This is a genomic window from Nitrosospira sp. Nsp11, assembly GCF_900142705.1.
In the GTDB taxonomy this organism is placed as follows: domain Bacteria; phylum Pseudomonadota; class Gammaproteobacteria; order Burkholderiales; family Nitrosomonadaceae; genus Nitrosospira.
Genome location: NZ_FRBV01000004.1, coordinates 115,344 through 227,662, shown reverse-complemented (window position 1 = coordinate 227,662; position 112,319 = coordinate 115,344). Strand labels below are relative to the sequence as shown.

Here is a 112,319-nt window from a genome sequence, read left to right as displayed (position 1 = left end):
TTTGCTTCTCTTCACGTCATGCTCCTTTCCATTTAAGGTCAAAATCATGCCAGAAATTCTACTTTTAAATGGTACGGTTTTGTGGGGTAGGGTCAAAGACGTATTGGCGTGTCTTCGTCGAACGAGGTCACGAGCGCCACCGACTCAAGCCCGGACAGTACGCGTATGCGTTCGTGCAGGTTATTGATGGGTCGGTTTTCCCCTTTAAGGCGTTTGATGCTGGCATCGGCATTAAGCGCCAGAACCAGGACATCACCCAGGTCGGCCGCCTGCTCAAGATAGGCAACATGCCCACTATGGAGCAGGTCGAAGCAACCGTTCGTAAACACAATACGCTTGCCTTCCCTTCTGAACGTGTCAATCTGGCTTTTTAATTCCTGCCAGTCCTGCACATACTTGCTGCCGCTCCCAAAATACTGGTTCAGCTCGTTTTGCGTACAGGTAGCAGTGCCTGATTTTTGAAGTATCACCGCCGCAGCACACTTGGCTATCTCGCCGGCGGTTTCAATGGACGCACCGCTGGCTAACGCAAGCGTGAGCGCACTGGTATAGGTATCGCCGGCTCCGGCAGCCTTGCTGTTCTCGACTGGCTTCGAGAAAGTACGGTAGGGTTCCCTGCCGTGCTGGAACAACAGCGCCCCTTCAATATCCATGGTGGCCGCAACATATCTTGTTCCGGTTTTTTCCAGCAGCCTCTGCCCATAGGATTTGATCTGCTCGGATCGGTGGCCACCTGTGGCGGGCTCCGTGATGGCAAGCAACGTCACAAGTTCCTGGTAGTTCGGCTTTGCCGCGGTGGCGCCGACGCGTCTATATTTATCGAGTGACTTCGCGTCGATTACCACGACATTCTCTTTTTCATGCTGCAAAACACCGAGAATGCCAATGACGTTATCCGTCATAATGCCATAGCCATAGTCCGAGATCACGACAGCATCCACCTCATGAAATTTTTCTTTCAGGATGCCGATTATTCGTGCTTCATGACTCTCGCAGATGGCTTCGGTCGTGCCGGTGTCGAAACGCACCAGTAGTTGGCTGCCGGCGGTTACCCGTTGTTTTGTTATTGTCCGACGCGCGTGATCGCACAGGATGGACGAGATGTCGAGGCCATGGCTGATAAGAGCGTCTTTCAACATCCCGGCTTCATGATCGCAACCCACGACGGATATATAGTCGACCTGGGCGCCTAATTGAGCCAGATTCACCGCCGTGTTGGCTGCTCCTCCCGGCACTGCCTTGATATCCTTGATATCGACAATCGGTACCGGAGCCTCCCTGCAAATGCGATTTGCCGACCCGTCCAGGTAGACATCAAGCATTGCGTCGCCAATCACCAGTATGTTGAGACTCGTGAAACGATCGATGATGGCAAGATAATCGCTGTTCATACCCCTCCTTCCCGCGTGTCGCATGCCGGGTCACAAAAACAAACTGGGATCGACGTCACGCAACAGCATCGATTCAGCAGGGGGCAACCGCTGGCAACAGTGCGCTGGCCTTGGCATAGCGGCAAATAATATCCGCCGCCGCGGCCAGATCCTTGACTGCGTACAGAGGCTGCCGATAGTCGCCCCTTACCCATTCCGTCTCGCCACCGTTATCAAGGTGGATCGTATAACAACCCGCACGATTGCCGGCTTCCACATCATGCAGGATATCGCCTATCATCCACGAGCGTTTCAGGTCGATCACATGATCCGCTGCTGCCCTTAAAATCATTCCCGGCTTCGGTTTACGGCATGCGCAACTATCGCCCGGCCCATGCGGACAGTAATAAAACGCATCGACTTCCACGCCGTACGGTTCAAGCAATGTTCGTATCCGTTCATTAACAGGCAAAAGTTCTCTTTCTTCAAATAAACCTTTGGCGACCCCGGATTGATTGGAAATGACGATCAACTGATAACCCGCGTTTTTCATATGGCGTAGCGCCTTACCCGCGCCTGCCGTCAGGCGCACATTTGCGGGGTCGACGTTGTATGGCACATCCTGAACAAGGGTCCCGTCCTTGTCGATAAAGACAGCTGTTTCCTGCGTCATCCGCGCTACGGCCACGATGTCTCCCTCATGGGCAGCACCATTACCTCCGGAATCACCGTCTCGTCTGGCTGCGTGAGGACAAATCGTACTGTTTCGGCTACATTCCTGGGATCCTGGAGAACATTTGGATCGGTATCGGGGAATCGATCCATAATAAAGGGCGTGCGCATCCCGCCGACAACCACGGCAGTAACTTTTATGTTGTCCCGCCTGCCTTCGGCGTGCAAGGCGTGGCTGAAGCCGAGTAGTCCCCATTTACTGGCATGGTAGGCGGTCGCCTCGGTCCAGACCCGCTTGGCAGCCGTCGAGGTAATGTTAACGATGTGGCCCTTGCCCTGCCGCTTCAGGAGCGGATAGACGGCTTTTGACAACAGGAAGGGGCCACGTAAATTTACGTCCAGCACCCTGTCCCAATCGGCGATGCTCAAATCTTCGATCGAGAGCGTCGTATCGGTACCGGCATTGTTGATCAAAACATCGATACGCCCATGCTCAGTGATAACCCTATCGACAGTCTTCCTGATTTCATCCTCATTACGAACATCCAGCAGATATGAGTAAGCCGCGCCGCCTGCGTCGCTGATTGCCGTTGCTACGTTCCTTACCCGGTCTTCCTGGATATCGCAACCGCAAACAACCGCCCCTGCTGTAGCGAGCGTGCGTGCAATAGCCTCACCCAATCCTTGACCCGCGCCCGTAACAATAATTACTTTACCAGCCATATTCTGTTGATCCATGCCAAGCCTTCCTCTTGTTAATGGTGTTTTTTTAATCGGCCGACCACGTGGAGCTGACCCATTGGCCATTCTTCCGGCATCTGAACGGTTTTGTTGTCGTCAGCCCCGATCTGCTGCTCGATCAGGTGGCCCAGCATATGGAGAACATGAAGCTGCACCTCCTGAATACGGGATGTCTCGTTTGATGGAATAACGATGTTGACATCGGTTAGTTCCCCGGCGGGGCCGCCTCCCTTGCCGAGCAGCCCGATAGAGAACATCTGTTGTTTACGCGCTGCGCGGATCGCATTGATCAGATTGGGCGACCGGCCGCTCGAGCTGATGACGAGCAAAACGTCGCCAGGCCGTCCGTGTGCCTCAACCTGCCTGGCGAACACTTCATCAAAACTGAAGTCATTTGCCCAGGCAGTTACAAATGTCGTATCCGCTGTCAACGCTATTACCGGCAAGCCGCGGCGTCCGGTGGCCTCGAATTGGCCAACTAGCTCTGCCGCGAAATGCTGCGCTTCCGCAGCACTGCCGCCATTGCCGCAAACCAGCACCTTGCCCCCCCGGGCCAGCGAGCGATAGACAGCCTGGGCTGAGTCAAGGGTAGCGAGACTTATTTTCCGCTTCGACTTCTTAAGGGTTTCGATCAATGAATCGAAGGAATCATCGATGTACGAAAGCGGATCATCCTCGTCATCTTCCCGCAAGGGACTCTGCGTCGCGATCCGTTCGTACATATTGGCGGTGAGATGTGTTGCCTTCATCCATGTGTAGTTTTCGTTGACATGACGAATCGCATTTTCCTTGAAGTACATCATGAGCTTATTACTGCGCAGCAACTCCAGGATGCGCTGGCCAAGCAGGACAGGATCGTTGGGGCGCACGAGAAAACCCGTCTTGCCATCCATCACGGTAGATTTGATCCCGCCGACATTCGAGCCGATGACAGGCGTTCCGCAGGCCATGGATTCAAGCGGAGTGATCCCGAACGGCTCATACCAGGGCGTGGTTGTAAATACGTCGGCTGCACTGTAGTAGTAGTGCAACATGGCACGGGGACGGCGTCCGGCAAAGGTTACCAGGTCGCTCCCGCCCTCGGCTTCCGCGATCTTTTGCAGGCGGCCGATTTCTGGTGTCATTTTTGGGTCTGGCTCATCCGATTCGCCACCCACGATCAACAGGCGCGCCTTGAAATTGTGCTCCCGGCGCATATAACCAAGCGCTTTTATGACGTTATCAACTCCTTTTCGCGGAACCATACGGCCTACTTGCAGGATAATCTTTTCCTTGGGATCGAGTTTCAATGCCATCCGGGCAAACAACTTATCCAGCGGATAGATCTCATCCGGGCGGAATCCGTTTGGAATAACCGTAATTTTCTCTGGATCAGCCTGATAGAGATCGACCAGGTCGTCGTGCTCCTGTGGGCATAACGCCACGATCTGGTCGGCCTCTGCTATTATCCGTTCTTCGATGGCAAAGCCTTCCTCGGGGAACCAGTCGTTTTTACCCTGGTGGATTCTGCGCACTTTCGCCAGGGCGTGAAAGGTAACGATGAAAGGAATCCGGAGTTTTCGCTTGATGTCCGCCGCAACCAGCGCAGACATGAAGAAGTGAGCGTGGATAAGCTTGTAGGGGTTATTTTCTGCTTCAACAAAGCGAAGCATATCCTCTGTAAAAGCCGGCATATGCGGGAGCAGTTTCTCTTTGGGAATAAATGCTACCGGACCGGCTTGCACATGGATGACGCGTATGCCGCTCCGCCAGTTGATGATCTTTGGTACGCGCCGGTCGTCCCAGCGGGTAAAGACGTCAATTTCGTAACCTAAAGCTGCTAAATGCTGGGCTAACTCAGCCACTGCAATATTCTGACCGCCCGTGTCCGCACCGCCCACAGCCACCAGGGGCGAAGCGTGTTCGCTTATCAGGGCTATTCGCTTTTTCATACCCCTTCCTTTTCTCTGAAGCCAGCTAAAAAATTGGATGAGCCTGGTCTTGATTCAAAGCGAAAGTTTTGCCGAAAACCTTGACCGTTATGTCATTGCTGTTTTATGGCCTGTTTCACAAAAGCGATAAAAGTGAAACGCGTTTCTTAAGGCCAGCCCCAACAGAGCGCTGCCACAAGGGCTGGCGCTGCCTGCATATCTGGTTACTTCGAGGATCCAACGCAAATAAGCAGAAGGATCAGTCCGCTGAATTTATCATAGACCACCCTGAGCTGATGTCAATTCGCTGTTTGCCCGAATTTGCTCTAAAAAGAATAAAAGAAACAAATCAGGGAATCGTCTGCTCCATCACGGCAGCAGTGAAATATGAAGGACCGGAAATATCATTTTTAGTGCGGCTGTACCACCTGTGGTGCTGCAGGCGACTATAGCTTCGGTCTTGACATCAGTTACCAGCAGGCCTTTATCGTCCATCAAAAACTGCTATGAATTTCTGCGAATATCAGAAACTGGCCTAACATGAATCATAGTCATTGAAATAAAACTTGCCTTTCTTTCGTATTCCGAACACTTGGTTTGAGAGGAATTTATAGAGAGCCTGCAACCATGAACAAATACGTGAACAGTTCGGGCTCATCGCAGCAGCACGAACAGCACCACGATCACACCCACCGCCTTGCAGGCTCCGACCCCTCTTCGGCTTCTGCCCTGGCAGCAGGGGCTGCCCTCCAGTGGACGTGCCCGATGCACCCGGAAATCCTGCGGGATGCACCCGGCGATTGCCCTATTTGCGGCATGTCGCTCGTATCCATTGCCGGCACTGGCTTGAGCGGAGGCGAAGAAGCCCATGACTCGGAGTTGCGCGATCTCGCGTGGCGGTTGAAAGTGGGGCTTGCGCTGTCGATTCCTCTGGTTTTGGTCGCAATGGCGCCCATGATGGGCATTCATGAACCATTTGGCCTGGGGCCGCGTTCCCGCGGATGGGCCGAATTCCTGTTAGGGACGCCCGTTGTCTGGTGGGTGGGCTGGCCGATTTTGCGCAGATTCTGGTTCTCTCTCGTGCATCGCGCGCTAAACATGTATACGCTGATCGGGATGGGAGTCGTATTTGCTTACCTGTTCAGTCTGGCAGCAGTATTCATGCCGGGCTTGTTCCCTCAAGAGTTTCGGGCACATGATGGCTCAGTAGGAACCTATTTCGAGGCCGCCGCGGTCATCATGACGCTGGTGATACTCGGCGAATACCTCCAGACGCGAGCAATGGGCCAGACCAGCCGGGCGATTCAGCAGCTCTTGAAGCTCGCGCCCAACCAGGCGTGGCGCTTGCGCGATGATGGAACGGAAGAGCAGGTGTCGCTTGAGACAGTCGTGGCCGGCGACCGGCTGCGCGTGAAACCGGGAGAAAAAATTCCGGTTGATGGCGCTGTGCTTGAAGGGAAAAGCCGAGTCGATGAATCGATGATTACCGGCGAGCCCATGCCGGCCCCAAAAGCGCCAGGCGACAAGGTCACTGGCGCTACCATCAATAGCAACGGCTCGCTTATCATGCGCGCTGAACGGGTGGGCGCAGATACTCTGCTGGCCCGTATCGTCCACATGGTCGCGGATGCCCAGCGTACACGCGCGCCAATTCAGCTGCTCGCGGACGTTATTGCGGCCTACTTCGTCCAGATCGTCATCGCCATCGCTGCCCTCACCGCGCTTGCCTGGTGGTTTCTCGGCCCTGAACCCCGATTTACCTACGCTTTCCTAAACGCTATTGCCGTCCTCATCATCGCATGCCCTTGCGCTGTGGGTCTTGCTACGCCTATCTCGATGACGGTAGCGATGGGGCAGGGAGCAGGCGCCGGCATCCTCTTTCGAAACGCCGAAGCGATAGAGCGTATGCGTGAAATCGACACCGTAGTGGTGGACAAGACGGGCACCTTGACCCTTGGCCGCCCGACGCTGACTGATTTTTTTACGAAAGGCATTGCCGATGACGAGGCGCTCGCACTTGTCGCAGGTGTAGAGCAACCTTCGGAGCATCCTATTGGTCACGCTATTGTCGAGAGCGCCAAAGCGCGAGACCTGACGCTGCCCGCCATTGAGGATTTCGAGGCGTTTAATGGGCTGGGCGTGCAAGCTAATATTGGAGGCAAGCGCGTTCTTGTGGGAAGCCGTAATTTTCTCGCCCAGCATGATATCGATACGCGGCACTGGGAACAAACGGGGGAACGATGGCGCACGGAAGCAAAAACTGTCGTGTTTTTCGCAGTGGATGGAGCATTGGCCGGCATTGCGGCAGTTGCCGACCCGATTAAGGAAGGGACGCCTGAAGCGCTTGCCACTTTGCGCAGAGAGGGAATCCGTATTGTCATGCTTACCGGCGATTCACAACAGACCGCGGACGCAGTTGCACGACAGCTTGGTATTGATGAAGCCTTGGCGGAAGTGCTTCCCGAGCACAAGGCTGATCACGTAAAGCGGTTGCAGGCCGAGGGGCGTAAGGTCGCAATGGCTGGCGATGGCATCAATGACGCGCCCGCGCTGGCACAAGCCGATGTGGGCATCGCCATGGGTACGGGTACGGACGTGGCGATGGAAAGTGCCGGCGTGACCCTCGTCAAGGGTGATTTGCGCGGCATCGCGCGCGCCATCGTGCTTTCGCATGCCACTATGCGCAATATCCGGCAGAACCTCGTCTTCGCATTCGGCTACAACGCGCTGGGTATACCGCTTGCTGCCGGGGTGCTTTATCCGGCTTTCGGGCTGCTGCTCTCGCCGATGTTCGCTGGAGCTGCGATGGCAATGAGCTCGGTATCCGTCGTTACCAATGCGTTGCGGCTTAATCGCGTCAAACTATAAATCCGCGCAGAAACCGCTGCTGGGATAGGCGGGCACTTCACGGGACCAAAGAAACAGAACACACAGCAGTGGCCCGCGCTGACAGGAACCGCGAAAGACATCAAGACGAGGACATATTGCTTTGCTCGCTGGTAGCGGAAACTCCCATTCTTCACGACGAGCACCTGAGACTGCCGGAGGTTGGAGGCCCGAACGATAGTAAGGATGAGGAATCCAATTATTACCGCTTCTGCCCGATGTAACGCATTTTTATGGAGGACCATTTCTGATGCACAATCAGCTTCTCGTCTTCATTGCGTGGAGTATTCTTGCGCTATTCGTTGCCTGGTCGGTTGCCAGAGCGCTTATCATTCACTTCTTTCTCTGACACTTATCCCTGGGTTTTACCAGGAGGCAAACGAAAAAAAGGCGCCACTGTCGGGCTAGCCCGCGAGCGGCCTTTATTGTCCTGATCCGGCAGTCGGACACGCCCGTTTGTCGGCGCGGTGTCGACCGCCGGGGTCAAAATTATTACCTCGATTGCTCAGGACTACACGGGGAAACGCCTTCTCCCGCCCCGATCACGACTTCGCAAACACTATCATTCCATTTCTGCAATCCACCGCGATGGTGTCCTTGGCGCAAAAGCGGCCTTCGAGTATTTCCTTTGCCAGCGGGTTCTCGATTTGCGCCTGAATGGCACGCTTCAAGGGACGCGCGCCAAAAATGGGATCGAAACCCGCCTGGGCAAGCTCCGCCAGCGCCGCATCGGTCACCTCGAGTTTCATCTGGAGCTTGGCGAGCCTCTCTTCAAGGTATTGCAACTGTATCCGCGCTATGGCCTGGATATGCTTTTCGTCCAGCGCATGGAATACCACCACCTCATCGATGCGATTGATGAACTCGGGGCGGAAATAGGTCTTCACTTCGCCCATCACCGCCAGCTTGATCACCTGATAATCATCGCCAGCCATTTGCTGGATCATTTGCGAACCCAGATTGGAGGTCATGACAATGACGGTGTTCTTGAAATCCACCGTGCGCCCCTGGCCGTCGGTCATGCGACCATCATCGAGCACCTGTAGCAGGACGTTGAACACATCAGGATGCGCTTTTTCAACTTCATCCAGCAGGATTACCGAGTAGGGCTTTCTGCGCACCGCTTCGGTGAGATAGCCGCCTTCCTCGTAACCCACATAGCCCGGCGGCGCCCCGATCAATCGTGCGACCGAGTGTTTTTCCATAAACTCGGACATGTCGATGCGGATCAGATGATCTTCGGAATCAAACAGAAAACCTGCCAGGGCCTTGCATAATTCCGTCTTGCCCACGCCGGTCGGTCCCAGAAATAGAAACGAGCCATACGGACGGTTGGGATCGGACAGCCCCGCGCGCGAGCGGCGAATAGCATCGGACACCAGGCGAACCGCCTCATCCTGGCCCACAACACGGTCATGCAGTTTTTGTTCCATATGCAGGAGTTTTTCGCGCTCGCCCTGCATCATCTTCGATACGGGAATACCCGTGGCGCGGGATACCACCTCGGCGATTTCTTCCGCGCCTACCTGCGTGCGGAGCAGCTTCGGTTTGCTCTCCGCAGCGCCTTGCCCTGCCATTTCGCTCTGCTGCTGATTGTTGAGCTGCGACTGCAGTTGCGCTTCCAGTTGGGGAATCCGGCCATATTGCAGTTCCGAGACTTTCTGCCAGTCTCCCTTGCGCGTAGCCGCTTCTATCTCCAGCTTGACCTTCTCCATCTCCTCCTTGATGTGTTGAGACCCCTGCACCTGCGATTTTTCAGCTTTCCAGACCTCTTCCAGATCCGCATACTCGCGTTCCAGTTTCGCTATTTCGTCCTCCAGCAAACCCAGGCGCTTCTGTGAAGCCTCGTCTTTTTCCTTTTTTACCGCCTCACGCTCGATTTTGAGCTGAATGAGACGGCGGTCCAGCCTGTCCATCACCTCGGGCTTGGAGTCAATTTCCATGCGAATCCGTGCCGCTGCCTCATCAATCAGATCGATAGCCTTATCCGGCAGGAAGCGGTCGGTTATATACCGATGAGACAGTTCAGCCGCCGCGACAATGGCCGGGTCAGTGATATCGACACCGTGATGAACTTCGTATCTTTCCTGCAATCCACGCAAAATGGCGATAGTGGCTTCGACGGTGGGCTCTTCCACCAGGACTTTCTGGAAACGCCGCTCAAGCGCTGCATCCTTCTCGATGTATTTACGGTATTCGTCCAGCGTGGTCGCGCCGACGCAATGCAATTCGCCGCGCGCAAGCGCGGGTTTAAGCATGTTTCCCGCATCCATCGCACCTTCCGCCTTGCCGGCGCCAACCATGGTATGAAGCTCATCAATGAATACGATGATGCTGCCTTCCGCCTGAGCAATCTCCTTCAAGACAGATTTCAGGCGCTCCTCGAATTCACCGCGGTATTTGGCCCCAGCGAGCAGCGCCGCCATATCAAGGGACAGCACACGCTTGTCCTTCAGGGTTTCAGGTACCTCGCCGTTGATGATTCGCTGGGCCAGGCCCTCGGCGATGGCGGTCTTGCCCACGCCCGGCTCTCCAATCAGAACCGGGTTATTCTTGGTACGCCGCTGCAATACCTGGATAGTGCGGCGAATTTCGTCGTCACGTCCGATCACCGGATCGAGCTTGCCCATGCGCGCGCGCTCGGTAAGGTCAAGAGTATATTTTTTCAAGGCTTCACGGCTGCCCTCGGCTTCGGCGCTTCCGACGTTTTCTCCACCCCGAACCTCGCTGATAGCCTGCTCCAGCGCTGGCCGGTTGGCGCCGTGCTGCCTCAGCAGGTTGCCGGTTTCGCCTTTGTCCTGAAGTACGGCGAGCAGGAACATCTCCGACGCAATGAATTGATCACCGCGTTTTTGCGCTTCCTTGTCCGCAAGGTTGAGCAAGTTGCCCAGTTCGCGCGAGGCGTTGATTTCTCCGCCGGTACCCTCCACCTTGGGTAAACGCTCTATGGCTTTTTTTAGTGCATCGCGCAGGGGAGGGACATTTGCACCCGACCGTTGCAGCAGCGAAATCGTACCGCCATCCTCCTGTTGCAAGAGTGCAAGCAGCAGATGCTGTGGCTCAACATAGGAATTATCCTGCCCTACCGCGATGCTCTGCGCATCCGCCAGCGCCTGCTGGAATTTGGTGGTTAGCTTGTCAAAACGCATGTAAGAATCCTCGGGTAAGTGATGGATGATTTATTTTTCCATATGTGGGAACGCGTCGCGAATTTCAAGATAGCACCTCAGGGCCGATGTTGCCTTGCAGATTCACATCAGTTCACCTCAGGATAGGGATACAAAATATTGAGCGCCACGCTTTTGCCTGCTGTCTCTACGATACGCACATGCTCGCGCCTCAATTGACGGGCATGGGGCAACCCGCATGAATACGAGATCATGTCGATTTCACTATTCATGTTTCTTGCATAATTGGCGACTCGCAGGTATTTCTCCTCTACCACCAGCCCACGCTGCAAACGCCGGTTGTGAGTGGTAATGCCGGTAGGGCAGGTATTGGTATGGCAGCGCATGGCCTGGATGCAGCCCAGTGAAAACATGAAACCTCGCGCGGTATTGACGAAATCCGCTCCAGCGCACAGCGCCCAGGCTGCCCGCGCCCCCGTTACAAGCTTGCCTGCCGCGACGACGCGTATGCGACTTTTCAAGCCGGATTGCAGCAACGAATCCACCACCCGCGGCAATGCTTCCGCTATGGGCAGGCTCATGTGGTCGATGAGAGTCTGAGGCGCCGCACCGCTGCCGCCTTCGCCACCATCGATCGAGAGAAAATCGGGCGCGTATTCGACACCGCGACGGTTCACCGCATCGCACAGATCATTTATAAAGCGCCAACCGCCGATCGCGGCCTTTATGCCGACAGGCCGTCCGGTGAGTTCACGGATGTAGGCTATCTTGTCCAGCAACTCGTCCACATTGCTGATATCGACGTGACGATTGGGGCTGATCGAATCATGATGTGCAGGAATGCCACGGATAGTGGCGATTTCGTCGCTCACCTTCACGCCGAGAAGCAATCCGCCCTTGCCAGGTTTTGCACCTTGGGAAAGCTTGATCTCAAACGCCTTGACCACCTTGGCCAGTTCCTTTGCCCGCTCGGGCGAGAAGCTGCCGTCCTGCTTGCGGATACCGTACCGGGCGGTGCCTATTTGCATGACGACGTCACAGCCGCCCTCCAGGTGGTAAGGCGAGAGCCCACCCTCCCCTGTATTCAGCCAGCATCCGGCCTCCGCCGCACCGAGCGACAGCGCACGCACCGCAGGCGCCGATATCGCGCCGTAGCTCATGCCGCTGATGTTGGTTATGGACCTGGCATGAAAGGGATGCTCGCAAAAGCCCTCGCCGATGAGAAGCGATGGGGTCGGCAGGCGCTCGCTTTCCAGCAGCGGAAAAGCGACATTGACAAAAAGAATCGAGCCGGGCTCGCGCAAATCGTTGGTGGACCCGAAACCGACAATGCCGCCCTCGTTCTTCGCATTCTTGTATACCCAGCTTCGCGTAGCGCGATTAAACGGCATCTCGTCCCTGTCGCCCGAAAAGAAATACTGGCGAAAATATTCCCCCTGTTTTTCCAGAAAAAATCGCAGGTGTCCAATGACGGGGTAGTTACGCAGGATGGAATGCTTTTTCTGCGTCACATCCTGAATGAACAGGAACACGATGATCGCGATCACGATCAAGCCAAGTATCGAGCCAAAACCGTAGGAGATTACCTTCAGTGCATCAGACATGCTGCCTCCACCCTCTCATTCAGCTAAAATACTCCGATTCCATAACATAAGAAAGCCACGATGAGTTCATGGATCTAGCGATTACAATTGAAGGAAACGTCCGCGAGGCGCTGGCCGAGGATATCGGCGCGGGCGACCTTACTGCAAGCCTCATTCCTGCCGAGAAGACCGCGATCGCCACCGTCATCAGCCGCGAGAATGCGGTTTTATGTGGCGCACAGTGGTTTGACGCATGTTTCCGGCAACTGTCGCCCGAAGCCGAAGTGCAATGGTTTGCACAAGATGGCGCAGCGATCGGTGCCGAGCAACAGCTCTGCGAGATAAAAGGCAATGCGCGGGCTCTCCTCACCGCGGAACGTACCGCGCTCAATTTTTTGCAACTGCTGTCGGCCGTGGCAACGCAAACCAGGCGTTATGCAGACGCAGTGGCCGGAACCGGGGCAATAATCGTCGATACGCGCAAGACACTGCCAGGGCTGCGCCTGGCGCAAAAATACGCAGTCAAATGCGGCGGCGGCGCAAACCATCGCCTGGGTTTATACGATGGCATACTCATCAAGGAAAACCATATCGCCGCTGCGGGGGGAATCGAACCTGCCCTGCGCGCCGCGAAAAGAATTGCCCCGGCAGGGGTGTTCGTTCAAATTGAAGTGGAAACGCTGGACGACCTGCGCATCGCGTTGAATGCGGGGGCTAAGCTGATCCTGCTGGATAACCTTGACCTCGACACTTTATGCGAGGCAGTCATCCTGAACGCGCGGTTGACCAACCGGGCTGCGACACTGGAGGCATCGGGCGGGATTACGCTCGACAACGTCCGGGCGGTAGCCGAAAGCGGCGTAGACCGGATTTCCGTTGGCAGCCTCACCAAGGATATAATGGCGGTGGATTTATCGATGCGCTTTTCAGCCGACCCGCACAGCTTACTGTAACAACGTGCTATGACGAATGCGCTAACCCGCTCCCCGCTTCATCGGCTATCTCATTCCCCTTAAAGCAAGATAACATTATCCAGCAAGGGCAACGTAACCGATCCTTGTCCTTCCTCCTCGTCGGTACTCAATGTACCCAGGGGCCACGCGGGGAGATGCACCAGGGGCACGGCAAATTCAGGCGGCTGGCCCGTTTCATCCTCGCTGAGACCGAAAAGAAATAAACGATTGGGCAACCACGCGTCATTGCCCTTTATACTTAAGCGGATCGAATCGGCATTCAGCTCGGTCCTGCTGAATGGGATCATGACCGGCACGTAGTAAAGATTCGCTTGCGCTCTTTCCAGATCAGCCTGCGACGTGTCCGGAAAGACGTGGTCCACGACGAGGCGCCCGTCGATGGTCGTGATCTGAAGCGCGATATCATCATCCGTGCCGGCATCATCCACATCCGCGGTCGTCATAAGCATGAGCAACCGCCGGATCACCGTCGTTGCGGTCCCGAGTTGCACACGCGAGGGCGCGAAGGAAAGCTTTCCTTCGCTCGCGTCCGTGCTGAGGTCAATATTAGCCAGTTGACCCGCAATGACGATACCGCTCCGCAACTCGGTATCCAGAGCAAGCGGAACGACGAGTCCATCTTTTTGTTCCCCCCAGATGAAGACACTCTTGGGACGCCATAAGTCATTGCCCCGGATGCCGATACGAATGGAGGACGCGTTCAGGTCCTGAGGATCGACCGTGGACCCGACAAAAGCTTGCGGCTCAAAATCATCCTCTGTTATCTCATAAAGATTCGCTTGCCCCCGCTCCTGATCGCTCTGGCGCGTGTCAGGGAAAGTCCGGTGTAAAACATCCAACATGCCGCCTCTTACATTGATAATCAAGACGATGGGGCTATCAGTACCAGAGTCGTCGGAATTATCGGTTAGCATGCTGAACCATACGGTTTTGAGATCAGACATGATTTATTCCTCGAATGATGTGGGACTTATCAGAGTATCCACTCTTAATATAGCTTCAAGTTCATCTTTCGCCACGAGATATCCTGAAAAAGAGAGAGTAAGACGTTCTCATCATTACTTTGCACGCAACATCGGGATGCTCTGACGGCATTGTATTTTTCCTGTTCCCTGGCATCCGCCTTTTCACCGCTGGAGCATGGAATCCTGACGGAAACAGATGTGGGCTTAGCTCCATGACGAAGAATAAAAAATAATCCACCGTTAGCTGATTTCAGAGTTCCGAGGGTCGCATCCTTGACAATGGGGGCCTGGCCATTATTGGTGTATAGGCGGTTTACTATAACTGCCGAGCCAGCAAACTCGCGCCAAATTCTTTTATGCGCGTAAGAATTGGCCGCTGCCGCCATTTTTCCAATGTAACAAGTCGGGAAGATTTAATATCTTCGTCGAACAGTGCTTTCATTTGCGTACCAAACTCTTGACCAAGGATAACCGCATTAATTTCCTGGTTGTGCTCCAGGCTAAGCCAGTCAAGATTAGTCGAGCCTATGGTAGACCAGACGCCATCGATCAGCGCGGTCTTGGCGTGCAATAAAGCGCCCTCCAACTCGTAAATCTTTACGCCGGCACTCAGCAGTTCGTCGTAGGAGGCATGCGAGGCGTACAAAACCAGATTCGAATCGGTTTTGTCCGGTAACAGCAACCGCACGTCGACGCCACGCTGCGCTGCGCCCTTCAATGCAGCGAGTAACCCCGGATCAGGCACAAAATAAGCGGTGGTGACATGTGCATAGGTTTCGGCGCTGTTTATGGCGGATAAGAGCGTAACGTAGATGAGGCTGTAAGACTCATCGGGAGAGCTGCCGATGGCACGCACTACTTCGTTACCCCTCCTGCCTATCCGTGGAAAAAAGGATTTCGACGCCAGGGGCTTACCCTTCTGTTTTTCCCAGGTCGCCAGAAACAATTTCTGGAAATCAGTGACGACGGGCCCTTCGATACGAAGATGAGTATCGCGCCAAGGTGGAGTATCCCTGGTACGCGGTTTTGACCTGAATGATCCGCTGGAATATACGCTGCTGATATTGACGCCACCTACAAAGGCGACTTGGCCGTCAACCACGAGCAACTTGCGATGATCACGGCCCACTTCAAATTTCTTTCGAAGTGCCAATGGGTTGATGGGGTTGAATTTCAGCACGTTAACGCCGCTGTCCAGCAATGGCTTGAAGAATTCTTCGGGTGTATTGCCCGACCCGATACTGTCGTAGATGAAGTTTACTTGTACGCCCTGCTTTTGCTTTTCGATCAATGCAGCAGCGAAGCGACGGCCAACCTCGTCGTCTTCGATGCTGTAGGTTTCCATGTTGATATGATGCTTCGCGCCCTTTATTGCCGCATACATCGATTTGTAGGTGGTGGGCCCGTCAACCAACAGCTTCACATTATTGCCCGTCACCAGCGCGCTTCCCGAGAACTGCTCTGCCTGGGCAAGGTGCCTGGTAAAGATATTGGTTTGAGGGCTGCCGTTTTTGAGATTGGCCAGGACTGCCTTACTTTCGTGGATAGAGAGCGCACCGCGTGCGCCATCGACTTGCACCGGACGGTTTGCATGTGCCGTTTTATCTGGACCTGAAAGGGAGCCGCAACCAGCCAGCAACACGATCATGCAAAGGCTCACTGCACATTTTGGAGCTGTCATGATTAAGCTTTCTCAGGTTTGCGATACAAACGGCCGGTTTTTGTGGGGTTGGCGATTTTCACCAAATCAACAATTTTGGGAGTGATGCTTCTCTTGCTCATGGAAAATTCAACCTGAACAATTCAGCTGGTGAAGGGCAAGCAGCAAGAATCGTTCCAAGCCTATCAATCAGCGGGTTACCGGTATGAACCAGAGTGACGTGTGAAGTTCCTCGACATAACCTGACTGAAGGAATACCGGTATTGCATGGCGTTCCATTCGCCTCGGCCGTCCCAATATGCGGGTATGAAATTTAAAGCTGAATGAAATTTGGCGGTCCTATCCGCCTGCAATTGCCTGAGCAAACGCGCCGAAGGGTGACGCACCTGCGTCTTTTTCTACGTGGCCGTGTGTGGAATTCACGAAGGATGTGGAAGAAAGCTGGTCTTTTCCATCAGTCCCATACGTAGTCCTGCGCTGATTTTTCAGCAGGGTTTAATCCTGATCCAGCGCAAAGAAATCGCCCTTCGCGAAATCCGGCATGTACTGATTTTTCGTGCAGCCGATTACGGCAGGCGTTCCCTCTTCGCATTCATGGTTTATAATTCACCCACATCTCTTCCAGATAGTTTATTCAGTCCCTCGCTAACCAGCCTCGCTCGTTTTCTGTAATCCCGGGGTTCAGCTTGAGGATACCGTAAAGTTTCCCAAGTACAGACCGAACATCCGCATTGTCCTTAAGGAGACCGGATGCATCCGACAATAACGTTTGCGATTAGCGGAACAGCGCCATTCCGGCTGTTCCTCCGCATTGTTTCATGAACTGGCCCGCATACCTGCCTTTCTGGCCGCTTGAAGTCGGCCCCGCTCTCTGGCTTGCGCTGACGCTGGTTGCCGCCGTACTTGTGGGTGAAACGCTGGTGCGCCACCTGCGGTTGCCGCGTATCGTAGGCTATATCGGCATCGGCGCACTGCTGGGTCCAGGCGGCCTGGGCTTTATCCCGCCATTGCCCGCCACCGAATGGCGGCTGGTAGTCAATTTGGCGTTAGGCATTCTCTTGTTCGAGCTGGGCAGCAAAGTAAATCTGCGCTGGCTGAAAGCCAATCCCTGGATTGCCGCCACAAGCCTGCTTGAATCCACCGCCACATTCGCCGTTGTTTTCTCCATGCTGGCCTGGTTTGGTGTTGCCAATATCGCCGCAGTGGTTGTCGCTTCCATTGCAATTGCCACCTCACCCGCCATCGTGATACGCATAGTCACCGAATCGCGCGCTCAGGGTCAGGTGACCGACCGGCTTCTGCTGATGACGGCGCTCAACTGTATTTATGCTGTTATCTTCCACAAACTGGCCGTCGCCGGCATGCATGGCCAGGCCGGCACCAGCGCCATCCATACGGTATTGGCGCCGCTCTATCTCCTGGGTGGGTCTGCGCTACTGGCCTGGTTATTCGGCATTACCTTCGAACGAATCCATCATTATCTCGGGCAGCATGAGGAAACCTTTTCTTTCGTCCTGTTCGGCATGATTGCGTTTGCGACAATCATGGCTTCGACACTCAAGCTCAGCCCGATCCTCGTCCTGCTTGCTGCCGGCCTTATAACGCGGTACCGGCGGCAGCGTCCACGGACGTTCCCGCCTCACTTCGGTTCCGCAGGCGCCGTTCTGGTCGTGTTGATGTTTATCGCTAACGGCCTCGCGGCCGACCTCAGCGGGTTGCGCGACAGCTTTCTGCTGGTCATGCTGCTTATCACGGCACGCGCAGCAGCCAAGCTGCTGGCTGTACTGACATTGGCGCATTACAGCGGCATCAGCCTGCGCCAGGCCATGGCCCTGGGGATTGCCCTGATACCCATGTCCAGTGTTGCGCTGCTTCTTACATTGGATACGGCGGTGGATTTTCCCCTGTTCGGTTCAGGGTTGGGGTTGGTACTGATGAGCTGTATCGTGATACTTGAGCTTGGCGGCCCCATTCTGGTCCAGATGGCCCTGCGAATAGCCGGGGAAACACCGGAGAAAAAAAGATGAGCCTCATGCCCTTCGCGCCCTCCAGACCCTTGAGTATCGGGGTGGAACTGGAGCTGCAACTGCTCAGCTGCAATGACTATAACCTGGCTTCTTCGGCTCCCGATGTATTACGCCGGGTTGAAAAACGCGCGCATCCCGGCGAAATAAAGCCGGAAATGACCCGCAGCATGATCGAGATCAACACCTCGGTGCAACAGGAATATACCGGACTGGTCGAGGAGTTGCGTGCCTTGCGGGACGTTGTATCCGAGGCGGGGCGCTTTCTCAACGTCGCGGTTGCGGGCGGCGGCACGCACCCGTTCCAGCACTGGAGCGAGCAGAAGATTTTCGATGCGCCGCGTTTCCATCATCTGTCCGAGCTGTACGGCTATCTGGCCAAACAATTCACCATATTCGGGCAGCATGTCCACATCGGTTGCCCGGGGCCGGACGAAGCGCTTCATCTGATGCATATGCTGTCGCGCTACATCCCGCATTTTATCGCGCTATCGGCCAGTTCTCCGTTCGTGCAGGGGCATGATACCGGGTTCGCTTCGGCACGCCTGAATTCAGTATTTTCCTTCCCGTTGAGCGGTCGTGCCCCATTCGTACTGCGCTGGGATGAATTCGAACGGTTTTTCGGTAAGATGACCGGCACCGGCGTGGTCGAATCAATGAAGGATTTTTACTGGGATATCCGCCCCAAGCCAGAGTTCGGCACTATCGAGGTGAGGGTATGCGATACGCCTCTTACCGTTGAAATTGCCGCCGCCATTGCCTGCTATATTCAGGCGATGTCCCGTTACATCATGGTGGAGCAGCGCACGCCTCCGGAAGAGGATGATTATCTGGTTTATACCTTCAACCGCTTCCAGGCTTGCCGTTTTGGACTCGAAGGTGTTTTTATCGACCCCCGCACCCACGAGCAACGCAGCATTCGTGAAGACATAACCGATATGCTGGCGCGCATTGCGGACCATGCCCGGGAATTGCACGCGGTGGAAGCAATGGAACATGTTCGGGATATATTACGAGCAGGCAATGGCACAAGCTGGTTGCGCCAATCCTATGCGCGGGAACACAATCTTGCTGATGTCATGCAACTGCAGGCGGAGTTGTGGATGGGAAAGCAAGTTATGAATTGGAAATTTTTTTAAACTTGATTCGCCGGATACGGCTATTGTTAAAGTATAAAGAATACTGCTGAACGCTAAAATAGCTGAATTGATCACAAGAAGGGTGCAAAGGAGGCAAATGAGGAGGCAAATATTTATTTATATGTGACGAAGAACACAGCAGGAATGCAGCAATCTAATTATTCTTGATATTCCTTTATGCACCCTACCCAGACTCTAAATGACGCGCCCGTTACGTATCGGATTATCACCGCGTATCCTGCATCAACCGCCTGCGGAATTAGGTTTTCGCAATAAAACCCTTCAATACCTCGAACAAAGCGTCGCCCATTGGATTATGCGCCGCCGTGCCCTTGCGTTCATGCTACCCGTCATAGAGACAGGCGGCGTCGAACGCTCCAGCGTGCGCATCAGCGACTATGTGAAGGAAATAGATGGACTGGTGCTGCAGGGGGGAGCGGACGTCAGTCCCATTTCATACGGCGAAACGCCTGTACGGCCAGAATGGTCGGGAGATCGGGTGCGCGATCTTTATGAAATGGAGCTCTTTTGGGAATGTGTCGTGCAGGGGAAACCCGTACTGGGCATTTGTCGGGGGCTACAGCTTATCAACGTGGCATTGGGCGGAAGCCTTTATCAGGATATCGCCACCGAACACCCAAACGCTATCTCGCATGTCGACCACGCTCTGTATGATCAGCATCGCCATTCAGTTCTAATCGAGGAGAACTCCCGATTGGCAAAGCTGTACGGTGAGGGTTATCAACATTTTGTCAACAGCATCCATCACCAGGCGATCAAGCGACTGGGGCGAGACTCCGAGGTCGAGGCAGTGTCCAGTGACGGCATTATCGAGGCAATACGCATGCGGGGCGCATGCTACGTGACCGGATTTCAATGGCATCCAGAGTTTCATGGCGGCGCCAGTGAGTTGCTCGACTCGGGGCCCATACTGGACGATTTTCTAGCCGCCGCTGAAAAGCAGCGCAGGTAAAAGGTGATCCTTGCCCTCGCGGGCACACGAGGTAGGTCGGGCTCTGCCCGACGATCAAAGAAACGATGTCGGGCGGAGCCCGACCTACTTCTCGGCGGGAAAATTCGTGCCGGAGGAAGGTCGGGCTACGCCCGACATCATGCATTGAATCGTCGAGAGTACGACCTGCTTTCTACTTGCCGCTGCTTGACTTGCCACTGCTCAAAAAAGCAACGCAAGTAAATCGTTGCCTAGAGCTGTCCGGTCTGCTCGGCAATAAACGCTTTGATGGCATCGGCGTCAGCATTCATCACAACATATCGCTGCGGCATGCTTTCAATATTTTCATAACCCGCCGGACGTGCCGGCTCCTGTCCGATGGCCTCGACGATGCTCTCGGAAAATTTTACGGGCAGCGCGGTTTCCAGGCAGATCAGGGGCACGCCGGTTTCGCGGTGTTCCAGTCCCACCTTTAAACCGTCCGCGGTATGCGGGTCCACCAGCATGCCATATTGCTCATATGTTTTGCGGATGGTCGCGATGCGGGCCGCATGGTTACTGGTTCCCGATACAAGACCGAAGTTCTTCACTTTCTCCCATAACGGCGTAGCGGCGAGATCGAAAGCGCCGCCCTTGTCCACTAATCCCCATAATTCCTTCACCCTGGACGCATCCCGCTCTGTCAGGTCAAAAATGAAACGCTCGAAGTTGGACGCCTTGGAAATATCCATCGAGGGACTGCTGGTCTGCTGTGTCTCTCCCGTGGTGCGGGGCCGATAGCACCCCGTCCTGAAGAATTCATCCAGCACGTCGTTTTCATTGGTGGCAAGTATCAATTTTCTGATGGGCAGGCCCATCATCCGCGCAACATGGCCTGCACAGATATTACCGAAGTTCCCCGATGGCACGGCAAACGATACCTGCTCGCTATTCGAGCGGGTAGCCTCGAAATACCCTTTGAAATAATAGATGATCTGGGCGGCGATACGCGCCCAGTTTATCGAATTGACGGTGCCGATGCGGTATCTTTGCTTGAACACAGAGTCGTTGCTGACCGACTTGACGATGTCCTGGCAATCGTCGAATACGCCGCGAACGGCGATATTGAAAATATTCGGATCTTGCAGCGAAAACATTTGCGCGGTCTGGAACCGGCTCATCTTCCCTTGTGGGGAAAGCATGAACACGCGAATGCTGCGCTTGCCGCGCATGGCGTATTCCGCGCTGGGACCCGTATCGCCGGAAGTTGCGCCGAGAATATTCAGACGCTCTCCGGTTTTTGCAAGAGCATACTCGAACAAATTGCCCAGCAATTGCAGGGCAATATCCTTGAATGCCAGGGTCGGCCCGTTCGACAATCGCAGGATGTGCAGCCCCGGCTCCAGTGTCGCCAAGGGAGTGATCTCCTCACTCTGAAACATTTCAGCGGTATAAGTCCGCGTAATGATGCCGTGCAGATCGGCGGCGGGAATATCATCTGCAAAACGTGAAATAATCTCGAACGCGAGCTCCTGGTAATTCAGGGCGCGCAATCTTTCCAGCTCGGCGGCATCGAACTTCGGGTAGGTTTCAGGCATCACCAACCCACCGTCAGGCGCCAGCCCACCCAGGAGAATCATGGAAAATTTTTTCGGCGGCATGCCGCCGCGAGTAGAAATATAGCGCATTATTTTCACCACAACAGAACTGGAACAACTCTCACATATAACATTTGACTTGCAACTTATGCTACCCCAGCCTCGGCGCGAAGCCATCCTGCTCGCACACCCCGCCTAGCAACTTACCGGTGACAGTTCAGCTGGGCGGCGACGGTTGATTGTCCGATCGCGCAACGTTTGGAGGCCCCAAGAATGGTCCCCCACTACTTGCTGCTTAAATTTTCCAGCCGGATGCGCGTCACCTTACCGGTTGTCAAAGGCAGTTTTTTTATTTTCGCGATCGCGGCATTAATGTTTTTTTCAATCGCCAAGTGGGTGAGCATGATGATATCCACCTGATCTTCACCCTCGCTGGGTTCTTTCTGCACCATAGCGTCGATGGAAATGCCCAGATCGGCGAGTACGCGGGTGATGTCAGCCAGTGCCCCGGGTTTATCCATCACTCGCAAGCGAAGGTAGTATGAAGTCTCCACCTCGTCCATGGTCAGGATGGGTGTATCCGAAAGCAGGTCGGGCTGGAAAGCGAGATGAGGAACACGATGTTTAGGATCGGCGGTATGCATGCGGGTCACATCCACCAGATCCGCCACCACCGAACTGGCGGTAGGCTCAGCGCCCGCACCCGCGCCATAATACAAGGTGGCGCCTACCGCGTCGCCTTTCACCACGATCGCGTTCATGACACCCTCCACATTGGCTATCAACCGCCTCGCAGGGATCAGCGTTGGATGAACGCGCAGCTCGATCCCTTTGGGTGTGCGCCGTGTAATGCCCAGCAGCTTGATGCGATAGCCCAGCTCCTCGGCATAGCGAATATCTTCGCGGGTCAATCTGGTGATGCCTTCGGTGTAAACCTTGTCGAACTGCATGGGAATCCCGAACGCGATAGCCGCCATGATGGTGAGCTTGTGCGCGGCGTCGATACCTTCGATGTCAAACGTGGGATCAGCCTCGGCATAGCCCAGTTTTTGCGCCTGCTTCAGCACGGTATCGAATGTCAGCCCCTTATCGCGCATTTCGGACAGGATGAAATTACTCGTGCCGTTGATGATGCCGGCAATCCATTCGATACGATTCGCAGTCAGTCCCTCACGCAACGCCTTGATAATGGGTATGCCCCCGGCTACGGCCGCTTCGAACGCAACCATCACGCCTTTTCTCTGGGCTGCCGCGAAAATTTCGGTGCCATGCGAAGCCAGCAGCGCCTTGTTGGCAGTAATGACATGCTTGCCGTTCTCGATAGCCTTCAGTGTCAATTCCTTCGCCACGGTGTAGCCACCGATCAGTTCGACGACGATATCGATATCCGGATTCGTTACGACCTCATTCGCATCGGCGGTAACCACGACGTCATTACCCGCGATATTGCGCGCTTTCTCCAGGTCGCGATCGGCGATCATGCGGATGACGATGCCGCGCCCGGCACGACGCGTGATTTCCTCCTGATTGCGTTTGAGCACCGCAAAAGTGCCGCCGCCGACAGTACCGACGCCTAGCAAGCCTACATTGATGGGTTTCATGTTGAGTTCAATAAAAATAAAGTTGGCGGATGGGCTCAGTATTTCGGCGTGACGTTGGCGGTCGGGGTTTATCCCTCCCGCTGCGTTTTTACTGTTTTGTCAGGTTAAGCTCAGGTTCGGCAGCGCTTGCGATACCGCTCAAGGAAATTCCCGATGCGGCCGATTGCTTCCGTCAGGTCATCGCTGTTGGGCAAAAAAACCACGCGAAAGTGATCGGTGGACGGCCAGTTGAAGCCGCTGCCCTGCACCAGCAGCACCTTCTCTTCCAGCAGCAGATCCAGCGCAAACTGCTCGTCGTCCTCGATCGGATACATTTCGGGCTCCAGCCGCGGGAATAAATACATTGCGGCCTGCGGCTTGTAGCACGTAACGCCGGGAATATCGGTCAGCAATTTCCAGGCGAGATCACGCTGCCGCATAAGCCGCCCTGTGGGCATTACCAGATCCTTGATGCTTTGATAGCCGCCAAGCGCGGTCTGAATGCCGAATTGCGAGGGAACATTTGCGCACAGGCGCATGGAAGCAAGCATGGTCAGCCCCGATATATAATCGCGGGCAAATTGTTTTGTTCCCGAAACCACCGCCCAGCCGGAGCGAAACCCCGCGGCCCGATAATTCTTGGACAAGCCATTCAGGGTTACAAATAGAATGTCGTCCGCCAGCGAGGCTATCGAAGTGTGCGTGGCGCCATCGTACAGCACTTTATCATAAATTTCATCCGCATAAATGATGAGCTGATGCTGGCGCGCGATCTCGATGATTTCACGCAATACGTCATCCGGATAAAGCGCGCCAGTAGGATTATTGGGATTAATGACAACGATGGCGCGGGTGTTCGGCGTAATTTTCGAACGCATATCATCCAGGTCCGGCAGCCATCCGGATTGCTCATCGCAAACATAATGCCGCGCCGTGCCACCGGCCAACACCACCGCCGCGGTCCACAATGGATAGTCGGGAGAGGGGATCAGCACCTCGTCACCGGTATTCAACAGCGCCTGCATCGCCATCACGATCAACTCGGAAACGCCGTTGCCGATGTAAATATCCTCCATCCGCACGTCCTGAATGCGTTTTTCCTGCGTGTAATGCATGATCGCCTTGCGTGCGGCGAACAAGCCTTTGGAGTCGCAGTAGCCGGACGCGGCGGAGAGGTTATGAATGACATCCTGCAGAATCTCCTCGGGCGCATCAAAACCGAATGAGGCCGGATTGCCGATATTGAGCTTGATGATGTAATGCCCTTCCTCTTCCATTTGTCTCGAACGGTCGAGCACCGGCCCGCGGATGTCATAACATACATTCGCCAGCTTGCTGGATTTCAGGATGGGTCGCATGAATGGAAAAGACCTGATTGGCAATAGCGCTGGTAAGCGCCGGTAGAAGATAACCTAATGGTGGAGTATTTGAAATTCAAAGCTTTGCGGTTTCCATCGCAGGCACCGAAAAAATCCTCGGCCTGCGTTGTTCCCCTTAATTGACACAAAAACTTTATCAAGGCGCAAAAAAGATGTAATGTTACCCGACACGCCAATCTGCCGCAAATGGAGCCTTACGTGAAGTTGCATCTTTCCGTGTTTTCCGAACAAAACATGTTCACCGGCTACGGGGCCGGATACGTCATGGTCAATAAGACGCGTCATGAGCAAAGCCTGATCGTATTGCCCGATCGCCTGATTGAAAATTGGGACGCCAAAACCTTTGAACAGCTCAGGGCCGAGCACTTCGAATTCGTGCTCTCCCTGCAACCTGAAATGGTGTTGTTCGGGACCGGAGCCACCCTGCGTTTTCCTCACCCGACACTAACGAGGACGCTGATAGAGTCACGCATCGGCGTCGAGGTGATGGATACCGCCGCCGCATGCCGCACCTATAACATACTGACAGCCGAAGGACGACGCGTGGCGGCGGCACTGCTTATATAGAACTTCTGCTCAGCTTCTTCGGGAAGTGCTCGGATAGAAATCATCCGCAGACGTCTTACAGGATGATGAAGGCCGGAAGCCGCAACCGAGTCATTCATCCTTGATGGGTTGCGCTACTTGCTCCGGATGATTCTACATCAGCAGAACAACCTGGAATTCATGCGCAGCTTGGATCAAAGAAGCGATGTCGGGCAGAGCCCGATCTACCTCCATCATAAATTTTCTGAGCCGGATTAGCGCAGCGTGAGTCGACAAAGGCGCGCAAACAGCAGAGCGCGCTCGCCATCCATGAAGACGACGGTGGATTGAAAAGGCATCACCATCGCATTGAACGTCATATGAATGGAGTAGGTCGGGCTCTGCCCGACATCATTTCTTCGATCGTCGGGCATAGCCCGACCTACCGCACTCATTCCTGATTTCTTGTGGTATCACAGACCGATTACATGAGGGGCCAATTTTCCGACCCGCAGGGGTATCGCGAATAATTATTTGATAACTCCCTGAGCCTCCGCAGGGATGGAAAGCTCGTTTTGCACCCGTTCGCGCCATTTTTCAATCCATGCAGGCAGATCGGCGGCCAGCATAGGCCGCGACATGAACGTCCCTTGGGCCAGATCGCATCCCGTGAGGCGCAGAAGATCCCAATCGTTCCGGTCTTCTACTCCTTCCGCCACCACCTCCATGTCCAGTTGTCGTGCCAGAGACAGGCTCGCGTCATACATGGCACGTAATGTTTCGTCTTTCCATGCGCCATGTACGAAACCCTGATCGATCTTGAGTTCATCAAAGGGAATGTCGCGCAACTGTGCCAGGGAAGAGTGCCCGGTGCCGAAATCATCAATAGAAAGGCGGAAGCGCTTCAAGCGCAGCCGGGTCAGAATCTCAAGCGGCGCGCGCGTATCCTGCATCAATCGGGTTTCCGTTACCTCCAGGACCACGTTATGCGGCGCTACATTCAGCTTTGTGGTGATCTCGGCAACAAAATTCAGAAAATCCAGGGATGCCAGATTATCCATGGATACATTGACAGCGATCCGCAATGGCAAGTGCGCTTCTTCCCAGGCTTTCGCCTGCGTCATCGCGCCCGTGAATACCACTTGAGTCAGCTTATCGATCAGGCCGGACGCCTCGGCCACATTGATGAATTGGTCTGGAAAAATGAGACCATCCACGGGATGCTGCCATCGCGCCAGCGTCTCCACACCAATCAGCTCGCCGGTAGCAACCGCCACTTTCGGTTGGTAATAATTGATCAGTTCGCCATTGTCGATGGCAGCCCTCAACTCATCCGAGCCGTACATTTTCTTCGCCACGCCGGTGGCTTCGGTAAGGGGTGGCGTCCACTTCTCAAGCATCGCGGATAACGCATCCGGTTTGACAGGCTTGTGCAGGTACCCAAGTATGGGGATCTTATGCGCCCGTACCAGTTTCTCCGCGGTTTGCAGCATGCGCTCGTCCTCGCCGCTGATCAGTATGAGGCTACCGGAATAATGCCGGTCGACAAGGTGCCGCACAAACTCGATCCCATCCATTTCGGGCATATTGAGGTCCAGCAGGATCAGGTTCGGCCGTACATTCGCATCAGTTATCTGTTCCAGGGCCGATCGCCCGCTATCGCAAAAAATTACCGAGGTAAATCCCAGGTTCAACAGGATGCGCCCCAGCAGCTTGAGCATGAAAGACTCATCGTCAAGCACCAGAATATTGACTGCGGATCTATCTGTCATGGCGTTCGCTCTTCCCTTCAGGTCGATAGCTGGAAACTATGCTGATCTGTCAGCCCATCATTTTTCGCCGCGCCCTTTCCTGACGAAGCGGGATAAATTCGGAAATTCCCAGGCTCCAGTGCTGAATCGCGGCAGGGAATCTTTATCGTGATAACGGGAGCATAAACCATTCGATCAGATATTATAATGCTCGTTTGAGACGGGTCATCAAGTGGGTCATTATTTTGCCTTCTCGAAAAGGCACTGTCACTCCGGCGCCGCCATCGATCCCGGCCAGCGTCACGGATCCTGCTCGCATCAGCCTTGCAATGAATCGATATATTTATTCACGGCTGCCAACTCCGACTCGAAACGCGGCAATAGCGCATTTAAAGCCTGAGCGTCGCCTGCCTTTCCTGCTTGTTCCATCTCCGCACATAATTCGCCTAACGCCAACGCACCCACCGCCCGGGCCGACGACTTGAGTTTGTGAGCGGTGGCGCCGGCGATTTTTGCCTGCCCTCCCTGGCAGGCGCTGCGCAAATCCGCCGCTATTTTTTCCGAACTGGTGCGAAAATCTCTCAAAAACTCACTGGTCACCGTCGGATCATCTCCAACAAGCTCTTTAAGGACATTCACGTCCACCGGTTTTTGCACCATTGGGGTGGGGGTCGCGGTGGGAGTGCTGGGGGTAGTAGCGGGCACGGCGGCCGGGGCGGCAGAGATAGCGGGGGTTGCGAGCGACAGCAGTTGCGTGGTAGTGGCGGGAGGCAGCCATTTATGTAATATCGCTTTCAAGTGGGAGAGTTGCACAGGCTTGCTCAGATAATCGTCCATGCCCACTTCACGGCAATGCTCGGCCTCGCCCTTGAGTGCATTGGCAGTAAACGCAATAATGGGTTTTCTGGTTTTGCCCTGCTCGGCGAGGCGAATGGCTGAGGTTAACTGGTAGCCATCCATCTCCGGCATATGCAGGTCGGTGAGCAGCAGCGCGTAGTTGCCGCTCTCCCAGCGTTTCAGCGCTTCGCGGCCATCGCCGGCGATATCTGTGGCATAGCCCAGCAACGTGAGCTGTTGGCGGATCACTTTCTGGTTGATTTCGTTGTCTTCCGCTACGAGAATCAGCCGCCCTTCCTTAAGCTCCGTCTCGCGAGACGGAGCAACCATCGGCTCGACCTTGGCAGCCTCCTGCGTTTCGACTTCTTCATGCGCGCGCCCCGCCGCGATAGCCACCGCCCGCAGGAAAGCTTCGCGATGCATGACATCGCCATCCAGTGTGACCGTATCGACCATTTCGGAACGCTCATGACGACGGCGGCCGCGCCTGATAACAACGAATCGCGGCTCAATGTCGGGCTGATGATGCCCATGCTCGAGAACCACGAAGTGGGGGTCCATATCGGGTCGTGACTGGAAGGCTTCACGCAGTTGCTCGATGGGTGGAACATTGTGACCCGCGTCAATGATAAGCAGCCATAAGCCGGGCGGGAGTACTTTTATCCGTTCGCGAGCCGCCGCCAGATCCCTGACTCGCTCGGCAGTTGCCCCGCTGTACCTCAAGTACACGGCCAGATCGTCCGCCATTCCCTTCTCGTCACCCAGTACCAGGCAGGAAACCCCCGTCAGGTCTACCACCTTGTCTCCCGATGGGGCGGCCGGCAATTGCGCGAACGATATGCGTACGGTAAAAATGGAACCCTTGCCCGGCGCGCTTTGTACCGTTATTGTCCCTCCCATCAATTGAATCAGATGGTAAGAGATGGCCAACCCCAGCCCGGTGCCGCCATACCGGCGGGTAGTCGAGGTATCGCCTTGGGTAAAGGAGGTAAAAAGATGCGCCTTGGTCTCCTCGTTCATGCCTATGCCGTTATCCGTTACCTGAAATTCCACAGTTACCCGATCCGCGCTATGGTCCGCCATCAATGCCCGCACCGATACCCTGCCGGGCTCTTCCAGCCCGCTCGAAAATTTAATAGCGTTATTGGCGAGATTGACCAACACCTGGCGCAAACGGAGCGCATCGCCATAAACTTCCTCCGGAATCGCCGGGTCGAGAAACAAAGTAAGCTCCACCCCTTTCCGTGAAGCCAGGCTTTCCAGCATGTTGCAGGCCTTCTCCACCACGGTAACGATCGACGTGGGCGCCTGTTCGATTTCCAGCCGTCCCGCTTCGATCTTGGAGAAATCGAGAATATCCTCGATGATCTCCAGCAGGGCAAAGGCGGATTCCCGTATCAGGTCGACCATTTCCATCTGATAGCCATTCAAGCTGGTTTGCTGTAGTACGTCCGCCATGCCGATCACGCCGTTCATGGGCGTGCGTATCTCGTGGCTCATGGCTGCCAGAAAAATGGATTTGGCCTGGTTGGCCTGCTCCGCATCGAGCCGGGCTTGCTGCAAATCCTTCAGCATACGCACTCTCTCGCTGATGTTGATACCGGAAGGTATCAGCTTGGCCACCTGGCCTTTGGCATCGCGAACCGGCACAAGCATGAAATCCATCGTCATCACGCCGCCGCCGGCGATGCGTGCCTCGATATCATGACGCACTATTTCGCCGCCTACGGCGCGCTTGATGTCTTGGCGAATTTGTGCCTGCACTTCCGGCTTGAAAGCGAACCACGCGGTTTCATCGAGTCTTTTGCCGATGACATCCGGGGGCCGCAAACCGCCGCTCTCCAGCGCGGTGCGATTGATCTCGACCAGCACCCCGTCGGGTGTCATTTCCCCGACAAACGCCGCCAGATTATCCACTATGGCGCGCAGGCGCTGCTCGCTTCCCCGCAACGCCTGCTCGGCCTGTTTACGGTCATGGATATCGCGCAGAATAGCCGTGAAGTAGCGCTTTCCCCCGACGAAATATTCGCTGACCGCAACATACAAATCAATAGCATGGCCATTCTTGTGACGTCCTTCAACCTCCCGGCCCATGCCGATGTTATGCACTCCCTCGACTTCCAGCGTGAGAATATGATCGAATTCACAGCGGCCCCTTCCTGTGCGGTAATACCTGCTGATGTAACCATCATGGCCGCTGCGATGGGGTTCCGGCATGAGTATGGAAACGTTCTGGCCGATCGCCTCCTCGCGTGTGTATCCGAAGAGTTTTTCAATCACGGGGTTGACTGAGCGGATGATGCTTTTGTCATCGATGGTAACGATGCAGTCCATCATATGCTCGACAACGGAACGTGTTTCCTCCTCTTTACTTGCCAGGATCGCATTGGCTCGCTCCAGCTCGGCGGTGCGGGTCGCAACCCTGGTTTCCAGGTCCTGGTTCAGCTGGCGCAAATCGTCTTCAGCGAGGTCCCGTTCACGATTGCTGACGTTCAGGCGTTCGATCATCGTATTGAACGTACCGGCGAGTTTTCCTATCTCGTTCCATCCCTTGACGGGCACACGCTGCTGCAGATTGCCCGCGGCGATGTGCTGTGCGCTATGGCTAAGTTTTTTCAGCGTGGTTACTACGCGCCGGCTGAACAAAACAGCGCCCAGCGAGGCAACCAGCAGCGTCAGGCCAAGAATCAGCAAACTGAAAGCTCGAACGCGCGTCACTGAAGCAAATACCTCGTCCGCATCCATCTTGACCTCGATGCTCCAGTTCATGCGCGGCAGGTACCTCCACGCAGCGACGACCTCCTTGCCGCGATAGTCCATTTTCAGACCGCCTCCGCGTTCGCCGTACAAGCCGTTATGGACCGATGTCGAAAATGGCGGATTATGAATGGGTATCTTCAACTCCAATGCTGCATTGGGCTCATGCCTCAGCGGCGCCATCACCAATGCGGTGTGATCGTCCAGAAGCCGTGTAACCACCGTTTCGCCACTCGCTCCCAGGCCCACATTGTCGGTTACCACGTCAAACACGCGCTCGCTGTAAAATTGCAGCGCCAGTACCCCTTCGAGTTTCCCCTCAACCACGATGGGAATCGCCATGAACGCAGCGATCGCTCCCCGGGATGGCGGATAATATTCGAAATCCGATACTCCACTCTGCAAGGTATTCAGCGCTGCACGTGTGATTCTACCCAAGCCGCTGTTTCGATAAGGACCCGTGATGAGATTAGTGGCAAAATCTGCTTCATGAGCCTGGGTATAGACGATGTCGCCTTGAGTGGAAATCAGGAACAGATCGTAATAACCGGCATCCTCGACAAAACGTTTGAAATGCCCGCGGTAAAACGCATCCAATCGGCGATACGCATGTGACTCAACTCCATCCTTGGCGTAGGCGCTGGCAAATTCGCGCATCGCCGTGCGTGTGGTACTGGCAACCTGTATAATCCTGGCATCGCGGATACGTTCGCGCAGGTAACTATCGATTTGCTCCGCTTTCATGTCGGCGATGGCCGAGACTTGCTGGACGGCCGTTTTCTGCGTCTCGGTTTCGAAAGTACGCAATAGGCTGTAACCGATGACCAGGATAGGAAGCAAAGAGACGGCCATGAACCAGACCGCGAAGCGCTGGGTGAGCGAGGTGAACCCTATCATGGTTGGGGGCTCGCGATGGGTCCGAGCAGATGCTTCCACTCTTCGCGCGACCGGTATGTGGGAAATGGCGCCGGCTCGAGCGGCTTCCCGGAATCCCAGACAACATCGATTTGGCCGTCTTCGCGGGATCTGCCAACGCGGGCCACTTTCCAGACGTGACGCGTGACCGGGTCGAGCGAAACGATTCCCTCAGGTGCGAGCAGGCTCTGACGCAGAATTGTGCGCTGCACTTTATGCAAATCGCCCGAACTTGCCTCGAGCGCTGCCTGAATCCACATCCGCATATTGAGGTAAGAAGCTTCAGCGGGACTGTCGAGCAAAGCATGCTCGCCAAAACGGTCACGGAATCGCTTAACGAAAGCCTGGTTCTCATGAGTAGGAATGGTCCGGAAATAATTCCGTGCGGCATAGTGACCCGCCATCGGGGCAGTCTCTGCGCCTTTCAACTCCACTTCGGTAACGCCGAACGACAAGACCGGCATCATGGCGGCGACGATTCCATTCTTTTTAAGCGTCTTGAAGAAAACGTTATTATCGGGACCGCTGATCGTATTGAATACAATATCAGGCTGCTTACCCGCGATATCGGCTACCAGATCGTCCATGTTGGCGGACCCCAGAGGCTGGTACCGCTCGCCCACCACTATCGCGCCGTGCGCACCCGCCAGATCCTTGATAAGGATGCTCAGCACCTGTGAAAAGATATAATCCGACCCCGCCAGATAAACCCGCTTGCCATGCTTTTCCGGATTACCTTCCTTGCCGAGGTTCTCCAGCGCCCAATTCACCGCGGGCATGACTAACTGGTTAGGTATGGCACCGCCGTATATGATATTGGGCGACTGTTCCATACCTTCATACCGTAGCGCGTAAAAGAGCAGGTGGCGATGCTCTTCGACTACTTTTTTTACTTTTTTCCTGCAGTCCGTTGTCCAGCATCCGAACAAGGCTTGTACGTGTTCTTCAGTGATCATACGTTCCGCCTGTTGGGCGCAATACGTAGCGTCAGACCGGCAATCGGCCATCACAGCCTCGATCTTCCGTCCCCCGATACCGCCTGCCGCGTTAGCCTCTTCGATGGCAAGCTGGATCGCATCGACCAACGGTTTTTCGCTCGCCGCCATGGGCCCCGACAGGGAGTGGAGCACACCAATCCTGATGCTGAGCTTTCCGCTCGAGTAATGATGCCAAAGCAGGGCACCGCCAATCAACACAGCGATCAGCAAAATAAGAGGGGTACGCGATTTATGGCTGGTCTTCATTGTCCTTTTCGAGGATACAGGAAATCGACTGAGGTCAATCGCCTGTCTATGTTTCTATCATAGACACAATGGCTGCGTTATGAAACAAGTCCGGAGAGAAAAATTGCTCCTAATAAGTTTGACGATGGTGATCCAGTTTGCCGCGGCGTATCGTCCGGCACGCGATAAATTGTAGCCAAAACAGGCGAAGCATGCTGCGTTGGACGAAATTCCGATAACCGGTCAAGGATCGGCAAGGGCTTTCAAATGGGCAGCCACGCTTCGCCCAAGTGCGGGCAAGTCATACCCCCCTTCCAAAGCGGATACGATGCGGTTGCCGGCGTGCTTTTGCGCCACCTCCCTGATCTTTTGTGTTACCCATGTGTAATCCGCTTCCACCAGATTCAATGAAGCAAGATCGTCATCTTTGTGCGCATCGAAGCCGGCCGAGATGAACAGCATCTGCGGTTGGAACCTTTCCAGCGCGGGTAGCCAGAATTGGTTCACCGCTTCGCGGAACAGTTGGCCATCACTACCGGCGACCAGCGGAATATTGACCATGCGTTCCGAGCGCCCCTTCACCCCGCTATATGGATACAAAGGGTGTTGGAAAGTGGAAACCATCATGACTCGCGGGTCATCCCGGAAAATATTCTCTGTGCCATTGCCGTGATGCACATCGAAATCTACCACGGCAACACGCTCCAGTGCATGCGCCTCAATGGCGTGCGCAACCCCTGCCGCGACATTGTTAAACAGGCAGAAGCCCATCGCGCGGTTGCGTTCCGCATGATGACCGGGGGGACGAATACTGCAGAAGGCATTTTCCACTTGCTCTCCAGCCACCAGATCCGTTGCCAGAATTACCGCACCCACGGCACGATAAGCGGATTGCAGGCTGTACCGGTTCATCGCCGTGTCCGGATCGAGATTCACGAGGCCCGATGACAGCGCCTGACGCCCAGCGGCATCCAGCAACGCGATATACTCTGGTGCATGCACCCGTTTCAGTTGCCCGAGGGTGGCTAGTGGTGCAAGATGGCGCTCCAGTTTATCCATCAGGCCGGAGGAGGCCAGCTCATCCTCAATCGCCTTGAGCCGCGCTGGGGACTCAGGATGGTGTAAACCCATATCGTGTAGCAGGCAATCGGGGTGCGAAATGAAGGCGGTATGCATATCAAACTCCTTTTTATTCCCTGCCACGCGTACGTTCTCTACTTTGACGCATTCTTCATGCAGTTGGCTTCTTACAAATTGGAAAGCAACATTCAGTCCGTGATAATCTCATAAAATAAGAAACCCAAGAATAAGTCCGCCCATCCGCTTGTTCGCAACTGACCGGCAACCCGGCGGGGCTTATCCAGAGGTCCCCAAAAATAAGGCGTTCGATGTCTCTTCTTCGACAACTCCGGTTGACGGTCATCCTGGTTACCCTGGCAAGTTTCACAGGCAGCTTTGCCATAAGCCTGCTCAGTGCGCGAAGCTATCTGGAACAACAACTCCATCAAAAAAATATCGATAGCGCCAATTCTCTCGCCCACTCGATCTCGCAACTGAGCAAGGATACGGTGACGATCGGTTTGCAAATCGGGACACTTTTCGATAGCGGCCAATATGAGGCGATCTCTATCACTTCGCCCGATGGCAGGGTTATTGCCGAAAGGGTGCGGGATCGGAAAGACAGTGCTGTTCCCGAGTGGTTTATCGACCTGTTCCCCATCAGCGCCGAAGCGGGCATCGCTCAGATCTCGGACGGCTGGATGCATTTCGGCGTCATCAAGGTTGCGGCTAACGCCCAGTTCGCCTATCAGGCTCTCTGGGATCAAACGGGGACGTTATTGATCTGGTTTCTGGCCGCGGGCATATTCTGCGGGCTCATCGGCATACTGATACTGCAGCGTGTCAAAAAGCCATTGGCAGCAATGGTCAAGCAAGCTGAAGCTATTACGGAACGGCGTTTTCTCACCATTTCCGACTCTCGCATACCCGAATTGCGCACCATCGCGCATGCGACGAATGACATGATAAGACGCTTGCATAACAGGGCCATAGAAGAAGCGTCCAGGATGGAGAGCCTGCGCAAACTGATAAATTACGACCCCGTCACGGGCCTGGCAAATCGCGCCCATTTCATGACCCGGTTTCTCGAAATTCTGGATGGCAAAGAGGGCGAAGGCGCTACTCAGGATGGAAATGGTAAAGATACCGCTCGCGGCAAAGACCAGATAGATATGGCTTCGAGCGAGGGCGCCGAAGACGCGGCTTTGATCCAGGATGGCGAACATACCAGCCCCGGCGGCGATACCGGAGATACCGCCCCGAGCGAGGATGATAAAAATGTCGTAGCCGTAGCGAAGACGAAGCGCGCACAAGGCGTTCTTTTCCTGGTGCGGATCAATAACCTGGAAGAGATCAACCAGAAACTCGGCCGTGATGAAACAAACAGCCTGCTCCGTGAGGTCGGCAAGCTCATAGGCAACCTTGCCGGCAGGGCCTGCGATAGCGAAATATGGAATCCGCTGGCTGCGCGCCTGAACGGGTCGGATTTCGTCCTGGCCATTCCTGATATTGATGATGCAAGCCAGATCGCGGATCAACTGGCGATGGAATTGGCGGTATTGTCATCAAAAATCGACCGGGAGATAACCGACCTGTACCACATCGGTGCGGTTCGATACCAGGCCGGGGATAAGCTTGGCGAACTGTTAGGCAACGCCGACATAGCGCTGACCACCGCCGAGCGCGCAGGCATCAATGCCTGTCATATCGTTGACGCGCAGCCTGATCAGCTTCCTGCCCCGGTCGTCAATATCGGTGACTGGCGGAATATCTTCAGCGATGCGCTAGCCGAAGACCGCTTCAAGCTGGTTCTGTGTCCCGTAGTCGGTCCGACTGGCGCTCCGTTGCATCAGGAGGCCTTTGTCCGCATGCAAGCCCAGCATAACGGAGGCTGGCTGGATGCGAGCGATTTCATCAACATCGCTGCACGCCTCAATCTTACCGGGCCTCTTGATCTGGCTGTCATTCGCCACGGACTCGAAACGTTGCAGTCGTTGACTGGAGAACTTGCGATCAACGTGTCCATTGAAACAATAGCAGATTGGGATTTTCGGAATAAGCTTGCAGAATTGTTGGACCAATATCCAAACCTGTGCCAGCGGCTCTGGATAGAAGTACCGGAGTATGGAGCGTATCGAAAATTCGAAGCTTTTCGTGACTTCTGCTATACCTTCAAGGTACTCGGCTGCCGTATCGGCATTGAACACTTTGGCCATCACTTCGCCGAACTGAGGGAACTGACCGGCCTCGACCTCGATTACATCAAGGTAGACGCCAGTTTCGTGCACGGCATCCACCAGAACAGGAATAACCAGAAATTCCTGAAGGGGTTGTGCCGGCGCGCCCACAGCATTTGTATCATAGCAATTGCCGACGGTGTGCAAACGGAAGCGGAGCGGAAGGCATTGATAAAACTCGATTTCGACGGTGTTACCGGACCCGGGGTAAAGTAGCGGGACCTTGCCCGCCTCGTGGAATTCCCGAGAGCGGATCCATAGTCCTGTCGTGGCAAGGTTCTTCTTGCATTGCTCGAGTAGTGCATCTATAACACGTTAAATAGCCCTGCAAATTCCAATAATACAAAGGATAAATCATGAGTCCCTCATATACATGGAAATTTTTCCGCGCGGGTGGATTCGATCAGGTACAAATCGATAATGGTGCGGATTTGCTGGCACTAAAAGGATTGGATCAGAAGTTGTGGGTAGCGTTGAGCTGCCCCACACGTGGGATAGAATTCGACACTAAAACGCTGGATTTGATCGATCATGATGCAGATGCGCACGTGCATGCGAATGAAGTGCTGGCAGCTATCGCGTGGGCGGGCGGTTTACTGAGGAATTCAGACCTGTTGGTAGAAGGGTCGGATCGGGTGGCTCTCGCTGATATAGATGATAGTAGCGAAGAAGGACAACGGGTGCTTGCGTCAGCACAATACATTCTGAAAACGCTAGGCAAGCCAGATGCGGCAGAGATTTCACTGGCGGATATGGCTGACATCGAGAAATTTGTTGCCGGTCTGGAATTCAATGGCGATGGCGTGGTTCCCGCCAGCCAGATTAAGGATGCAGGGTTGCGCAAAACGATCGAAGACATCATGAAGTGTCGCGGCTCAGTAATGGATGTGAGCGGGAATGCGGGCCTCAATCAGGAAATCAATGATGCGTTTTTTGCAGAAGTCGCCATTTTTTCGGACTGGGGCGTTAAGGGTGACGCCGATGCCGATATTCAATTTCTGGGTGACAAGACACAAGCCGCGGCTGATGCCTTCCATGCCGTCAAAGAAAAGGTCGATGACTACTTCACGCGTTGCCAGATGGCCGCTTATGATGTGCGCGCAGCCGTCCCGCTAAGCCGCTCCACCGAGGATTATGAGGGCATTGCCGCACAAACGTTATCGGCAAAAAACACCGACATCGCAAGTTTTCCGCTTGCGACAGTGGAACCGGACAAACCCCTCCCGCTGATTTCCGGCCTCAATCCCGCCTGGCAAAAACAGATAGACGCGTTGCGCGAGCGTACCATTGTGCCGGTATTCGGCGATAAGGAAAAATTGCTCGCGTCGGAGTGGGCCACCCTTTGCACCAAATTCGACGCATTTGAAAAATGGCAGTCCGCCAAGCCAGCCTGTTGTGCCGAGCAGCTCGGCAAGGAACGCCTAGGCGAGATCTCCCGCAGCAAGCACAAGGAAGCAATCGATGATTTGATTAAACGGGATAAAGCGGTGGAAAGCGAAGTAAATGCGATCCGCTCGGTGGAAAAACTGCTGCGCTATAAACGTGATTTATTTAATCTCGTGAATAACTTCGTATCGTTTCGCAGCTTTTATACGGGGAGAGATAAGGCGCTATTCCAGGTAGGCACACTGTACCTGGACGGACGCAGCTGCGAGCTGTGCGTAAGGGTTGACGATATAGGCAAACATGCTGAGTTTGCAAATACGAGTGGCCTGTATCTCGCGTATTGCGATTGTGTACGCAAAGGCGGCACGGAGAAGATGAGCATTGCCGCTGCCTTTACCGCCGGCGACTCCGATTTCCTGATGGTGGGACGAAACGGTATTTTCTATGATCGAAAGGGCCAGGACTGGGATGCCACTATTGTGCGAATCCTGGACCATTCGATCAGTATCCGTCAGGCGTTCTGGTCACCATATAAAAAACTGAGCAAATTTATCAGTGATCAATTGCAGAAGATGGCCGCATCGAAAGCGGCTGCATCGGATGAGAAGCTGCTCGTTGCCGCGGCGGTGCCTACTCCCCCCGTCACTCCGGGTGCGCCTCCTCCGCCGCCAACATCCAAGCCGCCTTTCGATGTAGGCAAATTTGCCGGGATTTTTGCGGCGATAGGGCTGGCGCTCGGCGCTATCGGCGGCATACTGGCTTCACTGGTCAGTGGAATATTGGGACTGCAATTCTGGCAAATACCTTTGGCGATAATCGGTTTGATGTTATTGATTTCCGGCCCGGCTATGATTGTAGCGTGGTTCAAGTTGAAGAAACGCAACCTTGGTCCCGTGCTGGATGCAAACGGCTGGGCGATCAACGCGCGCGCACGCATCAATATTCCATTTGGCACCTCGTTGACCAAGCTTGCTCGTTTGCCGGAAGGTTCGCGTCGCTCGCTGGCCGATCCATATGCGGAAAAAAAACCGGTGTGGCCGTTTTATATGTTGATTGCGGGAATCATCGTCGCCCTGATCGTCGTGTGGCAAATGGGCTTTTTCGGGGCGCCTCCAGTCAAATAATCAGGCTGGAGCGACATTACCCGTGAATGTTTCTGGCTTCGATGTGAATCTTCAGCTTTACAGGAGAATAAGCGCTTATGAATACTGACGAACTCAAGTCGGTGGCCGACGCTATCGTTGCGAAACAGAAGGGTATTCTGGCGGCGGATGAAAGCAACCCGACTATCAAGAAACGCTTTGATTCGATCGCGCTTGAATCCACTGAAGAAAACCGCCGGCGATACCGGGAAATACTTTTCACTGCGGATGGTATCGAGCGCTACATTAGCGGCGTCATTCTTTTTGATGAAACATTGCGCCAGAGCACGCGCGATGGTACGCCTTTTGCTGAATTGCTATCGAGCCGGGGGATCATACCGGGCATCAAGGTGGATAAAGGCGCAAAAGCGCTGGCATTGTGTCCCGGTGACAAGGTCACCGAAGGACTAGATGGGTTGCGCGACCGGCTTGCAGAGTACAAACAGCTCGGGGCAAGGTTTGCCAAATGGCGGGCTGTGATGGAAATCAATGAGCAGGACCTGCCTTCGACATACGCGATTCATGCGAATGCCCATGCACTGGCGCGTTATGCCGCCCTTTGCCAGGAAGCTGGCATTGTTCCGATTGTCGAGCCCGAAATACTCATGGACGGCGCCCACACTATCGACCGGTGCGAGGCAGCCACCTCACAAATGCTTGAAATTTTATTTGGGGAGCTTGACGCGCACGGCGTGCGGTTCGAGGGGATGCTGCTCAAGCCGAATATGGTGATTTCAGGGATGAAATGCCTGCAACAGGCCAGTCCGCAACAGGTTGCAGCGGCAACTATCCGTTGCATGCGCAGCTACGTGCCCGCCGCGGTTCCTGGAATCGTATTCTTGTCGGGTGGTCAAAGCGCGGAAGAAGCAACCGATCATCTCAACGCGATGAATACAAAGGACGCCCATCACCCTTGGCAACTCAGCTTCTCCTACGGGCGCGCGTTGCAAGCGCCGGTTTTAACCGCCTGGAAGGGGCAGGAAGGCAACGTTGCCGCAGCACAACGAACTTTCTTCAAGCGCTGCCAACTGAATGGTCTGGCTCGCGAAGGATTATATAGCCGGGTAATGGAAAGCAGTTAACCTGCATAACAATAAAATGGGTATCTACGCGATAACGGCGGTGGGCGCAGGTGCGGCGCTGGGCGCATGGCTACGCTGGTGGTTTGGCATGGCATTAAATCCGGTATTTCCCACCCTTCCCCTCGGCACTTTAATGGCGAACCTCACCGGCGGCTATCTTGTCGGCGTTGTGGTCGAGTATTTTCATCACAATACGATGCTGCCGCCCGAAGCACGGCTGTTTGCCCTTACCGGTTTTCTCGGCGGATTGACCACCTTCTCCACTTTTTCTGCTGAAACAGTCAACCTGCTGTTGCGCGAGCAATATGCCTGGGCTTGTCTCATTATTTTTTCACATCTGGCCGGCTCGCTGGCGATGACAGTGCTTGGAATCATGACGGTCAAATGGCTGGCGCAACATTAACCCGCTTGACCCGCTTGGCCCGATTAGCCTGCTTAAGCTGCGCAGTGTCGGTTCGGGCTCTGGCTGAATTCAACCGCGAAAGCGAAATGACGGGAGAAAGAAAATGAGGGGGGACGACACAAAAGGCACCTTTCTCAAATTCTTTGTCAGCGAATATCGGGAACATAATGGTATTCTGCTATACGAATGGTTGCTGGAGCGCGCCAAAAAAAGCGGCTTGCATGGCGGCACCGCGATGCGCGCGTTAGCGGGCTTTGGGCGGCACGGGGTATTGCACGAAGAAACTTTTCTCGAGCTCGCGGCAGACCTGCCGGTGGAAGTTAGCTTTGTCGCGAGCGAAGAGGAAGCAAGGCGCTTCCTGGATTTGCTGCAGGCGGAAAACCTGGACCTTTTTTACGTCAAATTCCCGGTCGAGTACGGGTTTTTGCCGAAGTAAGAAGACCGGTTGAACCGATGGCGGTCTTTCATATCCACAATTTCCGTTGCATTACAGCAGGTTAACCAAAACTGGTTCTCTGGTGGATGCGCGTACAACCGGTAGGTCGGGCTTCGCCCGACATGTTTTTTCGATCGTCGGGCGGAGCCCGACCTACCCGGCGCCTGGTCAATTTACAACTGATGCATTTTTGCGATCCTGAGCAATCAATTGCGCGAGGCGCGAATCAGTAAGGAACATCCGTTTCATATCGATGCCAGGGTATCATTGCCCGATCACCTGCATTGCCTTTGGCGCTTCACTGCCTGTGAAACACACGGCTTAGCCAGATGGGCAGCGGAATGGCCTTATTCGACATTTCACCGTTTCGTTGCCGCCGGTGTCTATCCTCCCGATTGGGGCATTGCCGAAAGCGAAAATGACGGCGGACCTTTTGGCGAATAAGACGGGAACGATGCTGAGTTGACGACCGACCCCCATATAACGAGTAGACCGGGCTATGCCCGGGAACCAAATAACGATGTCGGGCGGAGCCCGACCTACCATGCAACTTGTGGCACAATCCGCCGTCTTGCGCTTGCCGACGTTATCCACAATCGCGCGAAGCAGTTCTTCCTTCTTCATTTCGCATAATGCTGCTTTGCGCGTCTTCGGGATGCTGGCAGACTCTACAATCGCTTTGCAATGCTACTCAAATCGCCGGGGCTTCCGTACGCTCACGCACATAGTTATGAAGTTCGCCTTTTCAAGAACGGGATGGGTAAGGACAGCGGAAGGACGCGTTGCGTCATTGGCGCTGCTGTTGACTAGTGACGAGTTGTTGGCGCAATTTCCAGGGACCTGGAAGTGTCCAGAAGTCCGTCGGGGGTAGCGGCGCGGACGTAAACCTGCTTGTCACTCCCCTCCGGCAAGGATAAGGCCTCCGGAGGCATAACTCTGCTGCCCTCTTCACTGGTAATACGCTCTCCTCTCCATACCAGGCCGATGATGAGCGCCACGATGATGATTTTTACGCGCACAGTTACTTTTTCCCGCATATATTAGGAACTGCATTGATGAGTCGAGAAAAAAGACCCGGAGCAGGATCACTGCTGCCGGGCCCGTGGCGTTTGCTGCAAGGGAAAAGCCGGCATTGAATTCCGCTAGCTGTTCCCCAGCTGAATATTACTCGTTCTGGACGCGCCGCCAATTGGACTGAAGTACAACCCAGGCGCACACAGAAAGATAAAAAGGTATTGGAGAGGGCTGCAAAGCTTGCAGTAGTCATGGACATAACCGGACATCATTAAATGGAGCGCCTCGCCTATTTAAAACGTCGCCTTGCTGCAGGTCTGCGTCGATTTTCAGGTTGATGAGGGATAAACTTTCCGCTTTATGGTCCTTAGTGGGTTTTGCTTTATGGTTCTTATGGGGTTTTTTTAGGCGTTTATGCTATAAATAAGTGAACTCTTCCATTCAGATCACCGCCTCGAATGCTTAGGTTTAACCGGGCAGCGCCAACGAAAGGCTTACGATATGGCGGAACAACAAGACGAAAAAGCCAAGCTGCCGCTAGCGGGAATATTTGCGTTGATCTCGATGATAAGCAGCTTCTTCATCTATCAGCAAATGTCACTCCAGACTTCCCGGCCGATCCACAAGGACACCGCAAGTCATATATTCGCGGAAAAGGGAACTGTACAGTCGCGCCTTTGGCAGGACCCATTCGAAGCAGTCGAAGCGCATCGGCTTAGCGAGAAACAAAATCCGGAAATGTCGAGCCATAAAGCGAAGCTTCCCTACCCGCTTTCCGGCCTCATCAAGGTCATTGCAGAATCGGGAATTTCATCCGGGCTTCGCGTCGTGCCGGTATTTGTCGATGGAAGCCCCTATTCCAGTAGCGCCGAGTCGCGGCTGAACGATCGTTATGCCGTCGTATCGGCTTTGGGAGCTGCGGGATACGTACCTGAATCAGGTGAATATATCCGGTTTTTCGAATGGACTCGTCAGGACATGACGGCAAGCACAACCGCCTTGACAGTTCCGGTTGAATTGTTCATTCCCAAGTCGAAAATGCAGAATGAGCAAAATCGGCCTTACGTTCTAGTTTTATGGTTAAAAGATCAGGACTTCAGCCAGAAACCACTCAGGTCTCTGAATGAGCTCCTAACCGAATTCAATGAGGCGCTTAAAACCGGCGCACCTCATGTAACCTCGACGTATAGCGTGCTGGGACCCCGGTTTTCCACCGGCCTGAGCGCCATGCTGAAGGAAATGGATAGGGAGTCTAGAGACGAGTCGTCACCGTCCGGCCACCGGTGTTCAGCCTCGAACCCACACTTCAGCGAATTGAAAGACACGCGTTTCTATTCTCCTTGGGCAACAGCGAAGGATATTTTCTTGTTGGACCATTCCGCTGATCCTGAGAATAAAGAAGAGTCGCGAAGAACCACCGAGGAAATATTCGACTGCGCAGGAATCAAAAACTTTACCAGGACCATCGACACGGATGCCGTGCTTGCGGAGCAGCTTCTGCAAGAGCTAAAGCGCCGCCGAGTGGATTTGAAACCTTGCCCAGGTAAAGATTGCAATCCTAAAGTCGCGCTGATTTCCGAATGGGATACCCTTTATGGACGTGCGCTGCCGCGCACGTTTGCCGCGGTTGCGATGAACAACGGTTCTGGCGAGGCCAACCCGGCATTGGAAGCTGAAATTGACAAACTGCTCGGAGATGACTGGCCCGAGTGGATCTCACGACACTCATACCTGGCAGGACTTGACGGTGAACTGCCGGCGAAGGGCTACGATAAGGGGGACGATAAAGCCAATGCACAGGCTCAGGTAAAAGGTCAGGCGTGGTTCGGAAACCAGCCTCAGGGTGTCGAGAAAAATGTCGGCCAAAGGCCTGAAGGCCGCAGCCAGCTGGATTATGTCGTCAGGCTGGCTACGGCCTTGAAGCAAGAGGAAGCAAAGAATGGGAAATTCAGCGCAATCGGCGTGCTGGGTGGTGATGTGTATGATAAGCTTTTGATTTTGCAAGCTTTACGTGACAGGTTTCCAACCGCTATTTTTTTTACGACCGATCTTAACGCCAGGCTGGCCTTTCCTGCCCAGTGGAAGTCGACCCGCAATCTCATCATCGCTTCGCACTTCGGGCTGGAACTTCAACCTGAGCTGCAAACACCCATTCCGCCTTTCCGCGACAGTTACCAGACATCGTTGTTTTATTCCGCTCTGATGGCGTTGGAGTACGTCGTTGCTGTTGCTGATAAGGCGAACTGCCCGGATTGCGTCCAGCTGAGCGCGGATATGAATAAAAAACCGGAGCCAAAGAATTCCCTGAGGAACACAGGGCCGAGATTGTATGAAATCGGGCGGCACGGCGCTTTTGACATCAGTACCACCCACCCCCACCTGCCCAATTACGCAAGCATCCATCCAGTGCGGCCAGATATGAATACCTATTTCAATACACGGCAGAATCTGAAATGGCTGGCGGTAGCAGTCGCCATGGCTGTTATATTTATTATGGGCATCATGCTGATCAGCAGCGCGGCGGCAGATATTTTCCTCCGACTTGGTTCAAACATATTGTTTTGGCTGGGCCTCGCCGTCGTGGTCGTGGTAATTTTCGACCTGGTGGAAGGAATGCCGCCTGCTGCTGAGAACGAGCCGCTTGCGTTGACCGAGGGAATCAGCGCATGGCCAACGGCGGCAATTCGCCTGCTTGCTTTGGTTACGAGCTTGCTCTTTCTCTGGTATTCGCGGCAAAAGATGAAAGGTAACGAAAACATTCTGACACGCGAATTCGCCTTCGAAGAAAAAAACGGCAAGGACAAAGATAAGTCCGGAGATGAACTTGGCCGCGCACATTCTTTAGCAGGGTTGCTCACTCGGGCCATTCGCCGCTCTTTAGGATTATATATGTGGCGCCCGCATACCGCAGGCCAGATCGATGCCACTCGTCTCTGGCGCGAATACACGATAATGGGTGAATTGAAAAATTTCAGCATGAGGGGCTTGCCGCAGGTAGCTGTCGCTTTGTGCGTTGCCTGGCTGATGATGGTGCTATTCGGTTTTCCCAATACGCCATGTCGGGGTTCGAGCTGTTTCGCGATAAATGACGCGCTCATCGTCATGAGCGTAACAGCGATGATGCTCCTGATATTCTATGTAATAGATGCCACGCGGCTCTGCCGTAGATGGGTCAACTGCATTGCCATGCGTAAAGTACGATGGCCTGATGGCACCTTGGCAAAAATAGCTGGCGAGCGCGGCATCGGCAAAGAGAATCTGGACGAATGGCTAGGCATTGAATTGATCGCGGAGCGCACAACCGTCATCGGCAATTTCATCTATTTCCCTTTCATCGTCATGTTTCTTTTAGGTATTGCACGTTACAACTACCTTGACAATTGGGACTTCCCCCTTGCACTCGTCATTATTTTTACGCTCAACGCGACACTTATTTTTGTCAACAGCATGGCATTGCGAAAATCCGCCGAGATAGCCAAACGAGAGGCCATCAAGCGCCTTGAAAGCAAACTTATCCAGCTACCCGGTCAAACACCGGACGAAATAAAGCAGAGGCAACAGATTGAGTGGGCGATTCGCGCAATCAAAAACAACCAGAGGGGAGCCTTCCTACCCTTTACGCAGCATCCGTTCTTCGGGGCAGCGATAGCCCTGCCTTCAGGTGGATTTGGACTCGCGCTATTGCTGGAGTATCTTGCAACCGGTTTCTGAAGCGAATGAAATAATGTTTTGCGGTTGCAGTTGCAGTCGCACAAGCAACAGTCGCCCAATACAGGACTTTATTGATATGCCTGGCAAAAAACTTTCCTATACCCTTGCTTTTCTGCTGCTCGTGCCGCACGCTTTTGCGCAGGAGCCGCCGCAGGTCCCGCCCCAACCAGCCGTTGTCAACGAGAATGCCAAGCAACAGCAACAGGATGAAAAAACACCCTCCCCGCCTGGTGCTAATCCACTAAATTTCGAGGGCATTGTTATTCAGGTAATGCCGCTGGAGGTAAAATCGATGAGCGGCGAGATACGCCAGTTTTTTACCGAGGAAAAGGAGGCTTCAATTGCTGAGCTCAAAACCGGCGACCTGATCAAACTGACCTATGAACATACTTCCAAGGGCAACATCCTCAAAGGTGAAATCAAAGCAGTCGGTAGAACCATTGGTGGCACGATAAAGGAAATCGCCATCGATATGTCGTGGCTCGTCGTGCGGACTCGGCAGCCGGATAAGCCGGAGAATGAGATCAATATACCGCTCCAGGTAGACAAGCAATTCCAGCCCCTTGTTTCTGCGATGCGCCCCGGAGACGGGATCAATGCAACATTCGTGCGCGATGGAAGCGTCGACGCCATGGAGGGAATCAATCACGTTAAATCTCTTGAATGGCAGAGCAAGCCGGTCGGCCGTGGCACGCGATGGTTCTCGCTCATCGGTGCGCTGATATCACTTTGGGTTATCGCTTTCATTTTTACGAAGGGCCATCCAACAGCATTATTTCTCGGAACGGACAATCGTTACAGCAGTTCGAAATTCCAGACCGTTCTCTGGTTTACGCTCGTAATCAGCGCGTATATAGCTATCGTGTCGCACCGCATCGCGGCAGCCGGCTGGACTTATGTGGGCGGAGTAGATATTCCGCCCAACCTGCTCATCCTTTCCGGCATCAGCGTACTCACCTTTGCTGCTGCCAAGGCGATTACAACAGGAAAGGTCGAAGGCAAGCCCGACATGAAAACTACTGCCATTGCACCGAGAGCAACCGACCTCATCACTGATGACAACAATAAAACCGACCTGGGCGATTTCCAGATGGTGGCAATTACAATCCTGGCAGTCATTATCTACGCTATATCTGCGGTCGAATTCATGGAGCACATCGAGTTCCGCCGTTTCGTCACGATGCCTGATGTCGACGCAACCATGCTTTCCATATTCGGCTTGGGTCAGGCTGCCTATCTCGGCAAGAAAGCCGCTGGAGAGGGGTAGCTCGAATACTGATCAGGCCTGGCATTTCCAGCTTCCGAGTGGAAGCCGGCGCCACGAAGCAAGTCGCAACCGTTCAGTTTGGGCGATAATGCGCAGGAGGGCGCTCGAAGCGGTCGTTTTCTGGAATGTATGTTCCCGTTTTTGGGATGCGCTCATCCAGGTCGTAGCGCCCGTCAAGGTAGGCCAACTGCTCGGTTAGCCTGCGACGCGTGGCGGACCCGTCCAAGTTAAATTCCACGCAGCCTTCTCGCTTGTGAACGCACCCAGCCATGAGGTTTTATACGATGCAATCGTATCGTTACTGCTATACCGTTTTCGAATTTCCGTTCTTTCGTTTAACGTGGCACCTCTTTACTTGAATATCGGTAACTTGCCCCCCCAACTCCCGTTGTTTCGGCACATATTGCGTAGCCCACTCGTTTATTCTCGTCATGACGGGCTCAATCACGCCGTTGGCAACCCCCCCCGTAAGGTCAAGCTGATCAGCTAAAAAACTCTTACCCACACTTGGTTTGAAACGGCGTCCGACATAAACCGCCACTGCAGTGCTAAAGGCAACGTTCAGCGTGAGGGCACCTTTATCGGTGGACCTAATTCCTATGAAAGAAAGTTCCGAGGCTTTCCGAAGGGGAAATAAATAGAACGAGGGCAGGCATAAATGAGGGTGCCACCTGGACAAAAGCTCATCTTCGATTAGCGTGTCAATCCAAGACAGGATTTCATCTAAATCGAAACGGGTGAGGAAGTTGTCATATGTGATGGTAATTGTAAACTCAGGTTCGTATTCTTCCATTTCAGTCTCCTCAATCTTTAGTTGGACACTTGCAGGGAAACGTTACTAGAAGCGATTTAAAGAGTGAGAAATTTTTCTCGCACAACGAGACATCAACTCGGACAATTCCTCCTTAATGCGAGTAACTAAAATGAGTGGCGTTAAACCTGATCCAGGCCCCGCTTCATTTCGTTTTTAACCGGTTTCTTAGCACCGCTGACACCGAAGTATAGTTCATACGAACGAGGTTGCTAGTGCCATTGCCGCCACTAGTAGCGCGTTAGGACTAACGATTCCGCTTTACGTGGGACAGTTAACAGACTCCCCCGGAATGGCTGGGTAAAACATACCCGTTCTCCACCTTATCCGTGAAACGCAACGCACTCTCATGCAGGTCGGTTATTGACGGCCATTACGTCCCACGGTGTTCCGCCTATTTGTATTGGCGGTACTATGGAAGCGGCGATATCTTTTTTGGTGAATGCATGCGTTGGCATAATTCCCAATCCTCCATGAGTTCATCTTGATGTTCCTGTGCCCATTCTTGCGCGCGCACGCGTGCGGGAACTACAACTCCGAAAGCTTGCGCGAGCGAAAAGGGAAGCCTTACGCGAGCCAGGAAACCCCCAAGGCCGGACATTCGACCCTACAGCAAAACGCGCACGTTGTAAGTAAATTAGGGGCTGACCGGCCTCAGCGAGATTTTCGAAGCGCGCACTTGCCCATGTCAAACGTCAACCCCTCGTTACGATACCCCCAGACAGCGGTAAAGTTGCGGGTATCGTCGTTATTTCCGGAATCGATTGTCAATGAAACGATTATCGGCTCATTTCCGGGATGCGCAGTTGGTATGAGCTTACCGATCGCCGTAAGGTTACCCGAGGCCGGATCCCTGAATACAGTCGCCTTGGCTGCGTAGCAGTTCGTCCATAGGCAAGCTGATAACTCGCCGGTTGCCGTGCTGTAGGCGAACCACTCGGCATGCTGGAAATCGCTGACTATCTTTTCGCACTGGTCTATGGTGCACTCATATTTGATATCCGGCCTGCAATCATATTCCCGGTTTTCCTGCCCAGCCGCGATCACCGGGCTTGATGACAGCATAGACAACAATGACAACAATGCGGAGCCGCAGAAGGCGTCATCCCGGCGCCCATGATGCGCCCGCCGACACTCGTCACTGGGGTCCATTACGGTTCCGCAATGGTAAATCCCCATTCCCTCAGCCGGGAGATAAAAGCCGGCAGGTCCCTGGCAGTCCCCGCTTGCACATGCATGAGAATACTGAAGGATTCCCTACGCGGCTGTTGCTCGAACTGACTCTCGATATTGTTTATTTTTTCCGGTCCCAGACCTTGAGGGGTTTTCCAATCCTCGGTATCGATGTCCCAGGTTACGATGGCCAGGGATAGATCCCGTGCCACCTCGACCAACTCCGGATCGAGGTGACCACGGAATCCCCCCGCCCCGTATGGCGGACGGATTTTAGTCGGCGTTATGCCGGTCGTTTTCTCGATTATGTTTTGGGTGCGTTCCAGTTCACTGCGCACGCTTTGTTCCGACGCCCGTTCAAGATCTGAATGGCTCCAGGAATGGTTCTGAATGTCATGCCCCTGATCGACAATCATTCTTGCCGCTTCGGGATATTGCCTTACCTCGTCGCCCAGAACATAAAACTCCGCCTTGATTTCCTCCTGTCGTAGCGTCTGCAGGATGCTTTCAAGTGCTGCCAGGGGCGCTGGCCCGTCGTCGAACGACAGTACTACCGATTTTTCATCACCCAGCATTCTAATTCTCCCGATAAGATGAATGATTAACGCAACCCTGGCCATGCCACTGGCTCATCTGTTCCTGAATCCAGGTATTGCTCCTGCGCCGGTGCCGCCCGCTGGAGTGCGGCCGAATGAAGCCGTGATTTTTTTGCTGCTATGTTATGGATACAAAGAACGTTATCATTGGATAGCCTTTTTAACTATTAGATCAACGCTGGCAGCTAGTCAAGTTTGGTATATTCGAGGTGTCTCCCAGGTATGGTTGCTGAACGCGAAACACGTATATTCATTTTCTGCAATTTTTTATAAGGAAATCTCACATGAGCCAATATCGCATTGCCATAGTGATCGGCAGCCTTCGCCATGATTCGTTCAACCGCAAACTGGCTGCTGCAGTGATGCGACTGGCTCCGCCGGAGCTTACTTTCAAACAATCCCAAATCGGCGATCTGCCGCTCTACAATCAGGACGACGATGGAAACCAGGCGGACTCAGTCAAGCGATTGAAGAGCGAAATTACGAATGCCCACGGGCTTCTGTTCGTCACGCCCGAATACAATCGTTCGATGCCGGGTGTGCTCAAGAACGCGATTGATCACGCCTCGCGTCCCTACGGGGAGAATGCCTGGGCCGGAAAACCCGCGGGCGTGATGGGTGCCTCCATTGGCGCGGCGGGCACAGCCATGGCCCAACAGCACCTGCGCAATACCCTCGCTTACCTGGATGTACCGACGCTCGGCCAGCCTGAAGCGTTTATCCATGTGAAAGAAGGATTGTTCGACGAGAACGGAGGCATCGGGATTGAAGATACGAGAAAATTCCTGCAAAACTGGATGGACCACTATGTTGCCTGGGTGAAAAAGCTGGCCGACTGATAAACCAGTTTTTATGGTTGAAGCGCTTTTGCTTGGACTACTCCTCGCGCCCGGGACTTGCCGCTGGCCTGATGATCATCCTCAACGATTGATCCTTGGTAAAGTAAGCGACTCCCCAGTTGAACAAGGTCATTATCCTGTTTCGATAGGTAATCAAGGAAAAAAGATGAATGAACAGCCATGTCATCCAGGCAGCCCAGCCGTTGAAGTGGATTTCGGGCTTGGGAAGGTCTGCCACGGCTTTATTTCGCCCGATTATGGCCATCGAACCCTTGTCATGATAGAAAAACGACTTTAATGGTCTGCCATAAAGTACGGCGAGCAGGTTGCCGGCCAGGTTTTTACCCTGCTGAAGCGCTACCTGCGCCAATTGCGGGTGCCCCTGCGGAAAATTCCCGTCGGTAACCATCAGGCAAGTATCGCCGATAGCATAGATATTCGAGATGCCCTTCACCCTGTTATGCTCGTCCACTAGAAGCCGGTTGCCGCGACCATAGCAATCCGGCGGAACGCCTTCGAACACTTTTGCGGTTACCCCCGCGGTCCAGAGCAGGATTCGGGTCTTGATCGTTTCGCCATCGGCAAAGAGGACGGCATTGTTTACATAATCCTTCACCAGTTTGTTCAGCTGTACTTTCACGCCCATTTCAACCAGCCGGTCATAAGCATATTGCTGCGATTTTTCGCTCATCGAGGTCAGCAACCCGGGTGATGCATCGACAAGGTAGATATCTACTTCGTGGCCGGCCAATTCCGGATAATCCTTTTGCAGGATATTCTCGCGCATCTCCGCGAACATTCCCGCAATTTCAACCCCGGTGGGTCCGCCACCCGCGATGACGACCGAGAGCGGCACCTTTTGCGCTCCGGCGGCGGCAACCGTTGCCTCCTCCATTTTCTGGATCATGTCGTTGCGGATTTCTATTGCATCATCCACTGTTTTCATCGGTAGGGCTGCCTTGCGGATATTTTCCATTCCAAAATAGTTAGTCTCCGTGCCCGTGGCGAGAACAAGATAATCATAAGACAGCTCTCCGGTAGACAAAAGAACCTTGTTGTCTTCCGCAATAACCTTTTGCAGGTCGCCCAGACGGAAACTTACGTTCCTTCTGCCATGAAAGAATTTGCGAAATGGATAACAGATATTGGATACCTCAAGAAAACCCGTCGCAACCTGATACAAAAGCGGCGGAAAGAAGTTGTAATTATTCATATCGACTAGCATGACATGAAAACCGGGTTCTTCAGCCAGGTGCTTCACCAGGTTAAGCCCTGCAAAGCCGCCGCCGATGATGACAACTTCTTTTTGCATTTTTTATATGCCGAGAATGACAGGAAGCTCAAATATCAAGACATATCTTACCGAAGTGCCGGTTGGATTCCTGATAGCGGAAAGCCTCCACAAGTTGTTCCAACGGAAAATGCCGATCGATCATCGGGCGCATTCCATTAGCATCAATGGCGCGGATCATTTCCATCTGTTGGCGGCGGCTGCCGACGACCAGTCCCTTGAGGCACAACTGGCGCGTGAGAACCGGGAGCAACGGCAGCGTTCCCGTCACGCCGGAGAGGATGCCGATGATCGCGATGTGCCCACCGATGCGTGCCGCTACCATGGATTGCGCCAATGTCGAAGGTCCGCCTACCTCTATGACATGATCAACCCCGCGACCCGCCGTCAAGCGGCGCACCGAGTCGCCCCAATTCTGGTCTTTCCGATAGTTGATCAGGTAGTCTGCGCCTAGCGCTTCCAGCCGGCCAAGCTTCTCATCGCTGGATGAGGTGGCGATTACCGTCGCGCCCGCCATCCTGGCGAATTGCAAAGCAAATACCGAAACGCCGCCGGTGCCCTGGATCAACACGGTCTCGCCGGGCTTCAACGCGCCATCCACCATCAATGCGCGCCAGGCTGTCAATCCCGCGCAGGTAAGCGTGGCCGCCTCGGCGTGGCTATATCCCTTGGGCGCACGGGTGAACGCAGTGGCAGGCATGGTTACCTGCTGGCGCGCAAAACCATCGATGCCATCGCCTGGAACGGTGCTCATATCATCAATCTCAGGCTCACCGTCCAGCCACACCGGACAGAAAGTACTGACGACATGATCACCCGACGCGAATTCAGTCACGCCCTCACCCGTCGCGACAACCTCTCCCGCTCCATCCGACATGGGGATACGCGCAACGGAGGGGGCCCACATCCCGCTGACCACTGCGTAATCATGATAATTAAGCGAACTCGCCTGGATGCGGACCGTGATCTCGCCCGGTTTCGGCGGTAAAGGATCGCTTGTGCCCAGCGTTACACGATCAAACCCCCCGCCTGGCTGCACGTAAATGGCCTTGTTGGTCATGTTGTTTCTCCTGTCGAAGCTTGGAACAGGTTGAGATGGAAAGAACGTTTTTGTGGTTGTAGCGTATATACTTTATCAGGTTGCAAACAACTAAACGACACTCGCGAGGTCAGGCATCCTCACGGATTCGAAGAGATCACTTGCCCATGCGGGCCCCCGATCAAAAAACGCTCGACACCGTCTTTGTCTTTTGATGAACAAGGAAAAACAAATCCATGGAATCCAGGGCCATCATCAACACCGAAAACATAATTACTACCAAGGAATTGTTCACGCGTATCAAACGGCTGGAACAGGAACTGAATTACCACTGTTCCGATGAATATTCAAAAGAGCTGAAGGCGCTGAAAATACTGGAGAGAAACGTTGAAGCCGCCGCCACGGTTTCGACCTATGAACCGGGCTCGGACCTGGTTCGCGACAGTTATCTGGAGGAATATAAAAAAGCCGTACAAACGCTACGGGGTACGGCGAATACGGGTGAAGTACCCTTCCGTCCCGTTGATTTCGGCGGCATAACCTATTGGCTGCGTCAATGAAGCTTAAGCCTGGTTGCGCTTGAGCTTCAATCCGACTCGCGGCATTATTGCATCCGCTGGATTTGCTTGAGCGCCTCACTCGGCTGGCCCATCGCATTTTTGCGCGCATCTCTGCGGTCCCGGTATATTCCCGCCCGTATGAGCAGCATCGAGGTCACCGGAGATGTCGTTACGACAAATAGCGAAATCAGCAGTTCCTGAAAGACGAACCGTTGCGCATGCAAGGAAGCGATCAATATCGATGCCAGCAATACGCAACCGAGGCCGAGCGTATTGCCCATGGTAGGCGCATGTATCCGCGAAAACAGATCAGGCAGCCTGAGCAGGCCGAAGGAGCCCGTCAGCGCGAGCACCGCGCCCGAGATCAGCAGCAAGGAAGCCAGCACATCCGCCCATACGGGAATATCCGTTGTCATCATGACTCGATTACCTCTCCGCGCAGCAGAAATTTTGCCATGGCTGCCGAACCGACAAAGCCGAACAGCGCAATCAGCAGGGCAATATCGAAATATATTCTGGACCCGAACTGGATGCCGAGCGTCAGCACAGTCAGCATGGAATTAACATAGAGCGTATCCAGCGCCAGCACGCGATCTTCCGCAGCCGGCCCACGCAGTAGCCGGATAGCCGCGCAAATCATGGCCAGTGCAAAAGCAATCAGCGCGAAGGACAGGGCCCAGGGTAGCAGGGTATTCATTCGAAAATCTCCATCAGGGGGCGTTCATAACGGTCTTTGATCGTACGGACCCAGGCCTCCTCATCTTGCAGGTCGAGGACATGGATCGTCAAGGCAGCACCATCCGGCGCCAGTCCCGCCCAGATGGTGCCAGGTGTCGCAGTCACTATACAGGCAAGCGTGGCGAGCCCATACGGATCGCGCATATCAATAGGGATTTGCATGAAGCCGGAATTCGAGCGTGCTTTCGCCGACCCGAAAATAATACGTGCAACCGCGATATTGGAGAGGGTGATATCAAGCAACACAACGAACATCAGCTTGACCGCAACCAGGAGGTGACCGGGACGCGCGCGCGATCGCAGCATTGCAGCAGTCGCAAGGGAGACAGTTATCGTCATGGCGAGGCCCAGCACGATCTGGCCCGGCGCCAGCGAATCATTGAGCAGGAGCCAGATCGCGAACAGAACTATCGTAAACAGCGACAGAGATGGCCATCTTTTCATCGCTCAGGTTCCCCAGTCCCAAATGACGGGGATGATAAAAGGCCGTTCCCCAGCACGGCATCAATATATACTTGCGGTGACGACAACGAAATCTCGGTAAGTGCGAGATAATTGGCAGCCGGCCCGGCTCCCGCCGTGAGCCCCATGCTCAGCAGCAGCAACATGGCCACCGGGGCGGCTTCGGTCAGATGCAGCCGCGGCGTAACGATCTCATCCGAACTCCAGAACAGGCGCATGCCCATTCTGCACAATGCAATGATGCCGGCCAGCCCGGACCCTAATATCGCTGCCCATAACGCCCAGGTCGAGGCCGACACAGTCTCGAGCGGCGCGGTTCCCAGCGCGGCCGAAAGAATCATGAATTTGCCGACGAAGCCGGATAGCGGCGGCAATCCCGTTACCAGCAGCGCACACGATACGAAGCTCAGGCCCAGAAACGCCATGGCTGCGGGTAGCACAATACCCACCACTTCATCCGGACGGGCAGGGTCGAGCGGATCGTCGAGGCCGAATGATTCCAGCGACACGTCTATCGCGTTGTCGCCAAATCGCTGGGTACGCTCGATCATTTCGCTCAGCATGAAAAAAGCGCCGGTCGCCAACACAGAACTGACCAAATAAAACATCGCCGCGCCTTTCATCCCCTCTCCCCCCAACCCAAGCGCCGCCAATAGCGTGCCGGCTGACACGATGACACAATACGCAGCCAACCGCTGTGGTTGCTGTACGCTGAGCATGCCTGCGGTACCGAGTGCAAGCGTGACCATGCCGATGCCGAACAGCCACCCATCGTTAAACGGCGCAGGTGCGCCCGAGACAGACAGCAGCGACCCCAATCGCAGCAGCGCATAAATCCCTACTTTGGTCAGGATTGAAAAGGCCGCCGCCACCGGCGCCGCCGCAGCGCCATAAGCCGCGGGCAGCCAGAAGTTCAATGGCCATGCGCCAGCCTTGACCAGAAATGCCACACCGAGGATCGCAGCACCCGCTTCGAATAAAATACGGTCGCCGTCGTCCAGTCCCGGCACGCGCACGGCCAGATCCGCCATGTTCAGTGTTCCGCTTGCACCATAAATCAGCGATACACCGATCAGAAAAACAAGCGAAGCCGCCAGATTAATGGCGATGTAATGCAAGCCTGCCTTGACGCGAGCAGCGCCCAGACCATGCAGGAGCAAACCGTACGACGCAGCCAGCAACACTTCGACAAACACGAACAGGTTGAACAGGTCGCCGGTGAGAAAAGCGCCATTCACGCCCATGATCAAAAACTGGAACAGTGACTGGAAATGAGGCCCCATCCGTTTCCAGCGCGCCAGCGCATATACCAGCGATGCCAGTGCCAATACCGCGGTCAGCATCAGCATCACAGCCGACAGGCGATCCGCCACCAGCACGATACCAAACGGCGCTTCCCAGCCGCCTAGCAGATATACCGCGATTCCTCCCGGCCAAATCTCCGGCATGCCGCGATTGGCCATATATACGAGCAAGGCAGCCACCGTGAGGTTTGCCAGCGTGGCGCTGAGTGCGATGAACGTGCGGGTGGTGCGCCGGGATTCGGCAAACAGCAACATTACCGCTCCGGCGACGAGCGGTATGACTACCGGTAATACCGGCAAATGCTGTAGCCAGCTCACGGTTCAGGCTCCTCCTCGCCATCGACGTGATCCGTGCCGGTCAAGCCCCTGGATGCGAGCAAAACAACCAGAAACAGTGCCGTCGTGGCAAAACTGATCACGATTGCTGTCAGCACCAGCGCCTGGGGCACAGGATCGTCAAAGAGCGATGGGTCGGGGTCGAGCGTGGCAATGATAGGCGGGAGATGGACAGCCAGTCGCCCCATGCCAAAAATGAACAGATTGACCGCGTAAGACAGCAGTGAGAACCCGATAATGACCTGAAAGGTACGCGGCCGCAGCAGCAGCCATACGCCAGATCCGGTCAGCACGCCAATCGCAAGAGCGTAGACAATTTCCATCAAGCCTCCGGTCCCGCCTGTGCAGGAAGCGCTGCCACGCTGACCGTGGCCGCCTCGGGCCGTGCCTGGGCCGCGCTTTTCCGATGGGCCCGTAACGATTGGTGCGCGAGCGCCACCAGGATCAGCACCGTTGATCCGATCACCAGAAAATAGACGCCCAGGTCGAACAACAGTACCGTGGAAAGATGCAGTTCGCCGATTACCGGCAACGTTCCGTGCCACGCCAGGGCGGAGAGAAAGGGACGTGTTGCCACCCATGCCGATAAACCCGCGCCCGCCGCGCACAAAAGTCCTGCCCCGATCCAGTAATGCGGGCGAATACGCGTGCGCGACTCCGCCCAGGCCGTGCCGCCGACGAGGTATTGCAGAATAATTGCCGTCGCCATGATGAGCCCGCCCACGAACCCGCCGCCGGGCTCATTATGCCCGCGCAGCAGAAAAAATACCGATACCATGCCCGCAACGGGCAGCAGTAGCTGAACGAGCGTACCCGGCACCATCATCGGGCCCGGCGGCAGCGGCGCATGCGGGTCGGGCGCGGCAATGCCCGTCTGCGCATCCTGCTCGCGCTGCTGCTGCGGCGGTTCCATGCTCTCTGGCGCGGGGCGGAACCGGCGCAGCAGAGCGAACACAGTCAGCGCAACGATTCCAACCACCGTAATTTCACCCAGCGTATCGAAACCTCGGAAGTCGACGAGTATCACATTGATCACGTTGGAGCCGCCGCCCAGCGGCAACGAATTTTCGATGAAGAAATGGGAGATTCCTTTTCCAGCCTGCCGCGTCAGTACCGCATAGCTCAACATGGCCAGGCTGGCGCCGGCAATGCTTGCAAGCGCCAGGTCCCGCAGGCGCCGGCTACGCGCTCGCACCCGTGCCCCAAATGAATCCAGTGCATCATCGATCCAGGCGTACCGGGGCGGAAGCCAGCGCAGGCCAAGCAGGATCAGGACAACCGTCACAACCTCTACAACCAGTTGCGTCAGGGCCAGGTCGGGCGCCGAAAACCAGACGAATGTCATGGCTGTGGCGAGCCCCGCGCCACCTGCAAGGCTAAGCGCAGCAAGACGATGGTATTTGGCCTGAGTCGCTGCACCGATTGCGCACGCCGCGCCCACCAACCACAGCAGCGCGAATGCCGGCTGGAACGCCGACCCGGCCATATTGCCCGCCGGCAGCCCCTTGTGCAAGGGGATCAATGCAATGGCGAACACCGCGCAAATCAGGAGCAGCAACTGGACTTGCAAACGTTCTGTTGAAAGCCACCGCATCAGCCAGGCCGCCACTCCATCGAGCTTCTGGATCGTAAATTCAAAAAGGCGCCTGCCGTCGAAGCGGTTGATCAGCGGTACTACCGCCGCGCCCTGCTGGTATTTGCCGAGCGCCAGATAGAGCCCGGTTCCGACAACCATTGCCACCAGGCTCATCACCAGCGGGAGATTCAGCCCATGCCAGACGGCCAGGCTATAGGACGGCATGTATGCGCCCAACACCGAACGGGCCGCCGTATCCAGGAAAGGCCCCATGGTCGCGGCTGGAAACATGCCGACCACCAGGCAAGCCAGTACAAGCAGTGCGCTGGGCAGCAGCATCCAGCGTGGCGGCTCGTGCGGCTTTCTTGGTAAATCCTGTGCAGGCGGCCCGAAAAATACCTGCAGGATAAAACGCAACGAATAAGCAACGCTGAATATTCCCCAGATCACAGCCAGCACGGGCAAGCCAATACGTGTGACCGCGTGGCCGCTGACAAACATCGTTTCCGCGAAGAACATTTCTTTTGAAAGGAAACCATTGAGCAGCGGGACACCCGCCATCGATGCCGCTGCAACCATGGCCAGCGTCGCAGTGATGGGCATGGCGCGATACAACCCGCTCAGTCGCGTAAGGTCTCGCGTGCCGGTCTCGTGGTCGACCATACCGGCCGCCATGAATAGCGACGCTTTGAACGTCGCATGATTCATGATGTGAAAAATAGCCGCGATCAATGCCAGCGAGCTGTTCAGACCCAGCAGCAGCGTGATCAGCCCCAGATGGCTGATAGTCGAATACGCCAGCACACCCTTCATGTCCCGCTGGAAAATCGCCGCATAGGCGCCCAACACAAGCGTAATGAGACCCGAGGTACCAATGATCCAGAACCAGGCTTGCGTACCGGCGAGCACAGGCCAGAGCCGCACCAGTAGAAATACTCCTGCCTTGACCATGGTCGCCGAATGAAGGTAAACGGATACCGGCGTCGGCGCCGCCATCGCGTGCGGTAGCCAGAAGTGAAACGGAAACTGGGCGCTTTTGGTGAGTGCACCCAGCGCGACCAGGACCAGCGCCGGCAGATACCATACATCCGCGCGGATGAGGTCGCCAGAAGCCAGCACTACATCCAGGTCATAACTGCCGACGATATGCCCCAGTATCAGCATGCCCGCAAGCAGGCATAAACCACCGGCCGCTGTCACGGTGAGTGCCATGCGGGCGCCACGGCGCGCATCCACCCGGTGGTACCAGTAAGCGATGAGCATGAACGACGTCAGGCTGGTCAGTTCCCAGAAAACCACTAGCTGAATGAGATTACCCGAGAGCACAACCCCTAGCATGGCGCCCATGAAAGCCAGAAAGAACGCGAAAAAGCGCGGCACGGGATCTTGCGCCGCCATGTAGTAGCGCGCGTACAGTATGACCAGCGCCCCCATCACGGACACCAGCATGGCAAACAGCCAGGCGAAACCATCTACGCGAAACGTAAAATCCAGGCCCAGTTCCGGCACCCAGGGCAAGACTGCGCGCACCACGCCCTCGCTGGCCACCTGCGGGTAGAGCTGAAACGTCAGCGTGACGCAGGCAACCGCAACCGCGCCCGCGAGCCATACCGCCGCATTGCGTGCGTGAGACGGCAGGAATGCCGCGCAGAGGCTGCCGGCAAAAGGCAGGATGACAATCCAGATTGGTGACATGAGTATTGTTATTGCTCCCAGGAATAACGGTGCAAACCCGAGGGCAACTGACGGTCAACTGTGTTGTGCGTTGTCTGCACCACCTGAACCGTCCGCTTCGAAAAAGAACCCAAGTTTTCCCGTGCCTGTGATTTTAAATGTGATGGCTCTCTAGATTGACAGCTAAATAGAGATTATCGCTGTTGTTGAGTCAGCGGCGCAGCATTTCAGACAACGGATATCGTGTTTTCCACGGATTTTACCGCAGACTAACCGTTAACCCTACCATTGATCGCATGGGTCAAGACGGTGGCTATGAAATATGCGTGCAGAATTCCTGAGCTTCTTGCAAAAGCAAAATAGCGAGAAATCTTCTATTGTTCTATAAGGTTAGAAGAGCTCAAAGCCCAACCATCTCACTAAAGTAAACGCGGGCGTGCCTATGATTTGGAAATGCGACGAATAGATGGGTTGTCAGGAGTAAATTCAAATGGTGGCCGGGTTTCTTATCCAGAGGAGGAAACATGAAGTCCAAATGCATCAGGTGGTTGAATGCGACTCTGTTCGGTCTCGGCATCTTTCTCTTACTACCGATCGTCGGGAAGGCGGAACCCTGGATGGGGGGGCTGGCTATCCGGGATGATGTGGTATGGCGCGACGCGAGACCTGGCAATTATGGGACAGTCCATTACTTTCTTGATGAGGATCGAAACGAGCAGGTTCCCTTCGATGTGTTGATTCAAGTTAATGCCGATGGACACCCGCCATCCGAGCTGGAGGTAGAAGTCTTTACAAACCTGAACAGGCGTAACTATGCCAAAGTCTGGGAGAATATAAATGATGCAGGCCGCCCTAGCAGCTACTATATGACCTATCCGATGACCCATGTCGGCCGCGTGGGCAACAATGAGCTATATAAAACAACGCTGGCTGCAACCCGAGCGGGCGCCTACAGGCTGACTGGACGGTTCCGCATTGGTAATGGCCCGTGGCGCTGGCATAACGATTTCAAAACTGATGGTCAAATGCAAAGGGATTGTGCCGTTGTCGTTTCCCCGCGAAAAGTCTTGGACCTGACGCTTTACGAAGCCAATCCCTATGTGGTGGAAGCCACGCCGGGCGGGACGGGTCAGCAGCACAGTACGCTCGAGGATTTCACCGATCACGATCGGGATGGTTACGATCCTTTCAACCTTCACTATGTTCGTAACACACTGGGGTTTAATACACTCTGGCTGATGCCGATATTCCCCAATACAAAAGAACGCCTCGACCCGGGCCAGGGGCGACGCGTGGAGAATTACTCCCCAGGCAGTCCATATGCGGCGCGGGATTATTGGTCGGTCAGTGAGCGACTTTCGGAAGGAGGCACCTCTGAGTCTGCTCTGCGTGAGTTTGGGTATCTGGTTGGCAAAGCTGAAGACCTCGATTTGAACGTTTTTATCGACGTTGCACTCAACCATGCGGGGCGTGATGTCATCTTTGGGCAAGGAGCGGCCGATCTAGGGCTTGTTTCCCAAAATGAGGCGCGGCAGCCGGTTGCCCGTGCTCGTCCGTCATGGAGTACGAGCAAATCCAACTACCGTTCCCACGCAAGCGATGAAAGGGATATTGCCGAGTACGCACCGGCTGATCGTTTGGGCGAGCACCAATGGTATGACGCTGGGATTGACTGGTACTTTGGCGACTATTCTTCTCTAGGCCCAAAGCGCGGCCAAGGACATGATACGAGCCGTGGCAGTGCCGAGGATGAGCGCGATCTCTTGTATACCGATCTCGATCCGACTGGCGGCCATGATTTCGAGGTTGAGAATATCTGGAACTACTTTGCTTATCTCTTCCCTTACTGGCTCGACAAGACTGATAACAAGCTGGACGGTATCAGGGCCGACTTCGCTCAGGGACTACCTCCGCAGGCCTGGGAGTACATCATTAACAAAACTCGCCAGAAGAAGTGGGATTTCATCTTTCTTGCCGAGGCTCTGGATCCCGATCCCATTCGTTATCGCGTCGCCCGTCACTTTGATCTCTTGACCACTGTCGACCACTGGTTATATAGAAACAGTGCCGTTACGATGAGTCAACTCGTCCGCAGCCTCGAACAGGAAGCAAATATTTATGGATACAACGCGCCAGTTCTTCGCAATGGAACGAGCCATGATGAAGAAGGAAATCCGAATGCATGGCTGATGATGTCACGCTATGCCGTTGCTGCGGCTCTGCCTGGCGCCCCAATGGTTTATATGAGCCAGCCCTTGGGGGTTGGCAATAAGGTGGATTTTCAATATTCATGGCAGAACCTTGCGGACTATTGGAGCCGGAGCAATGCAAAGGTCTTCGAGATGTACCACAGGATTAATACCGTGCGCGACCAGAATGCGGCATTGCGTTCAACCAACCGTTTCTTCCTGACTAAACAGCGGGGAGGCGGATTTAATGAGGCAATATTTTCAGTCGCGAGGTGGCAGGATGATAACGTTCTGCTCGTATTCGTGAATCTGCGAGATCAACAAGTGGGCCCGGAAACCTTTGCGGTTCCCGGTAATGTTCCGCTGGATGCCAACCCTGCAGTGCGTTATCAAGTGCGCAACCTTGTCGCTGATGATCCGGCTGCTGTCTTATGGCCTGAACCACGAACGGCCAATGACATCTTCAGAAGCGGTGTCCATGTACATTTCAGCTCGCCAAATGAAGTCCAATATTTGCGATTGGAGCGTGTGAGGTAGCGCTAGTAGCCTGTCGGACTTGAAGGAAATCGGCTGCAAAAGCGCAAAGCATCTGAGCGGTTCATATTCCGCCGCTTTTTCGGTATGAATTTGATGTCCGGTCTTATCATCGGTATTGCCAGGTCTGGGACTGGAACTTCAAAAACACGTCAACCCATTGACTGGCCTGGGGAAAATTAAACGGCAGAACGCCATCCTGGTATACCCCGTCCTCGCCCTTGAAACGCCGAGCGCACGAACCACGACAGTCACAACGCCGCATTGAGCCCCGCTGGGCCGCCATAAAAGCAATAGGGGCACAAACCCTTGCGGTGGCTCTCCAGAAGCCGCAGGGGAAAGGGCAGTCGGTCGGCGGTCTGTTCAGAAAACCGGTAGCCGTTGGGTGCGTTGACCGCGCGGCAGGGCAAGTCGGTGCGGTGCCATTCCGACCACCGCTGCACTCGCACCTCACCGAGGTAGGTCCATGTGTCGGTAGCCTCGTCGACAGTGATCTGCGGGTTTTTCACCTCGGAGCGCCAGCGAACGTACGCACGAGGCGGGAGCGGCCCGCGCATTTGCACATGGAGGGAGGTGGTCCCCAACTCGATCACGTCGGTTATGTTAGGGCCCAGCCGGCGGTACAGCCGCGCGATGATGCCGAACTCGCTCGCGTTGGCGCGCCCGGCTGGCAAAAAGTCGAATCGTAGCCGGCTCGCAGCCGATCCATCCTCGTCGACCAAGAGGACGTCGTTGGTCCTATCCTCGAGTATCCAGCGGATGTGCAGTGCGGGGTCAGCCTCTGATACTCCCGACGGAAGCCGCATCAGGTAGCGCAGGACGTCGCCTGCGTAGTTGCTGGGCACCGCCGTCGGTCCGAGCAGAGCAACCGGGGTGGAGGTCGCCCGAGTGGAGATTCCGAAGTAGGTGCCTGCGGTGGTGATCTCGAACTGTTCGACGCCGATGCGCACGCCCACACCGCTCGGTGGAGGAATCGTCCGCCGAACGCGGGCTGCCGGCGCACCCGGCTTGGCCGCTTTGACCTTTCCACTGAAGTTCTCGGCGGCTGCACTCACCAGATCTTCGATGTAGAGCGTCGCGAACCCGACGGTCAGGACGCCGAGAAACACTTCGAGGACGATTACCCACCACGACCGGTCCACGTCGGTGTGGACACCCTCAAGGTGGAACTCGAGCGCGGGCCAGATGCGGCTGTTCACCCACCTGTTCTTAGGCAGGAAGGTGAAAAACTTGCCGGGTCGGGTGTGGAACATGCTCGGAACAACCAGGAACGAGAAGTTCACGGTGCCGGATGACTTCCTTGCCGCACCGCTCACCTGAAAGTACCCCGCCGCGGACGTTACCGAGAACCGGTCCAGGCTCGCGCCCGCGTTTTCAATGGAGGTGACTATGCGTGTATGCAAGTCGTTGAGCAGGAGCGCCGTAGCGGCCGCGTTGACTACACCAGCGACGTCGTTACTGCGCGCGAAGTCAACTAGTGCGTCCACGTTGCCCACGATCGATTCGCTCTCATTTTCGACATTCAGGCCCAGCAGTAACACACCGTCTCGCACCCGGGCGGCGACCGATGTCGAAAGGCGCGCGAGTGGGCCGAAGAAGCTCGCGTCAATGGCGGGCAACTTGATCAGCCGGAATGCGATGGCGACCCGGATTGCCTGCTGTAACCGGGCCTTGAACTGATCGCCGACTACGTAGGAGACGACATTGGCCGGCGTGCCCTCTGACGTGACCGAGGCCGTCCAGCGGCGGACGACGATGTCGTCGGCCGCTGGATCCAGCTGCAAGTTCGACCCGGGTGCAAACACCGGCCTGATGGTCGCCTCTATTTCGCTAGCGATCTGGGCAACGTGCTCCGTACCATCGAGGGTGATACGCAACGGACCCCACGTCGCCAAAGTCAACACAAGCAGATTCGTGGCACCTTCGCATTTGATCTCAGGTTGGCCCAGGAACAGATTGGGGGCGACCTCGGGCGGTCCGCCCGGCAGATTCGCCGCCAGCACCTTAGGGAAGGATCCATTCGCGTATGCCGCCAACAGCGCGACGTTGAGGACATGCTCGCGTACGGTCACCGCGGCGGCAAAGTCGGCATGATCAGACATGGCCATTTCCAGGTAGTTTGGAAGCGGCGCCGGGATTCCTGGTGCACCAGTGAACGTCCGAAAGATACTAGCAACTCGACCAGATCTTCATGGTTCTTATGCGCGTTCATACGAGACGCGACATCCACGACACCGCTAAATTCCAGCGTAATCCGCATAGCGGTAAAAAGCAATAGCTTTCCGACAGATCAGGAAATACCGGAAGAGCTCAGCTCGGTATGTGGTTTTGGGCGCAGGTACACCGTCGGGCTATTGGTCTCAAGGCTGCATTCAAAACAGATGATCAGGGTCGCCCTATCTGAGCAAACCAGCTTTTTTCATCTTTGGGGAATATTTGTTGGATTAATGCCGATTTTGTAAAGGGACCCTCTGCTCAGCTTGAATATTTCGTATTCCATGCTATTCGTTATATGTAACGACCGGTCCGAGGAAGAAGATCATGGCTACCAACGAGAATGAAAGCGCCGCGACGCCGGGCATGGAACGAGCGAGGCCCGGGCCCGGCTATCGCCGCCGCGTAATCGTCAAATTCAAGGATCACGTCCAGCTTCCCCGTCAAGATACCGCACGAATGGTGGAATCGCTCGGTGTCGGCCCGTGGAACGCGGTGGCGGCACAGTTTGAAGGCATCACACTTGAACCTCTCCTGTCGTTTGAATCCGATCAGTTCAACGCGCTGGCGGAACGCGCCAGGGCGTTGAATTCCGCATTTCGGCCGGCCAATCTGGGCGCCTATTTCGCGATCAACCTGCCGCCCGGCATGAATGCCGAAGAACTGGTGAAGCAACTCTCCCAGTGGGAGTCGGTGGCCATGGCTTACGTCGAGCCGCCGCCTGTCGAGCCGCCATTTGTCAACGCTGCGGATGACCCACGCAGCGCTAACCAAGGCTATCTCGACCCCGCGCCCGACGGCATCGATGCGGAGTATGCCTGGAATTTTCCTGGCGGCGATGGCGCTGGACAGGCACTGGTGGATATGGAGTGGGGTTGGACTTTTGATCATGAAGATCTCGCCGCGCACGGTATCACGCTGATCTCGGGCCTGAATCATTCCTATTATTTTCATGGCAGCGGCGTGCTCGGGGAAATCGCTGCGGTAGATAATGCCGTGGGTTGCGTTGGCATCACGCCCGCGCTGGCATCTGTCCGCTGCGTGGGCCAGCATCTGCCGGGAGGCGGTTATAGCACGGCCCAACCAATACTCGACGCGATTGGCGTCATGAGCTTTGGTGACGTGTTGCTGCTTGAAGCACAGACGAATCTGTTTGGTTACAGCCTGGTCCCGGTCGAGATCGACCCAGCCGTTTTCGACGTGATCCTCCTCGCGACATCGCTTGGCATCGCGGTGGTCGAGGCGGCCGGCAATGGCGGCGTCGACCTTGATACAGTGGTGAATCCCGGCGGCCAGCAGATATTCAACCGCGCCAGCCCGGATTTTCTCGATTCAGGCGCCATCATGGTGGGGGCGGCAAGTTCCACCGCGCCGCACGTGCGCCTCGGCTTTTCATGTCATGGCAGCCGTATCGACTGCTATGGATGGGGCGAGAACGTGGACACCCTTTCTTCCGATGCCGCCAATACGGCTACAAACCTCTATACGACCGGCTTCAACGGCACATCCAGTGCTACCCCCATCGTCACGGGCGCAGCGCTCGCGGTGCAGGGTCTGGTGGAAGCGGCTTCAGGCGACCGCCTTGCCCCGTGGCAACTGCGCATGATTCTGTCGGATGCCGCATATGGAACCTTGTCTGCAGATCCGGCTGTAGACCGCATCGGAGTGATGCCCAATCTACGCGCGATCATTGATGGAACAGTACTCAACCTCGCTCCCGACATCTATCTGAGGGATTTCATCGGCGACAACGGCGATCCTCACCTGGGCGCGATCTCATCCAGTCCGGATATCATTCTGCGGCGGCTGGCTGTCGTCGATCCCCAAGCTGCTTTTGGCGCGGGCAGCGGGACCGAGAACGACATGACACTGGGTTACGAAGCGGAAGCGGGGCAGGATAATTTCGTTTACGTGCGTGTGCGCAACCGGGGTGGCTCGGCTGCAACCGATGTGGCAGCTACTGTCTATTGGGCGCCGCCTTCCACGCTTCTCGCGCCCGACCTGTGGACACTGCTGGGATCGACCACCTTGGCAAACGTGCCGACTGGCGACCTGCTGACCGTTTCAAATGGCATTACCTGGCCATCTGCAGACATACCCGCAACGGGGCATTATTGCTTCGTCGGCATTCTAGACGCGCCTCGCGACCCTGGTCCCATACCCGCCGATTTTCTGGATTGGGACAATTTCACCAACTTCATCCGCAACAATAATAACGTGACCTGGCGCAACTTCAACGTGGTCAATAATGTGCCGCCCCCTGGGTCGGAACCAAGGGACTATGTCGCCTTGCCCTTTATCGCGGCAGGCGCGCCGGATAAAGCACGGCGCATGCATCTTGAAATCGTGCCGCGGTTGCCCGCCGGGGCCGAGATCATACTCGAACTATCTCCGGAATTTGCCGAAAGGCTGCGCGTGCGCCCGCATTCCATGCCATTCGCGCTACTTGGCTCAAAAGATCGCCCGCGCGTTGTTCACGTCCCTCTCAACCATTGCAGCCGCCTTAGACTTCCTGAAATTGCCTTCTGCGCAAAGGCGAGAATTCCTCTGCGGCTCTTGGTAAAAATACCGGAAGCAATGCGAAAGCACGAGTTCGAGCTTTTTGCGCAGCAGATTTACGAAGGAGAAGAAGTGGGACGAGTAACTTGGCGGCTGGTACCGCAAAGGCAGCCGCAATAGGACCAACCGGATTGCCGGATGTTCGACCTCCGGTTTAAGGAGGTTGTTCGCCGTGTCCGGGCTATTATGCCTCCGCATTTGACCCATCTCATAGAATTAGTTGGTAGCTTAATTGAATCTTCGGTAGACCAAGAGAGCCGTATTGAAAGGGGGAAATAATCATGCGATTTAGCAGGACTAAAGTCCTTCAACTTCCTCTAATTTACCCTTAATAACATATTTTATGATGTGTTGGATTAGGACAAACTCGGCCAGCGTGGTCGGATGGATTACAACGCGGATTCCGCAGCTAAACACATGACTACCTGGTCAGTTCCAAAGTCGATTCCGAGATCGGGGAAATGAATCTTTAGTTTCGCATGCGAAACTTTTAACGCTTGAGAGTTCGCTGCACGAACACGGGCTTTACCGGGTTGCGCTTCGCTTTATTCCTTCGGAACGGCTTTGCCGCCCTTTCAATCCTCTCTACTTAACGGCTCAGCTTCGCTCATCCGTTGCGCACTCCGTTTGCATTCTTGGGATCATGGCTGGTGCCATCATCCCGCTATCCACGGCCAGCATTGCCCGACTGTCACAGACCACGCCAGCCGCTACGCGGTACGCTTTGCCTGTCATGGTCTGTGATCCCGCCCCTGTACCAGGTGCAGGCCGCAGGCAACTCAAACCCATCCAAGACGGTGCAGCCAGCTCTACCCGTTGCGTTATCCCCCCCCAAGTCCCCCGAACCTCTGCGAGGGGGACTTGGGGGGGATAACCAGAATGCAACGGGCAGGAATTAGCGGCTCGTTGCTTCACCGTCAACCTACCCCACCCATTCCCAACCCTTGCCCGTGAAGGCAAGGGCTGTCCCCACCACCGCCGCCCCAGGGCGGCCCGAGGAAGTCCGAGCGAAAGGATGTGTTTATCAACCCGAAATCGCGAGGATTCCAGAAGCATGAAAACTACCAGCACCCCTAAGAAAGATATGTACGCACAGATCACGGAAGAGATTATCGCCATGTTGGAAAGCGGTAAAAAAAGTAATATTACTTGGGCACGAACCGGCAACGGCTTGCCCCGCAACCACAAGACCGGCGCAGCCTATCAGGGCGTAAACGTGCTTTTGTTGTGGACAGCGGCCATGACTCACGGCTACTCAAGCGACCGGTGGTTGACCTACAAGCAAGCCGCAGACATGGGCGGCCAAGTTCGCAAAGGTGAAAAAAGCGTTTCGTGTGTTTTTTTCAAGACGATTGAACGCGATTCAGGCAAAGGCGACACCGAGAAAACCGAATCAGCACGGATAATCAGCCCGTTCTGGTTGTTCAATCTTGACCAGATAGACGGTATTGAAAAGCCACAGGTCATTGCGCCACTTAACGAGTTTCAGCAGATCGATGCAGCCGAGAGCGTTTTAAGGCATTCAGGCGCAGTTATCCGCGAACAAGGCGAGAAAGCGTTTTACCGTCCTTCGACCGATGAGATTTACCTACCGGAACGAAACCGCTTTGCTTCCGAGATCGAGTTCTACAGCGTAGCCCTGCACGAGCTGACGCATTGGACCGGAGCCAAGCACCGTTTAGCGCGTGACTTCGCCAGCCGCTTTGGTACAGAATCCTACGCTTTCGAGGAATTGATTGCTGAGCTTGGAAGTGCTTTCCTGAATGCGGAACTTGGCTTTGCCGCATCAATGATCCCGAATCATGCCGGGTATATCGAATCATGGCTGAAGGTGCTGAAAAGCGACAAACGAGCAATATTCACCGCAGCCAACCAAGCCAGCAAGGCACACCGCTATATCATAGATTTAGTGGAAGGCAACCAAAGCGAACAGAAAGCCGCTTAACCAAGGAGAGAGAACCCATGCCAATCATAAGCACGTTTTATGGCATTATAATTCAGATGTATTGGCGAGATCATTCACCGCCGCATTTTCACGCAGTCTATGCGGAAGATGAAGTAGTAATCGACATACGCACTTTAGGCGTATTAAGAGGAAACATGTCACGGCGGGCGCTGGCGCTGGTGCTGGAATGGGCGCAGGAACACCGCGAAGAACTCATGGAGGATTGGGAATTATGTCAACTCAGGCAATCACCAAAGAAAATATCGCCTCTTCTGTAGTTCCGCCTATACAAGTAAAGGCACCTTGGCGGGTGAAGGCAGTAGAAGCACTTGACGGCTATCGGCTACACGTTCGCTTCATCGATGGGCTGGAAGGCGAAGTCGATATGTCCGAGTTTGTACGCGCACCCGATGCCGGTGTTTTTGCCATGCTGGCCGACCCGGATTTATTCGCCCAGGTGTACGTCGAACTTGGCGCGGTAACCTGGCCGGGTGAACTTGACTTGGCACCGGACGCCATGCACGACGAGATCAAGAAAAACGGAGTATGGAGGTTGAAATAAAAAACGCAACGCGGCCTTGACCGCGCCTAACCGCCTGCTTTTCGGCAGGCGGCTTAAATGCAAAAACAGAAGAAGTGGGAAAATCAATCAAAACGTTCAAAGCAGTCCGGCCATGCCAGACACCGTTTCTTGCCCTTCACAGACCATACGGCTGCGTGACTATTTTGTTGGGATAGTGTGTACATAGCTGCAAAAACCGCCTAGTACCGAAAACCAATCTACTTGTAGCAACCTGCATTTAATCCCGTACATCCTAAAACGGTTGTGTATACCCTTTTAGTAAAAAAACGAATTTTAATGATGTAAGCCACTATATTCAATTAAATTTCTATTTTTAATTAAGAGAAACACCGGCAACAATGTTAACAATGTATGTCTAATAACGGCTTTTTACATTATTTGTTTACGTTTTTAGGATTTTTTGGTGGTGTTATTTTTACCTCAGGCGAAGCGAGAAATCGGCTTTTTATTACTCCGTAAAATCAAATTTCTGAGCGCCAGACGAATTGCATCCAGCACTTGGTCCGGCGCACCTTTGTGAAGTTTCACTCCGGCTGCATTCGTCAATATCATCCTTGACTGTTTGGCGCCAGGAAGAGTGAGTTGAAGCTTTTCTATCGTATGCTTGCGGCCGCCGATCAAAATAGTTGTCGCTTCCAAAACGTCCGACGATCCTTTGACTACAGCATTGACAGTAATTCCTAGGTTTAGGCTAAGGTCGGAAATCTGAAGCGAGTCAACCATTCCCGGTGTGCTGAGATGTTTTTGTACTGCGACAGCCCATGCTAAAACGTCGACTGAAACTGGATTTATAGCGAGCGAGAAGTCAGAAATCTCCAGCAATCTACTCACCATCGTTTGAATACTTCGCGGTGCATCGAGAAGTTCTAGTCCCGGGCCATCTTTTGTGGCTCGAAATTCGCACTGACGATACTCCACGCGATGAAACACGACTTCGGCACCGAAGGGGTCCGTAACCGTATCGTCATATTCTATCCGTTCGACAAAGCGGGCCTCGACAAACTCGTCCCGCACTCGGTCGAGCACAAAACCATCGGTTAACTCGCTTTGAAATGCTTTTGTTTTGAGCCTCTTTGCGAGAATGTCCATGGAGAAAGGCCAATCAACCGCGAACCAACGGTGCCGCCTCATACCGCAACCGCTTCAGGGGGCGTGTCGGCTAATTTGGGAATGTTGCCACTCACAAGCAAACTTACCAAAACACTCCGCGCCGTATCCTCGAGAATCGAAAGTAAAGCTGCCTTTTCTTTGTCTTCCGCGGCGCGGAAATGTTTTGGATATTTGCCATTGTTGAAACGAAGCACACCACGAACGGAATAACGAAACTTCCTGGCATCCTGCCCGTCCTCGAAACCCGCATCAAACTCCACAATGGAATATGGGGCAATATTTTGTTTTACGCGCCAAGTAATTGATGTGATAAAGAAACCTCCAGCCTTCAGTTCTTTATACATTGATGAGGCAACTAGATTATCCCCCGCCAACGCTACTTTACGAACAACACTTAGCATCTTCTCTTCCGCCTCTTCTTCTCCTTCGGTTTCCAAATCTAAAGATGGGTTGCTAGCAGCATCTGCATGAGCTACTCTAAGCCGCGATACGTTTTCTAGTGGAAAGTTTGGCAGCGAAGAAATGAGCTTTGTAAAAAACGTTGTTCTATCCTCGGATGCAGTTAGGTTTGTCAACTCAATTTCCTCAATCTTCACTTGGATCTTCTTCTTCTCCTCTATTTTCCCAATAATCTTGTCGACAATGGCACGGCCTTTCTCCGTCGCTGGGAAACGAATCTCGGTCCAGCCATCTTTTTGAATAAACTCGAACGAAGCATCACGAAGCCGTCTCTGCACCAATTTCGTCTTAGAATAATCGTATTCTGAATACTCCACATTCATGAAATACTCGTCTTCACTTTTCTTGAACGAATGAACCTTCTCGGTTGTCGCCTCGGTTTGATAGGTTGTTATTACCGCTTTTAGTTCTTCGCCGTTGAGTGCCAAATTGAGTCGCACGGCGGTTGTCTTTTCTCCCCTGTGACCCTGCTCCGTCGCCTCAATAAGACCGCAGATGTCCTTATAATCATGCGGAAGAATTGATAAGCGGTCTACGAGAACTTCGCGCTCCTCGTTGGGAGGGTAAAAAATCCCTCGGTCTCTTAACAATTCATGGAGAACACTCTCAGTGATGCGTAGTTTTGCTGAAAGCAGAAGATCGTGGATTTCTTTGTTAGAGGCAAAGTATAGTTGACCAGTACTACTCATAATCCATACCCAAATCAATTTCAGAAAAATCGCTCACCGTCTGCGTCATCTTTGAATATTTTATTGCACGCAATTTAGTTGCCAACTCGGAATTATCCCCGCCCCCAAGCCCCTCTATGTACCGTTGCGTCGCTTTTTGAAATGTAGTTGTAGCATGCGCCGCTGCTTGAAAAGACTTAATTGCGATCGTTGTTCCATGCTCCAACACTTGGTAATGTCTGAGATAGTCCAGCAAGTACATAAATTCTTCTTCCGTTTCTCCCAAGCGGCGATAAAACACGACGAATCCGCGCTTCGCACTTGCCCCCACCTCATACTCGAGAACAATCCAAGGCGAAGTTAACATTTCTAGGGTGGCAGCCCGTGCCTTCTCCGGGTGCAGGTTCGCACGCCCGTCTAACTGTGGGTAAAAATATTTGCAGTTTGCAGCACCGGGAAGGGCCGTTGGGCCGGCGGTCCCTCGCATTTGACGTATTTCATACCGAACATTGTCGAGCCATGCGATGTCTTTAGGTCCCAAAACGAATGCACGAGAACCTTTAGGAAGTGGAAGCTTGTCATTTTTAATATTGACAAAATGGGCTGCGAAATCTTTGTCATACCCACCATCATGATTGTAAACAAAAAGTAGACCACAGACATCCGGTGTGACGTTGCCATGCATATAAAGATCTCGCCAACCTTCGCTCTTCTCAGCGCAGGCAACTTGCTTACACAAGCTCGTCAGGGCGCCCTGGACTGTGGCCGTATTTATTGTCCCTTTAGCATAGCTTTTAAGATCACAGTGCACGAATGTACGTTTTGACGTATATGGTTCGTCATACCAAAATACGACGTCTGCGGGGTGTGTGGTAACGCCATGATGCGCTTGGTCCTCGCAAGGCCAGTTAGCGTCTTCCGGTCCCACTTTTGTCCAAAAGAACTCCGCAAAGAGTTCATCTGAGAGCTTACTAGCCATTTTGGCGATCTTGCTTGTCTCAGCCATTGAATCTCCTAAATTATCCCATTGCTATAAATCAAAGACCGTTGTATCAGATTGCAACGGTAATATAAGCATCCTGAAGAACTTCTTGTTGAGGATTCACATTCACAAAAGCAAATGGTGAAAATCCTAGTCTGAAGCTGCTGCGTTCCACCAGACATCGGTGGTGCGAATGATTCGGATGAAGGCATCCGGCGGAACAGAAGGGTTGGGATGTGGTAGTGCCAGTACTTCCTCCAACTTGCTAGCGACCCAAGCCCATCGGGTCGAACCGTCGTGGACGTAATCAAGATCACAGTCCTCAAAGAACTCTGTGATGTAGCTGCTCGACCGATATCGAAAATGTTCGGCATCACCGCAAACAATGTGGGCGAGTGCCCTGAGATTTCTGTTCTTCCACTTCATGACGACAATCCGATTGAGTGACACCTTGCAGGGTGGCGCCCCTAGCACTAGCTCGTAAGTTTTCCCATCCGACCCGAAGCAGCCCATTTAGCTAACACTGCGCTCACTGGAAGATTATGAGCGCAACTGCTCCAAAGCAGAGGCGAGCAGTATGTTACTGGATTTGTCTTTTTTAGCCCATCCGACTTAGGTACTAGTAGCCTGCCACTTTTAACTTAAACTAGATCACTGCCAGGTTAAGCCGCTTTGACTTTCCGCTTTAGCGCTCGATGCAAAGTAGTACGATCCACCTTCAACAACTCGGCCATACCGGATACTGTTTCCCGCCCTTCCTTGACCATCCCCGCCGCGTGATTAATTTGCTCCTGGTTTAATTTAACTGGCCGACCTAAATGCTTTCCCCGTTTTCTTGCAGCCTGCATTCCGGCTTTTGATCGTTCGGAAATCAGCGCACGCTCGAACTCGGCCAGTGCGCCCATGATATGAAAAACCAGTTTCCCGCCCGCGGTCGTGGTGTTGATACCATCCGAGAGGCTTTCAAATCCCGCCTGGTCTTTTCGTAACTTATCGATCAACTCAATTAGGAAACTCAGCGACCGGCCCAGCCGGTCGAGTTTCCAGACCACCAGAACATCACCGGCACCGACCGCTGCAATAGCTTGAAAAAGGCCGGCGCGATTAATGGCGATTCCGCTCACGCCATAATCGGTAAAAATTTTTTCACATCCGGCCTTGTTCAGTGCATCCATTTGTAAATCTAGATTTTGATCATCAGTTGATACCCGCACATAGCCAATTTTCATGCTTTATTTCCCCCCATCTATTTTGCCACAGCCTTTCGCCACACTAGGAAGACAAAAAAAACAACATATTAGCGTTGTCCATTTCAGTGTAGCAAAATGGAACCATTTTGCTACAGATAATCAGCAGCCACCAGAAGAAGCCTGTGAATACTGTAAAACGGATGAATTCGGCAAAGAATTCCCCCAGATCGGCCCGCCGCACCGCCATCAAACCGAATGTCCATACCATGCTGATGACCACCAATAGCCAGAAAAGCCAGGATGCTCGATCGGTGATGGTTGCGGCCCACGCGGATGCCGCACCTTTGTAACGAAATAAAATGTCGTCAAGTACATTTGCGTTTTCAATCGCCGCATGCGCTTCAGAGACAAAAAGCACCGTGCAGAAGAACACCGACAACATAACCAGAGTTGATCCTGCTGGTGTCCTCATGGCCGCTACCATTCGTAGGGGACACTTTTCTTTGTCCCCCCTGCCATGTAATCCGGGCATTTTTCCAATAGTGCCTTGTGCTCGGCGTTATCGGTTATCTTTCCCAGGTCTTCACAGGTCGGGTTGGCTATCTTTGTCCTTTTCTCAGATGGAAACTGGTCGCAGCCGGAAAGCACCGCAAGCATGATCCCTGCAACGACAAACAACCGGGTTGAACGCTCCGATTGCCTGTCCATACGCCACATCGCTGGAGTAATCCCCTTCGAGCTTGGTGGCTTGCGGCACAAGCAGGTGCTTGCCCGTGGCGGTGTCGTACACATCCTGGCTGACCTGCGCGAAGATTTTGCCCGGGAGCGTGGAATTGATGCCGGTGATCAGCGTGACCGGAATCACAAAAGTGGTTTGCACGGTATAGGGCAAGCGCGGCGGGAGCAGGCGCGAATCGAGCTTCCACTTATCCTCTCCCCCGCCCGCGAAATCCTCGTAATTATTTCTGGGTTTTCCTGGCTGGCCGGATTCGCTTTGCCGTGTTTCTTCGCTATCTTCCCTATCCTCATTGCCACCCATGCCCGCTTTTCGCAGTTGCGCCAGCCGCGCACGGTAGACCGCAGCCGGGTCTGTATTAGCGGGAAGGTCCGCCGGCCGCCCACTCGCCGCATCCGGCGCAGAACGCTCGCCCGGCTGCGCTATTTGCACGCCCGTTTTGGCTTTCAGCGCTTCCTCGAACCGTTGCTGCTTCATTTGCCGGATGCGCTCCATGTCCGTTTGATGCTGAGAGACCGGCAGGGACGGCGGCACCGGCGGCAGGTCGGGATTCGCGGGACGGAAATCGGCCTCTTCCGGAAGAACGGGACTGGATGCCGGAATGATCCCGTCCGGGCGGTCCCCGGCAAGTTCCTTGGCAAAGAGCGACGTGTTGCCCTGGCGCCTGGGTGTTTCTTCTTCTGTTTGCTTCGGGTTGGCGCGGTCCATTGCCACCAATCCTACGATGAGAAGGAACATGGCCACCACTATTCCTATCAGGTACAGCGGCAGGTTATTGACCCGGCGCCCGCCTCCGGTTCGTGCCTGGCCGGGCGAGACTGACGGCGGCATTGTCTGGCTCATGGCGCTATTCCTTGAACGTCCAGGGCCCGGCAGGGGCAATGGCGCCATTTTCAACCAGATAGGCACGGGCCAGCACGGCGTGCCCGACTACCATCGTGACGCGGGAAAGGTCTGCCGAATGGTTAAGCACGTAGCGCAGCTCGATCCCCTCGGGCGCAGGTGTTTTTATCGGCTTATTGCCCTCGTCTGCCGGCTTTGGCGAAAATACCGCGCCAAAGGTATCCGGCGGCATGAGCCGGGTTTTCTCTTCCTTCTTGGACAGCGCATAGCCTTTGGCGCGCAGCCGGTCCGACAGCAGCGCCCCAAAACTCTTAGGCTCGGAGACCACGAGGCTGAATTGCGTCTTGGCCGGCGGATAGAGCCGCGCCAGCTGGTTGACGGTATCGGAAGCAATCTTTTCGTCAAGGGCGGCGAAGGGATTCCCCTTCGTCAAGGGCTGGAATGCACAGGCGCCAAGGCATGCGCACAGAAAGGCGGAAAGGAGGATACGCATTTTTATTTCCCTCGCTGGATGGTGACGCGATCCTGGCTGGAACCCACGCCTGCGACCAGAATGGCCTTGTCGAAAATACTGTCAACGATGTAGCGGTTGCCCTGCAGACGGTAGTTGACCTGCACCGACTCCTCGTCGGTGAAAAGGCCCCCGTCTTTCCGCACTACCAGCAGGATCGGCGCTTCCGACTGGCTCAAGGCGGCGGGCATCTGGATAATGGTCTTGACGCCATCGTTATAAACGCGCAACGGCTTCCACGCGGCATTGGCGCCGTCGATGGTGTAGTCGAAATTGAGGTCGCCCAGGTATTCGCCGGTACCAGGCAATATTTGCCGGCTGTGGTTTCTGGCATCATTTTTCTTGATTTCATCCCACTTTGCCATCGCGTCTTGCGGGTAGATGAACGCCACCCGCGGCATGAATTCGGTGCGGTGCGAGCGCAGCCGCAAGTGGTAGGTGCGCCGGTCGGTGGTAACGATCAGGGACGTTTCCAGGCCGGTATCCATGAGCTTGATAATCAGGTGCTGTACTTCATTACCAGCGGCTCGACAGGCGGTTTCTTTTTTTTATTCAAACCGGATGGAAGACCAGGCAATGAGAGCCAATATCTATTCTCAACGTTGTAGCAGAACGTGTGCCAACGTACAGACGCAGGTCCAGCATCCTTCTATCGTTGGGACTACGCATTATTTTCCGGAGAAGCGAAATGGACAACGATAAAATCGTAAGCGTGCTGAACGGCTTGATTGAAATCTCGCGCGACGGCGCAAATGGCTTCAGGACTTGTGCGGCGGATGCGCATGACGCCGCGCTGAAGTCATATTTTGAAAACCGGGCGCAGAGTTGCGCGCAGGCCGTCAACACGTTGAGTGCCGAAGTCAGGCGGTACGGCGGGGACCCCGATACCGGCGGGACGGTAACGGGCATATTGCATCGCGCCTGGGTCGACCTGAAGACCACTTTGACGAGCAATGATAATCTGGCGGTGCTTGAAGAATGCGAACGCGGCGAAGCGGCTGCCGTGGTGGCCTATGAAAATGCGTTGAGGGAAGAATTACCGGGCGAACTGCGTGCCCTCCTCGACCAGCAATACGAAGGCGCAAAACGTAACCATGACAGGGTGCGCCAACTGCGCGACACCGCCAGGCATGGCAACTCCAGCCCGATCTGAAGTTATCGCGGCATTGAAGAGAGTGCTCGACTTTGGTCTACATAGATAAGCTTGTCGATGTCGTACCCATGCTTACCCGCTTCGCTTATGAACCGGGTCAACACTTCATCTGAAGCGCGTGGAGTGCGCGAAAGGAGCCATAGGTAATTCTTGTCCGGCCCGGTGACGAAGGAATACTGGTAGTCAATCCTGTCCAGATCGAAGACTACGTACGAACCGTAAAATGGCCCGAAAAAAGACACTTTCAAATAGCCCGTATCGGGGCTTTCCACAGGATAAGCCTTCCCCTCGGCGACGCGCCATTCGTCTTTCTTAGCGTCGTATCCTCGGTTTACGACCTTGATGCCACCATCATCAAGCAGGCTGTAAGTAGCGGTGATATCGCTCAGGCCTTTTTCGAAAGAATGCTCCAGGCGTGCGATCTCATACCATACACCAAGATACTTCTGCGTATCAAAGTTCGTGACCGGGGCAACCCCCTGCGGAAGCCTCACCTGCGGGACTCCGGCACACCCGGTCAATGCCACCACGGCCATCATGGAGAATGAAAAGAGTAATGTACGCATTCCCAACCCCTCCAAGCTACTTTGATATCCGATGCAACGTCAATGCAGGACCACCCTTTGTTTCAAGCGTCGCTGTATTGCCGTCCGCATTCAGTTTGAACGCGGTTGTCTCGGTGTCGGAAAAACCCGCGCAGCCATTGTTATCATAGGTGAATCCTTTAATCGTTAAACCCTTGCTGCCGGCATCGTAAGTGTATGAAGCGAATTCGATACCCGGGTCACCACAACTTTCATGGCCGGCACGTTCCGGATCCCCGATAGGATCAACCATCATGAACTTTCCGTTGGAAAAGAAAAAGTAGGTTTGTATCTTGATGGCAGCCGGGTCAGGCACCCAAGCCCCGATGATGCCTTTTGGGTCATTCTCCATTTTGGAATACCGGATCTCCTTGACCTCGGTCTTGATAGGTTCCTTCGAAGAGCTTACCTCGAGCGTGCCGGCAATATGGAAGAGCTCGCCGAAGAGACTGGCTTGTTTCCTCGGTCTTTGTACTGTCATGATATCCGAGGTAATCAGCTCGGGGCCATCGGTGCGAACGCGCCAGGCGGGCCTTGGGTTTGATAAACCCGCATGAAGGTTGGTATCGATTGTGGGCTTGCCGACAAACTTGAATCCTCTTGTCTCAAACTCGGATACCCTCGCTGCTCCGTATTCCACTCCAGCTTTGCTCAGCAGTTTGCCGCCGCACACACGGTTGGTATCGCACGAATCGTCAGGTGTGGCTTCTCCGTTCAGATATTCGCCGCCGTTAGCGGCTGAAATACGGATGACGGAAGCGGTCGCGTCATCGTTTCTGACCCAGATATTGGTACTGAGCAAAGGTATCCCCTGCGAAAGGAAGTGAGCCTTGGCCTGTTCCGCCGTCTTCACGGCACCCGTAACGCCGCCCGCCTCTCTTGCCTTCTGCAATTCGGCCGATGCGACAAACGCAGCAGGTTCGCTATCCAGATTGATTGAGGCAGGGATAGCCGCCGCGGCGGCAGCCGGAATGGTTATGCCATTTACGGCATTGCCATCCGCATCCAGCGATTGCAACAGGATAAGCAGGTTTTGCAACCTTGTTTCACTGTCACCGGCCAGTTCCATAGGGGTAATGATAGCCGCGCCCTTCGGTTTCCCGAGAATCAGGCTGCCCAGCTTGAATTCAATCGTATCCCCGTGGCTGTATTTGTAGATTCCACTCTCATCTGTATTGCCGGCGGCGCCTGAAGACGCCAGGTAAGCCACGCCGCTCACGGCGGCATCCAGCAGCCTCCCCGTAGCCGGACCTTTTTCGGCGGTTGCGGCGCTATTGTCGCCGCTGCCATTGCTCGCGGCGGGTCCGCTGCCATCACCACCACACGCGACCAGTCCCAAGGCCATTGTTAGTGGCAGCAAGCGGCCCCATGAAATTATTCTTTTCTTGTGATTAGATTTCATCCAGATGATCCATTCCACGTTTTAATCGACGCGTTATGATATCAAACTATAGCGCGACAATAATGAAAACATTGAGAATGACTTGGGTTTGCTTGAATGGTTTTCTTCGGGTAAAACGGACTGGAATTCCTGCTTGCCGCAAAACTCCCATCGGCATACATCGGCCTGATAATTTCACCGGGTCATTTTGCCCGCCGCCCTCGTTTTCACGGCGCCCGCTGTCATCTGCCCGGCACAGGCGCCAGCATGTTGGCATCGCGTGCCAGCATCCATTTTCCGCTTTGCTTCTTGAAAATGGACAGCGTATGGCCTGCGCGCGTCATGGATCGCGCGCCGCCGGGTGGCGTAACGACGACGGTGAGCTTCGTCCACATAAAGGCCCACTCCCCGAGAACCCTGATCTCCTGAATCTCGCTTCTGCAGTCGTATTGCGGAGCCTCCTTGCCTGATTGAGCACGTGCCGCCACGGCGAATTCAGCCTTGCGCATGACGGGCTGGCCTGGCACAAGAAAGACGACGTCATCCGCCATCAATGACAGGATCGTCTCGACGTCGATCGAGCAAGAGCCTCTAATCGTTTCCATTTAGCGAAACGTTTGATGTTCTCTGGCTTTAGCGTATAGTTTTGGATGAGTTGGTTGGAACTGCCAACTGGGCGTTCCAGAGCATTGCGGGTGCCGAGCGGCAGTGGGCTTCGGTGTATATAAATCTCGATAAACTGCCGTCCATTCATTACCTGACTATGAAGCATAGCTATCCCGCACAAGTCCTGTTGTTGTTGATATGCACGATTCTGTTTGCCGGTTGCGCGACCGTGCGTCCGCACGACCAGAGCGCAGACGCAATGGATCCTCATGAGCACATCAATCGCAAGTCTTATGATTTCACCGATATGGTCGACCGGAACGTTCTGAAGCCGGTCGCGGACGCCTATGTCGACCATGTGCCCCAGCCAGTGCGGCGCTCCGTGGGAAATTTTTATGACAATCTCGGATATCCGGAAACAATCCTGAACGATTTTTTACAGGGCAAGGTACGGCAGGGGTTCCGGGATACCATGCGTTTGGGTATCAATTCGACGATCGGAATAGCTGGACTTTTTGATGTGGCCTCACCTATGGGTTTGCCGCTGCACAGCGAAGACTTTGGACAAACGCTGGCTGTGTGGGGTGTCGATTCAAACACTTATCTTTTTATTCCTTTATTCGGACCCAGCAGCTATCGTGACGCCACGAGCATTCCCGTGAGCGTATTGACCAATATGCTCTTTTATGTGGGCACTTTTCTGGGCCCTTATGCGATTGGCAACGCCATCGCGATACCGCTCTCCATACTCGGCATCATCGACCTGCGCGCGCGACTATCCGGCCCCATGTCGCTTCGCGACCAGGCTGCGCTGGATCCTTACTTATTTGTGCGCGACGCTTACTTGCAGCAGCGAAAACATGTGATATACGACGGCAACCCCCCACCCGAAAGTTACAATGATCAGTTGGAAGAAGAACCTGCGGACAAGCCATCGAACTGAGCATGAACAGGGTTGGGGTCACGGAATGATCAACTCGCTTTCCGCCGTGGTAGTGAATTCATCTCGTTCGGATCATAGTGAGTGAATCGCCAAAACATCGGTCTGCAAAACCCTGCTGGCTATCTCGATGAGATGGCGATGATGCGTGAACAGCATCACCTGCCCGCCCTCGGAAAAACGTGCCAGCGCGCTGAATACGTTCGCGGCGCGATGATCATCGGAAGTAATCAGAACATCATCAAGAATCAACGGCATTTGCCGCTGCTCGTTGCGTTGCAGTTCCAGTGCAGCCAGGCGCAGGGCGAGATAAAGCTGGTCTGCAGTACCCTCGCTCATGGCCGATACGCCAATATGCCTGCCATCGTCGCGCTCCGCCTGCAACGCAGGCTGCTCAGCCGAGTCATCCACGATCAGACGTCGATAGCGGCCATTCGTGATCAGCCTGAAATACTCGGAGGCCAGCGTCACCATGGGTGCTTGCGCCTTGTCGCGAAAGCGCCTTAACGCCTCGCGCAGGAGCGATTCGGCCAGCTTCAGCTGCGCCCATGGTTTTACTCCAGCGCGATAACGCGCAATAGCCGACTCCATCTGCTCTCTGGCTTCCGCAGCATGATCGGAAGTATCGATCTCATCCAGTGAACGTCGTGCCGATTGCTCTGCATCTGCCGCTGCGTTAACCTCCTCTTCAAGTTGTTTGATGGATGCCCGGCATTGCTCCCGCTCAACGTCTGTTTCCGCGATATCGAGCCCCGACAAGGCCTCTCGCAATTCCGGAAGCGTTGAGGTCGACGCTTCACGCAACTGCCCAATCAGCGATTCAGCCTTTTCCTGTAATAGCCGTTTTTTGGCCGACTGTTCCTCGACCTCGCTTAGATTATTTGCATCCACGTCACCCGCTGCATGGCACAGGGCGAGAAGCGCCGCTTCGCTCGCCGACTGCTCCGCTTCAGCTTCACGTTTCTTGCGCTGAGCAGCCTCAGCCCGGCGATCGAGTTCGCTATTGCTCCTTTCCGCTGAACGGGATCCTGTTAAGCGGTCTTGCAAACGATCAACGAAATCATCCACGTGGCGGCACTCAGGCTCGCCCAGTAATGCCGCAAGCCGGTTTGCCTGGTCCAACAAGGAATCCTGGATCGCAACAAGAGCACGGATACGCGACAACCGGTCATCCTGAGCAATTCTGGCGTTTTGCACCGCATCGAGTTCATCGAGCCTGGCCTTGATTGCCGCCGGCGAACTGTCTTCGGCAAGGAACAGCCGTGTATGCCAGGCAGCCAGCTTGCCCATATGCACAGACAGTGCATCACCGAACTTCCTGATATCCTGATATGCCGCATTGAGGTCGTTTTCGAGGCTCTTTATTGCATTTTGACGAGCCGCTTCGTCCGCAGCCACCTTGATCATGGCTCGAATCCAATCCGAAGCCCGCGCAATCATTGGGCTGAGGCTATGTACATCAGCCTGGACCACTTCCCCCACGGCGGACAGCGCCATGCCAAGCTTCGATGCAGCCTGTTCCGCTTCAGCGAGAAGACGAGACCGCTCATCCAATACCTTAACGTGATGGGTGACCCGCTCCAGAACCGCACTGCGCAGATTCAACCATTCCCGCAGCGCAGCCGGTTGATGGACAGGCAAGTTGGCTGCGGAGAGCCTGCTAAGCCAAGCTGACTGAGCCTGCTCTTGCGCCAGTGCATTGGCTTGCTTCAACAAAATCATTTTTTTCCATCGTGCTTCCATTTCAGCGATACGCATCTCGCACTCAGCCACCTTGGTGGCTCGCTCGGCGCCTTCGCGCAACAGATCCGCCTGACGGTCTGCCTCGTTCTGCGAATTCTCGAATGCTTCAGGCAAGGGGTAGTTCGAATCAAATTGGGCGGCAAGCGATTCCGGATTTTCGCTACGCTGAATAAATGCCTTGCGTATCAACTCCCAACCATGGTCGCGATGCACGCGGGCTGCGCGCAAAGTTTGCGCGGTGACCACTTCACCCGCCGCCGCAAATTCATGTTGACGCCGTTGTTGAGCTTGCAGGTCGTGTTTGAGCGCTGTTTCCTCCTTGTGCAAGCTATTGATTTCGGTTTCAAGCCGAGCGAATTCGTTTTCCGCAGAGGTTATTTCCGCACCCAATAATAGCTGGCTGCCTTGCAGTTGTTCCACGGCAGACAGCCCAAGGTCAGCCAAGCCCTGCCGCACCCGCCGCGCATGATCCTCTATTTCGCCTTGCAGCTTCTCGTGGCGCTTTGTGAAATCACCCATTGTTTGTGCGGTATGCAATGCTTCTTCAATTGCTTGCCGCAAGGCCGCATCCGCCATTGGCCGATTGCCTTCCGGCTGCTGTTGCAGTTTTTTCCGAATGTCCGCGACCCGCTCGTGGCGCGAACTCAAACGTCCTTCCAAGGTATCGCACTGAGCAAGATGCTCATTCAGCATCACCCGGTCGGCCATGGAGGGAACGGCTGCCAGCACATCATCAATTGCACGACCTCCTGCAATTTTGGCTGTCATCTCAGCCAGCGTGAGCCGGCCGCTATCAGCCTCAGCCCGGGTTTTCCGTAATTCAACATACGTATAGCTCGCCACATCCCGATCTTTGATCAAGCGCTCAATCGCGGCGGCATGCCTCAACAATGCTGGTTCGGTCATGAGTTGCGCCTTTTCCTGAGCATATTCCACCAACTCGGCATCCGCCCGGGAAATAGCTTTTCGTGCTGCCTGCAGCGACTGTTCGGCGGCCAGGCGATTTTCTCTTGCATCTGTGGGTAATAACGGGATCTCCGTCAAGCCGTCCAGCGCAGCCAGAGCGTCATCATATTGCTTCAGCAGCGGCTGAACTGCCCGCAATTCAGTCAACTCGTTTTCCCTGAGCCGCAGTTTAACCAATCGGTCCCTCAGTTCAGCAAGCTTTGCCTTTGCATCCGCATGGGTGCGCTGGCGGTCTTTCCACTCAGCAGGCCTGGTGAGCGCTGCGCGATAGGCGCGCTTGTATTCATCAATCTGGAGGCTGGCTTCGTTGAGAGTGGCCTGTTTGGAGCGGGGGATAAAATAGCGGCGGCTATCCTCCTGTAGCGAAGCCAATAGAGCCGTTACACCTCGCGTTCCGGCGCTGGCTTCGAACAATGCCGAGCCAAGCTCGCCATCCGCGCTCAACAGCAGCTTGCCGCCTTCGCGCAGGCGTTCATGATCGATTCCAAACATAACCTCAAACTGTTTCCGATCCAGGCCTCCGGTCAGCGCACGCTCAACGGCGGAAGCGACGGCGGTACCGCCGATCGGCTTACCGTTTCCTGGATCGGCATAGAGTAGCGTCTGCTTGTTTCCTTTGCGGCGCGCCAGGGCAACGCGTTCGCCGCCAGTATTCGCGAATACGCCTCCGAGCAGTATACGTCTGTATTCATGAATGAAATCGTCCGTGCTACGCGGGTGGATGCCAAACCGCAGGTCGCCCATCGCGCGTAAAGCCGATGACTTCCCGGCCTCGTTCGGGCCATAGATCAGGTGGAAATTGGCGGGCGTCGCCGCGAAATCCAGCTCGCGATCCGTGAACGGACCGAAGGCGGACAAAAATAGCTTCTCTATTCTCATCGGCCGCCACGTCCATCGGCACCATTGGCACGTTCCACGTTCAGGCGCGCCAGCAACGTTGCCTCGGCATCCGCCAGCAGGCTTCGCAGCGCGGCCGGATCATCAAGCCGGGGAAGACTGTCACTTTCCGCATCGGCCTGTACTTCTGCCGGTAGCTTGGCGAGTACGTCTCCCAGCGCCTGCTTCGACCAATCCGCCAGCATGGCATCATCCGCAGCCAGCTCATCTACCAGGCGGACCAACTCTGCAATGGCGTCTTGCCCTTCCATAGCCTGGGCACGATCAATCGGCGAGCTGATGGCGAGGCGCACTTGCTCGATCCAGACTTCGCAATCATTAATATCCTGTGCCGCAGCCTGTACTGTGGCGGCCAACGTCCCCGGCTGCTCCGCTTCCAACTCGTATAGATGGGTTTGTCCGATCAGATTGACCCTGACCGCGTGCAGGAGAGTGGTTGCACCCGCTATGGCGGCTGCCAGTGCTTTCCGCGCCTGCTCGGCCGCTTGCGCAACATCATCCACGCCATCGAGTTGCACCGTCACTTGATGCCAGCGCACGACATCAAGTTCAATAAAACTTGCTTCGACAGTGCCCGCATTTACCGTGACCAGTTCGCAGCCTTTGGGGCCGGTTTCGTTAGCATGACGCCCTTGCAAATTCCCGGGAAACACGATGCGAGGCGCTTTCTCGGACACGACCTGCCGGGCATGGACATGGCCCAATGCCCAGTAGTCGTAGCCCTTGGCCATGAGCACGCCAGGACTGGTCGGGGCATAAGTATCGTGGCCCATGGCGCCGGTCAAGCTCGTATGCAGCACGCCGATATTGAACAGACCGTGCACAGGCTCCGGGTAAAGCGGCACCAGATCATCCGGCACTTCCCGATCCGGAAAGCTGCGCCCGTGGATGGCCACCGCCAGATCATCGAGCCGCACTGTTTCGGATTTCTTGCTGGAAAACGTCGTTACATTTTCCGGCAGGGGTAACTGGCGGCTGATGACGCCCTGCGCATCGTGATTGCCCTGCACGATAAACACCCGAATATTGGCACGCCCCAACCGCACCATCTGCTCGCGGAAAAATAGGCCGGTATGAAAATCCGACCAATCGCAATCGTAGAGATCCCCAGCCAGCAGCACAAAATTTACCTGCTCATCCAGCGCCAGGTCCACCAGTTGCACCAGCGCCCGGCGGGTGGCATTGCGCAAGCGGTCAACAGGCGCCCCGTCATAGCGGCTTAAACCGCGTAGCGGGCTATCGATATGCAAATCAGCCGCATGGATAAAACGCATCTATAAATTCCCCTATTTCGATCGTTACGACCGGGCCGCGCTTGCTGTCCTCCCCTGCCGGTAATCACAAGTTAGCCGGTAATCACAAGTTATTCAGTCGACTCGACAGCAATATTCAAGCACATCCGTAGACAAGCTTTACAGGATATCTTTTTTCTCGGTAAGCAAACTGCCAATTCTAGTGAGCGAATGTCTCCACCAAAGCGTCGATCCTGCACGCGCTATCGCTAGCGCAACTGTACTTGAGTCCAGTTGTATTCGCTTTGCGAAAATCGCATTCCTGAAAATCGGCTTAACCGAAATTCGCGACGTGCTGGCCAGTTGTACCAGGTACAACTGGCATATCACTGATTGGCGAACACACGTCACCCGTCCAACTGCCGGATTCAGGATAATTTCCATCCACCATTCAAATCTTGTTCAACTGTAGCTCTGCAAGACGGGGCATTCTGAGCTAGACTATGCAGGCCATTCAGTGGTCAGCCGGTTTTTCCATTCACGCGAAAGCGGGGTGGGCTCCAAGGTCGCTGAAGCCGGCCGATGGCGCAAAACGAAACTGGGCTGGGACATACTTCAAGGGTAGAATTCGAAATGTAGAGTTCGCCTGGAATCTACAAGTTTCCGGTTTATGTGACTTTGCGCTGAATAAACTATTTCCCGTCTTTTTTATGGCCACTTCAATTTAATATTTCAAGGAGAATAACGATGCGTATATCTTACGTTCTGGCAGCTTCACTTGTTCTTGGCTGCTATGTCCCGGTTTCATTTGCCGCCGGCGCTTCGGCCGACGCTTCCGTCGCGATTTCGTCACCTCCGGATGGCGCCAAAATTAGCCCGAAAGGCGATGTCAATATCGACTACGAGGTGTCACTGGGAAAAAAAGGTGATCATACGCATCTTTACCTCGACAGCAACGAAGCTGTGACGTTACGCGGATTAAAAGGCACCCACGCACTGGGAACACTTCCGGCGGGCCAGCACGAGATATGCATCAAGGTGGTCAACAAGGCGCACACCCCGATCGGCGCGCAGAAATGCATCAATGTCAGCGTAGAGCCAACCACATAATTGTGTTTGAAAACCTCGACTACGCCATTGTGCAACTCGTGCACAATTTTGGCGCCGCTGCCGTGGTAGGCGTTGCAATTTTTGCGCTCTACCCGGCAGCACAGCCCGTCCCCGTCCAGCGCAAGTTTGCGTGGCTGGTCGGGTTAGGCTGGGCAGCTCAAGCATTGAGCGGCATGGGGTTCAGCGCAGTCAGCTATTATTTTTACGAAAAGCTGCCCGACTTGCACGGAGTAGCCTTTGCCGCGCTGCTGATCAAAATCATGTGTGCGGTGGGCGGCCTCAGCATTGCCGTAATGTATCTGCGCCAGGGCGCTGGTTGGACTGAAGAAAAACGCCGCGCTGCCTGGAAACTGCTTATTGCGCTGGGCGTAACGGCGCTGACCGCAGCCGCTTTCTTACGCTGGTTTGCCTGATTTTACGGCCCTTCCATTACTTTCATCGGACTCAACCAGGTTACTTGGTACATACCAAATTCCTGGGCTTCCCGAATAAACATCTCTGCTGCATAGAAGTACTGAAATCCGGAAAGGAGTCGCCTATTGGGGCTCCACCGCTACCAGACCCGGACCAAACCATCGGATTGGTCTTTTATGCAACGGCATCGCTCTGCCATCGGTATGCGACTATTCCGGCAACAGCGCATTCAACTCGGTGAATAATTTTTCAAACCGGGTAAGAGTGGCTTTCAGATCCGCGCCAAACAATTTCTTGATGATTTCGGATTGGTGCTCCGTGAAATAGACGGCGGGGGCGTAACGGTCGAACTTGGGATTCACGCCCGGGACAACATCTTGTTGCGTACGGAAATGTTCTTCCACGTACACGACAATGCGCGCCCCCGCACCAGCTGAAGGGACAGGCAGGGCCTGCCGCCCCTTAAGGCCATAACACGCATTCACGATCTCCACGTAAAGCCCGGCACCCAGCATATCTTCGACATCCGCCTCCTGCTGGCCTGTCGTGGCGCCCATCGAAAAAATATGCGTATCGCGCAAGGTATTCCATCGGCGCAGGTTTTCGACCCTCTCGTGATCTGATGCAAAATCTGTCAGCACCGCAACGTGCAAACGGTTACCGCCAAAAAAACTCATGAAAGCACTAACTTTCTCAATGCCGCCAGCCGGGCAGATGGTCCAACGCGGATCAAGCGGTATGCGCTTGTGAGAACGCAGTACTTCCGACATTGCCCGCAAGAAAAGAAGATCGGACGGTCTCGTCACCAGCAATGTATGTTCACCGACAAACAGCGATTGGGTCATCTCGTAACCCAGCGCACTCTGCAGTGGAAACAGCGTATCCGGATCGGTACTGAGCACCTCGCTGCCGACTTTGGTACCTTTAACTTCGGGCTCCCCATTCTCAAGATAAACAACCATATCCTCGACAGTGCGCACCGAGAGCAGGTTGTCGGACGGCACCATGAATGGCGAATGCGTCGTGTAGATGACTTGATGGTCGGGCGCAAGACGCTCCCGGAAGTAGCGCAGAAGGTCGGCCTGCGCCTTGCCATGCAAGCTCAGCCCCGGTTCATCCAGCAACAACACCATCCTTTTCTGGTGTTGCTTCTTCATCTGTGAGAACAGCACAAGAAAGGAGAAAAACCAGACAAAACCCGTGCTGCGATCGTCGAACGGAACCGTCACATCGTGAAGCTCATTTAAAATGCGAGTCCGGAAGATGCGGCCACTATTGAAAGGAGGCGGGTCACCGGGCAGGGCATGGTCCAGCCGGAAAATTACCTTGAGGAATTTATTCTGGCTCCAGTAACGGAACATTTCAGCGGAAATCTTATTGGATGCGCTTTCGAAACGCGAAACCATGCTTTCGAAATCCTGAATGGAGGCAACTTGTGCAATCGTGGTGCCTGCCATTTTGCAGAGCGCAATGAACACCTGGTCCGCCGCTTCAAGCGTGTTGCTTGATTCCCTCTGCTGAATCTGCTCAAGACTGACCTGACCTTGCATCCGTTGATATTGGGAGAACAGCATGAATTCCGGCAGGTCCAGCAGTTTTACAATAGCCTGGGAAACCGAGGCCTCCGGAAAATCAAGGTCAATTTTCTGGATGCATTGCCATCTGCCCGGTGACGATTCATGAAGCGATTCTGTTTTTGCCTTCAGTTCCGCCATCGTTTGAACTGAACCGATATGCGCTTTTTCATCATGGAGACTGCTGGTATCAATGAGATGTTGAACGATGGCCGCTTCATCGAACCTGATTGTCCAGCGGATTACGTTGCCATAGTCCTTTTTTACCACGACTTCGTCGCTCTGCAGTGCTCCAGCGCCGAACGCATTGGCGATAGCCTGTTTTTCGGCGGGTTCGATTGTCCACCATGTTGTGATTACATCCGCATCCTTGCCATCGTGGCGTTCTTCGTAGTCCGATAAGTGGCGTCGGGGGTAGTCTATTTGCCACTGGAAACCCGCGTCCCTGAAGATAGGATTGAGCCGATAAAGTGCCGTCAACAGCGTTGTCTTGCCCGATTCATTCTTCCCGACCAGGCAGGTTATGTGCTCATCAAGGCTGAACTCCCCGGAATCCTCGATATTTCGGAAATTCTGAATTCGTGCACGCACCAATTTCATGTAAGCTCCTCTACTTTAGCGACAATTGTAGACACATACGCAGTTAGTCAGCAATGGATTTACGACGCCACGTGTGCATACGGACTCGGCATCCACACGGTCAAAGTAATTTACGTGAATCATGAGAAGCAGATTTGGCTGCTATCTACGACATATAGCGTAACAGGGTGTTCGCCTCCCAGCACAGCGCGGCGCGGGTTGGGTGCAAAGGATGCAAAGCAATGAGCAGATCAACTCGAGTGTCGTCGTTTAACTTTACTTTAATCGCTACTTGTTAATGGTATTGGTTTGAATTACTTTATCTTTTATTTTCAAGGGAATTACATCATGTTTAAGAAACTGCTTGTTCATGCCGCCCTGGTTCTAACCGGACTGACCCTCGCATTCCCCGCGGCTGCGCATTACATCTGGATCGAACAGGACAAGTCGCATCATGCACGGCTTTATTTCGGGGAATACCAGGAACAGGAAAGAGAGACGAGTCCGGGCAGACTTGATGAGATAAAAGGACCACGAGTATGGATACTCGACGCGGCCGGGAATCGGAATGAGATTAAAGTAGTACGAAAAGAGACTCACTTCGATCTCGGCGTGATTTCAGATCATAAATCACCGATTATTGCCGAAGAGCTTGCCTATGAGGTCAAGAATTGGACCAAACAAGGTATCGGTATCGTGAAGCCAATGTTTTACACGCGCTTCAGTCCGCTGGCGGAACATACAGCCCATAAACTGGAACTCATGCTGGATATAGTCCCGGAGAATGGATCCCCTAACGCATTCACTGTTTATTTTCAGAATGCGCCGCTGGCAAAAGCCAAAGTGATGGTCTACGCCCCCAATTTCTGGATGCAGGAATACACGGCTGACGAAAACGGCAAGATCAACATAAAAACGCCCTGGCCCGGCCAGTACGTCCTGGAAGTCATACACCTGGAAAGGCAGCCGGGAGAATTTCAAGGGAATAAATTTGAAGCGCTTCGCCATCGTGCAACGCTGACATTCGATATCCCGGCAGGGTCGCACGAAAATAAGGCAAGTAACGAGAAATAAAGATCACATAATAAATAAAAACGGATCGGGACAGTCAGGTTTAACCCGATCTGTTTTCTTTTTCCCCTCCAACGGTTGTTCCTTCGAAACCTTCCCACCAGTACCAGGCTGATGGATTTGCGGTCAGCTTTTTGGTAACGACTCAACCGCCTTTTTAAAGCCTCAACAGTTCGCGCTTCGGCAGAAGCTGGCAGAAGCTGCATGGCGCCCCGCGCTGTTGGCGGGATGCGGCGTGACAAGCTAGTACCAGAGTCCAATTGCTAACGCCGATCAAGCTCGTAAGATGTGCGCTTGCAGCTGCCAGTGCGCGTACATCACGCTTACTTGCGGCAAGTACAATTCCGGAGGCAGATAATCATGCGTCAGACTGTCGGTTGGGCGGGTTCATGGGCACTCTATTATTTAAGCGGTTACGTGGATCTCGCCAAAGCACGTTATAAGGCAAAATGGCTTTCCTCACTGTATTTAAAACTGTTGGACGCGTCCGATGACGTGCAGACCTGGGGAGGTGGCGGCGGCACCTGGGTTTATCTCACACCCGGCGAGAACAAACGCGGAGCCTATCCATCACCCATTTATGGTAAACGCAACCGCTCGAAGCCTCGATAAACTACTAACCACTTTTCATGGGTTTCAAGAGCCGCCAGTATCCATGCGCAGCGGCCTCGGCACGTGCCCGGCCACGAACAGAAGGAAGCAGGTTTGCAAAGAATATGAACGCCTCTGCGGTACGTTCTACAGGTAGGTTCGTACTCGAGATTCCTGACATCCCTGCAAATAGTTGCTATATTGCGCTCTTTAGCGGCGCAAACAGCGGCTTTTCGCAGTTTCAAGCACGATTGCACGATTCGCATTCATGAGGAACATTATCGATGGGAATGACAATGAAGTTCGATTCAATCATGGGCCTGGAGCGCGTCGTTAAAATATTTCTTGCCGCTGCCTTCCTGAGTATTGGATGTCTGGCCGGCGCTGGAGGTGCACAAGCCGGGGACACGTCCGATGGAATTACTCTCACGCCTGTCACGGCGGAGGTGCTTCCCAATGATCCTGGGCAGACACTGACAGCAGTCATCGTGAATCTGGCGCCTGACGCCAGAAGCGCCAGCCATCGTCATGCAGGCATCGTCTTCGTCTATGTGCTTGAAGGGATTGTTCGTTCGCAGCTCGACAGTGGCGAGCTGATAGAGTATCGCGCCGGTCAAAGCTGGAGCGAACCGCACGGGACCGTGCATTCATTCATGGAGAATCCCAGCAGGACGCTACCTGCGCGCCTACTCGCCACGATTATCGCTCCGACGGGCGCACAACTGACCACCTACGACAAATAGCCCAGCCGGAATTGCCAGCGATCCGCTTTTGCGCTATTCGGCATTGTCCGGCGTACCGTAACGATTCTCCGCACCAAACCCCACGGCGAGATCGCTGAGGAGCGACCGGTATACAAGGTTCATGTATTCAATCGCGTCGGTATTTTTCGACTCCCAGGATGCGGACCACTCGGCAAACGTCGTGTTATCGGACGTAACGGGTAGCAGGTGCAGATTTCCTAGGTAATCGTGAATCTCTCTTGACGAGACTGGAGATGGCCCCTCATCCATGGAATACATGATGCGTTTTTCGATCTGGTTATAGGCGATCAGGGTATCCAGAAACACGCCGTTCAATAGCCGCCGCGCACCCACGCAATATCCATTGCTCTCGCCGACCTTCTCGCAAGAACCAATGAGGGATGGCGCCCAGGAAAAGTCGTGGAAGTCGCGTATTCTCGACCATACTTGCTCTATCGGAGCGGGAACGATAATTGAATTGTAGATTTTTGGCATTTTCTTCCTGTTTTTTTCGCTCCCCGGACGCCTGAATTAACGCACAATATCCCGAATCTCGCTGCTCCTCAAATCTATGAGGTGGATACGGACCTGGGTCGACGGTTCGCATCCATGAAGTAATCCTCCCAGAATTTTAGATGCCGCCTGCTTTGCAGTCGGGGTGTATTCATCACGTAGTGAAGCTCATCGGCCAGTTTTGCGCTGTCATGAACCGGTTCAATTATGGAATAGAAGCAGGTGCAATTATCGACGACGCCAAAAAAGCCTTTCATGGCATTTTCCTGGAAAAAGGGTACGGAGCTTAAGGATGTTTAACGACGGCGTGTGGGTGATTAAAAAGCTGCGGGCGTTCATTCCCGAAGATCCATTCGAAGTCCTGATCAACGGAGAATCAATGGGGAGGACAAAGCTTTTATCCTTTGCGAAACGCGTATCCAATACAAGCCGTTTTCCCCAGGTTCTTGTCATCTACTCTTCCGGTTATCTGCGGCTTAAGGCGGGGGCTGATCCAACGCCGCCACTGCCGTTCGGTCAGAGTCTGGTCCTCGGCCCTGCAATCTCCGGCACATCGGCTTCATGCCCGAAAAAGACCTTATTCTTCCATCCCCAGTTAAAGCGCGTTGCCATTGACACCTCCCAGCTCAATCAAGGTAGCACGGGCAGGATGCTGATCCGCATTACGAACTCCCCTGCAAATCGTTTACGAGACAGCGGAACGACTAATCAGATCATGGATCTCACCTGGCTGTTGGCACTGGAAGAGCCACATGAGCTTGCCAGCACACTCCATGTGGCGGGAACGTTTGAATTCACAGAGGACGTGATACCGGATCCCATGCAAACAAAAACATTCGAGTCGATGCGGCTCCTTCAGATTTCCAGCATGTTTATTGATAATGTCCGGCATGATGTTGACGCGCTTCGTTTGCATACCGAAAACGATACCGCGACGTCATCCTACGATTCCTCATTGGCAAATCTGCTGCTGCCAGTGACGCCCCACGCACTGAACCCTGCAAAGCCAATGTTCGACTCTATCCATACAGATGATGCCGGGTGGCCCAACGGAAATACGCCGAGCTACAGAATCAGGATAAATTCAACCACAGGCCCGACAGCAGGCCCCATTATGGTCCGCGCATTTTTCAACAACAGCCAGAACCTGCGCCATGACAACCTCGGCCTCTGGGCGTTCCAGCAGGTGCCGGCATCGATAAAAAAGGGCACAACCGGAACCATCAACTACACTCTTATTGCCGGTGTAAATGCTCATTCCTTGGAAGAAATTTGAAGCTCGACCACGTGGGAGCAAACTACCTTATTGGCAAACGTCGCAAGAATGGGTGTTACTTCATTTCCATAGAAAACAAACCCCGTCATCATGACGGGGTTGTCCGACACAGCTAAACCAGGTTAAGCCTTGTTTTGCGATGCGCAGCGAAACCAAGCAGGCACAGGCCAGCTAGCATCAAGGCGTATGATGATGGCTCCGGCACAGCAGCCGCCATGGTCGGTTCGGCAAAGACGAAATCGTCGGTGACGGCAAGATCAGTATTACCACTGAGGTTTTCCGGACCAAACGACTGGAAGCTGGTACCGTCGAAGTTGAACAGGGTATTGGTTCCGACGGTCAAATTGACATCAGTCACAACAGGGTTATCGAACAGCACGCCGAGAAATTGGGGTTCGCCGCTTGCGCCGGTGGGCACTGCGAATGTACCGAGGCTGACCTCGTGTCCGCCGGCATCATGACCGAAGTATTCAATGCTGCTGCTTCCGGCTTTTTCCACATCGATAAAAATTGCACCGAAACCACGTGTGCCTGCCGCCGTTGCCGTGCCGGGAATGGTAAAGCTTTGACCGATGAAGCGATCGTCGAACTGGTACGGTGTCTGATCCTGCATGACGAAGGTATTGTTGGGGCTAAAAGCGGGGAATTGTCCGGCGGTGCCCGGGTTAACGCTGGCAAAACCGTCACCGCTCACTGCATAGGGGTCTTCGAATAATGCCCCCTGCGCCCGAAAACGGTCGACGGGGATGACGACCGTATGGCCGGAGTCCACCACCTGCGTATTCGGATTTGCGTCGGTGCCATCAAGTTTGACACCATCCCAGCTGATTTCACGGCGTCCACTCGCTTCAGGCCCAGCGGTATTCTTGGCCCCGCCAATCGCGGCGCGGAAAGCGTCGAGGGCAGTGGTGGCGTCAGCGCCAGATCCGCTGTAGACCACAGGCGGCGCGGACAATGCGGACGGAATGTAAAGACTGGCAGTAGCAGCCATTGCTCCGGCAATCATCTTGATTGAGCGCATGATAAATCTCCTTTTCCCTAAGAAGCTGTTTATGAATATTTCCACGAAAAAAGCGCCGAACTTTTCCAGAGCTTTTTACAGGTATAGCACTCTATACTCTGAAAGCAAGAGACATTGACACATGGTTTGGAAGAAATCTTTCTGGATTATTCGCCCTTTATCATTCGGGCACGTTGCCACCGTTGCGTTGTTCCTTTTGTGCACCGGCTGCGTTCATACCGTTCCATTCACGGATGCGAAGAATCACATCATTCCCGGCAGCATTGCAACCATGGAAACTGTAACCATCGGCGGCATATCTAAAAGCATCTGGTTTCGTGGCGTCACCCAGTCCAATCCAGCGCTGATTCTCCTGCATTAATAGCATTGCAACAGCGATCCCTTAAGCTACATTACGTTAATGCGCCCCTGAATAGCGTCACGGTGTAGATTTAATGTACGGATCAAGCAACCGGCCGAATCCACGAAGTTGCACAGGGTCAACAGGTACTTTTTCAATAAAGGAAAAATCATGCCCTATTATGATCAGAGCAAACGCGACAAATCCGAAGGTCCCCCGTCCGTAAGCGAAACCGAAAATCTGATGGCTACCACGACTTTGCGCCAAAGCGCCACTTCGCCCGCTCACAGAAGCGCTGGCCCAAGCGCCATCCAGACCCAATGCCAGAGCGAACACGACCGCGAAGTCCCGGAGGTTGACCTGCTATCGCCGTTGACCATTCGCAGCGTCACTTTCCGCAACCGGATCGCAATGTCACCCATGTGCATGTATTCGGCGCAGGATGGTTTTGCCAATGATTTCCATCTGGTTCACCTTGGCAGTCGGGCGATAGGCGGTGTAGGGCTTGTAATGGTGGAGGCCACGGCAGTTACCGCCGAGGGACGCATTTCGCCGGGTGATATGGGAATCTGGAAAGATGATCATATTGAACCATTGGCCCGGATCGCGAGATTCGTTGAGGCACAAGGCGCGGTTTCCGGTATACAGCTCGCTCATGCCGGGCGCAAGGCGAGTTGCAATGCCCCGTGGACTGGTGGAAACAGCCTGAAAACAGCCGCTGAAGGTGGTTGGCCGGTTATCGGTCCCAGCCCCCTGCCCTTCGATGCAGGAGACCCGGTTCCAGCATCCATGTCTGAAGCGGATATCGAGCATTGCATCGATGCATGGGAATCAGCCGCGCGACGTGCGCTCCAGGCAGGCTTCAAAGTGATCGAGTTGCACGCCGCTCACGGTTACCTGATGCATGAATTTCTGTCGCCGATCAGCAACCACCGCACGGATGAATATGGCGGCAGTCTGGAAAACCGCATGCGGCTACTGCTGCGGGTCGCGGGACGACTGCGCGAAGTTATCCCTCAGGAGCTGCCTTTTTTCGTACGCATCTCGGCAACCGACTGGGCGGATGGAGGCTGGGATATCGATCAATCCGTCGTTCTCTGCAGAGAACTCAAGGCGCTGGGGGCGGATCTAATTGACGTCTCCTCCGGTGGAACGACGCCCGATGCGACGATTCCTGTCGCCAGAGGCTACCAGGTTCCATTTGCCGGCCGCATCCGCGCCGGGGCGGAAATCCGAACGGGTGGCGTGGGCCTGATTACCGACTCGCAATACGCAGATGAAATCATTACCAGCGGCCAGGCGGATCTCGTCTTTATCGGGCGGGAATTGCTGCGGGAACCGTACTGGGCTCTCAAGGCGCAACATGCAATGGGGGTGGAGCCTGCCTGGCCGACCCCCTACGGCTATGCTGTCAAGCGGCGCGCGAAATAAGCAGAGTGTTGCAAATCAAGAACCATTTGATAAAGTTGGGCTCGGTTGGAAGGATGGCCCAGTCATCCCGACCCACACGGCAGCCCAAAAGGATTCCGGCAATAAAACCAGTTAATCATCCGGAGGAAACAGCATGGACGAAAATACAAAACCGCGCTTGGTCGGCATCAACCATATCGCGCTCGAAGTCGGAAATATCGATGAAGCGCTCGCCTTCTATGGCCGCATCTTCACTTTCGAATTGCGCGGCCGCGGCCAGAAATCAGCTTTCATCGACATGGGTGATCAATTCATCGCATTAACCGAAGGTCGAACCCAGGGTGCGGACGACGACAGGCATTTCGGTCTCGTGGTCGATGATCGGTCCCGAGTGCGTGAACTGGCAAAAGCGGCAGGCGCAAAAATTCTGGAAGGCGGCTTCCTGGACTTTCTCGACCCGTGGGGCAATCGCATCCAGGTGGTCGAATACCGTGACCTGCAATTCACGAAGACGCCGGCGGTGCTGAAGTTCATGGGGCTGAACCTGGATAAAAGCGAAGAAGCGAAAGCGGAGCTGCGCAAAAAAGGAATCGAACCGTAAGAGAAGGAATCGAACCGCAAGAGCCATGCAGAGGTTAGCGAGCATCGGGATTCCCTTCGCCGACAGACAAGTGAACAGGGTTCGCCGCAGGGGCTATGTGCGAAAACGTACAGAGACATCGATAATTAAAATCTAGTCTCTATCTAGTCTCTGCACTTTTTAAGCCGAAGCAAACTTTGCATTTAACTTCGAGGCAAGGATCAGGGGAGGTGTGTAATGAGCATTTGTAATATGCCGGGATTTACCGCTGAAGCGAGTGTCTACAGCTCTGGCCATCGCAACCCGATCAGAGCTGATGGGGTAAGTAAGCCATTCAATATCGTTGAAGCCGCGCAAAATCGGACTGCTCCAATGCGGGTGGAGATGTCTGCGCGTAGACCAGAAATTTCGGTTGCCGATTTTCACTTCCAGACCGCGTGGCTCGAGTGCTTCTGTTCGACAACAGAAGGTTGGTGTTCTTGTATGCCAAGGCGGGACGTTATCACTGCCTGAATCAAAACGCGACAAGTGCCTTCCGTCGGTTTTCTATTTCATCGATCTCTCATTGCCGGTCCTGCTCTCCATTTCCTCAATCACGATGCGCTAATAAGCAATGTGAGAGACTAACCCCTCCCTTGTCATTTGCTGAGGGCAAATATTTTCCATAGCTATATTCGAAAGGTGCGATACCGCGCCAGCCAAGACAACCCACACCTGCAATTCATCGAGCTCGCAAAAACAGATGGGCGGGTAAACGGGACGCTCCGCATGCAGCAATTTGCTCGGTTTAATTTAACTGGCCGAACTACTTTCCCCGTTTTTGAAGTCAGCCGCTGTCATGGACTCTCACAGTAAACAGGAATGAGTCGCAAATCCCACCCTGCCGGCACTTTCCGCCAACCGATCAACGCAGGTGACATAATCTTCATCGATGAAAAAGCGGGCTTGACGATTGCCGCAGCGTTGTCTAATGTGAAGGGCGTACCAGGCAGCATAAGATGGACGTGCTTCATCGTAGGGCGCATGGCTCCAGTGCTGAAATTAATTAGAATCGATTTCCGCCACCCCTAGCTCGATCGAGACAACTGAATTAATTCGCCGGCGGAAATCTTAATTTGTATCTTTCCATCATTTCATCGCCATATCAAACCGGAATCAGACTTGGCTGAACAAATAACGCAGTTTTGCATGAACTAATTCTCAAGGTGAAATTAAACGTAGAGAAGCGAACCAAAGGAGGCATCCGATGGCGAGTACAGGCAAGACAAAAAAAAGAACGACCTTGGCGTATGCGAGAAATCTGCTTGCCACACCGCTAGCTGGAGTGGCCACGATTCTATATGTTATGTGGCAATTGGTGGTGGAGCAGCAACTTTTCCTGCACACATTTCTTATTGAGCGAATAGGCAAACGCGGGGTAGCGAAACTGCCCCTGGGATACGGCAATGTGCTGGCGCTGAAAAGCATCATGTTGTGTCAGCACCTATCCCATAATCCCGACTTGTTGCGAGACGTTCGTCGGCGCAGGGAGCAGCGGATACTACGGCGATTGCAAAACTACGGCGTACCGCGCAAGCAAGTTCTGGCAATTTCCGAGTATGGGCCTGGTGAGATTGATCCGCAACGATTTTACCGCGAGCACGTCAAACGATCCATTCCCTGCGTGCTGCGCGGATTTGTGGAAAATGCCTCCGAAGACTGGACACTTACAAGGCTCGCGGAACGATTTCCGAACACGGTGGTGCAGGCTTTGGACAAGGGTACCAAGAAGATGGTCAATACCTCCCTGCGCCGGATCGCCGAGGATCGCCGCCGCAATTTCATCCCGCAACAATTGCTGCTCGACCAAAACCCGACTTTTTACGAATATTTTGGCATCCCGCGGTCACACGGATATTTTCCTGTCATGGGGCGGCCGTCGAAACCCGTTCTGAGTTTTCTGATTCTGGGCTTGGGAGCGGGTTTGAATGCGAACTACCACTGCGAGGAAGGTCCCAATTGGTATCTGGCCGTATCCGGGTCCAAACATTGGACGCTGATCGAGTCTGAATACTCCTGGCTGTTGTACCCGGCGGCGCGTGGAAACGGCATGCGGCGGTTTGCAGAGTTCAACGCCGATGAGAATGGCGAACCGAGTGATCGTGATGCTTATGCACTGACAGAATATGCGCCGCGCTATGAATTCGACCTGCACCCAGGTGATGTTTTGTTTTTCCCCGCATGGATGTGGCACAAGACAATCAACCTCGATGAAGAGGGCCTGGGCATTACCTGTCGATATACCGCACCAACGGAGGTCTCGAACCGGTATTTCCGCGGCCTGCAACTCCTTTCGGGTGGTTTCTGGAAAAGCTGCATCGAAGTCATCAGCTGCAGCATACGCGGCAATATTGCCGATCTCGCCGCCGACACCGCCCATAACGAGCAGGAAACCACGTTATACTGAGAAAATCCGCCTCCGATATAAGAATAGGACGACCTCGGTTGAATTGTTTTCAGAAGTCGTTCTGACAAGGGAATATTTCCCACAAACTGAAGGTGTTCGGACATGCCGCCGCATCGATACCTGTCGTTCACGTAACGGTCTTACAGGATTTCGATATATTACAGATGGAAGCGAGCGTTGTTTATTCGTTTGCGCTTGGGCTCCATTCAAGATTCCCAACCGTATCGAATACGGTAGTCGCGTCTTCCGCAAAGCTGCTCTCAAATTAATCGAGTCTCAAATAAATTAATCCTCCAACAAATTAATCGAGCCCGATCCGACCGATTATGCCAACAATCCGCAGTTACGCGTTTTGGGGAAACTGGACACTGCGCCACCCTTTTACCGTACTGTCAATGATAATCATGTTCGGTATTTTGGCCGGACACTACGCAGCCGATCATTTGCGCATCGATACCGATACCAGCAAGCTGATCGCGCCCGATGCGCCTTTTCAGCAATATCGCCGCCTGTCCGAGCAAGCTTTTTCCCAGGATTTGAGCACTTTGTTGCTGGTGGTCGAGTCGGACACGCCTGAACTGACCAAGTCCGCGAGTAGAAGACTGCTGGGCCTGCTCAGCAATAACAGGGATCACTTCCATTCCGCCTATATTCCCGATGACAACGTATTTTTCCGCCAGAACGGCCTGCTTTATCTGGATACGGACGAGTTGCAGGCGCTATCCAACAACCTGTCGATCGCCCAGCCGTTTATCGGCAGAATTGCCCAGGAACCCGATCTCGCCGGCTTTTTTTCTATTTTTGAGGATGCCCTCAAGGCTACAGATAAGGAGGCAGCAGACAAGGCCCAGGTTGTACCTGTCGACTTAGCCTCGCTGGCCGACAAAATAGCATCTGTTTTGCATAAAACGATCAATGGGGAAAAAGCTTTGCTCTCCTGGGAATCATTGATTGCCGAGAAGAGAAGGCATTCCAACAAGGCGTTCATTATTGTCTCACCCAAGCTCGATCACTCGCATATCCGTCCTGCCGAAAGCGCGATCGAGGCTATCCGCAAAGCCGCTGCCGATATCCAGGATCCCGGTCTGCCGGTTGTCAAGGTCTGGGTGACGGGCGAAGTCGGGCTGGAGGATGATGAGCTTGCAGGCATCAGTACCGGCACCTTTACCGCCAGTGTTTTCTCCGTTGTCCTGGTGTTATTTATTTTACTGGTTGCCTACCGGTCCATTTTGCTTACGGTAGCCACCTTGCTGACCCTGACCTTGGGCATGGTTTTCTGCGGCGCATTCGCAGCCATTGCCGTTACAGAACTAAACCTGATTTCAATCGCTTTTGCAGTATCCAATATCGGCCTGGGCGTGGAATATGCGATTCATTTTTGCTTACGCTATCGAGATAATTTGAACGATGACGTCGATAAAGAGCAAGCGCTACGCGATACCTTCATGACCGTTGGACCTTCGCTGCTGCTGGCCGCCGGCACGACATCCATCGGGCTTTATGCCTTTATGCCCACCGATTACAAAGGCGTCGCCGAGCTTGGCTTGCTGGCAGGGACCAGTCTATTTATTTGCCTGCTGATCACTTTGGTTACCTTGCCGGCGCTGTTAAAAATCCTGCCGGCACCGGGAAAGTTCAGGCCGAAGGAAAATCGGCATCTGGTCTCGGATCTGTCAAAGAAACTGGCAGCTTTACCGATCCGTTACGCCAAGCCAATCTCGGTCGCCACCCTCGTTGTGGCGCTGATTTCAATCGTGCTGGCGCTTAATGTGAAAACCGATTTTAATCCGATCGACCTTCGCGACCCCGGTACCGAATCAGTTATCGCGTTCAAAAAATTAATGGAAGACGAAGAAACCACGCCACTGACGCTGGATGTCCTGGCCAAGGATGGAAATAGCGCCAAAACCCTGCAGCAAAAGCTGTCGACATTAGCTTCAGTTGGTAAAACCATCAGCCTTTTTGACCTTCAACCCACAGACCAGGATGAAAAACTGTTCTTGATTGAAGACCTCGGGCTGATGCTGGGGCCGCAAGTGCAGCATTTCCCCCAACTAAAAACCGATGTCGATCCGGCTCCCGGCCTCACTCACTTGGTAGAAACCATCGATAAACTGCTACCGCAAAAAACCAACGTCCAGGATCGCGCGTCATTAACGCGCCTTAAAAAGGAATTGCAGGAAATTTTGGTCCAGCTTGACGAAGGGCAACAGCCTAGCCGGGCAATTTTCATTGAAAAAATCCAGACCGCGTTGCTCAGCACATTACCGCAGGTCATGAAAGAGCTATCAGCCAGTCTGGAAGCCAGAAAAATCAGCCTGGACGATCTGCCTTCCGATATCCGGAACCGATGGCTGAGCAAGGATGGTCTGTACCGTGTCCAGATTTTTCCTAAAAAAGACCTGAATGATCTGACCAATCTGAAGGAATTTATTACCGAGGTGCAATCGGTCGCACCGGAGACAACCGGCCTGCCGATCATATACTGGGAATCCATGAAGGTGGTGGTCGATGCTTTTCAAGAGGCTATCGTGATTGCCCTGGTCGCCATCACGCTTGTTTTGCTCGCCATCCGGCGCAGTGTTATCGATACCATCCTGATCATGGCAACGCTCATACTGGCCGGGCTCTTTACCATGGCAAGCGCTGTTCTCACCCACACTCCCATTAACTTTGCCAACATCATCGCCCTGCCGCTGTTATTGGGACTGGGGGTCGATAACGGCATCCACATGCTCGCAAGGCTGCGCCATTCGCTTTCTGATTTCGAAGAGCAAAATATCTATCAGTCCAGCACCGCCAGGGCCATATTTTATGGGGCCCTGACCACTTCCTCCAGCTTTGGCGGATTGGCTTTCTCGCCGCATGCCGGCATCTCCAGCATGGGTTTGATCATTACCATAGGCATATTCTGGATCATGGTCTGTACATTTATTATCCTCCCTGCCCTGAGTAAACTCGTGTTAACACACAAGGAAGGCAACTGACCTCGGTTGGCGGGATAAAAAATATAGAACCACCCTTTGATTGCCTGGGCAACGCGGAACCCGCCCTGTCATGGATTGCAAAGACGGCAGCCTTGCTGCATTGGGACGCCTTCCTGCTCTATCGGTGTTGCCAGGAAAAACCAACCCGTCCCTAAACAGGCGCGGGTGAATTCGTCCAGCAAGCGTGAACGGTATTCGGTGATCTTTCTGGCACGCTTGCTTCTGCAACAACCGGCCTTTCGATTATTGCCAGCCAAATCTGGCAATCACTTACAACAATCACTCCTTATATCAAAAGCTTATTGTGTGCCTGAATTTGTCGGAATTAGCTCAGGCCCTGCTCGCTTCTTTCCCCTTTTAACCTCTTGCACCCGCCGCATGATCGTCTGGGTTATGACTGATGACGCCGGTCACCGTCCTGCTCCTGTTCCGTATGTTCCTCCTCGGCCTGCTGCATATTGCCATCTCTCAACGGAACAACCCCTCAAAAACCTCATGCTTCGCCGGCCATTTTTTAAAAGAAATTTTTGAGAACGCAGTTGCTCAAAAGGCATCCTCACATTAAAATCACAAAAACTTCACAGTTTCTTCACAGATGTGATTCTTTCTTCACAAGTGTGATTCTTTCGATATCGGGTTTGAACGGAAAAATAGAGGAGAGGAATGAAAACAGGAAAAGTTATTGCCCTTTTATATGTCCCGGGCATGGCGGCAGCGCTACTCGTGGCAGTACTGTTTTCATCCGCAGTATCTGCGGCAGATGCTGATGCGGAAATCCAGAGTGCTGTTACCCTGGATGATTATGAAACCAAGGCAAAGTTTCACGAAGATGCAGCCAGAGAAATGCAAGCCAAGGCTCAGGAACAAAAACGGCTGCTGGAACATTATGAGGATAAAAGCTACCTCTACGGTGGAAAAGCCCAGGATCTACAGGGATATGCCCATGCGATGGCCCGCAAATATAATAACGACGCAAAAAAACATGCAAGACAAGCTGAATTACATCGGCAAAGGGCCATACAACTTGCAACTTTGAATGCCTCCCAACCGCAGAGGCCGAGCAGTGTTGAAGCCCGGGCCAAATCAGTTTCCATCCCGGAGTCTTACCGCACCTCAGGCAGCCAATAATTCTTTGTTTTAAAAGGAAAGTTAAGTTTGTTGGGGTTTAAGCATAGCTCCCCATACTAGATACATCACACGTACTTGTGCCTTCGGCGATGTAAATGAGATGCGGCTCCACAAAAAACGCAGGTTTTCATGGTGGAGCATTTGGCACAGTCGATGCAACGTATTTAATGAAGGGGCAGGATGAAATTTCCCTCCGAACCAGGAGACCCTTGGTGGTGAGTCTTAATACGTAAGCACAGTTAGCCTTTCAGCTTCGCAAACGCAGCAGCCATTGCGGTATTAACCACGGGCTCCCGTTTTTGTAGCTGTTTTTGCTTCTGTTGTTGAGGCCGGGATAAATACTCCTTCCCCTCACGCTGTTCAGGTTTATCAGCGCCTTGCCCGCGTTGCAACGGAACCTCCTTCAAGCGCATGGTAAGCGCAATCCGCTTGCGCTTTTCATCTATCTCCACCACCTTGACCTTGACGACCTGCCCTACCTTGACCACGGTATGAGGGTCTTTCACGAATTTGTCGGCAAGTGCGGAAATATGCACCAACCCGTCCTGATGCACGCCAACGTCGACGAACGCCCCGAACGCGGCGACATTGGTCACCACGCCCTCCAGGATCATGTCCGGGCGCAGGTCCTTCATTTCGTTCACGCCCTCCTTGAATGTCGCGGTAGTAAACTCCGGGCGGGGGTCGCGGCCCGGCTTTTCAAGCTCACCCAGAATATCGCTGATCGTGGGTATGCCGTATTTCTCATCCGTATACCTGGCCGGATTCAATGACTTCAGCAGTTCGCCATTACCGATGAGCGACTTGATATCCTGCTTGAGGTCGGCGATGATCTTTTCCACGAGCGGATATGCCTCGGGATGCACGGCGGAGGCATCGAGCGGATTATCGCCGTTCATGATGCGGAGAAAACCTGCCGCCTGTTCAAAGGTTTTGTCACCCAGGCGCGGCACCTTGCGCAAAGCCCCGCGCGAGGTGAACACGCCTTGCATGTCCCGATACGCGACAATGCTTTGCGCCACGGTGCTGTTAAGTCCGGAGACCCTTTCCAGAAGAAGCGATGAGGCCGTGTTGACATCCACGCCAACCGCGTTGACGCAGTCTTCGACCACCGCGTCGAGGGAGCGCGCCAGTTGGGTTTGTGCAACATCGTGCTGGTATTGGCCGACACCGATGGATTTGGGATCGACCTTTACCAATTCGGCCAAGGGGTCCTGCAAACGGCGGGCAATGGATACCGCACCGCGCAACGATACGTCCATGCCGGGCAATTCGCGCGAGGCGAATTCCGAAGCGGAATAGACGGATGCACCCGCTTCCGACACGACGATGGAGGTCAATTTGAGTTCCGGGCGCAGCTTGATCAGGTCTCTTGCCAGCTTGTCGGTTTCACGCGATGCCGTGCCGTTGCCAATGGAAATCAACGATACCTGGTATTTTTCAGCCAGCTTTTCCAGCACTTGAAGCGATCCCTCCCAATCGTTTCTGGGCTGGTGCGGATAAATAACGGCGGTATCCATGACCTTGCCGGTCGCATCCACTACCGCGACCTTTACCCCTGTACGCACGCCGGGGTCGAGGCCCATCGTGACACGTGGCCCGGCAGGCGCAGCCAGTAGCAGCGCTTTCAGATTACGCGCAAAGACGTCTATCGCCTCGGCTTCGGCGCGCTTGCGCAGCGCGCCCATCAGTTCGGTTTCAAGATGGAGAAAACTTTTCACCCGCCAGGTCCAGCGTACCGTATCGCTCAGCCATGCGTCAGCCGCTCGATTCTGGTTCTTGATACCAAAATGCATGGCAATGCGGGCTTCGCAGGGGTTATGCGGCGCATCCCATTTCGGCCTTTCTGCTTCAAAATCCAGCCGCAAGGCAACATGCAGGATTTCTTCGCGGCGGCCACGGAACATAGCCAGGGCGCGATGCGAGGGAATCGTGTTGATCGCTTCGGAATAGTCGAAATAATCGGCGTATTTGGCGCCCGCCTCTTCCTTTCCCTTGACGATTCGTGACTCGACCATGCCATGCGCCAGCAGATATTCCCGCAGCCACTGGAGCAGCACTGCGTCTTCGGCAAACCGCTCCATGAGGATTTGCCGTGCGCCCTCGAGTGCTGCCTTGGTATCTTCCACACCGGGATTATCGCCTTGCTCTGTGGCGAAAGCGGGCTTCAGGTATTTTCCGGCCTCTTCCTCGGGTTGCAGCATCGGGTTGGTCAACAATGCATCCGCCAGCGGTTCAAGCCCCGCCTCCAGCGCGATCTGCGCCTTGGTGCGGCGCTTCTTCCGGAAAGGCAGATAAAGATCTTCCAGCCGCGTCTTGTCTTCCGCCTGCAGGATTGACGCCAGCAGGGTCGGGGTCATCTTGCCCTGCTCTTCAATGGCTGCAACGATAGTAGCGCGCCTGTCTTCCAGCTCGCGGAGGTAACCCAGCCGCTCTTCCAGCAGCCGCAACTGGGTATCGGTCAGCCCGCCAGTGGCTTCCTTGCGATATCGTGAAATAAATGGAACCGTCGCGCCTTCGTCCAGAAGGGCGATAGCAGCGGCAATCTGAGGTGGCTTGGCGACAAGTTCAAGAGACAGGCGTTGTTCGATGGATGGCAGCATAGCGGCGAAGCATACCACGCCTCTGCCGGATGGGACTACCTGGCTGTCGATTCCCACGCCGGTATTATGGGCACGTTCTGTCGGAGCCAAGGGGAAAACAACGTGGTTGGGTTATGCTCGACAACAAAACCGAGAATGGCTCAAGCTATATTGACGCGATTCCGCTCGGGTAACATCACTTCTGTAGGATGGGTGGAGCAAAGGGTAACCCATCATTCGTTTTGTTAATGTGTGCATGCTGATGGGTTGCGCTTTGCTCCACCCATCCTACTAGACTGGCTAGACTGGCAGGTAAAGCAGCCGGGGCTGGTCTGGTTGTCGAAAGTCAAGAAAACGTCAGGCATAGCCTGACCTACAAACCTCGACATTCGGATAGTCAAGAGTAATGTCAGGCGTCTGACCTACAAACCTGGAGAGATTTTTTCGATAATCGACGTAATGGTGTTGCGGACTCTTGTACAGTAATCTTATGTCACATTTCCAGCCGCTTCGCTTTCCAATAGGCAGATTTCCAATAGGCGCTGTTCAAATTTGAAATGGCGACGCCCTGCTTGGTCGATGCATGCATGAACCTGCCGCGCTCGAGATAGACCCCCACATGCCTGAGCGATATACCCGTCTTGAAAAAGACCAGATCGCCCGTACGCAACTCGTCTTTATCGATGTGGACTCCCAGCTCTATCAGCGAATCGGTTGATCTTGGCAGTACAATGCCCAGCTTCGATTTGAACGTTAAATGGACGAACCCGGAGCAGTCTATGCTGTCCCTGCTCAACCCCCCGATCTGGTGCGGCGTGCCCTTCCATTCCTCATACTGGGCGTAGAGAATTGCCTTCAGCGATTCCGAGTCGCTCAGGTCGATGTCCTCGGCTGCGCTCGTATCCATCCGCGGGTAGGCCGCTCTTGTCATGCCTCTTTCAGGCACATGGGAGCAACCCATGAGCGTCATGATTACAAGCAAACCGATAAACCAGAGTTTATTTTTCACAAGCGACCTCTCCTCTGGAATAAGCCGTCCTTCTCCAGCAAACGGAGGGATAACGGTATTCAATACGACATATTCGGGCGCGTTTTCGCCAGAAGTTTAATGCCTGCAACCTTCCATCGCAATAAATTAGCAGAATCATTATGAAACGAATTCTAATCCAGCAGCGCTAGCTCAGCAATAACAGATGTTCCGAAGGTTGCCAAAGGCCAAGTAGACTCAGGTATACGTGAGCCAGCACCGAAAAAATATTCAATTTCGTAGGATGGGTGGAGCAAAGCGCAACCCATCAAAGCAAAAACCATGGGTTACGGCTTGCAGCCTTCACCCATCCTGCTATTTTGTGAAACTCCAGCCGGATCGAATTAGCCCAAGTGGAGGGTAACCCGACAATAAAACCGAAACTGGACCGACCTGTCGCGAATGACCTGCCTGATTGTCCAAACGTTACACCTTCTGGAAATCGTATATGGGCCCCAACAACAAAATGCGTGTAAGTTCATCGAGCGCGGTACGGCTCTCGTGCAATAGCGCGGGATCTCCCAGATCATTCGGGGAAATGCGGTCGCGATAATGCTTCTCGATCCACGCCTTCAGCTCGTCATAAAGACTCTAGTCGAGGATAATGCGGCTAGCCCTGGCGACAGAATCGAATTGCGGTTCGGTGAGGACAACACGTAGCCGCAGGCAAGCCGGTCCGCCGCCGTTTCTCATGCTCTGACGCAAATTCACATATTCGACACGCGAGATGGGATTAGATGCGTCGCTGGCAATACGTTCGAGAAAAGTCCGTGCAGACTCGGAATTCTGGCATTCAGAAGGGGCCAGGATCATCATTCCCCGGTTGGGAAGACTGATCAACTGACTGTTAAACAGGTAAGTGCTTACTGCCTCGGCAAGCGGGATGTCCGATTCGCCGGCTTTTATGAAGTGAACCGGACCACCGGGGAAATTGGACGCTTGAACGATGGCTTCTTCTGTTTTCCGCGGATCAAGAAATGCCGCTTCGTGATAGAGCAGGACATTGCAGTTTGTCACCGCGACCACGTCATTGTGAAACGCGCCGGCATCGATGGCTGCGGGGTTCTGCTGGACGAACAGTTGCCTTCCGGGCTTGATCCTGTGAAGCCTGGATATCGCCTTACACGCGTCCAATGATTGGCGCGCGGGAAACTTCAGCGGTTGCGCCGCATCGCCGCCCGCGGATCGGCCGAATACGAAAACCTCCAGCCCGGGCTCACCGTGATCCGAACACAACCGCATATGGTTGGCGGCGCCTTCATCTGCGCAATACAGGTTAGGCGGGAGCGGATCATGATGCTTGAAAAACTGCTCATCGCCAAAGATCCGTTTCAGGATTACCGATGTGGCTGCCGCCTCGATGCTCCGGTGGAATTGAGAGGGCAAATTAGCCGGGGTGATGTGGATTTTGGCATCTTCCGTATCCGCGCTCGGGGAAACCGTGGCTGCGTTCGCCACCCACATGCTCGATGCCGAGCAGCATGCCCGAAGCAACCCCGGCGCCACCGCTGCGGCCTGGCGGACAACCGAAGCATCATTACCGGAAAAACCCAATTTCCTGAGCGCGCCAACCGCCGGGCGATCTTGCGGAGGCAATACGCCCTGCCGAATTCCCAGATCGGCGAGGCGCTTCATTTTCTCCAGTCCTTGAAGAGCCGCCTGCCTGGGGTTGGATTCAGTCAGCGCGTTCTCTGCCGCGGCAATGTTACCCGTAGCCAGTCCGCTGTAATTATGCGTTAAGCCCACCAGGCCATCAAAATTGACTTCGTGTGCGCTCATGCACGCAGACCGGCAGCTAAATTATGCGCGGCGGAAGATTTATCTCTGCGATGGCTCATGACTATGTATTTTCCCTGGAAGCGTAGTGGCGTTCGCGGCTGCGTTTTCGAGCCGCCGGGCCTTTTTCTCCAATCCCCCAATCACCAGTTTCTGGATGCGCTTATGCGGAAGTGCTTCGCCCGCCGCCCAGCGTGAAACCGTGGACGGCGCAAATTCGAATTCATCCGCGATAGCGCGTTGCGAGAATCCCACGATATCGCCATGCTCGACCAGCCATGAAAATTCCGCGGGATCGCCCGTCCACTTCGCGCAAATACGGCGGTACTGCTCAATGGTAACCATGCCTTATTTCATCTCCATTCGAACCTGTCCCACCTCAGGATATAGTTGAATAACGCAATTATTTATATTCCAATTTTATTTAAATGTCAATTTAGTATATCGTTAAATGCAATTGTGAAAAAATGAGTACAGGGGTTCGAATCCCCTTGGGAACGCCAGCTTCCAATTAGGCGTCTTTTTATTAATCTAGCAGCGAATTTGCCTACGGCTTTGCAGGCCGTAGCACACCCGTTAGGCTTTCTGCCATTGGAAAAAATTTCGTGGAATTGATTCCCGCCTCGCCGCCCCAATATGGAGGAACGAAGAAGTTATTCAGGTGTCCTAAGCACCTGAATCCGCAAGCGGAGGATCAAACCGGCGAAACAGCAACAGTAATCATGTGAGGCACAGTGGCGCGAGCAGCGCGACAGGGAGGCAATACAGTGACGATAACTCATGCAGTTGTCCGCGCGGCGGGCCTTGGTGATGTTGGTCACATATTGGCGGAGTATCGCGAAGCGATTAAAAATTTGCCGATGGAAGAATCGGCAAATCTCCTGTCGCGACCCTATGATGAATTCAAGGCAGCCGTTGAGAACGGGCTATTTTTCGTTATAGAGAACGCTGTCGGCAATTTCATGGCTGGCGCAGGCGTATTCGATCTTGAAAACCCGACCGAGAAAGAGCTGGGAATGTGCTACGTGAAAAAAGAGTGGAGGGGCTTCGGGTTGCAAACGCTTCTTTTGCAAGTCAGGGTTTGCGCCGCGACGCTCGGTCAGGTCCCTGAGAAAAACGGAAATGACAACACGAACAAAAACTATGCAGCGTTAATTGCTGGCGTCAAACCGGCAAATGCGCACTCGGCCGCAAACACGACAGAACTTGGATTCGAACCGCTTGCCGTACCCTCGGCTGCGCTGTTCGCCGCATGCGCTTCCTGCCGAACTCCGCCAGCTTCGGGCTCGGGGAGAAAATGCTGCTGTGATTTCTTCTATCTTTCTGATGACAGACGAGCTGAAGCCATAGAGAAAAGCTTGCAAATGGAAAACTGGAGCACGATAAGGAACGGCAATCAGCTCATCATTACATTGAAAATTCGCCACTTACAAGATCCTGATTTCCGAAACGCGCTGCAGGATATCGTGCATGAACTACGGCATGAGATGAGCGGCGCAGGCGCGTCGATGGCCTGCTATTAACAATAATACTGCCCGGGCTCATCGCTTCTATAGGATGCCCTTAAGGATTTACACCTTGCAAGCAACGGGTAATAAAGTGTAGGGCGACAATAAGCGAAGCGCATTGCGCCGTATGGAAACTATTCAACCCTCCCAATCACATCGAGTAATCTACAGTCAGCATCTCCAGGAGGTGGCCGCTGGGATCGCGGAAATAAACGCCGCGTCCGCCATCATTATGATTGATGCTCATGTTTTCCGGCTCAAAGGGACCGCTGCCATACTTGATATTTTCGGCCTTGAGGCGTCCGAATATCTCGTCGAATTCCTGCTCGCTAACCTTGAAAGCATAATGATGAGATTCGAATTTCTCCCTGTTGTCGAAATCCAGGGATAACGTATCGTTCACCTTTACAACAACGAAGTGCGAGAACTCGCCAAAATAGTCGAAGCCAAATATTCTCGAATAGAACCTGGCCGACTCCGTCTTGTTATGCGAAGGCACAATGGTATGATTAAGCGTGATTGTCATGTGTAAGACTCCCATTCGAATAGACAATGCGGGAATCTCACCTTACCCCCAACCGTTGCGGGTATCAAGCAAGCCCCAGGCATATTCCATGCATGCCGTGGTCAGGCTGAGCTCTTTTATTGCCAGCCACCCCTTAATGAAAGAATTCGAAAAACTTCAGGGCCTTCTCTCCCGATCCGCTTTGCTGCTGCGCGAAATAGAAAACATCAACCAGATTCCGCCGACCGACGCGAACAGGTAACCGAGCAGTCCGAAGAAGGGCAATCCCAGCAGGGTCGGACCACCTGATACAGTCATGACGATGGACGAGCTGACGATAATCGCCGCCACGACGATGCCGACGGTGAGCCGGCTGGCGGCGCCGTCCAGCTGGGCGCCCAAATGCTTGAGAGGCAAAACGTCAACCTGAATATCCAGCTTGCCGCGGCGGGCGGCTCGCAACAACCGGGTGAGATCTCGGGGCATATCAGCTAGCAGGCTGGCTATCTGGGTTGCCGTCCGCATGCTCCGTTTCGCCATTGCCGACGGAGCATAGTGAGCACTTATCGCATCGCGAAGAACGGGCAACGCTTCGCCGGCCATATCCAGATCCGGATCGAGCTCTCGTCCCATGCCTTCGAGCGTAATGAAGGTCTTGACGAAGAGCGCCAAGTCCGGCGGCAAATGAAGCTGATGCCCACGCAGGATGCCTACCAGATCGGATAGCATGAAGCCAAGCCTAAGCTGTTTCAATGGCACGCCGAGATATTGGTCGACGAACGCCTGAATTTCGGCCGTCAGTGTTTCTTCATTAACCTCCCCGTCTACTGCCCAGTCGAGTAGCACATCGGCGACCTGTGCGGGTTCATGTTGCACCAAACCCAGCAAAAGCTGGATAAGCTGGCCCCTTCGATCCTCCGTAAGCCTCCCGGTCATGCCGAAGTCGATCAGGGCGATGCGATTGCCCGGTAAATAAAACACATTGCCAGGATGCGGGTCGGCGTGGAACACCCCATCCAGGACGATCATCTTTACCACTGCGGCGACACCACGCCGGGCGAGAATCTTTCGGTCAAAACCGGCACGATCGACAGCAGCGAGATCACGGCCGGGGATGCCTTCGATATAGTCCTGCACGCACACCCGCTCGCCCGTCCATTGCCAGTAGACTTTGGGGATAACAATGATGGGAAGCGGGGGGTGAAGTTCGGCCAAGGCTTCAGTAGCGCGATCATCCGGAGGACTCTCATCGCGCGGGTGAACAGGTCCGGTGTATTCCACGAAATTGGACGCGATGCGTTCTGCGCTACGACATTCAGCTGCGAAATCAAGCTCTCCCCGAAGCGATTGGGTAAATTGCCGAACGATATCCTGCCCGCGAAAATGGCGCAGCTCGGAGTTTCCCGTCTCGATCAGTTCGGCCAGCCTTGAGAGCCAGCGCAAATCAGCCTCGATGACCGCCCGGATGCCGGGTCGGCGCACCTTCACTATCACCTCGGTGCCATCTTCCAGGCGGGCACGGTGCACTTGTGCAATCGAACCCGTTGCCAGGGGCTGTGGATCGAACGCAACAAATACCTCCTCGGGCGCGGCGCCAAGGTCTTCGGTAAGTTGCCGATGGATCTCGGGATAAGGAGAGGGGGGAGTGCTGTCCTGCAACTTGCTGAATTCGGCGATCCACTCGGGATCGAAGAGATCAACGCGGGTCGCGAGAATCTGGCCCAGCTTGACGAAAGTCGGCCCCATCTCCTCAAGCGCCCGGCGCACGCGAGCGTGGGGTTCGAGCTGAGCCAATTCGCTCGCTTCATTCCAGCGCAATACGCGGCCGGTCCGCTCCAGCGCATTGGCGAGCCCCATTCGCCGCACCATATCGCCGAAGCCGTAACGGATGAGTATAGATGCGATCTCGTGCAAACGTCCGAGGTCTCGTGCCGCCATAATTGCCTGCCAGAAGAGCATCAGCGATCCTTCCAATACATTTGTGTCATAAATTTACCGTAGTCTCGTAAAGGTCATTTCATTTCATCAGTATTGGTAGTCTCACCGGCTTAATCTCGCAGCAGCCTGGCAACGTTATCGTATAACCAGGCCGTTAGCGCCTGAGCATTGGCGCCATGGTGGATCTCGCGATGACAATTGGGACAGAGCGCAACCGCATTCGATACCGCGTCCGCTCCGCCCTCCGCCAGTTGCCGGACATAATGCAATTCGAGGTAAGGCAAACCGTCGGCGCCATTAAACGGAGCGGGCTGCTCGCAGCATTCGCAAATTTCCCCCGCTTGCCGTAAAACCCAGGCCTTGACTGCGGTATCCCGCTGAAACTGCGTGATTGCTATGCGTCTGGCCTTTGGGCTGGGATTACCGTTCGGCTTGGGGAGATTTTTTCGCCGGGCTTCTTCTCGCACGGTGATCTCGAAGGCAGCGACGGC

The 112,319-nt window shown here is 54.2% G+C and carries 93 protein-coding genes and 3 pseudogenes (1 of these 96 only partly in view); 38 read left to right on the top strand and 58 right to left on the bottom strand.

The genetic code is table 11. The annotated features are described in order from the left end of the window. Positions 1–92 precede the first annotated feature (92 nt). From BUA28_RS07555 to BUA28_RS16245, 5 genes are all read right to left on the bottom strand, one after another. Positions 93–1,391 (bottom strand): PfkB family carbohydrate kinase, encoded by a 1,299-nt coding sequence (locus BUA28_RS07555; protein ID WP_083569920.1) that lies wholly within the window; start codon positions 1,389–1,391, stop codon positions 93–95. Positions 1,392–1,464: 73 nt separating this feature from the next. After that, complete coding sequence (locus BUA28_RS07550) at positions 1,465–2,058, bottom strand: D-glycero-alpha-D-manno-heptose-1,7-bisphosphate 7-phosphatase (RefSeq protein WP_256598262.1); 594 nt, start codon at positions 2,056–2,058, stop codon at positions 1,465–1,467. Then, entirely contained in the window at positions 2,049–2,780 is a 732-nt protein-coding gene (locus BUA28_RS07545) for an SDR family oxidoreductase (RefSeq protein ID WP_072767501.1), read from the bottom strand. The genes BUA28_RS07550 and BUA28_RS07545 overlap by 10 nt, the downstream gene beginning before the upstream one ends. 17 nt (positions 2,781–2,797) lie before the next feature. Next, a complete protein-coding gene (locus BUA28_RS07540; RefSeq protein ID WP_072767500.1) occupies positions 2,798–4,714 on the bottom strand; it encodes a glycosyltransferase in 1,917 nt (638 codons plus the stop codon). A 348-nt stretch (positions 4,715–5,062) separates the two neighbouring features. Continuing rightward, entirely contained in the window at positions 5,063–5,188 is a 126-nt protein-coding gene (locus tag BUA28_RS16245; RefSeq protein ID WP_256598261.1) for a hypothetical protein, read from the bottom strand. Positions 5,189–5,320: 132 nt separating this feature from the next. On the opposite strand from BUA28_RS16245, the gene BUA28_RS07535 reads away from it, so the two are divergent. Further along, positions 5,321–7,561 (top strand): copper-transporting P-type ATPase, encoded by a 2,241-nt coding sequence (locus BUA28_RS07535; protein WP_083569919.1) that lies wholly within the window; start codon positions 5,321–5,323, stop codon positions 7,559–7,561. 560 nt (positions 7,562–8,121) lie between these two features. On the opposite strand, the gene clpB is transcribed toward BUA28_RS07535, so the two are convergent. Further along, entirely contained in the window at positions 8,122–10,728 is a 2,607-nt protein-coding gene (gene clpB, locus BUA28_RS07530; RefSeq protein ID WP_072767498.1) for an ATP-dependent chaperone ClpB, read from the bottom strand. A 107-nt stretch (positions 10,729–10,835) separates the two neighbouring features. Beyond that, on the bottom strand, positions 10,836–12,311 hold the full coding sequence (locus BUA28_RS07525) for an FMN-binding glutamate synthase family protein (protein WP_072767497.1): 1,476 nt from the start codon (positions 12,309–12,311) through the stop codon (positions 10,836–10,838). Positions 12,312–12,379: 68 nt separating this feature from the next. Here BUA28_RS07525 and nadC point away from each other — a divergent pair, with 68 nt between their 5' ends. Next, a complete protein-coding gene (nadC, locus tag BUA28_RS07520) occupies positions 12,380–13,243 on the top strand; it encodes a carboxylating nicotinate-nucleotide diphosphorylase (RefSeq protein WP_072767496.1) in 864 nt (287 codons plus the stop codon). Between the two features lie 59 nt (positions 13,244–13,302). On the opposite strand, the gene BUA28_RS07515 is transcribed toward nadC, so the two are convergent. Both BUA28_RS07515 and cls read right to left on the bottom strand, forming a co-directional pair. Then, a complete protein-coding gene (locus BUA28_RS07515) occupies positions 13,303–14,208 on the bottom strand; it encodes a hypothetical protein (RefSeq protein WP_072767495.1) in 906 nt (301 codons plus the stop codon). A 337-nt stretch (positions 14,209–14,545) separates the two neighbouring features. Beyond that, positions 14,546–15,910: a cardiolipin synthase gene (gene cls / locus BUA28_RS07510; RefSeq protein WP_072767494.1), complete on the bottom strand. Its 1,365-nt coding sequence runs from the start codon at positions 15,908–15,910 to the stop codon at positions 14,546–14,548. Positions 15,911–16,707: 797 nt separating this feature from the next. Between cls and BUA28_RS07500 the strand changes: the two genes are divergently transcribed. From BUA28_RS07500 to BUA28_RS15845, 4 genes are all read left to right on the top strand, one after another. Next, positions 16,708–17,916: a cation:proton antiporter gene (locus tag BUA28_RS07500; protein WP_072767492.1), complete on the top strand. Its 1,209-nt coding sequence runs from the start codon at positions 16,708–16,710 to the stop codon at positions 17,914–17,916. Beyond that, positions 17,913–19,052: a YbdK family carboxylate-amine ligase gene (locus BUA28_RS07495; protein WP_072767491.1), complete on the top strand. Its 1,140-nt coding sequence runs from the start codon at positions 17,913–17,915 to the stop codon at positions 19,050–19,052. The genes BUA28_RS07500 and BUA28_RS07495 overlap by 4 nt, the downstream gene beginning before the upstream one ends. 199 nt (positions 19,053–19,251) lie before the next feature. After that, positions 19,252–20,025, top strand: a complete 774-nt coding sequence (locus BUA28_RS07490) for a gamma-glutamyl-gamma-aminobutyrate hydrolase family protein (protein ID WP_072767490.1) — start codon at positions 19,252–19,254, stop codon at positions 20,023–20,025. Positions 20,026–20,035: 10 nt separating this feature from the next. Further along, positions 20,036–20,173 carry a hypothetical protein gene (locus BUA28_RS15845; RefSeq protein ID WP_178297939.1) on the top strand — a complete coding sequence of 46 codons (138 nt, stop codon included), beginning with the start codon at positions 20,036–20,038 and terminating at the stop codon, positions 20,171–20,173. Positions 20,174–20,255: 82 nt separating this feature from the next. Here the strand turns inward: BUA28_RS15845 and thrC are convergent, their stop codons facing one another. From thrC to BUA28_RS07475, 3 genes are all read right to left on the bottom strand, one after another. Then, the gene (gene thrC, locus BUA28_RS07485; RefSeq protein WP_072767489.1) at positions 20,256–21,671 is read right to left on the bottom strand and encodes a threonine synthase; all 1,416 of its coding nucleotides are present in this window, start codon (positions 21,669–21,671) and stop codon (positions 20,256–20,258) included. Between the two features lie 194 nt (positions 21,672–21,865). Next, positions 21,866–23,182: a homoserine dehydrogenase gene (locus BUA28_RS07480; RefSeq protein ID WP_072767488.1), complete on the bottom strand. Its 1,317-nt coding sequence runs from the start codon at positions 23,180–23,182 to the stop codon at positions 21,866–21,868. 110 nt (positions 23,183–23,292) lie between these two features. Beyond that, complete coding sequence (locus tag BUA28_RS07475; RefSeq protein ID WP_072767487.1) at positions 23,293–24,519, bottom strand: pyridoxal phosphate-dependent aminotransferase; 1,227 nt, start codon at positions 24,517–24,519, stop codon at positions 23,293–23,295. 219 nt (positions 24,520–24,738) lie between these two features. Here BUA28_RS07475 and BUA28_RS07470 point away from each other — a divergent pair, with 219 nt between their 5' ends. Beyond that, positions 24,739–25,107 carry an Mth938-like domain-containing protein gene (locus BUA28_RS07470; protein WP_072767516.1) on the top strand — a complete coding sequence of 123 codons (369 nt, stop codon included), beginning with the start codon at positions 24,739–24,741 and terminating at the stop codon, positions 25,105–25,107. 233 nt (positions 25,108–25,340) lie between these two features. Here the strand turns inward: BUA28_RS07470 and BUA28_RS15520 are convergent, their stop codons facing one another. From BUA28_RS15520 to BUA28_RS07450, 5 genes are all read right to left on the bottom strand, one after another. Beyond that, entirely contained in the window at positions 25,341–25,520 is a 180-nt protein-coding gene (locus BUA28_RS15520) for a hypothetical protein (protein WP_143148461.1), read from the bottom strand. A gap of 75 nt (positions 25,521–25,595) precedes the next feature. Then, a complete protein-coding gene (locus tag BUA28_RS07465; protein WP_072767486.1) occupies positions 25,596–26,837 on the bottom strand; it encodes an EAL domain-containing response regulator in 1,242 nt (413 codons plus the stop codon). A gap of 297 nt (positions 26,838–27,134) precedes the next feature. Beyond that, on the bottom strand, positions 27,135–31,307 hold the full coding sequence (locus BUA28_RS07460; RefSeq protein ID WP_072767485.1) for a PAS domain S-box protein: 4,173 nt from the start codon (positions 31,305–31,307) through the stop codon (positions 27,135–27,137). Next, positions 31,304–32,569: an ABC transporter substrate-binding protein gene (locus BUA28_RS07455; protein WP_072767484.1), complete on the bottom strand. Its 1,266-nt coding sequence runs from the start codon at positions 32,567–32,569 to the stop codon at positions 31,304–31,306. Before BUA28_RS07455 ends, BUA28_RS07460 begins: the two co-directional genes overlap by 4 nt. A gap of 222 nt (positions 32,570–32,791) precedes the next feature. Continuing rightward, positions 32,792–33,724 (bottom strand): histone deacetylase family protein, encoded by a 933-nt coding sequence (locus tag BUA28_RS07450; protein ID WP_072767483.1) that lies wholly within the window; start codon positions 33,722–33,724, stop codon positions 32,792–32,794. A 212-nt stretch (positions 33,725–33,936) separates the two neighbouring features. Between BUA28_RS07450 and BUA28_RS07445 the strand changes: the two genes are divergently transcribed. The 6 genes from BUA28_RS07445 to BUA28_RS07420 all read left to right on the top strand — a co-directional run bounded on the left by BUA28_RS07445 (position 33,937) and on the right by BUA28_RS07420 (position 40,737). Next, positions 33,937–36,060: a bifunctional diguanylate cyclase/phosphodiesterase gene (locus BUA28_RS07445; protein ID WP_072767482.1), complete on the top strand. Its 2,124-nt coding sequence runs from the start codon at positions 33,937–33,939 to the stop codon at positions 36,058–36,060. Positions 36,061–36,200: 140 nt separating this feature from the next. Then, a complete protein-coding gene (locus BUA28_RS07440) occupies positions 36,201–38,354 on the top strand; it encodes a hypothetical protein (protein ID WP_072767481.1) in 2,154 nt (717 codons plus the stop codon). Positions 38,355–38,431: 77 nt separating this feature from the next. Then, positions 38,432–39,454 (top strand): class I fructose-bisphosphate aldolase, encoded by a 1,023-nt coding sequence (locus BUA28_RS07435; RefSeq protein WP_072767480.1) that lies wholly within the window; start codon positions 38,432–38,434, stop codon positions 39,452–39,454. A gap of 16 nt (positions 39,455–39,470) precedes the next feature. Continuing rightward, a complete protein-coding gene (gene crcB / locus BUA28_RS07430) occupies positions 39,471–39,857 on the top strand; it encodes a fluoride efflux transporter CrcB (RefSeq protein ID WP_072767479.1) in 387 nt (128 codons plus the stop codon). Between the two features lie 103 nt (positions 39,858–39,960). Then, the gene (locus BUA28_RS07425; RefSeq protein ID WP_072767478.1) at positions 39,961–40,293 is read left to right on the top strand and encodes a DUF190 domain-containing protein; all 333 of its coding nucleotides are present in this window, start codon (positions 39,961–39,963) and stop codon (positions 40,291–40,293) included. Between the two features lie 210 nt (positions 40,294–40,503). After that, positions 40,504–40,737 carry a hypothetical protein gene (locus tag BUA28_RS07420; protein WP_072767477.1) on the top strand — a complete coding sequence of 78 codons (234 nt, stop codon included), beginning with the start codon at positions 40,504–40,506 and terminating at the stop codon, positions 40,735–40,737. Between the two features lie 362 nt (positions 40,738–41,099). On the opposite strand, the gene BUA28_RS07415 is transcribed toward BUA28_RS07420, so the two are convergent. Next, positions 41,100–41,330, bottom strand: a complete 231-nt coding sequence (locus tag BUA28_RS07415; RefSeq protein WP_072767476.1) for a hypothetical protein — start codon at positions 41,328–41,330, stop codon at positions 41,100–41,102. 478 nt (positions 41,331–41,808) lie between these two features. Here BUA28_RS07415 and BUA28_RS07410 point away from each other — a divergent pair, with 478 nt between their 5' ends. Together BUA28_RS07410 and BUA28_RS07405 are read left to right on the top strand one after the other, a co-directional pair. Continuing rightward, complete coding sequence (locus BUA28_RS07410; protein WP_072767475.1) at positions 41,809–45,018, top strand: hypothetical protein; 3,210 nt, start codon at positions 41,809–41,811, stop codon at positions 45,016–45,018. A 76-nt stretch (positions 45,019–45,094) separates the two neighbouring features. Then, positions 45,095–46,285, top strand: a complete 1,191-nt coding sequence (locus tag BUA28_RS07405) for a hypothetical protein (RefSeq protein WP_072767474.1) — start codon at positions 45,095–45,097, stop codon at positions 46,283–46,285. 73 nt (positions 46,286–46,358) lie between these two features. On the opposite strand, the gene BUA28_RS15840 is transcribed toward BUA28_RS07405, so the two are convergent. The 4 genes from BUA28_RS15840 to BUA28_RS07380 all read right to left on the bottom strand — a co-directional run bounded on the left by BUA28_RS15840 (position 46,359) and on the right by BUA28_RS07380 (position 48,844). Next, on the bottom strand, positions 46,359–46,523 hold the full coding sequence (locus tag BUA28_RS15840) for an SRPBCC family protein (RefSeq protein ID WP_176767795.1): 165 nt from the start codon (positions 46,521–46,523) through the stop codon (positions 46,359–46,361). 66 nt (positions 46,524–46,589) lie between these two features. Next, positions 46,590–47,078, bottom strand: a complete 489-nt coding sequence (locus BUA28_RS07395; RefSeq protein WP_072767472.1) for a hypothetical protein — start codon at positions 47,076–47,078, stop codon at positions 46,590–46,592. A 672-nt stretch (positions 47,079–47,750) separates the two neighbouring features. Continuing rightward, positions 47,751–48,248, bottom strand: a complete 498-nt coding sequence (locus tag BUA28_RS07385; RefSeq protein ID WP_072767470.1) for a hypothetical protein — start codon at positions 48,246–48,248, stop codon at positions 47,751–47,753. Next, positions 48,248–48,844 (bottom strand): polysaccharide deacetylase family protein, encoded by a 597-nt coding sequence (locus tag BUA28_RS07380; protein ID WP_072767469.1) that lies wholly within the window; start codon positions 48,842–48,844, stop codon positions 48,248–48,250. The genes BUA28_RS07385 and BUA28_RS07380 overlap by 1 nt, the downstream gene beginning before the upstream one ends. Positions 48,845–49,149: 305 nt before the next feature. Between BUA28_RS07380 and BUA28_RS07375 the strand changes: the two genes are divergently transcribed. Next, positions 49,150–49,704: an NADPH-dependent FMN reductase gene (locus BUA28_RS07375; RefSeq protein ID WP_072767468.1), complete on the top strand. Its 555-nt coding sequence runs from the start codon at positions 49,150–49,152 to the stop codon at positions 49,702–49,704. A gap of 37 nt (positions 49,705–49,741) precedes the next feature. Here the strand turns inward: BUA28_RS07375 and BUA28_RS07370 are convergent, their stop codons facing one another. After that, positions 49,742–51,016 (bottom strand): NAD(P)/FAD-dependent oxidoreductase, encoded by a 1,275-nt coding sequence (locus BUA28_RS07370; protein ID WP_072767467.1) that lies wholly within the window; start codon positions 51,014–51,016, stop codon positions 49,742–49,744. A 28-nt stretch (positions 51,017–51,044) separates the two neighbouring features. Next, positions 51,045–52,055 carry a zinc-dependent alcohol dehydrogenase family protein gene (locus tag BUA28_RS07365; protein ID WP_072767466.1) on the bottom strand — a complete coding sequence of 337 codons (1,011 nt, stop codon included), beginning with the start codon at positions 52,053–52,055 and terminating at the stop codon, positions 51,045–51,047. A 215-nt stretch (positions 52,056–52,270) separates the two neighbouring features. On the opposite strand from BUA28_RS07365, the gene BUA28_RS07360 reads away from it, so the two are divergent. Next, positions 52,271–52,594, top strand: coding sequence for a hypothetical protein (locus tag BUA28_RS07360; protein WP_072767465.1), 324 nt, complete (start codon positions 52,271–52,273; stop codon positions 52,592–52,594). A 44-nt stretch (positions 52,595–52,638) separates the two neighbouring features. Here the strand turns inward: BUA28_RS07360 and mnhG are convergent, their stop codons facing one another. From mnhG to BUA28_RS07330, 6 genes are read right to left on the bottom strand one after another with little or no spacing between them, the layout of a single operon-like run. Continuing rightward, on the bottom strand, positions 52,639–53,013 hold the full coding sequence (gene mnhG / locus BUA28_RS07355; protein ID WP_072767464.1) for a monovalent cation/H(+) antiporter subunit G: 375 nt from the start codon (positions 53,011–53,013) through the stop codon (positions 52,639–52,641). Further along, the gene (locus tag BUA28_RS07350; RefSeq protein WP_072767463.1) at positions 53,010–53,291 is read right to left on the bottom strand and encodes a K+/H+ antiporter subunit F; all 282 of its coding nucleotides are present in this window, start codon (positions 53,289–53,291) and stop codon (positions 53,010–53,012) included. Before BUA28_RS07350 ends, mnhG begins: the two co-directional genes overlap by 4 nt. Next, the gene (locus BUA28_RS07345) at positions 53,288–53,776 is read right to left on the bottom strand and encodes a Na+/H+ antiporter subunit E (RefSeq protein ID WP_072767462.1); all 489 of its coding nucleotides are present in this window, start codon (positions 53,774–53,776) and stop codon (positions 53,288–53,290) included. Before BUA28_RS07345 ends, BUA28_RS07350 begins: the two co-directional genes overlap by 4 nt. Beyond that, entirely contained in the window at positions 53,773–55,416 is a 1,644-nt protein-coding gene (locus tag BUA28_RS07340; protein WP_072767461.1) for a monovalent cation/H+ antiporter subunit D, read from the bottom strand. Before BUA28_RS07340 ends, BUA28_RS07345 begins: the two co-directional genes overlap by 4 nt. Further along, positions 55,413–55,757: a Na+/H+ antiporter subunit C gene (locus BUA28_RS07335; RefSeq protein WP_072767460.1), complete on the bottom strand. Its 345-nt coding sequence runs from the start codon at positions 55,755–55,757 to the stop codon at positions 55,413–55,415. The genes BUA28_RS07340 and BUA28_RS07335 overlap by 4 nt, the downstream gene beginning before the upstream one ends. Continuing rightward, positions 55,757–58,705, bottom strand: coding sequence for a monovalent cation/H+ antiporter subunit A (locus BUA28_RS07330; RefSeq protein WP_072767459.1), 2,949 nt, complete (start codon positions 58,703–58,705; stop codon positions 55,757–55,759). Before BUA28_RS07330 ends, BUA28_RS07335 begins: the two co-directional genes overlap by 1 nt. Positions 58,706–59,208: 503 nt before the next feature. On the opposite strand from BUA28_RS07330, the gene BUA28_RS07325 reads away from it, so the two are divergent. After that, a complete protein-coding gene (locus tag BUA28_RS07325; protein WP_072767458.1) occupies positions 59,209–61,410 on the top strand; it encodes an alpha-amylase family protein in 2,202 nt (733 codons plus the stop codon). A gap of 106 nt (positions 61,411–61,516) precedes the next feature. Here BUA28_RS07325 and BUA28_RS16240 read toward each other — a convergent pair whose 3' ends face one another. Continuing rightward, the gene (locus tag BUA28_RS16240; RefSeq protein WP_256325448.1) at positions 61,517–61,672 is read right to left on the bottom strand and encodes a DUF2278 family protein; all 156 of its coding nucleotides are present in this window, start codon (positions 61,670–61,672) and stop codon (positions 61,517–61,519) included. Then, a complete protein-coding gene (locus BUA28_RS07315) occupies positions 61,659–63,509 on the bottom strand; it encodes a hypothetical protein (RefSeq protein ID WP_072767457.1) in 1,851 nt (616 codons plus the stop codon). The genes BUA28_RS16240 and BUA28_RS07315 overlap by 14 nt, the downstream gene beginning before the upstream one ends. Before the next feature lie 439 nt (positions 63,510–63,948). On the opposite strand from BUA28_RS07315, the gene BUA28_RS07310 reads away from it, so the two are divergent. Beyond that, positions 63,949–66,300 (top strand): S8 family peptidase, encoded by a 2,352-nt coding sequence (locus tag BUA28_RS07310; protein ID WP_072767456.1) that lies wholly within the window; start codon positions 63,949–63,951, stop codon positions 66,298–66,300. A 477-nt stretch (positions 66,301–66,777) separates the two neighbouring features. On the opposite strand, the gene BUA28_RS15835 is transcribed toward BUA28_RS07310, so the two are convergent. After that, positions 66,778–66,915 carry a hypothetical protein gene (locus tag BUA28_RS15835; RefSeq protein ID WP_178297937.1) on the bottom strand — a complete coding sequence of 46 codons (138 nt, stop codon included), beginning with the start codon at positions 66,913–66,915 and terminating at the stop codon, positions 66,778–66,780. A 319-nt stretch (positions 66,916–67,234) separates the two neighbouring features. On the opposite strand from BUA28_RS15835, the gene BUA28_RS07305 reads away from it, so the two are divergent. Genes BUA28_RS07305 through BUA28_RS07295 form a run of 3 tightly spaced genes read left to right on the top strand, consistent with a single transcriptional unit; the run spans position 67,235 to position 68,687 of the window. Continuing rightward, complete coding sequence (locus tag BUA28_RS07305; protein WP_218587243.1) at positions 67,235–68,125, top strand: ArdC family protein; 891 nt, start codon at positions 67,235–67,237, stop codon at positions 68,123–68,125. Between the two features lie 17 nt (positions 68,126–68,142). Beyond that, the gene (locus tag BUA28_RS07300) at positions 68,143–68,403 is read left to right on the top strand and encodes a DUF4160 domain-containing protein (protein WP_072767454.1); all 261 of its coding nucleotides are present in this window, start codon (positions 68,143–68,145) and stop codon (positions 68,401–68,403) included. Continuing rightward, positions 68,358–68,687 carry a DUF2442 domain-containing protein gene (locus BUA28_RS07295; protein WP_072767453.1) on the top strand — a complete coding sequence of 110 codons (330 nt, stop codon included), beginning with the start codon at positions 68,358–68,360 and terminating at the stop codon, positions 68,685–68,687. Before BUA28_RS07300 ends, BUA28_RS07295 begins: the two co-directional genes overlap by 46 nt. A 441-nt stretch (positions 68,688–69,128) precedes the next feature. Here the strand turns inward: BUA28_RS07295 and BUA28_RS07290 are convergent, their stop codons facing one another. The 9 genes and pseudogenes from BUA28_RS07290 to trbG form a co-directional block, all read right to left on the bottom strand. Further along, positions 69,129–69,797, bottom strand: a complete 669-nt coding sequence (locus BUA28_RS07290; RefSeq protein ID WP_143148459.1) for a hypothetical protein — start codon at positions 69,795–69,797, stop codon at positions 69,129–69,131. A gap of 38 nt (positions 69,798–69,835) precedes the next feature. Further along, positions 69,836–70,966, bottom strand: coding sequence for a hypothetical protein (locus BUA28_RS07285; RefSeq protein WP_072767451.1), 1,131 nt, complete (start codon positions 70,964–70,966; stop codon positions 69,836–69,838). Then, entirely contained in the window at positions 70,959–71,951 is a 993-nt protein-coding gene (locus tag BUA28_RS07280; protein ID WP_072767450.1) for a PD-(D/E)XK nuclease domain-containing protein, read from the bottom strand. The genes BUA28_RS07285 and BUA28_RS07280 overlap by 8 nt, the downstream gene beginning before the upstream one ends. A gap of 638 nt (positions 71,952–72,589) precedes the next feature. After that, positions 72,590–73,156, bottom strand: coding sequence for a recombinase family protein (locus BUA28_RS07270; protein ID WP_072767448.1), 567 nt, complete (start codon positions 73,154–73,156; stop codon positions 72,590–72,592). A 121-nt stretch (positions 73,157–73,277) separates the two neighbouring features. Then, a pseudogene (locus BUA28_RS16235) lies at positions 73,278–73,559 on the bottom strand (P-type conjugative transfer protein TrbL); the annotation flags it as partial. A gap of 35 nt (positions 73,560–73,594) precedes the next feature. Continuing rightward, a complete protein-coding gene (gene trbK, locus BUA28_RS16415; RefSeq protein ID WP_072767447.1) occupies positions 73,595–73,774 on the bottom strand; it encodes an entry exclusion lipoprotein TrbK in 180 nt (59 codons plus the stop codon). After that, positions 73,734–74,696, bottom strand: coding sequence for a TrbI/VirB10 family protein (locus tag BUA28_RS07255; RefSeq protein ID WP_072767446.1), 963 nt, complete (start codon positions 74,694–74,696; stop codon positions 73,734–73,736). The genes trbK and BUA28_RS07255 overlap by 41 nt, the downstream gene beginning before the upstream one ends. Positions 74,697–74,700: 4 nt before the next feature. Continuing rightward, positions 74,701–75,189 (bottom strand): hypothetical protein, encoded by a 489-nt coding sequence (locus BUA28_RS07250; protein ID WP_083569916.1) that lies wholly within the window; start codon positions 75,187–75,189, stop codon positions 74,701–74,703. A 2-nt stretch (positions 75,190–75,191) separates the two neighbouring features. Next, a pseudogene (gene trbG / locus BUA28_RS07245) lies at positions 75,192–75,734 on the bottom strand (P-type conjugative transfer protein TrbG); the annotation flags it as partial. 161 nt (positions 75,735–75,895) lie between these two features. Here trbG and BUA28_RS07240 point away from each other — a divergent pair. After that, complete coding sequence (locus BUA28_RS07240; protein ID WP_072767444.1) at positions 75,896–76,360, top strand: ferritin-like domain-containing protein; 465 nt, start codon at positions 75,896–75,898, stop codon at positions 76,358–76,360. A gap of 2 nt (positions 76,361–76,362) precedes the next feature. On the opposite strand, the gene BUA28_RS07235 is transcribed toward BUA28_RS07240, so the two are convergent. The 3 genes from BUA28_RS07235 to BUA28_RS07225 all read right to left on the bottom strand — a co-directional run bounded on the left by BUA28_RS07235 (position 76,363) and on the right by BUA28_RS07225 (position 78,930). Then, complete coding sequence (locus BUA28_RS07235) at positions 76,363–76,926, bottom strand: lipocalin family protein (protein ID WP_072767443.1); 564 nt, start codon at positions 76,924–76,926, stop codon at positions 76,363–76,365. Between the two features lie 16 nt (positions 76,927–76,942). Continuing rightward, complete coding sequence (locus BUA28_RS07230) at positions 76,943–78,346, bottom strand: adhesin (RefSeq protein WP_072767442.1); 1,404 nt, start codon at positions 78,344–78,346, stop codon at positions 76,943–76,945. A 221-nt stretch (positions 78,347–78,567) separates the two neighbouring features. After that, positions 78,568–78,930, bottom strand: a complete 363-nt coding sequence (locus BUA28_RS07225) for a YybH family protein (protein ID WP_072767441.1) — start codon at positions 78,928–78,930, stop codon at positions 78,568–78,570. A 41-nt stretch (positions 78,931–78,971) separates the two neighbouring features. Here BUA28_RS07225 and BUA28_RS07220 point away from each other — a divergent pair, with 41 nt between their 5' ends. After that, on the top strand, positions 78,972–79,874 hold the full coding sequence (locus BUA28_RS07220; protein ID WP_256598259.1) for an MlaA family lipoprotein: 903 nt from the start codon (positions 78,972–78,974) through the stop codon (positions 79,872–79,874). A 72-nt stretch (positions 79,875–79,946) separates the two neighbouring features. On the opposite strand, the gene BUA28_RS07215 is transcribed toward BUA28_RS07220, so the two are convergent. Continuing rightward, positions 79,947–83,459: a YhaN family protein gene (locus BUA28_RS07215; protein ID WP_072767440.1), complete on the bottom strand. Its 3,513-nt coding sequence runs from the start codon at positions 83,457–83,459 to the stop codon at positions 79,947–79,949. Next, a complete protein-coding gene (locus tag BUA28_RS07210; RefSeq protein WP_072767439.1) occupies positions 83,456–84,751 on the bottom strand; it encodes a metallophosphoesterase family protein in 1,296 nt (431 codons plus the stop codon). The genes BUA28_RS07215 and BUA28_RS07210 overlap by 4 nt, the downstream gene beginning before the upstream one ends. 705 nt (positions 84,752–85,456) lie before the next feature. On the opposite strand from BUA28_RS07210, the gene BUA28_RS07200 reads away from it, so the two are divergent. Together BUA28_RS07200 and BUA28_RS07195 are read left to right on the top strand one after the other, a co-directional pair. Next, a complete protein-coding gene (locus BUA28_RS07200) occupies positions 85,457–85,819 on the top strand; it encodes a hypothetical protein (protein WP_072767437.1) in 363 nt (120 codons plus the stop codon). Further along, the gene (locus BUA28_RS07195) at positions 85,786–86,232 is read left to right on the top strand and encodes a hypothetical protein (RefSeq protein WP_072767436.1); all 447 of its coding nucleotides are present in this window, start codon (positions 85,786–85,788) and stop codon (positions 86,230–86,232) included. Before BUA28_RS07200 ends, BUA28_RS07195 begins: the two co-directional genes overlap by 34 nt. A gap of 210 nt (positions 86,233–86,442) precedes the next feature. Here the strand turns inward: BUA28_RS07195 and BUA28_RS07190 are convergent, their stop codons facing one another. Next, positions 86,443–88,407 (bottom strand): ATP-dependent nuclease, encoded by a 1,965-nt coding sequence (locus tag BUA28_RS07190; protein ID WP_072767435.1) that lies wholly within the window; start codon positions 88,405–88,407, stop codon positions 86,443–86,445. A gap of 327 nt (positions 88,408–88,734) precedes the next feature. On the opposite strand from BUA28_RS07190, the gene BUA28_RS07185 reads away from it, so the two are divergent. From BUA28_RS07185 to BUA28_RS07175, 3 genes are all read left to right on the top strand, one after another. Then, positions 88,735–89,460 (top strand): DUF4198 domain-containing protein, encoded by a 726-nt coding sequence (locus tag BUA28_RS07185; protein WP_072767434.1) that lies wholly within the window; start codon positions 88,735–88,737, stop codon positions 89,458–89,460. Positions 89,461–89,817: 357 nt separating this feature from the next. Further along, the gene (locus BUA28_RS07180; RefSeq protein WP_072767433.1) at positions 89,818–90,069 is read left to right on the top strand and encodes a hypothetical protein; all 252 of its coding nucleotides are present in this window, start codon (positions 89,818–89,820) and stop codon (positions 90,067–90,069) included. A gap of 275 nt (positions 90,070–90,344) precedes the next feature. Continuing rightward, complete coding sequence (locus BUA28_RS07175; RefSeq protein ID WP_178297935.1) at positions 90,345–90,791, top strand: cupin domain-containing protein; 447 nt, start codon at positions 90,345–90,347, stop codon at positions 90,789–90,791. A 33-nt stretch (positions 90,792–90,824) separates the two neighbouring features. Here BUA28_RS07175 and BUA28_RS07170 read toward each other — a convergent pair whose 3' ends face one another. Together BUA28_RS07170 and BUA28_RS07165 are read right to left on the bottom strand one after the other, a co-directional pair. Further along, the gene (locus BUA28_RS07170) at positions 90,825–91,286 is read right to left on the bottom strand and encodes an SRPBCC family protein (RefSeq protein WP_072767432.1); all 462 of its coding nucleotides are present in this window, start codon (positions 91,284–91,286) and stop codon (positions 90,825–90,827) included. A 74-nt stretch (positions 91,287–91,360) separates the two neighbouring features. Next, entirely contained in the window at positions 91,361–91,561 is a 201-nt protein-coding gene (locus BUA28_RS07165) for a hypothetical protein (protein ID WP_072767431.1), read from the bottom strand. Positions 91,562–91,596: 35 nt separating this feature from the next. Between BUA28_RS07165 and BUA28_RS07160 the strand changes: the two genes are divergently transcribed. Then, positions 91,597–92,580: a hypothetical protein gene (locus BUA28_RS07160; RefSeq protein WP_072767430.1), complete on the top strand. Its 984-nt coding sequence runs from the start codon at positions 91,597–91,599 to the stop codon at positions 92,578–92,580. Between the two features lie 112 nt (positions 92,581–92,692). On the opposite strand, the gene BUA28_RS07155 is transcribed toward BUA28_RS07160, so the two are convergent. After that, positions 92,693–93,601 carry a PEP-CTERM sorting domain-containing protein gene (locus BUA28_RS07155; protein ID WP_072767429.1) on the bottom strand — a complete coding sequence of 303 codons (909 nt, stop codon included), beginning with the start codon at positions 93,599–93,601 and terminating at the stop codon, positions 92,693–92,695. Positions 93,602–93,722: 121 nt separating this feature from the next. Here BUA28_RS07155 and BUA28_RS07150 point away from each other — a divergent pair, with 121 nt between their 5' ends. The 7 genes from BUA28_RS07150 to BUA28_RS07120 all read left to right on the top strand — a co-directional run bounded on the left by BUA28_RS07150 (position 93,723) and on the right by BUA28_RS07120 (position 102,492). Next, positions 93,723–93,962, top strand: coding sequence for a hypothetical protein (locus BUA28_RS07150; protein WP_072767428.1), 240 nt, complete (start codon positions 93,723–93,725; stop codon positions 93,960–93,962). Positions 93,963–94,112: 150 nt separating this feature from the next. Beyond that, complete coding sequence (locus BUA28_RS07145; protein ID WP_256598258.1) at positions 94,113–95,372, top strand: NADH:flavin oxidoreductase/NADH oxidase; 1,260 nt, start codon at positions 94,113–94,115, stop codon at positions 95,370–95,372. Between the two features lie 133 nt (positions 95,373–95,505). Further along, a complete protein-coding gene (locus BUA28_RS07140; RefSeq protein ID WP_072767427.1) occupies positions 95,506–95,952 on the top strand; it encodes a VOC family protein in 447 nt (148 codons plus the stop codon). Positions 95,953–96,792: 840 nt separating this feature from the next. Beyond that, positions 96,793–97,002, top strand: coding sequence for a hypothetical protein (locus BUA28_RS07135; RefSeq protein WP_072767426.1), 210 nt, complete (start codon positions 96,793–96,795; stop codon positions 97,000–97,002). 175 nt (positions 97,003–97,177) lie between these two features. After that, a complete protein-coding gene (locus BUA28_RS07130; protein ID WP_072767425.1) occupies positions 97,178–98,377 on the top strand; it encodes a cupin-like domain-containing protein in 1,200 nt (399 codons plus the stop codon). Between the two features lie 326 nt (positions 98,378–98,703). After that, a complete protein-coding gene (locus tag BUA28_RS07125; RefSeq protein WP_072767424.1) occupies positions 98,704–101,364 on the top strand; it encodes an MMPL family transporter in 2,661 nt (886 codons plus the stop codon). 663 nt (positions 101,365–102,027) lie between these two features. Beyond that, a complete protein-coding gene (locus BUA28_RS07120; RefSeq protein WP_072767423.1) occupies positions 102,028–102,492 on the top strand; it encodes a hypothetical protein in 465 nt (154 codons plus the stop codon). 239 nt (positions 102,493–102,731) lie between these two features. On the opposite strand, the gene BUA28_RS07115 is transcribed toward BUA28_RS07120, so the two are convergent. The 4 genes and pseudogenes from BUA28_RS07115 to BUA28_RS07100 form a co-directional block, all read right to left on the bottom strand. After that, positions 102,732–105,095: a Tex family protein gene (locus tag BUA28_RS07115; protein WP_072767422.1), complete on the bottom strand. Its 2,364-nt coding sequence runs from the start codon at positions 105,093–105,095 to the stop codon at positions 102,732–102,734. Between the two features lie 472 nt (positions 105,096–105,567). Beyond that, a complete protein-coding gene (locus tag BUA28_RS07110; RefSeq protein WP_256598257.1) occupies positions 105,568–106,083 on the bottom strand; it encodes an NlpC/P60 family protein in 516 nt (171 codons plus the stop codon). Positions 106,084–106,527: 444 nt separating this feature from the next. Then, positions 106,528–107,880 (bottom strand): annotated as a pseudogene (gene astB, locus BUA28_RS07105) (N-succinylarginine dihydrolase). 39 nt (positions 107,881–107,919) lie between these two features. Next, positions 107,920–108,222, bottom strand: coding sequence for a hypothetical protein (locus tag BUA28_RS07100; protein WP_072767421.1), 303 nt, complete (start codon positions 108,220–108,222; stop codon positions 107,920–107,922). Positions 108,223–108,644: 422 nt separating this feature from the next. Here BUA28_RS07100 and BUA28_RS07095 point away from each other — a divergent pair, with 422 nt between their 5' ends. After that, positions 108,645–109,400 (top strand): hypothetical protein, encoded by a 756-nt coding sequence (locus BUA28_RS07095; protein WP_143148457.1) that lies wholly within the window; start codon positions 108,645–108,647, stop codon positions 109,398–109,400. A gap of 136 nt (positions 109,401–109,536) precedes the next feature. Here BUA28_RS07095 and BUA28_RS07090 read toward each other — a convergent pair whose 3' ends face one another. From BUA28_RS07090 to BUA28_RS07080, 3 genes are all read right to left on the bottom strand, one after another. Beyond that, complete coding sequence (locus BUA28_RS07090) at positions 109,537–109,911, bottom strand: VOC family protein (RefSeq protein ID WP_072767419.1); 375 nt, start codon at positions 109,909–109,911, stop codon at positions 109,537–109,539. Between the two features lie 156 nt (positions 109,912–110,067). Then, complete coding sequence (locus BUA28_RS07085; RefSeq protein ID WP_072767418.1) at positions 110,068–111,849, bottom strand: ABC1 kinase family protein; 1,782 nt, start codon at positions 111,847–111,849, stop codon at positions 110,068–110,070. Positions 111,850–111,938: 89 nt separating this feature from the next. Next, on the bottom strand, positions 111,939–112,319 hold the 3' portion of the coding sequence (locus BUA28_RS07080; protein WP_072767417.1) for an HNH endonuclease. Its footprint extends 297 nt past the window's final position; only the last 381 of its 678 coding nucleotides appear in the window; the start codon falls outside the window, past its right edge; it ends in the stop codon at positions 111,939–111,941.

What these genes read in the sequence shown, in the direction of transcription:
- BUA28_RS07495 (WP_072767491.1), top strand. Translation starts at nt 17,913, where the DNA reads ATGAGCCTCATGCCCTTCGCGCCCTCCAGACCCTTGAGTATCGGGGTG.
- BUA28_RS07365 (WP_072767466.1), bottom strand. Translation starts at nt 52,055, where the DNA reads ATGACCAACAAGGCCATTTACGTGCAGCCAGGCGGGGGGTTTGATCGT.
- BUA28_RS07250 (WP_083569916.1), bottom strand. Translation starts at nt 75,189, where the DNA reads ATGCGTATCCTCCTTTCCGCCTTTCTGTGCGCATGCCTTGGCGCCTGT.
- BUA28_RS07435 (WP_072767480.1), top strand. Translation starts at nt 38,432, where the DNA reads ATGAATACTGACGAACTCAAGTCGGTGGCCGACGCTATCGTTGCGAAA.
- BUA28_RS07290 (WP_143148459.1), bottom strand. Translation starts at nt 69,797, where the DNA reads ATGGACATTCTCGCAAAGAGGCTCAAAACAAAAGCATTTCAAAGCGAG.
- BUA28_RS07450 (WP_072767483.1), bottom strand. Translation starts at nt 33,724, where the DNA reads ATGCATACCGCCTTCATTTCGCACCCCGATTGCCTGCTACACGATATG.
- BUA28_RS07230 (WP_072767442.1), bottom strand. Translation starts at nt 78,346, where the DNA reads ATGAAATCTAATCACAAGAAAAGAATAATTTCATGGGGCCGCTTGCTG.
- BUA28_RS07165 (WP_072767431.1), bottom strand. Translation starts at nt 91,561, where the DNA reads ATGAAAGGCTTTTTTGGCGTCGTCGATAATTGCACCTGCTTCTATTCC.
- BUA28_RS07330 (WP_072767459.1), bottom strand. Translation starts at nt 58,705, where the DNA reads ATGTCACCAATCTGGATTGTCATCCTGCCTTTTGCCGGCAGCCTCTGC.
- BUA28_RS16240 (WP_256325448.1), bottom strand. Translation starts at nt 61,672, where the DNA reads ATGCGGCGTTGTGACTGTCGTGGTTCGTGCGCTCGGCGTTTCAAGGGC.
- BUA28_RS07150 (WP_072767428.1), top strand. Translation starts at nt 93,723, where the DNA reads ATGGTTTGGAAGAAATCTTTCTGGATTATTCGCCCTTTATCATTCGGG.
- BUA28_RS07345 (WP_072767462.1), bottom strand. Translation starts at nt 53,776, where the DNA reads ATGAAAAGATGGCCATCTCTGTCGCTGTTTACGATAGTTCTGTTCGCG.
- BUA28_RS07310 (WP_072767456.1), top strand. Translation starts at nt 63,949, where the DNA reads ATGGCTACCAACGAGAATGAAAGCGCCGCGACGCCGGGCATGGAACGA.
- BUA28_RS07120 (WP_072767423.1), top strand. Translation starts at nt 102,028, where the DNA reads ATGAAAACAGGAAAAGTTATTGCCCTTTTATATGTCCCGGGCATGGCG.
- BUA28_RS07190 (WP_072767435.1), bottom strand. Translation starts at nt 88,407, where the DNA reads ATGAAATTGGTGCGTGCACGAATTCAGAATTTCCGAAATATCGAGGAT.
- BUA28_RS07455 (WP_072767484.1), bottom strand. Translation starts at nt 32,569, where the DNA reads ATGAAGACCAGCCATAAATCGCGTACCCCTCTTATTTTGCTGATCGCT.
- nadC (WP_072767496.1), top strand. Translation starts at nt 12,380, where the DNA reads ATGGATCTAGCGATTACAATTGAAGGAAACGTCCGCGAGGCGCTGGCC.
- BUA28_RS07350 (WP_072767463.1), bottom strand. Translation starts at nt 53,291, where the DNA reads ATGAATACCCTGCTACCCTGGGCCCTGTCCTTCGCGCTGATTGCTTTT.
- BUA28_RS07555 (WP_083569920.1), bottom strand. Translation starts at nt 1,391, where the DNA reads ATGAACAGCGATTATCTTGCCATCATCGATCGTTTCACGAGTCTCAAC.
- BUA28_RS07325 (WP_072767458.1), top strand. Translation starts at nt 59,209, where the DNA reads ATGAAGTCCAAATGCATCAGGTGGTTGAATGCGACTCTGTTCGGTCTC.
- BUA28_RS07380 (WP_072767469.1), bottom strand. Translation starts at nt 48,844, where the DNA reads ATGCTGGGTGATGAAAAATCGGTAGTACTGTCGTTCGACGACGGGCCA.
- BUA28_RS07295 (WP_072767453.1), top strand. Translation starts at nt 68,358, where the DNA reads ATGTCAACTCAGGCAATCACCAAAGAAAATATCGCCTCTTCTGTAGTT.
- BUA28_RS07115 (WP_072767422.1), bottom strand. Translation starts at nt 105,095, where the DNA reads ATGCTGCCATCCATCGAACAACGCCTGTCTCTTGAACTTGTCGCCAAG.
- BUA28_RS07335 (WP_072767460.1), bottom strand. Translation starts at nt 55,757, where the DNA reads ATGGAAATTGTCTACGCTCTTGCGATTGGCGTGCTGACCGGATCTGGC.
- BUA28_RS07085 (WP_072767418.1), bottom strand. Translation starts at nt 111,849, where the DNA reads ATGCTCTTCTGGCAGGCAATTATGGCGGCACGAGACCTCGGACGTTTG.
- BUA28_RS07090 (WP_072767419.1), bottom strand. Translation starts at nt 109,911, where the DNA reads ATGACAATCACGCTTAATCATACCATTGTGCCTTCGCATAACAAGACG.
- BUA28_RS07410 (WP_072767475.1), top strand. Translation starts at nt 41,809, where the DNA reads ATGGCGGAACAACAAGACGAAAAAGCCAAGCTGCCGCTAGCGGGAATA.
- BUA28_RS07500 (WP_072767492.1), top strand. Translation starts at nt 16,708, where the DNA reads ATGAACTGGCCCGCATACCTGCCTTTCTGGCCGCTTGAAGTCGGCCCC.
- BUA28_RS07225 (WP_072767441.1), bottom strand. Translation starts at nt 78,930, where the DNA reads ATGGAAACGATTAGAGGCTCTTGCTCGATCGACGTCGAGACGATCCTG.
- BUA28_RS07145 (WP_256598258.1), top strand. Translation starts at nt 94,113, where the DNA reads ATGCCCTATTATGATCAGAGCAAACGCGACAAATCCGAAGGTCCCCCG.
- BUA28_RS15835 (WP_178297937.1), bottom strand. Translation starts at nt 66,915, where the DNA reads ATGACAGGCAAAGCGTACCGCGTAGCGGCTGGCGTGGTCTGTGACAGT.
- BUA28_RS07525 (WP_072767497.1), bottom strand. Translation starts at nt 12,311, where the DNA reads ATGTCTGATGCACTGAAGGTAATCTCCTACGGTTTTGGCTCGATACTT.
- BUA28_RS07480 (WP_072767488.1), bottom strand. Translation starts at nt 23,182, where the DNA reads ATGAAACCCATCAATGTAGGCTTGCTAGGCGTCGGTACTGTCGGCGGC.
- BUA28_RS07445 (WP_072767482.1), top strand. Translation starts at nt 33,937, where the DNA reads ATGTCTCTTCTTCGACAACTCCGGTTGACGGTCATCCTGGTTACCCTG.
- BUA28_RS07235 (WP_072767443.1), bottom strand. Translation starts at nt 76,926, where the DNA reads ATGCGTACATTACTCTTTTCATTCTCCATGATGGCCGTGGTGGCATTG.
- BUA28_RS07535 (WP_083569919.1), top strand. Translation starts at nt 5,321, where the DNA reads ATGAACAAATACGTGAACAGTTCGGGCTCATCGCAGCAGCACGAACAG.
- BUA28_RS07415 (WP_072767476.1), bottom strand. Translation starts at nt 41,330, where the DNA reads ATGCGGGAAAAAGTAACTGTGCGCGTAAAAATCATCATCGTGGCGCTC.
- BUA28_RS07315 (WP_072767457.1), bottom strand. Translation starts at nt 63,509, where the DNA reads ATGTCTGATCATGCCGACTTTGCCGCCGCGGTGACCGTACGCGAGCAT.
- BUA28_RS07465 (WP_072767486.1), bottom strand. Translation starts at nt 26,837, where the DNA reads ATGACAGATAGATCCGCAGTCAATATTCTGGTGCTTGACGATGAGTCT.
- BUA28_RS07370 (WP_072767467.1), bottom strand. Translation starts at nt 51,016, where the DNA reads ATGCAAAAAGAAGTTGTCATCATCGGCGGCGGCTTTGCAGGGCTTAAC.
- BUA28_RS07375 (WP_072767468.1), top strand. Translation starts at nt 49,150, where the DNA reads ATGAGCCAATATCGCATTGCCATAGTGATCGGCAGCCTTCGCCATGAT.
- BUA28_RS07155 (WP_072767429.1), bottom strand. Translation starts at nt 93,601, where the DNA reads ATGCGCTCAATCAAGATGATTGCCGGAGCAATGGCTGCTACTGCCAGT.
- BUA28_RS07180 (WP_072767433.1), top strand. Translation starts at nt 89,818, where the DNA reads ATGCGTCAGACTGTCGGTTGGGCGGGTTCATGGGCACTCTATTATTTA.
- clpB (WP_072767498.1), bottom strand. Translation starts at nt 10,728, where the DNA reads ATGCGTTTTGACAAGCTAACCACCAAATTCCAGCAGGCGCTGGCGGAT.
- BUA28_RS07280 (WP_072767450.1), bottom strand. Translation starts at nt 71,951, where the DNA reads ATGGCTGAGACAAGCAAGATCGCCAAAATGGCTAGTAAGCTCTCAGAT.
- BUA28_RS07185 (WP_072767434.1), top strand. Translation starts at nt 88,735, where the DNA reads ATGTTTAAGAAACTGCTTGTTCATGCCGCCCTGGTTCTAACCGGACTG.
- BUA28_RS07170 (WP_072767432.1), bottom strand. Translation starts at nt 91,286, where the DNA reads ATGCCAAAAATCTACAATTCAATTATCGTTCCCGCTCCGATAGAGCAA.
- BUA28_RS07215 (WP_072767440.1), bottom strand. Translation starts at nt 83,459, where the DNA reads ATGAGAATAGAGAAGCTATTTTTGTCCGCCTTCGGTCCGTTCACGGAT.
- BUA28_RS07395 (WP_072767472.1), bottom strand. Translation starts at nt 47,078, where the DNA reads ATGGAAGAATACGAACCTGAGTTTACAATTACCATCACATATGACAAC.
- BUA28_RS07200 (WP_072767437.1), top strand. Translation starts at nt 85,457, where the DNA reads ATGCGTATATCTTACGTTCTGGCAGCTTCACTTGTTCTTGGCTGCTAT.
- BUA28_RS07405 (WP_072767474.1), top strand. Translation starts at nt 45,095, where the DNA reads ATGCCTGGCAAAAAACTTTCCTATACCCTTGCTTTTCTGCTGCTCGTG.
- BUA28_RS07425 (WP_072767478.1), top strand. Translation starts at nt 39,961, where the DNA reads ATGAGGGGGGACGACACAAAAGGCACCTTTCTCAAATTCTTTGTCAGC.
- BUA28_RS07545 (WP_072767501.1), bottom strand. Translation starts at nt 2,780, where the DNA reads ATGGATCAACAGAATATGGCTGGTAAAGTAATTATTGTTACGGGCGCG.
- BUA28_RS07125 (WP_072767424.1), top strand. Translation starts at nt 98,704, where the DNA reads ATGCCAACAATCCGCAGTTACGCGTTTTGGGGAAACTGGACACTGCGC.
- BUA28_RS07490 (WP_072767490.1), top strand. Translation starts at nt 19,252, where the DNA reads ATGACGCGCCCGTTACGTATCGGATTATCACCGCGTATCCTGCATCAA.
- BUA28_RS07140 (WP_072767427.1), top strand. Translation starts at nt 95,506, where the DNA reads ATGGACGAAAATACAAAACCGCGCTTGGTCGGCATCAACCATATCGCG.
- BUA28_RS07460 (WP_072767485.1), bottom strand. Translation starts at nt 31,307, where the DNA reads ATGATAGGGTTCACCTCGCTCACCCAGCGCTTCGCGGTCTGGTTCATG.
- BUA28_RS07100 (WP_072767421.1), bottom strand. Translation starts at nt 108,222, where the DNA reads ATGGTTACCATTGAGCAGTACCGCCGTATTTGCGCGAAGTGGACGGGC.
- crcB (WP_072767479.1), top strand. Translation starts at nt 39,471, where the DNA reads ATGGGTATCTACGCGATAACGGCGGTGGGCGCAGGTGCGGCGCTGGGC.
- BUA28_RS07160 (WP_072767430.1), top strand. Translation starts at nt 91,597, where the DNA reads ATGTTTAACGACGGCGTGTGGGTGATTAAAAAGCTGCGGGCGTTCATT.
- thrC (WP_072767489.1), bottom strand. Translation starts at nt 21,671, where the DNA reads ATGCGCTATATTTCTACTCGCGGCGGCATGCCGCCGAAAAAATTTTCC.
- BUA28_RS07195 (WP_072767436.1), top strand. Translation starts at nt 85,786, where the DNA reads ATGCATCAATGTCAGCGTAGAGCCAACCACATAATTGTGTTTGAAAAC.
- BUA28_RS07285 (WP_072767451.1), bottom strand. Translation starts at nt 70,966, where the DNA reads ATGAGTAGTACTGGTCAACTATACTTTGCCTCTAACAAAGAAATCCAC.
- BUA28_RS07360 (WP_072767465.1), top strand. Translation starts at nt 52,271, where the DNA reads ATGGAATCCAGGGCCATCATCAACACCGAAAACATAATTACTACCAAG.
- BUA28_RS07515 (WP_072767495.1), bottom strand. Translation starts at nt 14,208, where the DNA reads ATGTCTGATCTCAAAACCGTATGGTTCAGCATGCTAACCGATAATTCC.
- BUA28_RS07210 (WP_072767439.1), bottom strand. Translation starts at nt 84,751, where the DNA reads ATGCGTTTTATCCATGCGGCTGATTTGCATATCGATAGCCCGCTACGC.
- BUA28_RS07540 (WP_072767500.1), bottom strand. Translation starts at nt 4,714, where the DNA reads ATGAAAAAGCGAATAGCCCTGATAAGCGAACACGCTTCGCCCCTGGTG.
- BUA28_RS07270 (WP_072767448.1), bottom strand. Translation starts at nt 73,156, where the DNA reads ATGAAAATTGGCTATGTGCGGGTATCAACTGATGATCAAAATCTAGAT.
- BUA28_RS16245 (WP_256598261.1), bottom strand. Translation starts at nt 5,188, where the DNA reads ATGGACGATAAAGGCCTGCTGGTAACTGATGTCAAGACCGAAGCTATA.
- BUA28_RS07300 (WP_072767454.1), top strand. Translation starts at nt 68,143, where the DNA reads ATGCCAATCATAAGCACGTTTTATGGCATTATAATTCAGATGTATTGG.
- BUA28_RS07475 (WP_072767487.1), bottom strand. Translation starts at nt 24,519, where the DNA reads ATGCGACCCATCCTGAAATCCAGCAAGCTGGCGAATGTATGTTATGAC.
- cls (WP_072767494.1), bottom strand. Translation starts at nt 15,910, where the DNA reads ATGACAGCTCCAAAATGTGCAGTGAGCCTTTGCATGATCGTGTTGCTG.
- BUA28_RS07135 (WP_072767426.1), top strand. Translation starts at nt 96,793, where the DNA reads ATGAGTCGCAAATCCCACCCTGCCGGCACTTTCCGCCAACCGATCAAC.
- BUA28_RS15520 (WP_143148461.1), bottom strand. Translation starts at nt 25,520, where the DNA reads ATGAGTGCGGTAGGTCGGGCTATGCCCGACGATCGAAGAAATGATGTC.
- BUA28_RS07385 (WP_072767470.1), bottom strand. Translation starts at nt 48,248, where the DNA reads ATGGACCCCAGTGACGAGTGTCGGCGGGCGCATCATGGGCGCCGGGAT.
- BUA28_RS07130 (WP_072767425.1), top strand. Translation starts at nt 97,178, where the DNA reads ATGGCGAGTACAGGCAAGACAAAAAAAAGAACGACCTTGGCGTATGCG.
- BUA28_RS07175 (WP_178297935.1), top strand. Translation starts at nt 90,345, where the DNA reads ATGAAGTTCGATTCAATCATGGGCCTGGAGCGCGTCGTTAAAATATTT.
- BUA28_RS07305 (WP_218587243.1), top strand. Translation starts at nt 67,235, where the DNA reads ATGAAAACTACCAGCACCCCTAAGAAAGATATGTACGCACAGATCACG.
- BUA28_RS07255 (WP_072767446.1), bottom strand. Translation starts at nt 74,696, where the DNA reads ATGAGCCAGACAATGCCGCCGTCAGTCTCGCCCGGCCAGGCACGAACC.
- BUA28_RS07240 (WP_072767444.1), top strand. Translation starts at nt 75,896, where the DNA reads ATGGACAACGATAAAATCGTAAGCGTGCTGAACGGCTTGATTGAAATC.
- BUA28_RS07440 (WP_072767481.1), top strand. Translation starts at nt 36,201, where the DNA reads ATGAGTCCCTCATATACATGGAAATTTTTCCGCGCGGGTGGATTCGAT.
- trbK (WP_072767447.1), bottom strand. Translation starts at nt 73,774, where the DNA reads ATGCTTGCGGTGCTTTCCGGCTGCGACCAGTTTCCATCTGAGAAAAGG.
- mnhG (WP_072767464.1), bottom strand. Translation starts at nt 53,013, where the DNA reads ATGATGACAACGGATATTCCCGTATGGGCGGATGTGCTGGCTTCCTTG.